Annotated in this window: 105 protein-coding genes and 1 pseudogene (2 of these 106 cut by a window edge); 51 read left to right on the top strand and 55 right to left on the bottom strand. The window is 69.8% G+C overall.

What is annotated here, in order from left to right:
• Positions 1-429, top strand: the final stretch of a protein-coding gene (locus tag ACGFSB_RS20040) for a cytochrome P450 (RefSeq protein WP_393400790.1). It extends 834 nt beyond the left edge of the window; only the last 429 of its 1,263 coding nucleotides appear in the window; its start codon lies off the left edge, out of view; its stop codon occupies positions 427-429.
• Between the two features lie 42 nt (positions 430-471).
• On the opposite strand, the gene ACGFSB_RS20035 is transcribed toward ACGFSB_RS20040, so the two are convergent.
• Together ACGFSB_RS20035 and ACGFSB_RS20030 are read right to left on the bottom strand one after the other, a co-directional pair.
• Complete coding sequence (locus ACGFSB_RS20035) at positions 472-1,026, bottom strand: DinB family protein (RefSeq protein ID WP_393401178.1); 555 nt, start codon at positions 1,024-1,026, stop codon at positions 472-474.
• A 96-nt stretch (positions 1,027-1,122) separates the two neighbouring features.
• Positions 1,123-1,641, bottom strand: a pseudogene (locus ACGFSB_RS20030) (class I SAM-dependent methyltransferase); the annotation flags it as partial.
• Positions 1,642-1,774: 133 nt separating this feature from the next.
• On the opposite strand from ACGFSB_RS20030, the gene ACGFSB_RS20025 reads away from it, so the two are divergent.
• A complete protein-coding gene (locus ACGFSB_RS20025; RefSeq protein ID WP_393400787.1) occupies positions 1,775-2,392 on the top strand; it encodes a helix-turn-helix domain-containing protein in 618 nt (205 codons plus the stop codon).
• Between the two features lie 15 nt (positions 2,393-2,407).
• Here ACGFSB_RS20025 and ACGFSB_RS20020 read toward each other — a convergent pair whose 3' ends face one another.
• Both ACGFSB_RS20020 and ACGFSB_RS20015 read right to left on the bottom strand, forming a co-directional pair.
• Positions 2,408-2,803, bottom strand: a complete 396-nt coding sequence (locus tag ACGFSB_RS20020; protein ID WP_393400785.1) for an SHOCT domain-containing protein — start codon at positions 2,801-2,803, stop codon at positions 2,408-2,410.
• A 56-nt stretch (positions 2,804-2,859) separates the two neighbouring features.
• Positions 2,860-3,453, bottom strand: coding sequence for a 2'-5' RNA ligase family protein (locus tag ACGFSB_RS20015; protein ID WP_393400782.1), 594 nt, complete (start codon positions 3,451-3,453; stop codon positions 2,860-2,862).
• An 81-nt stretch (positions 3,454-3,534) separates the two neighbouring features.
• On the opposite strand from ACGFSB_RS20015, the gene ACGFSB_RS20010 reads away from it, so the two are divergent.
• Entirely contained in the window at positions 3,535-3,939 is a 405-nt protein-coding gene (locus tag ACGFSB_RS20010) for a RidA family protein (protein WP_393400779.1), read from the top strand.
• A gap of 69 nt (positions 3,940-4,008) precedes the next feature.
• Positions 4,009-4,572, top strand: coding sequence for a cysteine hydrolase family protein (locus ACGFSB_RS20005; RefSeq protein WP_393400777.1), 564 nt, complete (start codon positions 4,009-4,011; stop codon positions 4,570-4,572).
• 29 nt (positions 4,573-4,601) lie between these two features.
• Here ACGFSB_RS20005 and ACGFSB_RS20000 read toward each other — a convergent pair whose 3' ends face one another.
• Positions 4,602-4,922, bottom strand: a complete 321-nt coding sequence (locus tag ACGFSB_RS20000; RefSeq protein WP_393400776.1) for a cupin — start codon at positions 4,920-4,922, stop codon at positions 4,602-4,604.
• A 265-nt stretch (positions 4,923-5,187) separates the two neighbouring features.
• On the opposite strand from ACGFSB_RS20000, the gene ACGFSB_RS19995 reads away from it, so the two are divergent.
• The gene (locus tag ACGFSB_RS19995) at positions 5,188-6,138 is read left to right on the top strand and encodes an endonuclease/exonuclease/phosphatase family protein (protein WP_393401175.1); all 951 of its coding nucleotides are present in this window, start codon (positions 5,188-5,190) and stop codon (positions 6,136-6,138) included.
• A gap of 109 nt (positions 6,139-6,247) precedes the next feature.
• Here ACGFSB_RS19995 and ACGFSB_RS19990 read toward each other — a convergent pair whose 3' ends face one another.
• Entirely contained in the window at positions 6,248-7,294 is a 1,047-nt protein-coding gene (locus tag ACGFSB_RS19990; protein ID WP_393400774.1) for an NAD(P)-dependent alcohol dehydrogenase, read from the bottom strand.
• Between the two features lie 106 nt (positions 7,295-7,400).
• Between ACGFSB_RS19990 and ACGFSB_RS19985 the strand changes: the two genes are divergently transcribed.
• Positions 7,401-8,000: a TetR family transcriptional regulator gene (locus tag ACGFSB_RS19985; RefSeq protein ID WP_393400772.1), complete on the top strand. Its 600-nt coding sequence runs from the start codon at positions 7,401-7,403 to the stop codon at positions 7,998-8,000.
• On the opposite strand, the gene ACGFSB_RS19980 is transcribed toward ACGFSB_RS19985, so the two are convergent.
• A complete protein-coding gene (locus tag ACGFSB_RS19980) occupies positions 7,990-8,442 on the bottom strand; it encodes a winged helix-turn-helix transcriptional regulator (protein WP_393400769.1) in 453 nt (150 codons plus the stop codon). The genes ACGFSB_RS19985 and ACGFSB_RS19980 overlap by 11 nt on opposite strands.
• Positions 8,443-8,558: 116 nt before the next feature.
• On the opposite strand from ACGFSB_RS19980, the gene ACGFSB_RS19975 reads away from it, so the two are divergent.
• Together ACGFSB_RS19975 and mgtE are read left to right on the top strand one after the other, a co-directional pair.
• A complete protein-coding gene (locus ACGFSB_RS19975) occupies positions 8,559-9,917 on the top strand; it encodes an MFS transporter (protein ID WP_393400766.1) in 1,359 nt (452 codons plus the stop codon).
• 272 nt (positions 9,918-10,189) lie between these two features.
• Entirely contained in the window at positions 10,190-11,557 is a 1,368-nt protein-coding gene (mgtE, locus tag ACGFSB_RS19970; RefSeq protein ID WP_393400764.1) for a magnesium transporter, read from the top strand.
• 124 nt (positions 11,558-11,681) lie between these two features.
• Here the strand turns inward: mgtE and ACGFSB_RS19965 are convergent, their stop codons facing one another.
• Complete coding sequence (locus ACGFSB_RS19965; protein ID WP_393400763.1) at positions 11,682-11,831, bottom strand: hypothetical protein; 150 nt, start codon at positions 11,829-11,831, stop codon at positions 11,682-11,684.
• Positions 11,832-11,853: 22 nt separating this feature from the next.
• Here ACGFSB_RS19965 and ACGFSB_RS19960 point away from each other — a divergent pair, with 22 nt between their 5' ends.
• Complete coding sequence (locus ACGFSB_RS19960; protein WP_393400761.1) at positions 11,854-12,273, top strand: hypothetical protein; 420 nt, start codon at positions 11,854-11,856, stop codon at positions 12,271-12,273.
• Between the two features lie 50 nt (positions 12,274-12,323).
• Here ACGFSB_RS19960 and ACGFSB_RS19955 read toward each other — a convergent pair whose 3' ends face one another.
• Positions 12,324-12,617, bottom strand: a complete 294-nt coding sequence (locus ACGFSB_RS19955) for a hypothetical protein (RefSeq protein ID WP_393400758.1) — start codon at positions 12,615-12,617, stop codon at positions 12,324-12,326.
• Between the two features lie 138 nt (positions 12,618-12,755).
• Here ACGFSB_RS19955 and ACGFSB_RS19950 point away from each other — a divergent pair, with 138 nt between their 5' ends.
• Complete coding sequence (locus tag ACGFSB_RS19950; RefSeq protein ID WP_393400755.1) at positions 12,756-14,165, top strand: PepSY-associated TM helix domain-containing protein; 1,410 nt, start codon at positions 12,756-12,758, stop codon at positions 14,163-14,165.
• A gap of 6 nt (positions 14,166-14,171) precedes the next feature.
• Here ACGFSB_RS19950 and ACGFSB_RS19945 read toward each other — a convergent pair whose 3' ends face one another.
• Positions 14,172-14,531, bottom strand: coding sequence for an ArsR/SmtB family transcription factor (locus tag ACGFSB_RS19945; RefSeq protein WP_393400753.1), 360 nt, complete (start codon positions 14,529-14,531; stop codon positions 14,172-14,174).
• A gap of 67 nt (positions 14,532-14,598) precedes the next feature.
• On the opposite strand from ACGFSB_RS19945, the gene ACGFSB_RS19940 reads away from it, so the two are divergent.
• The 3 genes from ACGFSB_RS19940 to ACGFSB_RS19930 all read left to right on the top strand — a co-directional run bounded on the left by ACGFSB_RS19940 (position 14,599) and on the right by ACGFSB_RS19930 (position 16,890).
• Positions 14,599-15,699, top strand: a complete 1,101-nt coding sequence (locus ACGFSB_RS19940) for a cation diffusion facilitator family transporter (protein WP_393400750.1) — start codon at positions 14,599-14,601, stop codon at positions 15,697-15,699.
• Positions 15,700-15,812: 113 nt separating this feature from the next.
• Entirely contained in the window at positions 15,813-16,166 is a 354-nt protein-coding gene (locus ACGFSB_RS19935; RefSeq protein WP_393400748.1) for a DUF190 domain-containing protein, read from the top strand.
• A 10-nt stretch (positions 16,167-16,176) separates the two neighbouring features.
• The gene (locus tag ACGFSB_RS19930; RefSeq protein WP_393400746.1) at positions 16,177-16,890 is read left to right on the top strand and encodes a hypothetical protein; all 714 of its coding nucleotides are present in this window, start codon (positions 16,177-16,179) and stop codon (positions 16,888-16,890) included.
• 54 nt (positions 16,891-16,944) lie between these two features.
• On the opposite strand, the gene ACGFSB_RS19925 is transcribed toward ACGFSB_RS19930, so the two are convergent.
• Positions 16,945-17,367 carry a hypothetical protein gene (locus tag ACGFSB_RS19925; RefSeq protein WP_393400743.1) on the bottom strand — a complete coding sequence of 141 codons (423 nt, stop codon included), beginning with the start codon at positions 17,365-17,367 and terminating at the stop codon, positions 16,945-16,947.
• Between the two features lie 54 nt (positions 17,368-17,421).
• On the bottom strand, positions 17,422-17,748 hold the full coding sequence (locus tag ACGFSB_RS19920) for an STAS domain-containing protein (protein ID WP_393400741.1): 327 nt from the start codon (positions 17,746-17,748) through the stop codon (positions 17,422-17,424).
• 161 nt (positions 17,749-17,909) lie between these two features.
• Here ACGFSB_RS19920 and ACGFSB_RS19915 point away from each other — a divergent pair, with 161 nt between their 5' ends.
• Positions 17,910-18,914 (top strand): DNA-binding protein, encoded by a 1,005-nt coding sequence (locus ACGFSB_RS19915; protein ID WP_393400739.1) that lies wholly within the window; start codon positions 17,910-17,912, stop codon positions 18,912-18,914.
• Here ACGFSB_RS19915 and ACGFSB_RS19910 read toward each other — a convergent pair.
• Positions 18,802-19,464: a TetR/AcrR family transcriptional regulator gene (locus tag ACGFSB_RS19910; RefSeq protein WP_393400737.1), complete on the bottom strand. Its 663-nt coding sequence runs from the start codon at positions 19,462-19,464 to the stop codon at positions 18,802-18,804. The genes ACGFSB_RS19915 and ACGFSB_RS19910 overlap by 113 nt on opposite strands.
• A 63-nt stretch (positions 19,465-19,527) precedes the next feature.
• Here ACGFSB_RS19910 and ACGFSB_RS19905 point away from each other — a divergent pair, with 63 nt between their 5' ends.
• A complete protein-coding gene (locus ACGFSB_RS19905; RefSeq protein ID WP_393400735.1) occupies positions 19,528-20,154 on the top strand; it encodes a class I SAM-dependent methyltransferase in 627 nt (208 codons plus the stop codon).
• A 54-nt stretch (positions 20,155-20,208) separates the two neighbouring features.
• Complete coding sequence (locus tag ACGFSB_RS19900; RefSeq protein ID WP_393400733.1) at positions 20,209-20,934, top strand: tyrosine-protein phosphatase; 726 nt, start codon at positions 20,209-20,211, stop codon at positions 20,932-20,934.
• A 23-nt stretch (positions 20,935-20,957) separates the two neighbouring features.
• Here the strand turns inward: ACGFSB_RS19900 and ACGFSB_RS19895 are convergent, their stop codons facing one another.
• On the bottom strand, positions 20,958-24,152 hold the full coding sequence (locus ACGFSB_RS19895) for a BTAD domain-containing putative transcriptional regulator (RefSeq protein WP_393400731.1): 3,195 nt from the start codon (positions 24,150-24,152) through the stop codon (positions 20,958-20,960).
• A gap of 135 nt (positions 24,153-24,287) precedes the next feature.
• Between ACGFSB_RS19895 and ACGFSB_RS19890 the strand changes: the two genes are divergently transcribed.
• Positions 24,288-25,391, top strand: a complete 1,104-nt coding sequence (locus ACGFSB_RS19890; RefSeq protein ID WP_393400729.1) for an alkene reductase — start codon at positions 24,288-24,290, stop codon at positions 25,389-25,391.
• A gap of 27 nt (positions 25,392-25,418) precedes the next feature.
• Here the strand turns inward: ACGFSB_RS19890 and ACGFSB_RS19885 are convergent, their stop codons facing one another.
• Positions 25,419-27,686 (bottom strand): FUSC family protein, encoded by a 2,268-nt coding sequence (locus ACGFSB_RS19885; RefSeq protein ID WP_393400727.1) that lies wholly within the window; start codon positions 27,684-27,686, stop codon positions 25,419-25,421.
• A 142-nt stretch (positions 27,687-27,828) separates the two neighbouring features.
• On the opposite strand from ACGFSB_RS19885, the gene ACGFSB_RS19880 reads away from it, so the two are divergent.
• On the top strand, positions 27,829-29,325 hold the full coding sequence (locus ACGFSB_RS19880; protein ID WP_393400724.1) for an MFS transporter: 1,497 nt from the start codon (positions 27,829-27,831) through the stop codon (positions 29,323-29,325).
• Here the strand turns inward: ACGFSB_RS19880 and ACGFSB_RS19875 are convergent.
• The gene (locus tag ACGFSB_RS19875) at positions 29,288-29,866 is read right to left on the bottom strand and encodes a TetR/AcrR family transcriptional regulator (protein WP_393400722.1); all 579 of its coding nucleotides are present in this window, start codon (positions 29,864-29,866) and stop codon (positions 29,288-29,290) included. The two genes, ACGFSB_RS19880 and ACGFSB_RS19875, sit on opposite strands and share 38 nt — an antisense overlap.
• Positions 29,867-30,142: 276 nt before the next feature.
• Between ACGFSB_RS19875 and ACGFSB_RS19870 the strand changes: the two genes are divergently transcribed.
• Genes ACGFSB_RS19870 through ACGFSB_RS19855 form a run of 4 tightly spaced genes read left to right on the top strand, consistent with a single transcriptional unit; the run spans position 30,143 to position 34,959 of the window.
• Entirely contained in the window at positions 30,143-30,697 is a 555-nt protein-coding gene (locus ACGFSB_RS19870) for a 2Fe-2S iron-sulfur cluster-binding protein (protein WP_393400719.1), read from the top strand.
• Positions 30,694-31,686, top strand: a complete 993-nt coding sequence (locus ACGFSB_RS19865) for an FAD binding domain-containing protein (protein ID WP_393400716.1) — start codon at positions 30,694-30,696, stop codon at positions 31,684-31,686. Before ACGFSB_RS19870 ends, ACGFSB_RS19865 begins: the two co-directional genes overlap by 4 nt.
• Positions 31,683-33,815 (top strand): xanthine dehydrogenase family protein molybdopterin-binding subunit, encoded by a 2,133-nt coding sequence (locus tag ACGFSB_RS19860; protein ID WP_393400714.1) that lies wholly within the window; start codon positions 31,683-31,685, stop codon positions 33,813-33,815. The genes ACGFSB_RS19865 and ACGFSB_RS19860 overlap by 4 nt, the downstream gene beginning before the upstream one ends.
• A complete protein-coding gene (locus ACGFSB_RS19855) occupies positions 33,808-34,959 on the top strand; it encodes an XdhC family protein (protein ID WP_393400711.1) in 1,152 nt (383 codons plus the stop codon). Before ACGFSB_RS19860 ends, ACGFSB_RS19855 begins: the two co-directional genes overlap by 8 nt.
• 93 nt (positions 34,960-35,052) lie before the next feature.
• Here the strand turns inward: ACGFSB_RS19855 and ACGFSB_RS19850 are convergent, their stop codons facing one another.
• Positions 35,053-36,684: an ABC transporter substrate-binding protein gene (locus tag ACGFSB_RS19850; protein ID WP_393400708.1), complete on the bottom strand. Its 1,632-nt coding sequence runs from the start codon at positions 36,682-36,684 to the stop codon at positions 35,053-35,055.
• Between the two features lie 399 nt (positions 36,685-37,083).
• On the opposite strand from ACGFSB_RS19850, the gene ACGFSB_RS19845 reads away from it, so the two are divergent.
• The 5 genes from ACGFSB_RS19845 to ACGFSB_RS19825 all read left to right on the top strand — a co-directional run bounded on the left by ACGFSB_RS19845 (position 37,084) and on the right by ACGFSB_RS19825 (position 43,217).
• Positions 37,084-38,109, top strand: a complete 1,026-nt coding sequence (locus ACGFSB_RS19845; RefSeq protein ID WP_393400706.1) for an ABC transporter permease — start codon at positions 37,084-37,086, stop codon at positions 38,107-38,109.
• 86 nt (positions 38,110-38,195) lie between these two features.
• Complete coding sequence (locus ACGFSB_RS19840) at positions 38,196-39,980, top strand: ABC transporter substrate-binding protein (protein WP_393400704.1); 1,785 nt, start codon at positions 38,196-38,198, stop codon at positions 39,978-39,980.
• A gap of 87 nt (positions 39,981-40,067) precedes the next feature.
• Positions 40,068-41,048 (top strand): ABC transporter permease, encoded by a 981-nt coding sequence (locus tag ACGFSB_RS19835; RefSeq protein ID WP_393400702.1) that lies wholly within the window; start codon positions 40,068-40,070, stop codon positions 41,046-41,048.
• A 16-nt stretch (positions 41,049-41,064) separates the two neighbouring features.
• A complete protein-coding gene (locus tag ACGFSB_RS19830; RefSeq protein WP_393400699.1) occupies positions 41,065-42,141 on the top strand; it encodes an ABC transporter ATP-binding protein in 1,077 nt (358 codons plus the stop codon).
• Positions 42,142-42,167: 26 nt separating this feature from the next.
• Positions 42,168-43,217 carry an ABC transporter ATP-binding protein gene (locus ACGFSB_RS19825; protein WP_393400697.1) on the top strand — a complete coding sequence of 350 codons (1,050 nt, stop codon included), beginning with the start codon at positions 42,168-42,170 and terminating at the stop codon, positions 43,215-43,217.
• 187 nt (positions 43,218-43,404) lie between these two features.
• Here the strand turns inward: ACGFSB_RS19825 and ACGFSB_RS19820 are convergent, their stop codons facing one another.
• From ACGFSB_RS19820 to ACGFSB_RS19790, 7 genes are all read right to left on the bottom strand, one after another.
• Positions 43,405-44,571 (bottom strand): ABC transporter ATP-binding protein, encoded by a 1,167-nt coding sequence (locus ACGFSB_RS19820; RefSeq protein ID WP_393400695.1) that lies wholly within the window; start codon positions 44,569-44,571, stop codon positions 43,405-43,407.
• Positions 44,564-45,625, bottom strand: coding sequence for an ABC transporter ATP-binding protein (locus ACGFSB_RS19815; RefSeq protein WP_393400693.1), 1,062 nt, complete (start codon positions 45,623-45,625; stop codon positions 44,564-44,566). Before ACGFSB_RS19815 ends, ACGFSB_RS19820 begins: the two co-directional genes overlap by 8 nt.
• Before the next feature lie 11 nt (positions 45,626-45,636).
• Entirely contained in the window at positions 45,637-46,590 is a 954-nt protein-coding gene (locus tag ACGFSB_RS19810; protein ID WP_393400690.1) for an ABC transporter permease, read from the bottom strand.
• On the bottom strand, positions 46,583-47,512 hold the full coding sequence (locus tag ACGFSB_RS19805; protein WP_393400688.1) for an ABC transporter permease: 930 nt from the start codon (positions 47,510-47,512) through the stop codon (positions 46,583-46,585). The genes ACGFSB_RS19810 and ACGFSB_RS19805 overlap by 8 nt, the downstream gene beginning before the upstream one ends.
• Positions 47,513-47,593: 81 nt before the next feature.
• On the bottom strand, positions 47,594-49,219 hold the full coding sequence (locus ACGFSB_RS19800) for an ABC transporter substrate-binding protein (protein ID WP_393400686.1): 1,626 nt from the start codon (positions 49,217-49,219) through the stop codon (positions 47,594-47,596).
• 665 nt (positions 49,220-49,884) lie between these two features.
• Positions 49,885-51,759, bottom strand: coding sequence for a translational GTPase TypA (gene typA, locus ACGFSB_RS19795; protein ID WP_393400684.1), 1,875 nt, complete (start codon positions 51,757-51,759; stop codon positions 49,885-49,887).
• Positions 51,760-52,139: 380 nt separating this feature from the next.
• Positions 52,140-54,539, bottom strand: coding sequence for an ABC transporter family substrate-binding protein (locus ACGFSB_RS19790; RefSeq protein ID WP_393400681.1), 2,400 nt, complete (start codon positions 54,537-54,539; stop codon positions 52,140-52,142).
• 437 nt (positions 54,540-54,976) lie between these two features.
• On the opposite strand from ACGFSB_RS19790, the gene ACGFSB_RS19785 reads away from it, so the two are divergent.
• The 7 genes from ACGFSB_RS19785 to ACGFSB_RS19755 all read left to right on the top strand — a co-directional run bounded on the left by ACGFSB_RS19785 (position 54,977) and on the right by ACGFSB_RS19755 (position 63,575).
• Positions 54,977-55,285 carry a hypothetical protein gene (locus tag ACGFSB_RS19785; protein WP_393400679.1) on the top strand — a complete coding sequence of 103 codons (309 nt, stop codon included), beginning with the start codon at positions 54,977-54,979 and terminating at the stop codon, positions 55,283-55,285.
• Positions 55,286-55,413: 128 nt separating this feature from the next.
• Entirely contained in the window at positions 55,414-56,247 is an 834-nt protein-coding gene (locus ACGFSB_RS19780; protein WP_393400676.1) for a hypothetical protein, read from the top strand.
• The gene (locus ACGFSB_RS19775) at positions 56,247-58,184 is read left to right on the top strand and encodes a fumarate reductase/succinate dehydrogenase flavoprotein subunit (protein ID WP_393400674.1); all 1,938 of its coding nucleotides are present in this window, start codon (positions 56,247-56,249) and stop codon (positions 58,182-58,184) included. The genes ACGFSB_RS19780 and ACGFSB_RS19775 overlap by 1 nt, the downstream gene beginning before the upstream one ends.
• A complete protein-coding gene (locus ACGFSB_RS19770) occupies positions 58,181-58,981 on the top strand; it encodes a succinate dehydrogenase/fumarate reductase iron-sulfur subunit (protein ID WP_393400672.1) in 801 nt (266 codons plus the stop codon). The genes ACGFSB_RS19775 and ACGFSB_RS19770 overlap by 4 nt, the downstream gene beginning before the upstream one ends.
• Positions 58,982-59,105: 124 nt before the next feature.
• Positions 59,106-60,458 carry an alpha/beta hydrolase family protein gene (locus tag ACGFSB_RS19765; protein ID WP_393400670.1) on the top strand — a complete coding sequence of 451 codons (1,353 nt, stop codon included), beginning with the start codon at positions 59,106-59,108 and terminating at the stop codon, positions 60,456-60,458.
• A gap of 205 nt (positions 60,459-60,663) precedes the next feature.
• Positions 60,664-62,769 (top strand): TPM domain-containing protein, encoded by a 2,106-nt coding sequence (locus ACGFSB_RS19760; protein WP_393400667.1) that lies wholly within the window; start codon positions 60,664-60,666, stop codon positions 62,767-62,769.
• 92 nt (positions 62,770-62,861) lie between these two features.
• A complete protein-coding gene (locus ACGFSB_RS19755) occupies positions 62,862-63,575 on the top strand; it encodes a PspA/IM30 family protein (protein WP_393400665.1) in 714 nt (237 codons plus the stop codon).
• A 22-nt stretch (positions 63,576-63,597) separates the two neighbouring features.
• Here ACGFSB_RS19755 and ACGFSB_RS19750 read toward each other — a convergent pair whose 3' ends face one another.
• From ACGFSB_RS19750 to ACGFSB_RS19715, 8 genes are all read right to left on the bottom strand, one after another.
• Entirely contained in the window at positions 63,598-66,225 is a 2,628-nt protein-coding gene (locus ACGFSB_RS19750) for a SpoIIE family protein phosphatase (protein WP_393400663.1), read from the bottom strand.
• A 166-nt stretch (positions 66,226-66,391) separates the two neighbouring features.
• On the bottom strand, positions 66,392-66,808 hold the full coding sequence (locus ACGFSB_RS19745) for an ATP-binding protein (protein ID WP_393400661.1): 417 nt from the start codon (positions 66,806-66,808) through the stop codon (positions 66,392-66,394).
• A gap of 196 nt (positions 66,809-67,004) precedes the next feature.
• Complete coding sequence (locus ACGFSB_RS19740; protein WP_393400659.1) at positions 67,005-67,391, bottom strand: (deoxy)nucleoside triphosphate pyrophosphohydrolase; 387 nt, start codon at positions 67,389-67,391, stop codon at positions 67,005-67,007.
• Between the two features lie 29 nt (positions 67,392-67,420).
• Positions 67,421-67,606, bottom strand: a complete 186-nt coding sequence (locus ACGFSB_RS19735) for an SPOR domain-containing protein (RefSeq protein WP_393400657.1) — start codon at positions 67,604-67,606, stop codon at positions 67,421-67,423.
• A 223-nt stretch (positions 67,607-67,829) separates the two neighbouring features.
• The gene (locus tag ACGFSB_RS19730; protein ID WP_393400655.1) at positions 67,830-69,524 is read right to left on the bottom strand and encodes a purine-cytosine permease family protein; all 1,695 of its coding nucleotides are present in this window, start codon (positions 69,522-69,524) and stop codon (positions 67,830-67,832) included.
• A 309-nt stretch (positions 69,525-69,833) separates the two neighbouring features.
• Entirely contained in the window at positions 69,834-70,586 is a 753-nt protein-coding gene (locus ACGFSB_RS19725) for a GntR family transcriptional regulator (RefSeq protein ID WP_393400653.1), read from the bottom strand.
• A 141-nt stretch (positions 70,587-70,727) separates the two neighbouring features.
• Positions 70,728-71,996 (bottom strand): alpha/beta hydrolase, encoded by a 1,269-nt coding sequence (locus ACGFSB_RS19720; protein WP_393400651.1) that lies wholly within the window; start codon positions 71,994-71,996, stop codon positions 70,728-70,730.
• Between the two features lie 71 nt (positions 71,997-72,067).
• Positions 72,068-73,276 (bottom strand): DUF4190 domain-containing protein, encoded by a 1,209-nt coding sequence (locus ACGFSB_RS19715; protein WP_393400648.1) that lies wholly within the window; start codon positions 73,274-73,276, stop codon positions 72,068-72,070.
• Positions 73,277-73,478: 202 nt separating this feature from the next.
• Between ACGFSB_RS19715 and ACGFSB_RS19710 the strand changes: the two genes are divergently transcribed.
• Entirely contained in the window at positions 73,479-74,585 is a 1,107-nt protein-coding gene (locus ACGFSB_RS19710; RefSeq protein WP_393400646.1) for a threonine synthase, read from the top strand.
• A 77-nt stretch (positions 74,586-74,662) separates the two neighbouring features.
• Here ACGFSB_RS19710 and ACGFSB_RS19705 read toward each other — a convergent pair whose 3' ends face one another.
• Entirely contained in the window at positions 74,663-75,109 is a 447-nt protein-coding gene (locus ACGFSB_RS19705) for a MarR family winged helix-turn-helix transcriptional regulator (protein WP_393400644.1), read from the bottom strand.
• Positions 75,110-75,200: 91 nt separating this feature from the next.
• Here ACGFSB_RS19705 and ACGFSB_RS19700 point away from each other — a divergent pair, with 91 nt between their 5' ends.
• The 3 genes from ACGFSB_RS19700 to fxsT all read left to right on the top strand — a co-directional run bounded on the left by ACGFSB_RS19700 (position 75,201) and on the right by fxsT (position 82,055).
• A complete protein-coding gene (locus ACGFSB_RS19700; protein ID WP_393400642.1) occupies positions 75,201-76,235 on the top strand; it encodes an SMP-30/gluconolactonase/LRE family protein in 1,035 nt (344 codons plus the stop codon).
• A gap of 94 nt (positions 76,236-76,329) precedes the next feature.
• The gene (locus ACGFSB_RS19695; protein ID WP_393400640.1) at positions 76,330-77,853 is read left to right on the top strand and encodes a hypothetical protein; all 1,524 of its coding nucleotides are present in this window, start codon (positions 76,330-76,332) and stop codon (positions 77,851-77,853) included.
• A gap of 299 nt (positions 77,854-78,152) precedes the next feature.
• The gene (fxsT, locus tag ACGFSB_RS19690; protein ID WP_393400638.1) at positions 78,153-82,055 is read left to right on the top strand and encodes an FxSxx-COOH system tetratricopeptide repeat protein; all 3,903 of its coding nucleotides are present in this window, start codon (positions 78,153-78,155) and stop codon (positions 82,053-82,055) included.
• Positions 82,056-82,106: 51 nt separating this feature from the next.
• Here fxsT and ACGFSB_RS19685 read toward each other — a convergent pair whose 3' ends face one another.
• From ACGFSB_RS19685 to ACGFSB_RS19655, 7 genes are all read right to left on the bottom strand, one after another.
• Entirely contained in the window at positions 82,107-84,035 is a 1,929-nt protein-coding gene (locus ACGFSB_RS19685; RefSeq protein ID WP_393400636.1) for an HEXXH motif domain-containing protein, read from the bottom strand.
• Between the two features lie 32 nt (positions 84,036-84,067).
• Entirely contained in the window at positions 84,068-84,280 is a 213-nt protein-coding gene (locus ACGFSB_RS19680; protein WP_393400634.1) for a hypothetical protein, read from the bottom strand.
• Between the two features lie 79 nt (positions 84,281-84,359).
• Positions 84,360-85,433, bottom strand: coding sequence for a trypsin-like peptidase domain-containing protein (locus tag ACGFSB_RS19675; protein WP_393400631.1), 1,074 nt, complete (start codon positions 85,431-85,433; stop codon positions 84,360-84,362).
• A gap of 11 nt (positions 85,434-85,444) precedes the next feature.
• Positions 85,445-85,744: a trypco2 family protein gene (locus ACGFSB_RS19670; RefSeq protein ID WP_393400628.1), complete on the bottom strand. Its 300-nt coding sequence runs from the start codon at positions 85,742-85,744 to the stop codon at positions 85,445-85,447.
• A gap of 112 nt (positions 85,745-85,856) precedes the next feature.
• Positions 85,857-86,264 carry a rodlin gene (locus tag ACGFSB_RS19665; RefSeq protein ID WP_393401172.1) on the bottom strand — a complete coding sequence of 136 codons (408 nt, stop codon included), beginning with the start codon at positions 86,262-86,264 and terminating at the stop codon, positions 85,857-85,859.
• 111 nt (positions 86,265-86,375) lie between these two features.
• Positions 86,376-87,473 (bottom strand): LCP family protein, encoded by a 1,098-nt coding sequence (locus ACGFSB_RS19660; RefSeq protein ID WP_393400625.1) that lies wholly within the window; start codon positions 87,471-87,473, stop codon positions 86,376-86,378.
• Positions 87,474-87,920: 447 nt separating this feature from the next.
• Positions 87,921-88,331, bottom strand: a complete 411-nt coding sequence (locus tag ACGFSB_RS19655) for a rodlin (protein ID WP_393400622.1) — start codon at positions 88,329-88,331, stop codon at positions 87,921-87,923.
• Positions 88,332-88,537: 206 nt separating this feature from the next.
• Here ACGFSB_RS19655 and ACGFSB_RS19650 point away from each other — a divergent pair, with 206 nt between their 5' ends.
• From ACGFSB_RS19650 to ACGFSB_RS19640, 3 genes are all read left to right on the top strand, one after another.
• On the top strand, positions 88,538-88,948 hold the full coding sequence (locus ACGFSB_RS19650; protein ID WP_393400619.1) for a rodlin: 411 nt from the start codon (positions 88,538-88,540) through the stop codon (positions 88,946-88,948).
• A 260-nt stretch (positions 88,949-89,208) separates the two neighbouring features.
• Positions 89,209-89,466, top strand: a complete 258-nt coding sequence (locus tag ACGFSB_RS19645) for a chaplin (RefSeq protein ID WP_393400615.1) — start codon at positions 89,209-89,211, stop codon at positions 89,464-89,466.
• A gap of 97 nt (positions 89,467-89,563) precedes the next feature.
• Positions 89,564-90,469 (top strand): chaplin family protein, encoded by a 906-nt coding sequence (locus tag ACGFSB_RS19640; RefSeq protein WP_393400613.1) that lies wholly within the window; start codon positions 89,564-89,566, stop codon positions 90,467-90,469.
• 211 nt (positions 90,470-90,680) lie between these two features.
• On the opposite strand, the gene ACGFSB_RS19635 is transcribed toward ACGFSB_RS19640, so the two are convergent.
• Both ACGFSB_RS19635 and ACGFSB_RS19630 read right to left on the bottom strand, forming a co-directional pair.
• Positions 90,681-92,024 carry an NAD(P)-binding domain-containing protein gene (locus ACGFSB_RS19635; protein ID WP_393400610.1) on the bottom strand — a complete coding sequence of 448 codons (1,344 nt, stop codon included), beginning with the start codon at positions 92,022-92,024 and terminating at the stop codon, positions 90,681-90,683.
• The gene (locus ACGFSB_RS19630; RefSeq protein WP_393400607.1) at positions 92,024-93,355 is read right to left on the bottom strand and encodes an ATP-grasp domain-containing protein; all 1,332 of its coding nucleotides are present in this window, start codon (positions 93,353-93,355) and stop codon (positions 92,024-92,026) included. Before ACGFSB_RS19630 ends, ACGFSB_RS19635 begins: the two co-directional genes overlap by 1 nt.
• Before the next feature lie 125 nt (positions 93,356-93,480).
• On the opposite strand from ACGFSB_RS19630, the gene ACGFSB_RS19625 reads away from it, so the two are divergent.
• The gene (locus ACGFSB_RS19625; protein ID WP_393400605.1) at positions 93,481-94,776 is read left to right on the top strand and encodes a glycoside hydrolase family 26 protein; all 1,296 of its coding nucleotides are present in this window, start codon (positions 93,481-93,483) and stop codon (positions 94,774-94,776) included.
• Here ACGFSB_RS19625 and ACGFSB_RS19620 read toward each other — a convergent pair whose 3' ends face one another.
• Genes ACGFSB_RS19620 through ACGFSB_RS19580 form a run of 9 tightly spaced genes read right to left on the bottom strand, consistent with a single transcriptional unit; the run spans position 94,777 to position 105,359 of the window.
• Positions 94,777-95,886, bottom strand: coding sequence for a GNAT family N-acetyltransferase (locus ACGFSB_RS19620; protein WP_393400602.1), 1,110 nt, complete (start codon positions 95,884-95,886; stop codon positions 94,777-94,779). It abuts the gene before it with no gap.
• Positions 95,886-96,557 (bottom strand): lipopolysaccharide biosynthesis protein, encoded by a 672-nt coding sequence (locus tag ACGFSB_RS19615; protein WP_393400599.1) that lies wholly within the window; start codon positions 96,555-96,557, stop codon positions 95,886-95,888. Before ACGFSB_RS19615 ends, ACGFSB_RS19620 begins: the two co-directional genes overlap by 1 nt.
• Positions 96,557-97,687 (bottom strand): glycosyltransferase, encoded by a 1,131-nt coding sequence (locus ACGFSB_RS19610; RefSeq protein ID WP_393400597.1) that lies wholly within the window; start codon positions 97,685-97,687, stop codon positions 96,557-96,559. The genes ACGFSB_RS19615 and ACGFSB_RS19610 overlap by 1 nt, the downstream gene beginning before the upstream one ends.
• On the bottom strand, positions 97,684-98,511 hold the full coding sequence (locus ACGFSB_RS19605) for a polysaccharide deacetylase family protein (protein ID WP_393400594.1): 828 nt from the start codon (positions 98,509-98,511) through the stop codon (positions 97,684-97,686). Before ACGFSB_RS19605 ends, ACGFSB_RS19610 begins: the two co-directional genes overlap by 4 nt.
• Complete coding sequence (gene murJ, locus ACGFSB_RS19600; protein ID WP_393400591.1) at positions 98,501-100,150, bottom strand: murein biosynthesis integral membrane protein MurJ; 1,650 nt, start codon at positions 100,148-100,150, stop codon at positions 98,501-98,503. The genes ACGFSB_RS19605 and murJ overlap by 11 nt, the downstream gene beginning before the upstream one ends.
• Positions 100,147-101,562, bottom strand: a complete 1,416-nt coding sequence (locus ACGFSB_RS19595) for an O-antigen ligase family protein (protein ID WP_393400588.1) — start codon at positions 101,560-101,562, stop codon at positions 100,147-100,149. Before ACGFSB_RS19595 ends, murJ begins: the two co-directional genes overlap by 4 nt.
• 3 nt (positions 101,563-101,565) lie before the next feature.
• A complete protein-coding gene (locus tag ACGFSB_RS19590) occupies positions 101,566-103,047 on the bottom strand; it encodes a sugar transferase (RefSeq protein ID WP_393400586.1) in 1,482 nt (493 codons plus the stop codon).
• Complete coding sequence (locus ACGFSB_RS19585) at positions 103,044-104,198, bottom strand: glycosyltransferase family 4 protein (protein ID WP_393400583.1); 1,155 nt, start codon at positions 104,196-104,198, stop codon at positions 103,044-103,046. Before ACGFSB_RS19585 ends, ACGFSB_RS19590 begins: the two co-directional genes overlap by 4 nt.
• A 33-nt stretch (positions 104,199-104,231) precedes the next feature.
• Positions 104,232-105,359, bottom strand: coding sequence for a DUF3344 domain-containing protein (locus ACGFSB_RS19580; protein ID WP_393400580.1), 1,128 nt, complete (start codon positions 105,357-105,359; stop codon positions 104,232-104,234).
• Between the two features lie 343 nt (positions 105,360-105,702).
• Between ACGFSB_RS19580 and ACGFSB_RS19575 the strand changes: the two genes are divergently transcribed.
• From ACGFSB_RS19575 to ACGFSB_RS19555, 5 genes are all read left to right on the top strand, one after another.
• Entirely contained in the window at positions 105,703-105,942 is a 240-nt protein-coding gene (locus ACGFSB_RS19575; protein WP_393400577.1) for a chaplin, read from the top strand.
• A gap of 181 nt (positions 105,943-106,123) precedes the next feature.
• A complete protein-coding gene (locus ACGFSB_RS19570; RefSeq protein WP_393400574.1) occupies positions 106,124-106,837 on the top strand; it encodes a hypothetical protein in 714 nt (237 codons plus the stop codon).
• Between the two features lie 204 nt (positions 106,838-107,041).
• Positions 107,042-107,320, top strand: coding sequence for a hypothetical protein (locus ACGFSB_RS19565; RefSeq protein WP_393401170.1), 279 nt, complete (start codon positions 107,042-107,044; stop codon positions 107,318-107,320).
• A 124-nt stretch (positions 107,321-107,444) separates the two neighbouring features.
• Positions 107,445-107,696 carry a chaplin gene (locus tag ACGFSB_RS19560; RefSeq protein ID WP_393401168.1) on the top strand — a complete coding sequence of 84 codons (252 nt, stop codon included), beginning with the start codon at positions 107,445-107,447 and terminating at the stop codon, positions 107,694-107,696.
• A 204-nt stretch (positions 107,697-107,900) separates the two neighbouring features.
• Positions 107,901-108,404: a DUF5949 family protein gene (locus tag ACGFSB_RS19555; protein WP_393400571.1), complete on the top strand. Its 504-nt coding sequence runs from the start codon at positions 107,901-107,903 to the stop codon at positions 108,402-108,404.
• Positions 108,405-108,478: 74 nt separating this feature from the next.
• On the opposite strand, the gene ACGFSB_RS19550 is transcribed toward ACGFSB_RS19555, so the two are convergent.
• Complete coding sequence (locus ACGFSB_RS19550) at positions 108,479-108,688, bottom strand: hypothetical protein (protein ID WP_393400569.1); 210 nt, start codon at positions 108,686-108,688, stop codon at positions 108,479-108,481.
• Positions 108,689-108,823: 135 nt separating this feature from the next.
• Here ACGFSB_RS19550 and ACGFSB_RS19545 point away from each other — a divergent pair, with 135 nt between their 5' ends.
• The 3 genes from ACGFSB_RS19545 to ACGFSB_RS19535 are packed head-to-tail and all read left to right on the top strand — an operon-like array spanning position 108,824 to position 110,827.
• Positions 108,824-109,471, top strand: coding sequence for a vitamin K epoxide reductase family protein (locus ACGFSB_RS19545; protein ID WP_393400567.1), 648 nt, complete (start codon positions 108,824-108,826; stop codon positions 109,469-109,471).
• A gap of 21 nt (positions 109,472-109,492) precedes the next feature.
• Positions 109,493-109,912: a tyrosinase cofactor gene (locus ACGFSB_RS19540; protein WP_393400564.1), complete on the top strand. Its 420-nt coding sequence runs from the start codon at positions 109,493-109,495 to the stop codon at positions 109,910-109,912.
• 45 nt (positions 109,913-109,957) lie between these two features.
• Positions 109,958-110,827, top strand: a complete 870-nt coding sequence (locus ACGFSB_RS19535; protein WP_393400561.1) for a tyrosinase family protein — start codon at positions 109,958-109,960, stop codon at positions 110,825-110,827.
• Positions 110,828-110,903: 76 nt separating this feature from the next.
• Here the strand turns inward: ACGFSB_RS19535 and ACGFSB_RS19530 are convergent, their stop codons facing one another.
• Positions 110,904-111,176, bottom strand: coding sequence for a chaplin (locus tag ACGFSB_RS19530; RefSeq protein WP_393400558.1), 273 nt, complete (start codon positions 111,174-111,176; stop codon positions 110,904-110,906).
• Between the two features lie 159 nt (positions 111,177-111,335).
• On the opposite strand from ACGFSB_RS19530, the gene ACGFSB_RS19525 reads away from it, so the two are divergent.
• Positions 111,336-111,605 carry a hypothetical protein gene (locus ACGFSB_RS19525; protein ID WP_393400556.1) on the top strand — a complete coding sequence of 90 codons (270 nt, stop codon included), beginning with the start codon at positions 111,336-111,338 and terminating at the stop codon, positions 111,603-111,605.
• Between the two features lie 73 nt (positions 111,606-111,678).
• Here the strand turns inward: ACGFSB_RS19525 and ACGFSB_RS19520 are convergent, their stop codons facing one another.
• Complete coding sequence (locus ACGFSB_RS19520) at positions 111,679-112,323, bottom strand: LuxR C-terminal-related transcriptional regulator (protein ID WP_393400554.1); 645 nt, start codon at positions 112,321-112,323, stop codon at positions 111,679-111,681.
• Positions 112,287-112,804: the end of a sensor histidine kinase gene (locus ACGFSB_RS19515; protein ID WP_393400552.1), read on the bottom strand. 790 nt of this gene lie beyond the right edge of the window; only the last 518 of its 1,308 coding nucleotides appear in the window; its start codon lies beyond the right edge, outside the window; it ends in the stop codon at positions 112,287-112,289. The genes ACGFSB_RS19520 and ACGFSB_RS19515 overlap by 37 nt, the downstream gene beginning before the upstream one ends.

The following is a 112,804-nucleotide window of genomic DNA, read 5'->3' as shown; positions in this document are numbered from 1 at the left end:
GGCGAAGTGACGTGGGCCGACGTGGTGGAGGAGACCCTCCGCTGGGACAGCCCCGTCAGTTACTTCCCCTTCCGGTACCCGACCCGCGACCTCACGCTCGACGGCACCGTCATCCCCCAGGGGACCCCCGTCCTGGCCGGTTACTCGGCGGCGGGCCGCGACAAGCAGGCCCACGGCCCCGACGCCGACCGCTTCGACATCACCCGCGACCAGACCACCACCCGGCACCTGTCCCTGGGCCACGGCGCGCACTTCTGCATGGGCGCCCCGCTGGCCCGCATGGAGGCCACCATCGCCCTCGAGCAGCTGTTCAGCCGTTTCCCCGGCCTCGACCTTGCCGTCCCGGAGCCCGAACTGCCCCGCCACGCCTCCTTCGTGGGGAACAGCGTGCAACAGCTGCCCGTACGGCTGCGCGACGCTCGGCCCTGACCGGTCGACGCGGCCCGCCGGCATCCGTCCCTGGCCTGCTGGTCAGCGGCCGGTGGATCCGTCGATCTGCTCGCGGAGGATGTCGGCATGACCGGCGTGCCGACCGGTCTCTTCGATCATGTGCGCCAGGACCCATCGCATCGATGGTGCCGGACCCCGGCGCGGGGGCCGCGGGGCGGGAAGAGCCAGATCTGAGCAGGCGTCGATGACCTGGTTGGCTCGCTCGACCGTCTCCCGGTAGTCGGCGAGCACGCCGTCGACGGTGTCCTCCGCGGACGGCCGCAGGGTCGCGGGCCAGTCGCCGGCGTCCGTACCGAGGAAGTAGAACCGTTCGACGAACGCCAGATGCTTGAGCAGCCCGAGAAGGCTGGTGCCCGAGGGCACGCCTCCTGTCCGGACTCGCGGTTCCGGCACGCCCGCGACCTTGTCCGCGACCGAGTTCCGCAGCTGGTCGAGGATGCCCCGCAGAGTCGCCTTCTCATCGGAGCCGGTCGATGGAGGGCCGGTCCTCTTCACCCGGGCCCGCTGGACGAGCAGCACGTTGTCGATGACGGTGGCGGTCTCACCATTCGGTCCGGTGGCCCGGCGGCTGGGCATGTCGGCGCGCAGGACGGACCACTGCGCGGGGTCGAGACCGAGTTCGGCGGCGATCTCGGCGGGCGTGGGGTAGTGGATGCCGGGGTCCTGGTCCCAGGACCAGGGCGCGGTGGAGCCGTGGTCGACGATCAGCAGGAGACCACAGGGTCGCAGGGCTCGCGCGGCGGTGCGCAGGACTTGGCCGCGAGGCAGCGAGAACGGGGTGTGGAAGTACTGGGCGGAGACGAGATCGAACTGTCCGGCCGGGAAGCTTCTGGCCAGATCGTGCTGTTCGGCAGCGACCCGTTCCGCGACCCCGAGATCCAGGGCCTGGTCCCGCACCCGTTCGACGGCGGTGGTGGAGATGTCCACGGCGGTGACGTGCCAGCCCCGCTGGGCGAGCCAGCCGCTGTCGCCCCCGGCGCCGCAGCCCAGATCCAGGGCGGCGCCGGGGCGCAGCGATGCGGCGGTCTCGGCGAGCAGAGGGTTGACGCGTGCTGCTCCGGTGCGCCGGGCGCGGTAGTGCCGCTCCCAGAACAGCTCGGCGCTCTCGTCCGCCGCGCTCCGGTCGTTCGCGGTGGTGCCGGTGCCGGTGCCGGTGCCGGTGGTGGGAGTTCGGCGTCGGGTCGAATCCATCTGAGGTGCCCCTTCATCGGCCGGCGCACCGAGCGCGCTCCGATACGCGCCCTCGACACCGGTGAAGTACCGACAGCATCGACACCACCGTTTCGCTCTTGCAAGAAAAGTTGCGGATCCGCATCATCGGGGCATGAACAGTCCCGCAGGAGACCCCGCAGGAGACCCAGCAGGAGACGTCTTGGCCGGAGTCGGACCGCGTCTGCGCGCGCTGCGCCAGGCGCGGAGCGCCACTCTGGCGGCCCTGGCAGCCGAAACCGGCCTCACGGCGAGCACCCTGTCCCGTCTCGAGAACGGCAAGCTCCGCCCCACGCTGGAGCAGCTACTGCCGCTGGCCAGGGCGCACGGCGTCCCGCTCGACGATCTCGTCGCGGCGCCACCCACCGGCGACCCACGCGTCCATCTGCGACCGGTGCGGCGATCCGGCCTCGTGATGGTGCCGTTGACCAAGCGGGCGGGCGGCATCCAGGCCTACAAGGTGATCTACCCGCCCGCTGCCCACCCGCCCGCGGTCCGAGCAGCCACCCTGAAGCTGCGGACCCACGACGGATACGAGTGGTTCTACGTCCTCGACGGACACGTCAGGTTCGTGCTCGGCGAGCGGGAGTTCCGGCTCGGCGTCGGTGAGGCCGCGGAGTTCGACACCCGCGTACCGCACTGGATCGGCAGCGCCGACAGCCGCCCCGCCGAGCTGCTGGCCCTGTTCGGCGCACAGGGCGAGCGCGCCCACCTGGAACCGGCCGGCCACTGACCGCGGGAGCTCCGCTCAGGCCAGGACCTTCTCCTTGGCCTTCTCGTACTCCTCGGCGGAGATGTCACCGTTCTTCTTCAGCTCGGCGAGCTTCGCCAGCTCATCGACGTGGCCACCGCCGGGGCCGGAGCCCGCTGCCTTCTGTACGTAGGAGCGGAACGCCTGTTCCTGTTCCTTGACCTGGGCCACATCCCGCTCGCCCATGCTGCGGCCGCGGGCGATGAGGTAGACGAGAACCCCGAGGAACGGTAGGACCAGCACGAAGATGAGCCAGCCCGCCTTCCACCACCCGTTGAGCGTGTGGTCACGGAACAGGTCGGTGATCACCTTGAACAGCAGGAAGAACCACATGATCCAGAGGAAGAGATACAGCATCGTCAGGAACAGATTGAGCAGCGGATAGTCGTCCATGGCGGATGCCCCTTTCGCGGAATCCGCGGCGAGGCCACGGAATCAATTCCGGCTCATCAGAGATATCGCTGAAATGGGGACTCTGCATCTCGGGCGGCGAGGCGGTAGTGGGCGCGGTCCTGCCAGCGCGTGCCGTCCCAGGCGATGAGCTGGACCGTGTCGACGTGGCAGCTCAGCGGCAGCAGCGGCTCGAGTTCGGTCTGCAACGCGTCGTACGCGGCGTCCTGCGTCGCGGGGCCCTCGCTGTTCGCGACCGTCAGATGCGGGGCGAGCGGCGGATCGAATATCCCCCGGTACGGCACCGCGTCGGGCCAGCGCCGGGTGAGATCCTTGGCCAAGGCCGTGACCGGAGTGTGCGGCCACGGGTCCAGGTAGAGCACGCCGGGATAGCGGGCGAATTCGGCGAAGGTCAGGGTGAAGGCCTCATGCCCGGCGAAGAGACGGGACAGCTCGCGGTGGGCCGCGCCGTCGATGCGGCTCTCGTGCACGAAGGGGTAGAGCACCGTCACGTGGGCCGGGAACCCTGCCCGGACCAGCGGGTCGGCTTCGGGAACCTTGATGGTGAGCGCGGTGTCACCCGGTACGTCCGGCCATCCGTCCAGGGCGGGCTCGCGCTCGGCATCCTCTTCGTCGGTTTCGTCGGCGTTCATCAACCGCCATGATCGCATCGGCGCGCGGATTGCCTCCGCCCCTGCGGAATGGTCGGGCCCTAGCCGGATGTTCGAGGAGACATGACGACCGATCAGCGGACCATCACCAACCCGGCCACCCTCCACGACCCGACACCGTTCGGCTACAGCCACGCCGTCTCGGCGCCCGGCGAACTCGTCTTCATCGGCGGCCAGTACGCGTCCGATGCCACCGGCGCCGCCGTGCCCGGCGCTTTCGCCGATCAGGTGGACCTGGCCTTCGACCGGCTGCGGTCGGCGCTTGAGGGGGTCGGCCTCGGATTCGAGCACGTGGTCCGGCTCGGCACCTTCATCGTCGACCACGACCTGGACAAGCTGGAGACCCTGGGCAAGGCTCTGCACGCTCGCTTCGGCGACAGGCTGCCTGCCCAGACGCTGAGCGGTGTGGCGACTCTCGCGCTGCCGGGGATGCTGTTCGAGATGGATGCGGTGGCGGTGCGGCCGTAGCGAATCACCCACAGGCATCGCAGGCAAGGCAGATACGGCAGATACGGCAGCTATGAAAGGACGACAGACATGGCGGACAGCGCCCTCCTCGTGATGGACGTCCAGCGGGAGATCGTGGACCTTGCCGACGACGGCTCCGGATATCTGCCGCGCCTGCGCCGGGCGATCGACGGTGCCCGCGCGGCGGACATTCCCGTGATCTACGTGGCCATGGCGTTACGGCCGGGCTGTCCGGACGTCAGCACCCGCAACAAGGCGCTCACCGCCGTGGTGCGGGCGGGGCTGCACGTCGAGGGCGAGCCCGGCACCGAGATCCATCCGGACATCGCGCCCGAGCCGGGCGACACCGTGGTCACCAAGCGGCGCGGGAGCGCGTTCTCGGGCAGTGACCTCGACCTGGTGCTCAGGGCGCGCGACATCGACAGCCTTGTTCTCACCGGGATCGCCACCAGCGGGGTGGTGCTGCACACCGCGTGTCACGCCAACGACCGGGACCTCGGACTCACCGTCCTGTCGGACGCCTGCCTCGACCTGGACCCCGAGGTGCACGAGCTTCTGACCGGGAAACTGTTCCCGCAGTGGGCGGACGTCATCGCCGTCGAGGCGTGGGTCAAGGCCATCGCACCGCGATAGTGCCTTCCGCACCGCGTAGTGCCGTCGGCTCAGACTCGGGTGACGGCGGTCAGTACGACGGCCGAGTCGTCCAGAGCGGTCAGGCCGTGGCGCTCGTGCGGGACGGGTGCGAATTCTCCCTCGCCCAGTTCGAGCGCCCCGCTCGTCGTGGTGAGCCCGACCCGGCCGCGCAGGACGAACAGGGTCGCGGCGGCGGGCGACTCGTGCTCACCGAGCTCGGTGCCGGCGGTGAGCACGATGAGGCTCTGTCGCAGCGGACCGTCGTGCAGGAGCAGCTCGGCGCTGCGCCCGTGTGCGGCGGTGCGGGCCTTCTCGAGGTGCTCGCCGACAAGGGCGTAGAGGTCGGCCACGGTATGTCCCTTCGACGGAGAGTGGGCGCGTGTGTGCGGGCACGCGATCCCCAGTGTTCCCGTTGCCCGCGCAGGCCGCATCCGGCGGCCGCCGGAACCTGATCACCCGGTAGTGCGTCGTAGCAGGCACGTCGCGCTCACGGCCGGGGGAGCGGGGGAGACGGGGAACTGAGTGGAGCAGGTGGCACAGGTGGGCAGCGGTACGGGGGCGCGGATCGCAGGGGTGCGGCGATGGCTGTGCAGCAGCGCCTTGCTGAAGTGGGGCGTGGATGCGACAGGCCGGTCAGCCTGGGCGCGCGGCCGGGTTCTCGCGTCGCTCGCCGTGCTGACCGCCGCCCTGCTGGCTTTCCACTCCGCCGTGCCCAACACCGTCGGGCGTCTCGGGAGTCTCCTCGAGACGTTTCTGCCCTGGCTCGGCCTGGCCGTTCCCTTGCTGCTCGTCCTGGCCCTGTTGCGCCGCTCGGCCGGCGCCCTTGTGGCGTTGCTGCTGCCCGCCGCCGTTTGGGCCACTCTCTTCGGCGGGCGGATGGCCACAGAGGACCGTGGCGCGTACGACATCACGGCGGTTCAGCACAACGTCAGCGACGTGAACGCCGACCCGGCGGGCACCGCCCGAGCCCTGACCGGGGCCGGACCGGATCTCATCGCCCTGGAGGAGCTGACGTCCGCCGCGCTGCCGGTGTACGAGAGAGTCCTGGCGCCGGAGTATCCGTACCGGGCGGTGCGGGGGACGGTCGGACTCTGGTCGAAGTATCCGCTGACGGACGTCAGGCCGGTGGACATCAGGCCGGAGGGGGTCGGGAAGGACTGGAACCGCGGGGTGCGGTCGACGGCCCGTACGCCGTGGGGCGATGTCGCGGTGTACGTCGCTCACTTGCCCTCGGTCCGGGTCCAGTGGCACGGCTTCAGCTCCGGTCGGCGGGACGAGAGCGCAGGACTGCTCGGCGTGGTGCTTGCCGCCGAGCAGCTGGACAAGGTGGTCCTGCTGGGTGACCTCAACAGCACGGTGGACGACCGTGGACTCACTCCGGTGACCTCGCGGATGCGGATGGACTCGGCGGCACGGGACCTCGCCTTCAGCTGGCCCGCCGCATTCCCTGTGTCCAGGATCGACCACATCATGACCCGTTCGGCAACCGTCACCCATGTCCGGTCGCTGCCCGCCACCGGCAGCGACCACCTGCCCGTCGCCGCCGCCATCACCCTCGACCGCTGATCCGGGATCAGTCCGGCGGACTTGTTCAAAAGTCGCCCGACCTTCGCCCGACCTTCGCCCGACCTTCGACCGGCCGGACAAGACCCGTACGGAGGCGGCCGGTTCGCCCTCAGTCCAGATCGGACATGTCGAGTACGAAGCGGTAGCGGACGTCATTGCGCCGGAGCCGGTCGAGAGCCTCGTTCACGCGGGCCGAGGGGAGCAGCTCGATGTCGGCGGTGATGTCGTGCTCGGCGCAGAAGGCCAGCATGGCGGCGGTCGCGGGCCTGCCGCCGCTGCCGGCGGAGCTGAGCTTCTTGCGCCCGATGAGCAGATCGGTGGTCTCCAGGCTGATGGGTCCGAGGTGCCCGAGGTGGCTGAGCGTCCCGTCCATGGCGACCAGGCGCAGGTAAGGGCCGAGGTCGTGCGGGGCGGCGATGGTGTCGATGACGACGTCGAACCGGTCGCGGGCGGCGGCCATCTGCTCCGGATCGGTGGAGACGAGCACCTCGTGGGCGCCGAGTCGGTGCGCGTCGTCGGCCTTGTCCGGCGACCGGCTGACGACCGAGGTCTCCGCACCGAGCGCCACGGCGATCTTGACGGCGAGATGACCGAGGCCGCCGAGTCCTGCCACGGCGACGCGAGTACCCGGCCCCACCCCGAGGGCGTGCAGTGGCTCCCAGACGGTGATCCCGGCGCAGAGCAGGGGAGCGGCGGCGGCCGGGTCCAGGCCGCTGGGAAGCGGGTAGGCGAACCCCGCGCGGACGACGTACTCGCGGGAGTAGCCGCCCTGGGTGGTCGATCCGTCGTGGCGGTCGACGCCGCCGTAGGTCAGGGTCGGGAACGCGTGGCAGAAGTTCTCCTGACCGGCCCGGCACATGGCGCACGTGCCGCACGAATCCACGATGTTGCCCACCGCCACCGGATCGCCGACGGCGAAGCCCGTGACCTCGGACCCCGTCTCGGCCACCACACCCGTGAACTCGTGCCCCGGCACGAGGGGTTGGCGGGATCGGCCGTCATCGCCGGCCTGGACGGCGTGCAGGTCCGTGTGGCAGACCCCGCAGTAGTCAACGCGGACAGCGATGTCGTCGGGGCGCAGGTCGCGCCGATCGAGGGGCGCTCGCCGCAGTGTCGTAGCCGGGCCGTCGGCCTGCCAGCTCACCGTGGTCCTCATGGCGTTCTCTCCTCAGATTCTCAAACAGACTGTTCGGTCTATCTGGAGGGTAGGGCTTGGGTGCCACTCAGGCAAACCAACTGTTCTGTTTGGTACCCTGACGGGCATGGCCGACCAGCCCTTGACCTCGCGCGGAGCCGCGACCTACCAGCGCATCATCGAGGTGGCGACCCAGGAGTTCGCGGATCATGGGATCGCAGGCGCCCGCATCGAACGGATCGTGGCCGCCGCCCGCACCAACAAGGCGCAGCTGTATGCCTATTTCGGGAACAAGGAAGGGCTCTTCGACGCCATCTTCTTCGGTTCGCTGGAGCGGATCGTCAACGTGGTCCCGATCGACGCCACCGACCTCGCGGACTGGGCCGTGCGCCTCTACGACGAGTACCTCCGCCGCCCCGATCTCATCCGGCTCGCCACCTGGGCGCGCCTGGAGCGACGCCCGGCGGGTCATCTGGTCGACGACCCCGACCGCCTCGACGACGGCAAACTGCGGGCCATCGCCGAGGCGCAGGCCGAAGGTCTGGTCCGCGAGGGGGATCCGTTCGACCTGATGGCCATGGTGATCGCCATGTCCATGGCCTGGTCACCGGTCAGCAATGTCTACGCCGCGACCGCCGGGGAGTCGCCGGAACTGCACGAGCGGCGGCGCGCCCTGCTCCACGAGAGCGTCCGGCGCGCCCTGGCGAGCGACTGGATCACTGAGTAGAAATCTTATGGACGGTGGTGTCGTCGGGGTTCAGGCGCCGCCCGTCCGCGGAGAGCACTTCCAGTGCACGGAGGGGCTGTTCCTGTCGGCGGTCGACCAACTGTGAGTGCGGTTCGCCGGGGGCGAAGGAGTTCTGCTCGCCCCACTGTCGCAGGGCCACGATGACGGGGAAGAGCGCCTTGCCCTTCGGGGTCAGTACGTACTCGCGGTAGGCGCTGCCGTCCGAGGCGGGGACGGATTCGAGGACACCGCCTGCGACCAGGGTGCGCAGGCGTGCGGTGAGGATGTTCTTGGCCACGCCGAGGCTGCGCTGGAACTCCCCGAAGCGCCGGCTTCCGTCGAAGGCGTCCCTCACGATCAGCAGGGACCACCAGTCGCCGATCGCGTCCACCGAGCGGGCGACGGGGCATTCGCTGTCGTCGAAGCGCGTCCTGGTCGCCATGGCGTCCCTCACTCACTCTCCGACATCGGTTGCAACATGCTACCAAGAAAGACTACCGTCGCCATCGCTAGTGGTAGCAAGATGAAACCAGAATTCAGATGTGCGGAGGAGTGCCGATGTCTGACCACCACGGTGAGGCTGCGACACGACGGCCCGAGGCAGCGCGGCGGACCGAGGCGGCACGACGGCCCGAGGCAGGGGAGATTGGAGGGACCGGGGTCCGGAGTCGGGCCCGGGGCGGGGATTCCGCGTTCGTCCTGTCCCGTGGCGTCGTCATACTGTTCGCCGTCGCCTGCGGAGCCGCGGTGGCCAACGTCTATCTCTCCCAGCCGCTCCTGGTCACCATGGGCCACGACCTCACCATGAGCCCGGCACTCGTCGGCGCCGTGGTCACTCTCACGCATGTCGGATACGGCCTCGGGCTCTTCTTTCTCGTACCGCTGGGCGACGTGGCCGACCGCAGACGGCTCATCGTGGCTCAACTCCTGCTCCTGGTAGTGGCGTTGACCGTGGTGGCCGCCGCCCGGACGGCGGCGATCCTGCTCGCCGGCATGGCCGCGATGGGGCTCCTCGCGGTCGTCACGCAGACGCTGATGGCCTTCGCGGCGTCACTCGCACCTGCCGACGGGCGCGGACGCGTCGTCGGTCTTGTCACCAGCGGCGTGGTCACCGGAATCCTGCTCGCCCGCACCGCATCCGGTCTTATCGCCGATCTCGCGGGCTGGCGCGCCGTCTACCTCGCATCGGCGTCGCTCACCGCTCTGCTCGCCCTGGTCCTGTACCGAGTGCTGCCGAGCCACAGTGCCGCTCCGCCGACAACTTCGCCGACAGCTCCGCCGACAACGCTGCGCTACGGACAGCTCCTGCGCTCCACGATCACCTTGTTCGCACGGGAACCACTGCTGCGCCTCCGGGCCCTGTTCGGTCTGCTGATCTTCGCCGCGTTCAGCACCCTGTGGAGCAGCGTCGCGCTGCCGCTCAGTGAGGCCCCGTACTTCCTGTCGCACAGCGCGATCGGGGCGCTGGGGCTCATCGGTGTCGCCGGCGCACTGGCCGCGACCATGGCAGGACGCCTGAACGACCGTGGGCTCTCCCGGCGTACCACCGGCATCGCTCTGGCACTGCTCGCCGCCTCGTGGTTGCCCCTGGCCTTCACCCGCAGCTCGCTCTGGGCCCTGGTCGTCGGGGTGATCCTTCTCGACCTCGCCGTGCAGGCGGTCCATGTCACCAACCAGACCCTGATCTACGCACTGCACCCGGAAGCGGGCAGTCGGCTGATCGGCGGATACATGGTCTTCTACTCGATCGGCAGCGCCACCGGCGCCATCGCCGCGACCTCCCTCTACACGGCGGCAGGCTGGGGCGCCGTATGCGCACTGGGTGCCGCGTTCAGCTGCCTCGGGCTCGTGCTGTGGGCGTTCACTCGGCACAGCGCCACGGACCCCGCCACCAACCGGACTCAGCAGCACATTTGAGCCGACGCGGGGCGCGATGTCACCGGGTTCATCGAGCGGATGTAGCCTTCAGCGGCGCGCTCGAGCAGATGCGGACAGCGCGTACGACGTGGCGTACCGGCAACAGATGTGAGAGCAGGGGGTGGGGCTGCCGTGTGTAGCGAACCTCCGAGTCGGCCACCGCGCGGCACCGTCCTGCCAAGCCGCTAGCGGCGGAACGGCGAGCGGCGCCCGCGGTGTGCCCCTGATGCGTGCCCCCCCGTTGTGTCTCACCGCTGTGCCGAGGACCTGCCATGCCTCAGACGAATCTGCCCGAAGAGCTGCACCCCGAGCTTCCCGACTCGCTGCAGGACATAGTCAAGAGCCATCAGTTGCACGCCGCGCTCGAGTGGCTCGAGACCAATCCGCCCCATGTGATCGCCGATGAACTCGGCCGGATGGACGCGGTCAACGCGGGGATGGCCTTCCGGCTCCTCGACAAGGACCGGGCGCTGACCGTCTTCGAGGAACTGGAGCCGGTCGACCAGCAGCAGATCCTGGAGGGTCTTCGCGATCACACCTTCCTCGAACTCGTCGAGGGCATGGACCCCGACGACCGGGCGAGGATGCTGCGGGAGGCCCCCGCCAAGGTCGCCAAGCGGGTACTGGCGGGACTGAGCGCGCACGAGCGGCGGATGACCTCCGCGCTGCTCGGCTATCCGGAGGGCTCCGTCGGCCGCTACATGACCCCCGAGGTCGTGGCGCTCGGTCAGGACCTCACCGTCCAGCAGGCGTTGGACGTCGTACGGCAGAAGGGCGGTCAGGCCGAGACGGTCTACACGCTCCCCGTCGTGGACGACGGACGGCGCCTCACCGGCATCGCGGAACTGCGCGAACTGGTGCTCAGCCCGCCGGAGTCGATGGTCTCCGCGCTGGTCGTCACCGAGCCGGTGTCCGTCTACGCCACCGACTCGGCCGAGCGGGCGGCCCGGCTGATGCGCGAGACCAACGACCTGAACCTGGCCGTCGTCGACAGCGAGAGCCGCCTCGTCGGGCTGCTCACCATCGACGACGCGCTCGAGGTCATCGAGGCCGCCGACACGGAGGACATGGCCAGGCAGTCCGGCGCCGCGCCCTGGGCGGGGCACTACATGGCCGCGACGGTGTGGCAGCTGGCGCGGTACCGGGCGCTGTGGCTGAGCCTGTTGCTGGTGGCGGCGACCCTGACCGTCAGCGTGACCCAGTCCTTCGAGGGAACCCTTGAGAAGGCCGCCCAGCTCGCCATGTTCATCCCGATGCTGATCGGCGCCGGCGGCAACGCGGGCGCCCAGGCAGCGACCGCGTGCGTGCGCGCCCTGGCCGTCGGCGAAGTGCGGGGATCGGACCTGCTGAAGGTCATATGGCGGGAGTGCAGAGTCGGTCTGCTCCTCGGCTCACTGCTCGCGATCGTCGGCGTGGTCGTCGGCACGATGTTCGTCAGCGCGAAGATCGCCCTGGTCGTCGGGATCACCCTGGTGATCATCTGCGGCTGGGCGGCGACCATCGGCGGCACCATGCCCTTGCTGGCCAAGCGGCTGCGGATCGATCCGGCGGTGGTGTCGGCGCCGATGGTCACCACGCTGGTGGACGCGACCGGTTTGATCATCTACTTCATGACGGCGAAGGCGGTCCTGGGGATCTGACCGGAGTGGCGCGGCGCAGGGGGAGCGGCGCGGCGCAGGAGGGGGAGCGTGCCGGAGAGCGTGGCCGGTTTTTTCGGATTCTGTTACGTGATCTCGGGGTGGTCGCAATGTCGGTTGTATACGTTTATGTTCCTCGTGGTGCGGGACACCGCGCCACGAGCGCCACGAGCGCCACGAGCGCCACGAGCGCCACGAGCGCCACGAGCGCCACGAGCGCCACGAGCGCCACGAGCACCACGAGCACCACGAGTACTGCGAACTGACTGACCGACACCCCGAAGGGGATCACTGCCGATATGCGCAACATCCGCCGCCGCAGCCTTCTGCGCACCGCCGCCGTCTCCGCTCTCGCCGGATCGGCTCTGCTGATTCCCGCCACCGCCGCGCTCGCCGACGGACTCGGTCCGGAGCCGCACCCGGTCCACGCGAGCGCCGAGCCCGCCGCGGCCACGCTCACGGCCAAGGCGTCCGCCTCCCACGTCCGCGCCTGGCAGGAACTGCGCATCACGGGCAAGGCGACCGGGCTGAAGGCGGGGAGCAAGGTGACCCTGCAGCAGAAGCAGCGCGGGGCGTGGAAGGCGCTGCCCGCGAGCACGGTCACCAACACGTCCGGCAGCTACGGCCTGCGCGTCAAGCTCGGCCTCAAGGGCAAGAACGAACTGCGGGTCATCAGCGGCGCCACGGTCTCGCCGGTTGTCTCGGTGACCGTGAGCTGAGATCGCTGCCGAGAGCGCCTGAAGGGGGTGGGCGGGGCGCCGCGTGACGGTCATTCACGTTCGGCGCGTGCCGGTGGCTCGGCGGCCGCCCCCTCCGCTGCGGTGTGCAGGTCGACCTGGCGCCCCACCTCACGTGCCTCCTCGGTCAGCATCCGCAGCCGCGCCTCTGCCTGATCCGCGCGGGCCTGGATCCGGGCGGTGTCGTCGGCGATGACCTGGTAGGCCAGCTCCATCGCGGCGTCCACGTCCTCGGGGGTGCCGCGCTCGGCCACCTCCTCCAGCGCGCTCTTGACCGCGGGGATGCCGCCGCGGCTGTGGATGTCGTTCCAGAACTCATAGTCCATCGGGGCAGTTTGCCGGATGAGGGCTCGCGCGGCGAAACGCGGAGGCGGCCCGCCGGGAACTTTTCCGCCCGTGCAGCCGACTCCTGGACCGGCCCCATGCGGCCGACCCGCACCACCTCTGATCCAGGAGAGCAGCTCATGTCCGCCGAACCCACCCTCCTCGCCCCGGACGACGGGCAGGAGACCCAGTTGCCGCCGCCCTCCACGGGGCGGTCCGGATGGGCATCGCTGCGTCCGCTCGTGCTCCGCCTGCACTTCTACGCCGGGGTGCTCATCGCGCCGTTCTTGCTGATCGCCGCCACGACGGGACTCCTGTACGCCTGCTCGTACCAGGCCGAGAAGATCGTGTACTCCCACGAACTGCGCGTCCCCGTAGGCGAGAACAAGGCCGAGCTCCCCCTCTCGAAGCAGGTCGCCGCCGCCCGCAAGGCGCACCCCGAGGGCACGGTCAGCGCGGTGCGACCCTCGCCGGAGGACGGTGCGACGACCCGGGTGCTGCTCTCCGGGGCGCCGGGCGTGGACTCGAAGTACACCCTCGCCGTGTTCGTGAACCCGTACAACGGTGAAGTGCGCGGCGCGCTTGAGCAGTACGGCTCCACCGGCGCGCTGCCGCTGCGCACCTGGATCGACGAACTCCACCGCGATCTGCACCTGGGCGAACCCGGCCGTCTCTACAGCGAACTCGCCGCCAGCTGGCTGTGGGTGATCGCGGGCGGCGGTGTCGTGCTGTGGTTCGGGCGGCGACGGGCTCAGCGGAAGGTGCGCGGGTCCACCGGGCGCCGTCGCACGCTTTCGCTGCACGGCTCGGTGGGTGTGTGGGCCGCGACCGGCCTTGTCTTCCTTTCGGCGACGGGGCTGACCTGGTCGACGTACGCGGGAGAGAGTGTCGGCGACCTGCGCGAGGCCATCGGGCAGACCACACCCGAGCTGACCGCGAGCGCCGCGGGCGGGGAACACGCTGGACACGGCGGACCGGGCCCGGCCGGGGCCACCGGCGGTGACGTCGTCGGGCTCGATGCCGTCCTGAAGGCGGCCCGTGCCGAGGGGCTCGCCGACCCGGTGGAGGTCGTGCCGCCCGCCGACGCGTCGTCCGCGTACGTCGTGCGGCAGATCCAGCGCAGCTGGCCCGAGAAGCAGGATTCCGTCGCTGTCGACCCGGCCACGGGCGAGGTCACCGAAGTACTGCGGTTCGCGGACTACCCGGTGCTCGCCAAGTTGTCCCGCTGGGGCATCGACGCGCACACCGGCACGCTCTTCGGGCTCGCCAATCAGATCGCCCTCGCCGTTCTCGCCCTCGGTCTGATCACGATGATCGTGTGGGGCTACCGCATGTGGTGGCAGCGTGGGCGCGGCGGCTCCTTCGGGCGCCCGCTGCCGCGAGGCGCCTGGCAGGACGTACCGGCGTATGTCCTGGTCCCGCTGATGGCGGTGATCGCCGTGCTCGGCTACTTCGTGCCGCTGCTCGGCATCCCGCTCGCCGCCTTCCTGGCCGTGGACATCGCGTTGGGGGAGATCGCCTACCGGCGCGGCAGGCGCAGCTACGGCTGAGGCGCTTCAGTCGTGTCCTGCCGCGCCGCTGAGGTGGTGGTCGGCGAGGTTCAGGACCTCGTCGACCACACGGCGCAGGTGGCCGTCCGGCGGGCCGTAGACCATGCGTCGCCCTTCCCTGCGCACGGAGACGAGCCCGGCGATGCGCAGTTTGGCCAGGTGCTGGCTGACCGCGGGGCGAGCGGCGCCGCACGCGGCCGTCAGGGTCGTGACGTCCGCCTCGCCCTTGCCGAGGGTGTGCAGGAGGGAGAGCCGGGTGCGGTCGGACAGGAGGCCGAGGACCTCGGCCGCATGGGCGAAGTGGGCGGCGCCCGGATCTTGCGGGTGCGAACCATGCGCAGGTGATAGGTGCGTGCGTGCGCTCATACGCACATAATGGGTGCGGGTGCCGTCCGGTGTCCACTCTCCCGTCCCGCGTCGGAAGGCCGTCCTCGTGAGCGAGCAGCAACACGGACACTCCCACCGCCCGCACGAGCACGGCCACGAGCACCACGGGCACGGCCACGAGCACCACGGGCACGGCCATGGGCCAAGTGGTGCGGGGCGCTGGGCCCGATGGCGGCATAAGGCCGGGCATCTGGTGAAGCCGCACTCGCACGAAACCGCCGACAAGGTCGACCCGGCGCTTGAATCGTCCGCGCGCGGTATGCGCGCCCTGTGGATCTCGCTGGCCGTCCTCGGCGTCACGGCGATGGCTCAGGCCGCGGTCGTGGTGCTCACCGGCTCGGTCGCGCTGCTGGGCGACACCGTCCACAACGCGGCCGACGCGCTGACCGCGATCCCTCTCGGCATCGCGTTCGTGCTGGGCAGACGGGCCGCCACTCGCCGGTTCACCTACGGCTACGGCCGCGCGGAGGACCTGGCGGGCATCGTCATCCTCCTGACGATCGCCGGGTCGGCGGCCTTCGCTGTCTGGGCAGCGGTGGACCGGCTGCTCCACCCCCGCACCATGGAGCACATCTGGGTGGTGGCCGCCGCTGCCGTCATCGGCTTCATCGGCAATGAGTGGGTGGCCCGCTACCGCATCCGTATCGGCCGCGAGATCGGCTCGGCCGCCCTGGTGGCCGATGGTCTGCACGCCCGTACGGACGGATTCACCTCGCTCGCCGTCCTGTTGAGCGCGGGCGGCGCGGCACTGGGCTGGCAGCTCGCCGACCCCCTGGTGGGCCTGCTGATCACCGCGGCGATCCTGCTGGTCCTGCGGGACGCGGCGCGCGAGGTGTTCCGCCGGGTGATGGACGCGGTCGACCCGGCCCTGGTCGACGCGGCGGAGGAGGCCCTCCTGACAGTTCCCGGCGTACGAGACGTCGGCGAGCTGCGGCTTCGCTGGATCGGGCACCGGCTGCGCGCCGAGGTGGCGGTCGTCGTGGACGGGGAGTTGACCGTACGCCAGGCGCATGAGGTCGCGGTCGACGCGGAGCACGCCCTGCTGCACGCGGTGCCGAAGCTGACCGCCGCACTGGTGCATGCCGACCCGGCCCTCGCGCCCGGCGCCCCGGACCCGCACAGGGTTCTGGCGCATCACGGGAGTTGAGCGGCCAGGCAGACTCTCCCCGCCCGGTGGCTCCCGCAGTACGTTCCCCAGTACCGCACCACCTGCCCGGCACCCGGCCGGGCAGGCACCCGCGAGCCCGGCGGGGGAGTCCGATGCCGCGCAGTACAGCGACCGTCCGCCTCACGATCCAGCTGCCCGGTGCGGCCTTGTGGCGGCACCGGCCCGCGTACGCGGAGATCGTCCACCGGGCTCGCGGACAAGGTCTGGCGGGGGCCACCGTCTTCCACGCGGTGGAGGGCTTCGGCGCCGACCGGCGCCTCCATCGCGAGCGTGCGCTGCGCGTCACCTCCCACGGTCCGTGCGAGGTGGTCATCGTGGAGAACGAGCCGCGGCTCCGGGCCTTTCTGCTTAGCATCGCCGACATCCTGGAACAGACCGCCGCGTCGGCGATTCTGGAACGGGTGCGGGTCCATCGGCCGGGTGCCATCGAAGGGCGGAACGCCTAGTCTCGGTGGTGTGCTGAGCATCGTTGATGATCTGGCCGGGTTCGGACCGCTACGGATGTGCGCCCACGCGCCGCGGCCCGACGACCCGGACGACCTGACCGGGCTGCGGGTCCTCCTGGTGGCGGACGTACTGGCGCGCGTCGTCGAACTGGGCGGCCGGACCGTGCTCATCGGGTGGACGTCCTCGCCGTCCGCGGCTGCGGACGCCGCGGGCATCCGGCCTGCCGACGCCCATGGAACCCCCGAAGAGCTCGCCGAGGCGCTGGGCGGCCCACCGGCCGTGAACGTCACCAGCCGTACGTACGAAGGCTCGGGCGGTGTGTCCCTGTCCGTGGGCGAAGCGCTCGCCACGGACGGCGGGCAGCGGGACGCGCTCGCCCTGCGGCTCTTCCTGCTCGGCCGTCCGCACCACGAACCCGTCGATGTGACCGGCGAAGCCGTCGACGCCGCCGCCGGGAAGCTGGCCAACTGGCGTAAATCCGTGGCCACATGGGCCGAGGGGCCGTCCAAGGCGATGCCCGCCGACCTCGTGCGGACAGCCCACGCCGCGCTGGAGAACGGCATCGACACCCCGGCCGTGCTGCGACTCCTCGACGATCTCGCGGAGACCACCGACGTACCGGGCGGCGCCAAGTTCGAGACGTTCGCCCACCTCGACCGCGTCCTCGGGCTCGAGGTCGTCCGTGACGTCGGCCGCTCGCACCCTGCCGACCTGTACCGATGAATCTGGGATAAGGACGGATACGGATCAAGACGGATCGGGACGGATCGGGACGGATCAGGGCGGAGGAGTTCCTCCGTCGGAATCCTCCGTGACCAGAGCGGCCGCGCGCAGGCAGATGTCCGGTAGTTCCGGCGCCGCCCGGATCCAGTCCGCCGTGTCGATTCCAGCGGTCTGGCCCGCGGCCCACAGCGTCGCGAGCAGCCGGGTGGCCAGGTCACGTTCCATGCGCGTGGCGGTGGGGGCCCGCCTGCGGATGGCGACCGTGGCCTGTTCCGCCAAGGACGGGTCGAGCTGGGACCGGAGCTGTGCGCCCGCCTCGATGAGGAAGCCCGAGTAGACCGCCATGAAGACATGGGCGTCGTCGGAGTCCTTCTTCAGCCCCCTCCGTGCCTGCTCGTTGAACTGGGCGATCAGTCTCAGATGGTCGCCCAGATGACTCCTCGGAGTGCCCCGGCGCTGCCGTTCTCCGTTGGTCACGGCCGTCCACCTCATCTCTCGCGGACATCACTCCCTCCACGAACCGTCGAACCGTCACGGTTCCTGGGACTGCCCGAACCTTCCGGTCGTCCCCGCGGCGGCCAGAGCCTGTTCCACACTGATCAGCTCGACCGGAGTCGCCCTCTCCTTCGTGGCGAGCCTGAATTCCTCCAGGACCGCCACGCCCGCCATGGTCAGGAACGTGGCCGCGGTCCAGTCGACGACGGCCATGGTGACGCCGCCCCGCGAATCGTGGTCGAGCCGGCTGCGGCACACCTCACGCAGCTGCTCACGGACTGTCTCCGCGTTGGCGATATCTACTTCCGGGGGCATTTCGACGGTCAGGCACCCCTGCCTGAAAGAGATCTGAAGCGTCATCATCGACCGACTCCTCACGGCCCGACTCGTACGCGGAGAATGCCGATCCGCAGCACATACAGCAGCATTATGCTCTTGATCAGCGGGTTCGCGGAAGTATCAGCGGCTTCGCGGAAGCATCAGCGGGTTCGCGGAAGCATCACCGGGTGACCGATCATGGCGGGATGACCCCCTCGGTCGTACGCATCGTCGAACGCCTGGTGGCCATCGACGCCACCTCCGGCGCGAGTGCCGCGATGCCCGCCGTGCGCGAGGCCCTGCGGCGCCTTCCGGAACTCTCGGCCGATCCGGGGACGTTGCGCGCGCACGGCAGCGACCGGCTCGCGGCCCTCGCCGAGCTCTGCGAGGTCATCGGCTGGATCCTCTTCGACGCGGGTCACTACCGCGAAGCCGACCGTATGAACGCACGGTCGCTCGCCCTGGCGGAGCTCTGCGGCGACCGCTGGACGGCACGTTTCGTCCTGCTGAACCACAGCATGTTCAAGGCTCACACAGGGGCGCCGCGCGCCGCACTGGAGACCGCCGGGCGCGTGACCGGGCCGCGCCCCCTCCCCGCCAGGGTCAGCAGCCTCGTCCTGATCCGCCAGGCGCACGCGATCGCGATGCTGGGCGGCCGCCGGGAATCCACGGACCTGATCTCCCGCGCCCAGAGCCAGTTCCTTGACGGAGTCTCGCGTCACGACCCGCCCTGGGCCTGGTGGATCGACCAGACCGAACTGCTGGGCCACCAGGGCTGGGTCCTTGCCCGGCTGCGCCAATGGGATCAGGCCATTCCTCTTCTGTACGCAGCGGCCACCGCGCCCGGCCCCTCCTACCGGAACCTGTTCACGGCGCAGCTCCTCTCGGCCCTGGCACGGGCCGGAGCCTGGAAGGAGGCGGAGGACCTCATCGCCGACCTCGCTCCCCGCGCCGCTCGCATCGGGTCTGTCCGGACGACCCAGGCACTGGCACGGACGGCGTCCCACCTGCTCGGAAGGCCGGTCACCCCGGCACCGCTGCGGGAGGCGGCAGCGTTCCTGGCGGAGTCCCTGCCCGCATCGGCCGTTCCTTTCGGTCCTACTCGTGGTCAGTACAGAGGTGGCCAGCCAGGGCCGTGCGGGCCCACTCCTCCCAGGCGTCGGGGGACCAGCCCCGGTCTCGGACAAAGACCAGGTACAGCTCCGGGCTGAGCAGCCCGTACAGCAGGTCGGCGGCGCGGGCGGTGTCGACGTCTGGGCGGGCGTCGGGTTTTGAGGTCAGCGCCTCCGCCGCGGCGTACTGGACGGTGTAGCGCGGGTCCTGGTCGGCGGGCCACTGCGCGGCGATCTCCGGGTCGGTGGCCGATGCGGCCGCGATGAGCGGCATGATCGGGGCGACTCGGCCGAGGATGTCGCACACGCCCCGTACATGGGCGCGCAGTTGCCCGGCGGCGGTGGGCTCGGCGCACGCGGCGCGGAACCAATCGCGCTCCATCGTGGCGACCGGTTCGGCATCGCCCGCGATGGATGTGTCGACGACGTCCTTGAACAGTGCGCGCTTGTTGCGGAACACGAAGTACACGGTCTGGACGGCCACGCCCGCGTGGTCAGCGACCTCCTGAAGGCTTGTCGCTCCGTACCCCTGCGCGACGAACAGGTCCCGCGCCGCCGTGACGATCTTTTCGCGGGTGCGCCGCGAGCGCTCGGCCCGTTTGTCGGGGCGCTTGACGTTCTGCTTGCCGGATCCCTTGACCGCGTCCATGCCGAGAGTCTATCTCTAGAGTCAATCACTAGAGATAGACTCTAATTTACTGAAAGGGCGGCGATGAGTGAGACTCGGACGGCCGTGGAGCTCGGCCAAGAGGCAGCGGTACGCCGTGCGTTGGAGGCCTACTACCGGGACGGTAAGCCGCCGTGGGACAGCGGCGTCACGCCGCCCGAGCTGGTCGCCCTGATAGCGGGGGCCCACGCGCTGACGCCGGGCCGGGTCCTCGAACTGGGCTGCGGTACGGGGACCAACGCGGTGTATCTGGCCCGGCACGGCTGGCGGGTGGCGGCCGTCGACCTGGTCGACCGCGCGGTTCAACAGGCCCGCGAGAAGGCTGACGCGGCCGGAGCGGCTGTCACGGTGCTGTGCGGGGACGCCACCCGGCTCGACGAGGTGGGCGTGCACGGCCCGTACGACCTGTTCTTCGACCTGAGTTGCTACTGCGGGATTCCACCGCACGGTCGCGACGCCTATGCCGCCGGCCTCACGAAGCGTGCCGCCCCCGGCGCACGGCTGCTGATGTTCGGGTACGGGCCCGAGGCCTTCGACGACCCGATCTCCGGCGTCACCGCGGATGAACTCCGCGCCAGGTTCGCCGGGTGGCGGCTGACCGAGGTGACGCCCGGCACGAACCCGGTCCCGACCTTCTGGTTCACGCTGCACCGAGACGCCGCCGCGACGTGAGGGGCGTCATGCGCCTCGGCTCGGTGACCCGCTCCACCACGTAGGGTTCCGCAGGTGAGACGACACATAGAGTTCGAGCGCCTGCACAACTTCCGGGATCTGGGCGGCTATCGGACCGCGGACGGTCGTACGGTGCGCTGGGGCCGCCTGTACCGATCGGACTCGCTCGCCAAGCTTCAGGGCGCCGACTGGGACCGTTTCCTCGGCCTCGGGGTGCGCACAGTGATCGACCTGCGCTATCCGTGGGAGATCGAAGCCAAGGGGCGCGTGCCCGAGGCGGAAGGGCTCGCCTACCTCAACCTCAGCGTGGAGCACCGCCCCTACGACCAGGCGGAGATCGACCCCGGCCTCGACGCCTGGCGCTTCCTCGCCGACCGGTACGCGGAGGTCGCCCTCGACGGGGCGGAGGAACTCCACCAGGCCCTCGAGGCCATCGCGTCCGGGAGCACCCCGCAGGTCTTCCACTGCGCCTCGGGCAAGGACCGCACCGGGCTGCTCGCCGGACTTGTCCTCTCGCTCCTGGGCGTGGACGAGGACGACATCGCCGCGGACTTCGCCCTCACCGAACTGGCCACCGACCGGCTGATCGCGGACTGGACGGCGGCCCACCCGGCCCGGACGCTGAAGTGGCCCGGATACGGACGGGCGCCGGAAGAGATCATGCGCCTCTTCCTGTCCGACCTGACCGCCACCTATGGCTCGGTGCACGACTACGCGGTCAAGCAACTCGGCGTCGACGAGCCCCTGATCACCCGCCTGCGCACACAGTTGCTGGACTGAGCCGCCGCCGTGGGGCTCTCCGGTCATTGGTTCACCCCGGCGCGCTCCAACGCCGCACGGGCGGTGTGCGCGGCCGTCGCCGGGTCCAGCTCGGCGCCGTGCCGGAACGCCTCGGCGAAGGTGGCATCGCCGAGGGCGGCGGTCGCCGCCGCCGTGATCCGGTGGACGTCAGTGCGCTCGGAGACCGGCAGCGGCGCGTCCACGCTGCGCCTGGCGGCAGCCGCCGCGCCCAGCAGCCTGGCCGCACACTCGGCGGGGCCAGTGCCCCCGCCGAGTGCCGCCGCGCCCGCCAGGCCTTCCAACGAGAGGGCCAGCGCGCGGGGCTCCCCGATGGCGAGTGCGGCTTCCAGGCCGAGCAGGTGGTGGTCGGTAGCCCGGGTCCTTTCGCCGCGCAGTTCGGCGGTGAAGCCGAGCTCGGTGCGCAAGAGGTGGTCTCCCGCCGCCGATGACGGGTAGCTGTCGCGCAAGCGCAGCAGATACGACTCCGCTCCGTCGAGGTCGCCGGAGCGGCGTGCCCCGAGGGCGAGGCCCATCAGGGAGTGGACCTCGCCGTAGAGGTATCCCTGCTCGGCGGCCAACATCCGTGCCCGCTCGTGCAGTTCGCGCGCCCGGTCCCAGTCCTGGGCGAGCAGCGCCAGCCTGCCGAGTCCGGAGAGCCGCGCGGAGACCTCGGTCGCAAGGCCCAGCTCCTCCGCGATGCGTAGTCCCTCCTGCTGGAGGCGCAAGGCCTCCTCGTGGTCCCCCTTGATCTCGGCGAGCGTCGCAAGCGGCGTCGCGGTCTGCAACTCGCCCCAGCGGTCGCCGAGCTCGCGGAAGAGCGCGGCGCTGCGTGGCCCGTCCCGTTCGACGGTGGCGAACTCACCCCGGACAAGCGCGTGCATCGCACCGAGGCCGAGCGCGGCCGCGGTGCCCCAGGGGTCGCCGATGCCGACGAAGAGTTCGAGGGCGCGGGAGTTCATCTTCTCGCCGGTGGCGGGGTCACCGGAGTGGAACAGCGCGTAGGCGTGCAGCCAGGTCGCCCGGCCGCGGAGCAAAGGGTCCGCGACCGCTGCTGTGCGAGGCCCGCCAGGTGCGGTCGGACCGCCGGTCAGCAGCGCGAACACGTCGTGCAGCACACGCGGTCCGGCAGCCGTGGGGACGACGGCGATCGTCGCCGACAATGCGGTGCGGGCCTCGTTCAGCCGACCGCGCAGCAGCCACCACCAGGAGAGCGCGGTGGCGAGCCGTGCCGCCGCGTCCCACTCGTCGGTCGCGGCGCGGCGCATCGCTTCGTCGAGAGCAGCGCGCAGATTGGCGGCCTCCGCGTCGAGCCGCCCGAGCCATGCCCGCTGTGCGTCGCCTCGCAGCTGTGGTTCTGCCTGCTCGGCCAGCTCCAGGTAATGGAGCAGATGCCGGCCTCGTACGTCGTCGAGCTCTGCCGCCTCGCGCAGGCGCTCCGTCGCGTACGCGGCCACGGACTCGAGCAGCCGGTAGCGAGGGGCGGTGCCGGTCGGGCCGTCCGCCATGAGGACGAGGGACCGGTCGACGAGCCGGGCCAGGAGATCCAGGACCTCTTCACGGACCACGCCGCCGCCCGCGCACACCGACTCCGCTGCGTCCAGCGTGCAGCCGTCACACTGGACGGCCAGACGGCGCAGCACGACGCGTTCGGGTGCGGTGAGCAGTTCCCAGCTCCAGTCGATCATCGCCCGGAGGGTCTGCTGCCGGGCAGGCGCGCCACGCTGTCCCGAGGTGAGCACGCGGAAGCGGTCGCTGAGGCGCAGCGCCAACTCCTGTACGCCCAGGGCGCGGACGCGGGCGGCGGCAAGTTCGAGGGCGAGCGGGATGCCGTCCAGGCGCAGGCAGATCTCCGTGACAGCTTCGAGGACCCCGGGGGAGGCGCTGTCGAGTGAGAAGCCGGGGGCCGCGGCCGTGGCGCGGTCAGTGAACAGCTGGACGGCGGCCGGCAGTTGGAGCGGCTCGACCGCGTACACGGCCTCGCCCGCGATTCCCAGCGGTTCCTGACTGGTGGCAAGGACCCGCAGGCCCGGCGCGGAGCTCAGGAGCAGGCTTGCCAGCTCGGCGACCGGCTCGACGACGTGTTCGCAGTTGTCCAGGACGAGGAGGAGCTGCCGGTCGCGCAGGGCGGCGGCGAGCCGTTCGGCGGGCAGGCGCGGTGTGCCGGACTCCCCGGAAGGAACGTCGTCCCGGATGCCGAGCGCGACGGAGACCACCGCCGCGAGGTCGGCGACATCCCCGTGCAGGCCTGCGAGCTCGACGAGCCCCGCCTCGTCGTCGGTACACCGCCTCGCGGCCGCCACCGCGAGCCGCGTCTTGCCCACGCCACCCGGTCCCGTCAGCGTGACAAGCCGTGCCATATCCAGGAGTTGGCGTACGTCGTCGAGGGATCGGTCACGTCCGACAAGCGCGGTGAGCGGGGCGGGCATACCACTTGGACGAGGCCCCCGAGCGGAGGCGGCGTCCGGCGAAGGCCGGGCAGGGGAGAGGCCCGGATCCTGCCGCAGGATCGCCTCATGGAGCGCGGCCAGCTCCGGACCCGGGTCGAGCCCCAGCTCATCGGCGAGCCGCTCCCGCAACTCCGCATAGGAGGCAAGCGCCTCGCTCTGCCGCCCCGCCAGATACAGCGCACGCATCTGCACCGCACGCAGCCGTTCCCGCAGCGGATGCCGCGCCACCCGGTCCGTGAGCTCCCCGAGCAGCAGCGTATGGTCCCCCGACGCGAGGCGGGCCTCGGCCTGCTCCTCAAGCACCCCCAGGCGCTGCTCCGCAAGACGGTGCGCCGCCGAGCGCACGAACTCCTCGTCGGCGAAGTCCGCGTACGCGGGCCCGCGCCACAACTCGAGCGCCTCGGTGAGCAGCGCGGCCCGCGCCCCCGGATCACCCGCCGTCCGCGCCTCGGCCACCAGAGCCCGGAACCGGTCCGCGTCCACCTCGTCCCCGGCCTCGTCGGCACGCAGCCGATAGCCGGGCAGCTGGCGTACGACGCGGTCGCGGCCCACTGCCCTGCGCAGCTGGGAGACCTTGGCCTGGAGGGCGTTGGCAGGGTTGCCCGGAGGTGCGTCGCCCCACAGGTCGTCGATGAGCCGGTCGGCGGAGACCGGCCGCCCCTCGTGCACCAGGAGCGCGGCTAGCAGCGCTCTGACCTTCGCCTCGGGAACCCTGACCGGTTCCCCCTCGCTGTCCCACACCATCAGTGGACCGAGCACCCCGAACCGCATACGCGCCACCGTACACAGCGCAGGTCAGCGCACCGTCAGCGGACCATAAGCCTTCCCGAAGCGCCCACGAGCAGAGTCGTTCCCGACAGCAACACCGCACAGCGAACCGCACACACCAAGAAGGCTGGTACCGCCATGTCCCGCTTGTTCGAATCCACCCGCATCGGCTCCCTGCAGCTCCCCAACCGCCTGGTGATGGCCCCGATGACCCGCAACCGTGCCGACGCCGACGGCGTCCCGCAGTCGATCATGGCCACCTACTACGCCCAACGCGCCTCCGCAGGCCTGATCATCGCCGAGGCCGCGACGCCGAACGCGGTGGGCCGGACGTACCCGAACATCACCGCGATCCACAACGAGGCGCACGTCGCCGGATGGCGGCAGGTCACCGGTGCCGTACGCGCCGCGGGCGGTCGGATGTTCCTGCAGTTGCAGCACGGCGGCCGGGTCGGACACCCCGACACCAGCGGCCTGACGCCGCTCGCGCCGTCGCCGGTCCCGCTGCCGGACACGATCTTCACTCCGAACGGGCACAAGGCTGCCGCCATGCCCCGCGAGATGACCGTCGACGAGATCCACTCCACCGTGGCCGACTTCGCCGCCGCGGCACGCAACGCCGTCGACGCGGGGTTCGCCGGGGTGGAGGTGCACGCAGCCAACGGCTACCTCCTCCACCAGTTCCTCGCGAAGGGCACCAACCACCGCACCGACGCCTACGGCGGCTCGGTGGCAAGACGCATCCGGTTCGTCGTGGAGGTGGTCGAGGCCGTCGCCGCCGCGATCGGCCCCGAGCGCGTCGGCGTACGCATCGCGCCCGGCCTCACGGTCAACGGCATGGAGGAGGGCGACACCGAGAGCATCTATCCGGCGCTCATCGACGCCCTCGCCGACGCGAACCCGGCCTATCTCCACGTCGTCTTCGCCGACCCGGACAACCCCCTCTTCCAGGAGATCCGCAAGAGCTGGCCGGGCACGCTGATCGCCAACCCGGTCCTCGGCTGGGGCGTACCGCTGCCCGCCGACGGCGGACGGCGCGCGGGGGAGCGGCTCCTCGCCGCGGGCGCCGACCTGATCGCGCTCGGCCGCGCGTTCCTGGCCAACCCGGACCTGGTCGAGCGGCTGCGCATCGGGGCGCCGCTCAACCCCGTACGGGACAAGGGTCTGATGTACGTGGGCGGCGAGCACGGCTACACGGACTACCCGGTCCTTGCCGAGGCGCGCGAGCCGGTGGCCTCCTGACCAGGGGTGTTCAGAATCAGGGGTTGTTCAGACCCGCGGGGTTCTGCTCCCGGACCTGCCCGCCACCGGCACGTCGAGGGGGCGGGCAAGGCCCACCACGCCTTCGTCCAGGCGTTGCAGATGGCGCAGGACGCGGTAGGTCACGGTGCCCGACCGTGGGGCGCCGGAGCCCTCCGCCTCCAGCATCGAGGCGATGCTGGCACCCGATTCGACCTCGCCATCGGCCTTGTCGTCCGCCACGTAGCCGGCGATGACCTCGATGTTGTGGGCGATGCGGAGGCCCGCACGCTCCAGGCGCGGATCGGCCGCGACGTTCTTGCTGTACGGCACGAGCTCGGCGGTCGCAGCCAGGGAACGGGCGTGGTAGGCGCAGGTCTCCAGGAGCGCCACCAGATAGCGGACGGTCCGGCGGCGGCCGCGCAGCGGGGTGATCGGGTGGGTCAACGGCTGGGTGGAGGCGCGCAGATCGTCGAGCGCGGTGTCCAAGTCCCGAGCCTTGTCCAGGAGATCGGCCGCCGGGCCGCCGCTGAGCTGCTCGACCGACGCGGAGATGACATCGGCGAGCCTGGTCAGGACCGTGTTCAGGAGCTCGTCGGTACGGCGGTCGGTGTTCACCGGCAGGATGAGGACCGCCGCGATGATGCCGCAGGCGGCGCCGAGCGCGGTTTCCTCGATGCGCAGCCAGAGCACGGAGAGGCTGTAGGTGTTCAGGAGGGTGTAGAGCAGGCCCAGCATCGCCGTGACGAAGAAGGACATGAGCGCGTAGGACAGGGGAGCGGTGAAGAACATCGCGAAGATGAAGACCAGGACGAGCGCGAACGCGAGCCAGGTGTGGTTGCCGACGAGCCCCGCGAGCGCCACACCGGCGACCACCCCGAGCACCGTGCCCAGGAGTCTTCGAGCGCCCTTGACCAGGATCTCGCCCGTGGACGCGGTGTTGAGGAACACCACCCAGCAGGTGAGCACCGCCCAGTACCAGCGCTGCGTGGAGAGGAACTCGCCGCCGATGATGGCCAGGGTCGAGCCCACAGCCACCTGGAACGCGGCCCTGGTGGTGGGGCGCTGGAGTCCGCTGGGGTCGTCATCGGAGTCGTCGGACTCCTCGGCGCCGATCGCGATGTCCTCGGCGTCGAACTCCTCGCGGGACCGGGTCGTCGCCGGTGAGTCGTCGGACTCGTCCTGGGGACCGTCGAGCGCGAGCCGCAGACCGAGGACGGCTCGGGCGGCCTCGCCGATTCCGCGGAAGACGTCCTGGACGGCGAGCGAGGCCCGCGGCAGATTGTCCTCGTCGCGGTAACCGAGCAGTCTGTTGCGTACGTGGGCGAGGCCCGTGCCCCGGTCATCGGCCACCGGGCGGCCGACCAGCAGGTGCAGCGCGTTCAGGTCCCGGCGCAGCGTGAGTGTCGCGTCGTCCTCGGCGCGTATGCGCGTCCCCGTCGCCGGTACGGGCGCGTGTGGCAGATGCAGGGTGAGGGTGTCCGCGCGTTCGGCGCTGCGCGCGTTCAGGAGGAGTACGCCGAGACGTTCGGCCGCGATCTCCGCGTCCGCCACTCGGCGTTGGACCAGGGTCGCCGTGGCCGCGTCGGGGGTGCCCTCCTCGAGCCGCCCCTGGATCATCAGAGCGGTCTCGTGCAGCCGGGCGGTGCCCCGCCGCAGCTCGTCGAGCACCTTCTCCAACTGCTCGGGCGCGGCGTCGAGAAGCTCCATCTGCGTGGCCACCAGTTGCGCGAGCCGCGCTCGGAAGGCCACGCGAAGGCGTCCCAGGTCGCGCCCCGGGGTCTCCGGCACGACGGCGAACCGTACGACGGCGCTGCACGCGAAGGCGACAGCCAGGGAGAGACACAGGCTGGGCAGCGCGGACCCGGTGGCGCCCACGAACAAGGAGACGAAGTAGACCTGAAAGCCGATCAGGCCGAGAGCCGTTCCCCGGTCGCCGAACCGGCGGCTGTACACAGCACCGAAGATCAGCGCGATGAAGAACATGTCGCCCGCGATGACCTGGTGGTGAAGCAGCGCGCCCAGGGAGATCGCCGCGAGCGCGACGGGCAGGCCGAGCGCGAGCGTGATCGCCTGGCCGCGCACCTCCTTCTCCTTGATGGCGAAGGTGGAGACCATCGCGGTCATGGCGCCCGCGACCATGTGCGTGACGTCCGTGCCGAGCAGCGCGAGAACCACGAGCGTGAACGCGATCGCGCCCACCGTCCGCAGTCCCGCCATCAACCGCAGGAGCCCCGGGTCCGACGCCACGAAGCGGTCCCATGTGCCGGTTCTGGTCCGCCGTGTCACTGCGCTCACACCCTCATCGCCGCTGTTCAGGCCGGATTCTGTCACGGCGGGGCGCAACCCGGGCTTGAGGGTTCACAGCGTGATACGCCCAGGGCGTCGGCCGGAAGTGAGGAGAAGTCTCCGGGGCGAGTTCAACGAAACACTTGAAGTCATGAATCCAGCAGACAACGAACAGTCCGGGACAGAGCTGCGCCCCGACGCCCCGGAAACCCAGGACACGACGGCAGGACCCTCCGCTGACACCGCCCGGCGCCGGTGGTGGACGCTCATCGCGGTGAGCGCGGCCCAGCTCCTCGTGGTCCTCGACGGGACCATCGTGAACATCGCGCTGCCCTCCGCGCAGAGCGCGCTCGGCATGTCCGACGCGAGTCGGCAGTGGGCCATCACCGCGTACGCGCTGGCCTTCGGCGGGCTGCTGCTGATCGGCGGCAGGGTCAGCAGCGCCCTCGGTCATCGGCGTACGTTCCTCATCGGCCTGGTCGGCTTCGCCGCAGCTTCCGCGCTCGGCGGGGCCGCCGCGAACCCCGAGATGCTCTTCGGGGCCCGCGCCCTGCAAGGGGTGTTCGCCGCGCTGCTCGCACCCGCGGGACTCTCGCTGCTGACGATCACCTTCACCGAGCCGGGCGAACGCGGCCGTGCCTTCGGCGTGTTCGCCGCGGTGGGCGCCGCGGGCTCCGCGGTCGGTCTGGTCGCCGGGGGACTCCTCACCGAGTACGCGAGCTGGCGCTGGTGCCTCTACGTCAACGTCCCGGTCGCGCTGCTCGCCGTGCTCGGCACGACGTTCGTGCCACGGGACCGGCCGGTCCGTGACGCGGGGCGGCTCGATGTGGCGGGCGCCCTGCTCAGTGCCACGGGCTTCGCCGCGGTGGTCTACGGCTTCAACGAGGCCCAGCCGCTCGGATGGGGCTCGCCGAAGGTCCTTGCCCTCCTCGCGGGTGGCGTCCTCCTGCTCGCCGCGTTCGCCGCCGTCGAGGTACGGGCGCCGAGGCCGCTCCTGCCGATGCGCGTACTCCTGCACCGCGCCCGTGCCGGGGCGTTCGTCGCGATCACCCTGCTGTTCGTCGCGATGTTCGGCTTCTACCTGTTCATGAGCTACTACACGCAGACGGTCCTCGGCTACTCACCCGTCGAGGCGGGCCTGACCTTGATCATCAACGCGTTCGCCGCGCTGGTCGGCGCGACGCTGATCGCCGGGAAACTGCACGGACGCGTCGCGCCCGCGGCACTGATCGTGCCGGGGCTGCTCGCCGCGGCCGCGGGGATGTTCATACTGACCCGCCTGACCTCACAGAGCACCGATGTCTTCCCGCTGTACCTGGTGCCGGCGCTGATCCTGACCGGCCTCGGCCTCGGGTGCGTCATGCCTCCCACCGCGAGCCTGGCCACCGCTGACATGCCCCCGCACGACATCGGGGCCGCCGCGGCCGCGTACAACGCCTCCCAGCAGCTGGGCGCCGCGCTCGGCACCGCGCTGCTCAACACGGTCGCTGCCAGCGCCACCGCGACCTACCTGGCGTCCACCGCCGACGCCACCCCCACCGCTGCGTCCGTGCACGGCTACACCACCGCTCTGACCGTGGCTTTCGGCATCCTGGTCGCAGCGGCGTGCGTCAGCGCCCTGGAGCCCCGGCGCGCAGCCCGTCCATGACCAGGTCGAGGAGCCGTCCGGCGCGGGACTGCCAGTCGCTGTGCGGATCGATCTGCCAGAGCCCCGCGATGGCGAGCATGAAGTCGTCGGGAGTGAGGCCGGGCCGGATGGTTCCCGCCTCCTCGTTCGCCTTGAGGAGCAGGGTGATCGCGGAGGAGACCGGGCCGTGTCCGAGGCCTGCCAGGGTGCCGTGCGCGCTGGTGGCCTTGCGCATCGCGTCGGCCAGGCCGGCCTTGGCCATGGCGTACTGGGCGAGGCGGTCCATCCACTCCCGCAGAGCCTGGTCGGGCGCGCGGGTGTCGAGCAGTTGGCAGGCCGTGTCGGCGACCTGCTGGACCTCGTAGCGGTAGACCTCGAGGACGAGTGCCTCGCGGCTGGGGAAATTGCGGTAGAACGTCCCCTGCCCCACGCACGCCTTTTTCGCGATCGCGCTCAACGGGGCGTCCGCCGAGCGCGTCAGTTCGGTCAGGGCCACTTCCAGGATGCGTTCGCGATTCCGTTGTGCGTCCGAGCGCAGCTGCGGGTCCTTCTTCGGGTGCACTCGTCCTCCTCCCGCGAACTTTCGCGAATCACGGCAATCGGCGATCAATCGGCAATCAAGGCCTGGACCACTCTTGCTAAGCGGACAACTGTCCACTAAGTTTTGAAGTTAACGGACAGCTGTCCGCTTAGGGTCACCATACTGGCAGACCGTGCCCCAAGCCGACCCCTCTTACGCACAGCGCCACCTCCTCCCGACCTCTCCGCCGGGATCTCCTCGTACGAACACTCCCGTTCTCACGGGACAGAAGCTGACAGAAGCGAAAGAAGGCTGATCGTGGCCCTATCGACGTCCAGCGCCATCACGCTGAACATCAACGGCGAAAAGCACACGCTGCCCGTCGACCACCGCACCACCCTGCTCGACGCCCTGCGTGAGCGCCTCGACATGACCGGCACCAAGAAGGGCTGCGACCAGGGCCAGTGCGGTGCCTGCACGGTCCTGATCGACGGACGCCGGGCCGTCTCCTGCCTGCAGCTCGCCGTCGCGTCCGAGGGACGGGAGATCACCACCATCGAAGGCGTGGCGGACGGTGACAACCTGCACCCGGTCCAGCAGGCCTTCCTCGACCTCGACGGCTACCAGTGCGGGTACTGCACACCGGGCCAGATCTGTTCGGCCATCGCGGTGATCGAGGAGCACGCGGCGGGCTGGCCGAGCGCCGCGACCACCGATGTGCGGCCCGAGGCGGGTGTGCCGCAGCTGACCGCCGACGAGATCCGGGAGCGGATGAGCGGCAATCTGTGCCGCTGCGGCGCTTATGTGTCGATCGTCCAGGCGGTCGCGCAGGCGGCAGCCGCTGAGTCCGAGGGTACGGAGGCCGTGGCATGAGGGAATTCGGTTACCAGCGCGCTTTTGACGTCCCCGGTACGGTCGCGCTCCTGGGCGCCGACCCCGACGCCCGCGTCCTGGGCGGCGGCACCAACCTCGTCGACCTGATGAAGACCGGCGTGGAGCGGCCCGGACTGCTCATCGACGTACGCGAATTGCCCCTCGACCGGATCGAGGCCACGGACGACGGCGGTCTGCGGATCGGCGCGACCGTCACCAACAGCGATCTCGCGGCCGATCCCGAAGTGCGGCGCCGTTACCCGGCGTTGGCGGAGGCCGTCCTCGCGGGGGCCTCCGGCCAGCTGCGCAACATGGCCACGGTGGGCGGGAACCTGCTCCAGCGCACCCGCTGCGGCTACTTCGCCGACTTGAGCAAACCGTGCAACAAACGCGCCCCCGGCAGCGGTTGCCCCGCCATCGAGGGCGAGCACCACAACCACGCGATCCTCGGCGCGTCCGAGCACTGCGTGGCCGTCCACCCCTCCGACATGGGCGTGGCGCTCGCCGCCTTCGACGCCGTCGTCACGTACGAAACTGCCGAGGGCACCGGCGAGTTGCCGCTTGCCGACTTCTACCTGGCCGTGGGCAGCACACCGCACCTGGAGACCGCGCTGCCGTCCGGCGCGCTCATCACCGGCATCACCCTGCCGCCCGCTCCGGTGGCCGCCCACTCCCGCTACCGCAAGGTGCGTGAGCGCGCGTCGTACGCCTTCGCGATCGGCTCCATCGCCGCCGCGCTCGACGTCCAGGACGGTGTCGTACGCGAAGTACGCCTCGCCTTCGGGGCGGTGGCATCCAGGCCGTGGCGGGCCGGCGAGGCCGAGCGCGCACTGACCGGAGGCCCGGCGACCGCCGAGGCGTTCGCCGCCGCAGCGGATGCCGAACTGGCGGCGGCCGAGGCGCTGCCCCACAACGGATACAAGGTGACCCTGATGCGCAACCTCGTCGTCGCCCTGCTGACCGAGCTCACCGAGGAGGCGACCCGATGACGGCGCGGACCACGACGACCACGTCCACCACGGCGACGAGCACCGTCGGCGCTTCGTACACCCGCGTGGAGGGCCGGGACAAGGTCACCGGCACCGCCCGGTACGCGGGGGAGATCCCCTACGCCGATCTCGCCCACGGCTGGCTGGTGCTTTCCACGATCGCCCGCGGCCGGATCCTCTCGGTCGAGTCCGATCCCGTCCGCAAGATGCCCGGTGTCCTGGCCGTCCTGCACCACGGGAACGCGCCGCGCGTCGACGGGAACTACGTCAGTATGCTCGGCCCGCCCGACCCGATCGTCGAGGTCTTCCAGCACGACCGGGTGCCGTTCGTCGGCTGGCCGGTGGCGCTGGTCGTGGCCGAGACGTCCGAGCAGGCCAGAGAGGCCGCCGAGGCGCTGGTGGTGCGGTACGAAGCGGAGCCGCACGATGTCGCGTTCTCAGCGGCACACCCCGGCACGTACACGCCGGACGGCCAGCTGATGGAGAAGGGCGACCTGGAGGCCGAACTCGCCGCGTCCGCCCATGTGGTGGACGAGGAGTACACCACCCCCGAAGAGCACCACAGCTCGATGGAACCGCACGCGGCGATGGCGCGCTGGGACAGCGGACGCCTCGAAGTGGTCGACTCCAACCAGGGCAGCACCTGGGTCGCGGACGAGCTGGCGAAGCTGTTCTCGCTCGACCCGGCCTCGGTACGGGTGCGGTCCGAACACGTCGGCGGCGCCTTCGGATCCAAGGGCGTACGCGTGCACCAGATCCTCGCCGTGATGGCGGCGACCCTGCTCGACCGCCCGGTCAGGGTCGTCCTCAGTCGTCGCCAGCTGTTCTCGCTCACCGGCTACCGCAGCCCCACCGCCCAGCGCGTCAGGCTCGGCGCCGACACCGACGGGCGGCTGCGCGCCGTCGACCACCAGGCGCACAGCCTCACCTCGACGGTCCATGAATTCGTCGAGGCGAGCGCCGGGTTCGGGCGCCCGATGTACGCCACCGACGCCCACCGCAGCGTCAACCGCGTGGTGCGCCTCGACGTGCCGACGCCGACCTTCATGCGCGCGCCGGGCGAGGCTCCGGGCTCGTTCGCCCTGGAGTCCGCGCTCGACGAACTCGCCGAGCGGAGCGGCGTGGACCCGATCGCGCTGCGTGCCCGCAACGAACCGGACGTGGGCCCTGTCTCCGGCCTTCCGTTCGCCAGCCGCAATCTCCTGTCCGCCTTCCAGGAGGGCGCCCGCAGGTTCGGCTGGGCGGACCGGGACCCGCGTCCCGGCCTGCGGCGCGAAGGGCGCTGGCTGCTCGGCACCGGCACGGCGGCAGCCACCTTCCCGGTGATCGTCATGCCGTCCACGGCGGCCGTGACGGCGGAGGCCGACGGGACCTTCACCGTGCGGATCACCGCCGCGGACGTCGGGACGGGGGCGCGTACCGCGCTGACCCTGATCGCCGCGGAAGCCCTCGATGTGCCCCAGGAGCGCGTCCATGTGCGCATCGGCGACAGCGACTTCGGCCCGGCCGCGATCTCGGGCGGTTCGATGGGCACCCGCTCCTGGGGCTGGGCGATCACGGAAGCGGTGCGTGACCTGCGGGAGCAACTGGCCCTGGGCGGCGACATTCCGCCGCAGGGAATCACCGTGCGGTCCGACACCAGCGCGGCCGTCGGAGCCCTCACGCAGAAGGAACGGCACTCGTACGGAGCGCAGTTCGCCGAGGTCGCCGTCGACGTCACCAGCGGCGAGGTGCGGGTGCGGCGTATGCTCGGGATCTTCGCTGCGGGCCGGATCGTCAACCCGCTGACGGCGCGCAGCCAGTTCGTCGGCGGAATGACCTGGGGTCTGTCCATGGCCCTGCACGAGGAGGCCCACCGGGACCGGGCGACGGGCGGCCACGTCGGCGCCGACTTCGCGGGCTACCACTTCGCCGCCAACGCCGATGTGCCGCTCATCGAGGCGGACTGGGTGGAGGACACCGACGCGGACGACCCGGTCGGCATCAAGGGCATCGGCGAGATCGGCATCGTGGGCGTCGCGGCGGCCATCGCCAACGCGGTCTGGCATGCGACCGGCGTACGCCATCGGGCTCTGCCCATCAGGCCCGACCGCGTCATCGGGGCGGGAGGAGGAGCCACGAGTGCTTGACATAGCCGACGAGCTGAATCGCTGGGCCGATGAGGGCCGGGACTTCGCCGTCGCCACCGTCGTGACGGTGGGCGGCAGCGCGCCGCGGGCGCCCGGCGCCGCCCTCGCCGTCGACAGTGCGGGCACGGCCATCGGTTCGGTCTCCGGCGGCTGTGTGGAAGGGGCGGTGTACGACCTGTGCGTCCAGGCGCTCCAGGACGGCCAGGCCGTGCGTGAGCGGTTCGGCTACAGCGACGAGGACGCCTTCGCGGTGGGGCTGACCTGCGGCGGGGTCATCGAGGTCCTGGTCACGCCGCTGGGCGCCGACACGCCGGGCAGGCAGGTGTTCGCGGCGGCGCTGTCGGCTGCCGCGAGGCGGGAGGCCGCGGCCGTCGCCCGCGTCGCCCGCGGCCCGGCCGAACTCCTCGGCAGAGCCGTCCTCGTACGCCCCGACGGATCGGTCGAAGGCGGCCTCGGCGGGCACCCCGACCTCGACCGGACGGTGGTGGGGGAGGCCCGCGCGATGCTGGACGCGGGGCGCACCGGCGAGTTCACCGTCTCGGAGAGCGGGTCGCGCTGCGGGGTTCCCCTGACCCTCTTCGTCGAGTCGAACGTGCCGCCGCCCCGCATGATCGTCTTCGGTGCGATCGACTTCGCCGCGGCACTGGTGCGTACGGCAAAGTTCCTCGGCTACCACGTGACGGTGTGCGACGCCCGTCCGGTGTTCGCCACGCGGGCGCGCTTCCCCGAGGCGGACGACGTCGTCGTCGACTGGCCGCACCGCTACCTCCGGGGGACCGCGACCGACAGCCGCACGGTCTTGTGCGTGCTCACCCATGACGCCAAGTTCGACATCCCGCTCCTTGAGGTGGCCCTGCGGCTTCCGGTCGCGTTCGTCGGTGCGATGGGCTCGCGGCGCACCCACGAGGACCGCAATCGCCGGCTGCGCGAAGTCGGCGTAAGCGAACGGGAGCTGGCTCTCCTGCGCTCCCCGATAGGGCTCGACCTCGGGGCCCGTACGCCGGAGGAGACCGCCTTGTCCATCGCCGCTGAGATCGTCGCGGCGAGGCGGGGTGGGACGGGCGTTCCGCTGACCGGCTCCGGGGCACCGATCCACCATGACAGGGACGCCGCGGGGGTGGGCGGCTCGCACGCGGCCGCGTGACATGGCTGGGGGTGGGGGGGGGGGGGGGGGGGGGGGGGGGGGGGGCCGCGCCCCCCCCCCCCCCCCCCCCCCCCCCCGCTCCCGGTGCCTCAGTCAGTTGACCTTGATCTCGTTGTAGACCGGGACGCTGAACTGGTTCAGTGCCACGTTGGAGACCTTGTCCGAGTAACCGGCGCTGCCGTTCTGGTACCAGAGCGGAATGACCGCCATCTGCTCGGCGAGCACCTTCTCGGCGTCCTGGAAGGTGCTGACGGCCTTCGCGGTGTCGGTCTCGGCGTTGGCCTTGTCGACGAGCTTGTCGAATTCCTTGTTGGACCACTTGCCGTCATTGGACGGGGCGTCCGTGTAGTACAGCGGCTGGAGGAAGTTCTGGATCAGCGGGTAGTCCATCTGCCAGCCCGCACGCCAGGCGCCGTCCAGCTTCTGCTGGGATGCCTTGCTGCGGAAGTCGGCGAAGGTGCCGATCGGGCTTCCGACACAGGCCTTGTCGTTCCCGAGGGCCTTGTTGATGGAATTGCAGACGGCGTCGACCCATTCCTTGTGCGAGCCGGTGTCCGCGTTGTACGTGATCTTCAGCGTGCCGCCGGGGATGCCGCCGCCGTCCGCGATCAGCTTCTTCGCCTTGTCCGCGTCGTACTTGCACGGGTCACCGCAGAGCCCGGACTTGTAGCCGCCGGCCTCGCCGAGCACCGGGGATGTCCAGTCGGTGGCCGGAGTGCGGGTCTTCTGGAAGATGGTCTCGGTGATCTGCTCACGATTGATCGCCATGGAAAGCCCCTGGCGGACCTTCTCCATCCCGCTCTTCGACCACTTGCTGTCGTAGAAGGGGAAGGCAAGCGTCTGGATGATGCCTGCCGGGGTGTTGATGTAGCGATCACCCAGGTCGCTCTTGGCGTTCTTGAGCTGGGAGGCGGGAACGTCGTCGACGAGGTCGAGATTGCCCGCCATCAGGTCCGTATAGGCGGTGTTGTTGTCGGTGTAGACCTTCAGATCCACACCGCCGTTCTCCGCCTTGTCCTTACCGCTGTACCCGTCCCACTTGCGCAGGGACATCTTCGAGCCCTTGTCGTACGAGTCAATGGTGTACGGACCGTTGCCGATGGGCTTGGCGAGCCAGGCGTCGTGTTTGTCATAGAACGTCTTGGGCAGCGGCGCGAAGGCCGGATAGCCGAGGGTCTTGGGCCAGGTGGAGAACTTCTGCGTGAGCTTGACGGTGAAGGTGGTGTCGTCGACGACCTTGAGCCCGGAGAGCTTGTCGGCGGTGGCGTCACCCTTCTCCGGGTGGACCTTGTCGTATCCCTCGATATAGCCGAAGAAGTAGGCGTTCTTCTGGTTGTTCTTCAGATGGGCGCCGTAGTTCCAGGCGTCGACGAAGGACTTCGCGGTGACCTTCTCGCCATTGCTGAACTTCCAGCCGGTCTTCAGCTTCACGGTGAAGTTCTGCGAGTCCTTGGTGTCGATCTTGTCGGCGATCATGTTCTTGGCCTCGCCGGTCTTCGGGTCGTACCGCATGAGACCCCGGAAGACCATGTCGAGCACCTTGCCGCCCTGCACCTCATTGGTGTTCGCGGGCTCCAGCGGGTTCTGCGGATCACCCCAGGACGACCCCACGATCCCGGAGCCGTCGCCGCCACCGCCGCTGTCCCCGCCTCCACCACAGGCGGTCGCCGCGAGGGCGACGGTCACCGCACATGCGGCCCACTTGGCGTGCGTGGCTCCACGCATGGAGTCCTCCTCGGAGTGCTCTGCCCCGGGGCTCCAGCCCCGGCGCTCTGTCCTGCTTCACGCCAAATATCGCCGTATCAGTCAGGACATGCACATTTGCCGCGTCCGTACGGGTCTCGGGACCTCTTCGGGCGTACGCATGACAGACAGCTCAGCCCAGATATCGGACACATTTCCGGATTCAACCAGAACACCCTTGTTTGTCCATCACGCTTGATTACGCGAAGGCAAATACCACCTATACCCACGGTCAAGTTATAACCAAGGATCCCAAGACCCCTCCAAGGAGGAACAGGATTCATTGACCGCGCCATAAATGCCTTGCGAAAGTCGCGCCCAGCCCGTGGGGGCTTTCCTCCTGCGGAATCCCACGACCCCATCGGGCCACCCAGGAGCGCCATGACCACTCCGACACCCGCCGCCTCAGCCGCACTTGAAGTGACGGAAGAAACCGACGGCAAACCGGGCTCGCCCAAGGACCAAGGGAGCAGGGGCCGTTCACCGGGGAAGCTCGCCTGGACCCGGTTCAAGAGGGACAAGTCCGGTACGACCGCCGCGTGTGTCGTGCTCTTCTTCTTCGTCGTCTCCCTCTGCGCACCGCTCATCGCCAAGGTGTACGGGAAAGATCCGTACACGCCGTACGGCATGGACGACCCCTCGCTGCTCAACGAGTTCAGCAACCCGATGAAGCCCAACGGCGGCATCGACGGGGACTTCTGGTTCGGCGTCGAACCGGGCCTGGGCCGGGACGTGTTCACCTTCCTGCTCTACGGCATCCGCAACTCCCTGCTGATCGCGACCGTGACGACCGTTCTGGTGGTACTGCTCGGAGTCGTCGTCGGCGTCACCGCCGGCTACCTCGGCGGCAAGACGGACTACTTCATCGGCCGGGTCATCGACATCCTGCTCGCCTTCCCCTCCACGCTCTTCTACATCGCCTTCTTCCCCGTGATGCTCTCGATCCTGGTCAGCCCGGAGGACAAGACCCCGCAGTGGCTCATCGTCACCACTCTCATCGCGGTGATGACCGCCTTCGGTTGGGCGCCCCTGGCCAGGCTGCTGCGCGGCGAAGTACTCGCCCTGCGCGAGCGGGAGTACGTGGAAGCGGCGAAGGTCACGGGAGCATCTCCGGCACGCATCATCTTCAAGGAGCTGCTCCCCAATCTGTGGACGCCGATCCTGATTCAGGCAACGCTCCTGCTGCCACTGTTCGTCACCACGGAAGCGGCTCTCGCCTTCCTCGGTGTCGGACTTGAGGAGCCCACGCCGGACTGGGGGGTGATGATCCAGAACGGTTCGAAGTACTACCAGGACGACATCACCTTCATGGCGTTCCCCGGCGTGGCCATGGTGATCTTCGTGGTCGCCTTCAACCTCCTCGGTGACTCGGTGCGCGACGCGCTGGATCCGAAGACCACGCGCTGACATGCCCTGCGACGGCACGCGCGACGGGGCCGTGCCGCCTCGCACGATCTGCTCTTCCTCACCTCACACACAGGGTTGGTAGCCACATGTCGATCTCCCGCAGAAACCTCCTCATCTCCACTTCGGTGGCGGCGGGCGGCTCGCTCGTCCTGTCCGCGTGCAGCAGCGGCGGCGACACGGACAGCAACAAGCCCCCCAAGGGCGGCGCCACCGAATACACCAACGCGACGGTGAAGATCGGCACCAAGGAGGACTCGACCGGGCCCGCGCCCGAGGTTCCCGGCTCGCAGAAGGGCGGCACGATCTACTGTGTCGCCGCCGCCGACGTCTCGCACCTGGACCCGCAGCGCATCTACTTCGCGTACAACTCCTCTGTCGCGAACCTCTACGCGCGCACCCTCACCGGCTACTACACCGACATGAAGGGCCACCAGACCCTCGTCGGCGACCTCGCCACCGATGTCGGCGAGGCCTCCGACGACAACAAGACCTGGACCTTCACGCTGAAGGACGGCCTGAAGTGGCAGGACGGCAGCGAGCTCACGGTCGACGACGTGCGGCACGGCTTCGAGCGCGGCTGGGCCTCATTCGTCACCGAAGGCGCCATCTACGCCCAGCAGGCGCTGACCGGCAAGGGCGCCAAGTGGCGTGACGGCTACAAGGGTCCCTACGAGGGCAAGCACCTGGACTCGATCGTCACCGACAAGAAGAAGAAGACGATCACGTTCAAGCTGGCGGAGGCCCGCCCGGACTTCAACTTCACGCTGGCGATGCACTCGTACGCCGCCACACCCGTCAAGCACGACACCAAGGAGAAGTACGACAAGACGCCCTTCTCCAGCGGCCCGTACATCGTCAAGCACCGCACCCTTGACAAGTCGATGACGCTGACCCGCAACAAGCACTGGGACCCGAAGACCGACCCGATCCGCACCGCCTACCCGGACAACTTCGAGTTCGAGTTCGGACCGACCGAACTGGAGTCCAACGACCGGTTCATCGCGGACCAGGGCAAGGACCAGCAGATGGTCGCGGTCTACGAGGACATCCCCGCCGAGCGTATGCAGAAGGTGCTCACGACGCCCAGCATCAAGGCCCGCAGCTTCAACGGCCTGTCGTCCGGCACCTATTACTTCGCCATCAACATGAAGCGCGTCACGGACGTCGAGGTGCGCAAGGCCCTGCTCATCGCCTGGCCCCTTGAGCAGAGCCGCAAGATCTACGGCGGTGCCGCCGCGGGCGACTACGCGACGACGACCCTCAGCCCCGACATCATCGGCTACGAGAAGTTCGACCTCTACGACAAGCTGGACAAGCCGGCGGGTGACCCCAAGCGCGCCCGCGAGGTCCTGAAGAAGGCGGGCAAGCTCGACACGAAGATCGTGTACGCCTTCCCCCGCAGGCCCCCGTACATGAAGTCCAAGGTCATCATCGAGCGGAACCTGCGGGCCGCGGGCTTCGACCCGGTCATCAAGCCGCTGGGCGACCAGGACTACTACGACCAGGCGCAGCGCCTGGACAACAAGTTCGACGTCATGTGGTTCGGCTGGTCCCCGGACTGGCCGACCGCGTACACGATGATCCAGCCGCTGTACGACGGCTCGGCGATCGGTGACGGTCAGAACAACGTCTCGCAGTGCGACGTCCCGTGGATCAACGAGGCGATCAAGAAGAACGCGGTCATCTCGGACCCGAAGGAGGCCGGCAAGGCCTGGGCCGCCCTGGACAAGCGGATCATGAAGGAGGTCGTGCCGATCATCCCGGAGACCTTCCAGCGCCGCTGGTACCTGCACGGCTCCAAGGTCGGCGGCGCCATCCACGACCCGCAGTTCGCCGCGACGCTGCTCACCAAGGTGTTCGTCAAGGACTGACGACCGGCCACCGGGGCGGGCTCCCCGCACAGGAGCCCGCCCCGGCCTCCACCTCCGTCTCGGCATCCGTCAGGAATCCCAACTGCCATGTTCCGCTTCCTCATTCGCCGCATCATCGGCGGCACGGTGATCCTGCTGATCATCAGCTTCATCGTCTTCGTCCTCTTCTACACGGCCCCGCGCGACCCGGCCCGCCTGGCCTGCGGCAAGGTGTGCCCGCCGGACACACTGGCGCTGGTGAAGCACAACCTGGGGATCGCCGATTCGGTTCCTGTGCAGTACTGGCACTGGTTCGAGGGTTTGTTCGTCGGCCGTGACTACGACACGTACGGCTTCTGCGACGCGCCCTGCCTCGGCTTCTCGTTCCGCAACCGCGAGCCCGTCCTCGGCACCATCCTCGACCGCTTCCCGACCACGCTGTCCCTCTCGCTGGGCGCCGCGGTCGTGTTCGTCCTCTTCGGTGTGGGCACCGGAATGCTGGCCGCCGTCAAGCAGGGCAAGCCCCTCGACAAGATCGCTTCGTCGGCGTCGCTCATCGCGTCCTCGATGCAGATCTACGTCGTGGGCGTCTTCGCGGTCTACTTCCTCACCGACCAGTTGCACTGGCTGAACCGGCCCTCGTACACACCGATCACGGAGAACCCCGCCAAGTGGTTCTCCGGACTGCTCATCCCCTGGCTCGTGCTGGCGCTGATCTTCACCGCGAACTACACGCGCATGACCCGCTCGCAGATGGTCGAGACGATGAGCGAGGACTACGTCCGCACGGCCCGCGCCAAGGGGCTCTCGCGCCGCACGGTCTTCTTCCGCTTCGCCTGGCGGGGCGCGATGGGCCCGATCGTCACGATCTTCGGCCTCGACCTCGGTGTGCTGCTCGGTGGCGCGATCATCACCGAGGAGACCTTCGCCCTGCACGGCATCGGCAAGCTGTCGGTGAAGGCGGTCGACACCAGCGACCTGCCACTGCTGCTCGGCGTCGTCCTGGTCGCGGCCGCGGCGATCGTCGTCTTCAACATCATCGTCGACGCGCTGTACGCACTCATCGATCCGCGCGTGCGGCTGTCCTAGGGAGACGAGAGATCTCATGAGCACTTCGATCAGCAAGTCCCCCTCAGGGGCCTCCTCCCCCTCCGACGCCGGCGCCCCCTTCCTCTCCGTACGGGACCTGCGCGTTCACTTCTCCACGGAGGACGGTGTCGTCAAGGCCGTCGACGGCCTCGACTTCGACGTGGAGCACGGCAGGACGCTCGGCATCGTGGGCGAGTCGGGCTCCGGAAAGTCCGTGACCAACCTGGCGATCCTCGGCCTGCACAACCCCGCCGTCACGCAGATCGACGGCGAGATCCTCCTCGACGGGCAGGAGCTTCTCACCGCCACCGAGCGGGAGTTGGAGCGGCTGCGCGGCAACAAGATGGCGATGATCTTCCAGGACGCGCTCGCCTCGCTCTCCCCGTACCACACCATCGGAAAGCAGATCGGCGAGACGTACCGCAAGCACACGGGCGCCTCGAAGAGGGAGGCGCGGGCCCGCTCGATCGAGATGCTGACGAAGGTCGGCATCCCGCAGCCGGACCTGCGCGTGGACGACTACCCGCACCAGTTCTCCGGCGGTATGCGCCAGCGCGCGATGATCGCGATGTCACTGGTCTGCAACCCGGCGCTGCTGATCGCGGACGAGCCGACGACGGCGCTCGACGTGACGGTCCAGGCGCAGATCATGGACCTGCTCAAGGACCTGCAGCAGGAGTTCGGTACGGCGATCATCTTCATCACCCACGACCTGGGCGTGATCGCGGACATCGCGGACGACGTCCTGGTGATGTACGGCGGCCGGTGCGTGGAGAAGGGTGCGAAGAAGGACGTCCTGAGGGTGCCGCAACACCCGTACACCTGGGGCCTGCTGGGCTCCATGCCGACCCTCCACGGCCCGGTCGACGTGCCGCTCTCGCCCATTCCCGGCACCCCGCCGAGCCTCCTCAACCTGCCGACGGGCTGCCGCTTCCACCCGCGGTGCGCGTTCACGGAGCAGGTCGGCGGCGGGCGGTGCTCGGACGAACTGCCGCTGCTCGACCTGGTGGACGACCGGGGCGCGGCGTGTCACCTCACCCCTGAGCAGCGGACCGAGTTCTTCGCCGACTTCGCGGCCACGCGCCCCAACTGACGCAAAAGAGACGGGACTTTACGACCATGAGCAGCAGTACCTCAGATGCTCCCACCCCCCTCCTGGACGTCAGCGGGCTGACCAAGCACTTCCCGGTCATGGGCGGCTTCCCGATCAAGCGCAAGGTCGGCGCGGTGCAGGCGGTGGACGGCCTGGACTTCACCGTCGCCGAGGGCGAGAGCCTGGGGCTGGTCGGCGAGTCCGGCTGCGGAAAGTCGACGACTGGCCGCCTGATCACGCGCCTCCTGGAGCCGACGGGCGGGAAGATCAGCTACCGCGGCCAGGACATCACGCACGCGAACCGCAGGCAGTTGGCCCCCATCCGCTCCGAGATCCAGATGATCTTCCAGGACCCGTACGCGTCGCTGAACCCGCGGCAGACGGTCGGAAAGATCATCTCGGGCCCGATGGAGGTCAACGACATCCACCCGGAGGGCGGTCGCGAGGCACGCGTCCGCGAACTCCTGGAGACGGTGGGGCTGAACCCCGAGCACTACAACCGCTTCCCGCACGAGTTCTCGGGCGGCCAGCGCCAGCGCATCGGCGTGGCCCGCGCCCTGGCCCTCCAGCCGAAGCTGATCGTGGCGGACGAGCCGGTCTCGGCGCTCGACGTCTCGATCCAGGCGCAGGTGGTGAACCTGCTGCAGAAACTTCAGCGGGACCTGGGCATCGCGTTCCTCTTCATCGCCCACGACCTGGCGGTGGTCCGCCACTTCTCGCAGCGGGTCGCCGTCATGTACCTGGGCCGCATCGTGGAGATCGCGGCCCGCGAGGACCTGTACGCCAACCCCCGCCACCCCTACACCAAGGCGCTCCTGTCCGCCGTACCCGAGGCAGCCGCGGACGACATCCCGCGCCGCGAACGCATCCTGCTCACGGGAGACGTCCCGTCCCCCGTCAACCCGCCCTCGGGCTGCCGCTTCCGCACGCGGTGCTGGAAGGCGACGGACGTGTGCGCTTCGGAGGCTCCGCCGCTGGTGCAGATCGCGGGAAACCGGGACGGCCACCTGACGGCGTGCCACCACCCGGAGGACTCGACGGCGCTGGCCGTACCGTCGGCGCGGAAGTCACTCTGACGGATACCCCTCCGACCCTTGCCCCTGCGGCCCCGCTCCGTGCCGGGTCGGGCGTCCCGGGGCCCGTTCCGGGACGGCCGTGAAAGATGGGGGAATCGCGCCTCGACGACTGATCTGTACGTGAAACGGGGGCGCCCCGAGCCAACTCCGGCTCGGGGCGCCCCCGTTCACGTATGCCCAAGAGGCCTCACGCCGCGTGCACGACGTCCTTCTCCTCCGCGAAGTGACACGCCGACTCATGCGCCGCCGGAGTGTCCTGACCCGCGAACCGCTGCGGGATCGCAAGGAGCGGGGTCTCCTCCGCGCACTTCGCCTCCGCCTTCCAGCAGCGGGTGCGGAAGCGGCAACCCGAGGGCGGGTTCGCCGGGGACGGGACGTCACCGGTGAGGATGATCCGCTCGCGGCCCTCGCGCGCCGCCGGGTCCGGCACCGGGACAGCCGACAGGAGCGCCTGCGTGTACGGGTGCGTCGGGTGCTCGTAGATCTGCTCGTCCGAGCCGATCTCCGCCATCTTGCCGAGGTACATCACGCCCACACGGTCCGAGATGTGCCGAACGATCGACAGGTCGTGCGCGATGAAGAGGTACGAGAGGTTGAACTCGTCCTGCAGCTTCGCCATCAGGTTGATGACCTGGGCCTGGACGGAGACGTCCAGCGCCGAGACCGGCTCATCGCAGATGATGATCTCGGGGTTCAGGGCCAGACCGCGCGCGATGCCGATGCGCTGGCGCTGGCCGCCCGAGAACTGGTGCGGGTAGCGGTTGATGTACTCGGGGTTGAGGCCGACGACGTCCAGGAGGTCCTGGACCTTCTGGCGGCGCGAACTCTTCGGGGCCACCTCGGGGTGGATCTCGAAGGGCTCCCCGATGATGTCGCCCACCGTCATACGCGGGTTGAGCGACGTGTACGGGTCCTGGAACACCATCTGGATGTTGCGGCGGACCGCCTTCAGGGCACGCCCCGAAAGCTTGGTGATGTCCTGGCCCTTGTAGAAGACCTCGCCCGCCGTGGCGCGCTCCAGGGTCATCAGAAGCTTGGCGACCGTGGACTTGCCACAGCCGGACTCGCCCACGATGCCGAGGGTCTCGCCCTGGTAGAGGTCGAACGAGATGCCGTCGACCGCCTTGACCGCGCCGATCTGCCTCCTGATGAGGATTCCCTGCGTGAGCGGGAAGTGCTTCACCAAGTTGCGGACCTGGAGGATCGGCTCGCCGCGCTCCACCGGCGCCTCGATGGCCGCGACGGCCTCCTCGGCGCTGGCCGCGTCGACCGTTTCCACGTCGGAGACGTTCGGGGTGGCGTCGGCGGGCTCGTCCGTCTTCGAGAGCTTCGAAGCCTTCGTCGGCTCAGCCATGGATCGTCTCCTTCCAGAAGTGGCACGCGCTGCCGCGGCCCGGCAGCTCCGCGCCGTCCTGCTCGCTCACCGGCACCAGGGCCGGGATGTCCGTACGGCAGATGTCCTGCGCCTTGGGGCAGCGCGGGTTGAAGGCACAACCGGACGGAATGTGGAGCAGGTTGGGCGGCAGGCCCTTGATCGCGTAGAGCTCCTGGCCCTTCTGGTCGAGGCGGGGAATCGACTCGAGCAGACCGCGCGTGTACGGGTGCGCGGGACGCTTGTAGAGCTCGTGGACCGGGGCCGTCTCGACGATCCGGCCCGCGTACATCACCGCGATCTTGTCGGCGACGTCCGCGACCACACCCAGGTCGTGGGTGATGAGGATCAGGCCCATGTTGTACTCGCGCTGAAGGTCGGCCAACAGGTCCATGACCTGTGCCTGGACCGTCACGTCGAGAGCCGTGGTGGGCTCGTCCGCGATGATCAGGTCCGGCTCCAGGGCGAGCGCCATCGCGATCATGATGCGCTGGCGCATACCGCCGGAGAACTGGTGCGGGTAGTCGTTCACCCGCTCCTTGGCGGCCGGGATGTTCACCCGCTCCATCAGCTCGATGGCCTTGGCCTTCGCCTGCTTGCGGCTGAGCCCATCGTGCACCCGGTACATCTCGCCGAGCTGGTAGCCCACCGAGAGAACGGGGTTGAGCGACGAGAGCGCGTCCTGGAAGATCATGGCGATCTTGCGGCCACGGATCTTCCTGCGCTCCTCGTTGGACATCTTCAGCATGTCCTGGCCGCGGAAGAGGATCTCTCCCTGCGGGATCTTGCCGGGCGGCATGTCGAGGATGCCCATGATGGCCTGAGCCGTCACGGACTTGCCGGAGCCCGACTCACCGAGGACGGCGAGCGTCTCGCCCGCGTCCACGCTGTAGTTGACGCCGTTGACGGCCTTGACCTCACCCTCGCGGGTGTGGAACTCGACGTGCAGGTCCTTGACGTCCAGGAGCCTGCCGCCCTTTTCCTCGCCCGAGCGGGGGGCGGGAACCGAGTCTTCCTTGATGTCGATGCTGGTCATTTACGCCTCCCTCAGCGCAGCTTCGGGTCGAGGGCTTCGCGTACGGCGTCACCCATCATGATGAACGCCAGCACCGTGATACTCAGCATTCCTGCCGGGAAGAACAGCGTGTGCGGGTTGTTCCGGATGTCCTGTGTCGCGTCGGAGATGTCGCCACCCCAGGAGATGGCGCCGTCACCGATGCCGAGGCCCAGGTACGACAGCGTCGACTCGGCCACGATGTACGTGCCGAGCGAGATGGTCGCCACGACGATCACCGGAGCCAGCGCGTTCGGCAGGATGTGGCGGAACAGAATCCGCTTGGTCCCGGCGCCGAGCGCGCGCGCCGCCACCACGTAGTCGGCGTGCTTGGTGGTGATGACCGCGCCACGCATCACGCGGGCGATCTGCGTCCAGCCCAGGAAGGCGAGGGCGCCCATGACGACCCACACCGTCCGCTCGGTGAAGGCGTTCAGGACCACCATCGCGCCGAGCAGGAACGGGATGCCGAAGAACACGTCGGTGAGCCGGGAGATGAGGCTGTCCCAGAAGCCGCCGAAGTAGCCCGCGAGCATGCCGCACAGACCGCCGAAGAGAGTGACGAGGACCGTCACGCCGACACCGACGAGGATCGAGTTGCGCGCGCCGAAGACGACACGGGCGTAGATGCTGCGGCCCGTCCTGTCGTATCCGAACCAGTCCGCCTGGAAGAAGTGGCTGAGCTCGGGCTTCCCCAGGAAGTGGTTGACCTGGTCGCCGCTCTCCGGGTCCGTGCCGGTGAAGAGGCCGGGGAAGGCCGCCACCACGAGCAGGACCACGATCAGGAACGCGGATATGACGAAGAGCGGATTGCTCCGCAGCTCCCGCCACGCGTCGCTCCACAGGCTTCGCGGCTTGCCCGGTGCGGGACCGGCGGCGATCGCGTCCGTCACGTCCGGCGCCACGGTCTTCTCGTCCGTGGCCGTGGTCTTGGTGAGGTCAGGCATAACGGATCCTCGGGTCCAGGACCGCGTAAAGCAGGTCGACGATCAGGCTGGCTGCGAGGTACACGAGCACCAGGACGGTGACGACACCGACGATGACCGCGCCCTCACGGCGGGCGAGAGCCTGGAAGAGGAGGTTGCCGACGCCCGTCACGTTGAAGATTCCCTCGGTGATGACCGCGCCACCCATCAGGGTGCCGACGTCCGTACCGAGGTAAGTCACCACGGGGATCAGCGAGTTGCGCAGCAGATGCCGGGTGATGATGCGCTGGCGCGGCAGGCCCTTGGCCACAGCGGTGCGCATGTAGTCCGCCTGCCGGTTCTCGGCGATCGACGTACGGGTCAGTCTTGCTACGTAGGCAAGGCCGACCATGCCGAGCACGATCGCGGGAACCATCAACTGGCCCATGCTCTCGGAGTCCTGGACCGTGGGTGTGATCCACCCCAGTTCATTGCCGAAGAACAGCTGGCACAACAGACCGACCACGAAGATCGGAACGGAGATCACCAGAAGCGTGAAGAGCGTGACCGTGTTGTCCACGAGACGGCCGCGCTTGATGCCGGCGAGCACGCCGAGCGTGATGCCGACGATGAGCTCGAACGTCCACGCCATCGAGGCCAGTCGCATCGAGACCGGGAACGCCTGGGTGATCTCGTCCAGGACGGGCCGGTTGCCGGCGATCGTCTTGCCGAAGTCCCCTTGCAGCAGACCGCCCATGTAATGCAGATACTGCTGCCAGAGCGGCAGATCCAGGCCTCTGTCGTGGCGAATCTGCGCCACCTGCGCCGGGTCCGGCGGCTTGTCGCCCCACAGCGCCCGCACGGGGTCGCCGGGGAGCACGTTGACCATGATGAAGATCAACAGGGTTGTCCCGATGAAAACCGGGATCATCTGGAGCAGTCGCCTCGCGACATAGCGCCCCATTGGTGCCTCCGTCCAATCCGGAGCCGCCCGAAGCGACGCCCGGGATCGCCGGGCGTCGCTTCGGGAACTGGGCTCCGACGCCTACTTCTCGAAGACCTGGATGTCCGTGAGGACGGGGTCTCCGGCCTGGTCGAACTTGACGTTCTTCACGTTCTTGGAGGACGCGGAGAGCACCTTGTTGTACCAGAGCGGGATGCCGGGGAAGGTCTCTGCCAGACGCGCTTCAGCCTTCTGGTAGAGCGCCGCGGACTCGTCGACGGTCTTGGCCGCGTCGGCCTTCTTGGTCAGCTCGTCGAACTTCTTGTCCGAGAAGCCGCCCTTGTTGCCGTCGACGCCCGTGCCGTAAAGGTCGGCGAGGAAGTTGCCGTTGAACGGGTAGTCGAGCACCCAGCCCGACCGGTACATCGCCTTGACCTGCTTCTTGTCCCGCACCTCGGTGTCGGCCTGGAAGTCGGTCTTCGGGTCGCCGACGCACTTCACGCCGGTCGACTTGGTGATGCTGTTGCACACCGCCGTGACCCAACCCTTGTGCGGCTGGTCGGCGTTGTACTGGATGGAGATCTTGTTGCCGGGAACGCCGCCGCCGTCCTTGACGAACTGCTTGGCCTTCTTCGGGTTGAACTTGCAGAACTCGCCACAGGCGTCGGCCTTGTAGCCCTTGACGCCCTTGGCGACCCAGCCCGTGGCGGACTCACGCGTACCGGCGAAGGTGGTCTTCGCGATGGTGTCGCGGTCGATGGCCATCGAGAGGCCCTGGATGACCTTGACGTCGATGTCCTTGAACGTCTTGCTGTAGAACGCCGGGTTGACCGTGTTGATCGCCGAGAAGTCCTGCTGGATCGCGCGGTCGCCGAAGTCCTGCTTGAAGTTGGCGAGCTCACTGTCCGGGATCAGCGGCATCGAGTCGACGTTGTCCGAGCGCAGGTCGTTGTACGCGGCCTGCGGCGTCGTGTACGCCTTGAAGTTGATGCCGCCGTTCTTCGGCTTGCTGGCACCCTTGTAGCCGGACCACGCGGTCACCTGGACCGACTTCTTGTGGTCCCAGCTCTTGAACTTGTAGGGGCCGTTGCCGACCGGCGCCTCGCCGTACTTCTTCGGGTCCTTCAGCGCGGCCGAGGGCAGCGGGTAGAAGGGCGCGTAGACGAGCTTGTACGCGTAGTACGGGATGCCCGAGTTCAGCGTGATGGTGAAGGTGTTGTCATCGACGACCTTCAGGCCCTCCATCGCCTTCGACTTGGCCTTCCCCTTCTCGGGGTGGACCTTGTCGTAACCGACGATGTCTCGGTACCAGGCGCTGTTCTGCTGGCCGTTGGCCGGGTCCGCCGCCCAGTTCCAGGAGTCGACGTACGACTTGGCGGTGACAGCCTCACCATTGTGGAACTTCCAGCCCGGCTTCAGCTTGACGGTCCACACCTTGTTCGCCTTGTCGGGGGTGACCGACTCGGCGTTCTCGTAGGTGATGTTGCCCTGCTTGTCGTAGTGGACCAGGCCCGTGAAGAGCGAGTCGATGACGACGCTGCCGTACGCCTCCATGGTGTTGGAAGGCTGCAGGGCGTTCTGCGGCTCACCGTTGGCGTAACTGACGATCCCCTTGGGGTCGACCTTGCCGCTGTTGCCGCCGCTGTCGCTGCCGCCGCCGCAGGCCGTTGCCGTCAGCGCCACGACACCCGCTATCGCGACCCACTTGGCGCTCTTGGCACCACGCATGGGGTTCCTCCTCATGAGTCCACTGGTTCACTACAAGAGGGGGTACGAGAAACCGCGCCGACACCCCTGACGGCGCGCAGGTCAAGTACCCCAGTGTGCTCGTGAGTCGGCGCTCCCCACAGCGCGTGACCCATTGACCCGAGCTATACGCGGTCAACTATTAGCCATGAGGTACCGCCCGACCACACCCTTTTGGTCTCGGTTCAATCACACCTGGTGCGTACAACTTCCAAAATCCGGACAAACCGATCCGAGATAGATGGTTGCGAAACGGACGTGTTACACATCTAACGGTCAACGACGTCCGCATTCCGGACGGGTGGTCCAGGAAAACCGGTTGCGGCGGACCGCGCCGGAGACGGCTCGCGGCGGCGGCGCGCCGCCTTCGGGGGCGGATCTCTGGACGCGCGTAGAGTCGCGCGGATGCGCGCGGAGTCGCGACGGTGGAGGGGCAGTTGCCCGAACCGTCGCCCCCCGGGGCCTGGGCCAGCGTAGTGCCGCTGAGGGCCCTGCAAAGGGGTATCGAGGGGTACCCCCGCGGATACGCGAGAGGCCGGTCCCCGCCTCTCCCGTGGGGGGAGGGGCGGAAACCGGCCTCAGATGCCGAATTCACCGAGCGTCAGCGGCGGTTGTACGGCAGCTGCGCCTGGGGCGCGAGTGCGTGCTCAGCCGTGCTTGGCGCGCGAGGCGCTGCGGCCACGCTGCTTGGCGTCCAGGACGACCTTGCGGATACGCACGGTCTCCGGGGTCACCTCGATGCACTCGTCGTCGCGGCAGAACTCCAGGGACTGCTCGAGCGACAGCTTGCGGGCGGGCACGACGTTCTCGGTCGTGTCCGCGGAAGCCGCACGCATGTTGGTGAGCTTCTTCTCCTTGGTGATGTTCACGTCCATGTCGTCGGCGCGCGAGTTCTCACCGACGATCATGCCCTCGTACACCTCGGTGGTGGCCTCGGTGAAGATGACACCGCGCTCCTGGAGGTTGACCATCGCGAACGGCGTGACCGTGCCCGCGCGGTCCGCGACGAGCGAGCCGTTGTGACGGGTGCGCAGGTCGCCGAACCACGGCTCGTGACCCTCGAAGATCGAGTGCGCGATGCCGGTGCCGCGGGTCTGCGTCAGGAACTCCGTACGGAAGCCGATGAGGCCACGCGACGGAACGATCCACTCCATGCGGATCCAGCCGGAGCCGTGGTTGGTCATCGTCTCCATGCGGCCCTTACGGGTCGCCATCAGCTGCGTGATGGCGCCGAGGTGCTCCTCGGGCGAGTCGATCGTCATGCGCTCGATCGGCTCGTACGTCTTGCCGTCGATCTGCTTGGTGACGACCTCGGGCTTGCCGACGGTGAGCTCGAAGCCCTCGCGGCGCATCTGCTCGACCAGGATGGCGAGCGCGAGCTCACCACGGCCCTGGACCTCCCAGGCGTCGGGACGCTCGGTGTCCAGGACACGGAGCGAGACGTTACCGATGAGCTCCTTGTCCAGACGGTCCTTCACCTGGCGGGCGGTGACCTTGTGGCCCTTGCCGCCCTTGCCGACGAGCGGCGAGGTGTTCGTACCGATGGTCATGGAGATCGCGGGCTCGTCGACCGTGATCAGCGGGAGCGCGATCGGGTTCTCGGGGTCGGCGAGGGTCTCGCCGATCATGATCTCCGGGATACCGGCGATGGCGCAGATGTCACCGGGGCCCGCCTTCTCGGCGGGCTTGCGCGTGAGCGCCTCCGTCATCATCAGCTCGGTGATGCGGACGTTGGACTGCGACCCGTCGCGCTTGATCCACGTGACGGTCTGGCCCTTGCGCAGCTCGCCCTGCTCGACACGGCAGAGGGCGATACGGCCGAGGAAGTTGTCGGCGTCCAGGTTCGTGACGTGTGCCTGGAGCGGGGCGTCCTCGTCGTACTCCGGAGCCGGGACGGTCTCCAGGATCGCGGAGAAGAACGGCTCCAGGCTGTCGCTGTCGGCCGGGACGGTGCCGTCCTCCGGCTTGGTCAGCGAGGCGACGCCGTCACGGGCGCAGGCGTAGACGATCGGGAACTCGATCTGGTCCTCGTCGGCGTCGAGGTCCAGGAAGAGGTCGTACGTCTCGTCGACGACCTCGGCGATGCGCGAGTCCGGGCGGTCCGTCTTGTTGATGCACAGGATGACCGGCATCTTGGCGGAGAGCGCCTTGCGGAGCACGAAGCGGGTCTGCGGCAGCGGGCCCTCAGAGGCGTCCACGAGCAGGACGACCGCGTCCACCATCGACAGGCCGCGCTCGACCTCACCACCGAAGTCGGCGTGGCCGGGGGTGTCGATGATGTTGATGGTGATGACGTCGCCGCCATCCTTCGGGTGGTACTTCACGGCCGTGTTCTTGGCCAGGATTGTGATGCCCTTCTCACGCTCCAGGTCGTTCGAGTCCATCATGCGGTCGTCGAGGGACTCGGCTGCGTGCGCGGCGAAGGAGCCGGCCTGCTTGAGCATGGCGTCGACCAGGGTGGTCTTGCCGTGGTCGACGTGGGCGACGATGGCAACATTACGAATGTCATGGCGCGTGGGCATACGAGCTGCGCTTCTCCCGGGAAGAGTGGATGGCCGCGCGTACGGTCCGGTACGCGTGCCCTGCCGGGCAGAACAAGCCACGGCCTTACCCCAGTCTACGTGCCTTACGCGGAGGTGACCTCCGGGGGGCCCTGATGGGGGGCCTGACCAGGGCTTTTGTCAATTTTCAGCCACTAGTGAGCCCTCTGGACGGCTCTCCTCGGCTACCGCGAGGCCGCCGTGATGGCCGCCCTGATGCTGCCGTGGATCTCTGGGGTGGGGATGGGGAAGAAACGCACAGGTCAATGGGTGGAAACGACCTTGCCCGCCGGAGGCGCCGACGGGCAAGGGAGTTGAGCGAAACCTGAGCGTGACCTGCGGTGGGGCTGCCTGCGACAGGGCTACTTCTTCGCAGGTCCGCCCGCCGGCTTCGCGCCCGGCCTCGCACCCGGCTTCAGGAAGCCCATGTCCTCGTAGTTCGGGGACTGGAAGCCGAAGGCACCCGCGTTCGCGAGGTTCGGGCGGGCCGCCATCAGCTGGGGGCGCTGATAGAGAGGGATGGAGCCGGCTTCGGCCCAGATGCGGGCGTCGGCCTTTCTGACCAGGGCGCGGCTCTCGTCCTCGTCCAGCTCCCCCATCGCCTGATCGAACAGCTGGTCGATGTGGTCCGTCCCGACCCGCGTGTAGTTCTGCTCGACGTTCAGCGAACCGTCCGCGGCAGGCACCGGCTTGGCGAAGATCGGACGCGCGTCCGTGGCCGGGAAGGCCGACGCGGGCCAGGAGTAGAGGGCGAGGTCGTACTGACCGGACGCGATGTGGTCCTTGAAGTAGCTCTCGTCGGCGACCTTCGACACCTCTGTGCGGACCCCGATCTTCTCCAGCATCCGGGAGATGCGGTCCGCCACGGTGCGCAGGGACTCCGAGCCCGCACCGGAAGGCAGGACGAAGCGGAGGGTGAGGGGCTTGCCGTCCTTGGCCATAGGGGCCATGGGGCCACCCACCGCCGCGGCGGGCGACGCGGGAGCCGCCGTGCCCTTGGGGGCGTACGCCCCAGGCGCGCCGCCCTTCGCCGCCTGCTTCTCGGCGTGCTGCTTGGCGTGCTTCTCGGCGTGCTGCTTGGCGTGCCCGCCGGGGTCCTTCTTCTTCTCCTTGTCCGCCTCGCGGCGGGTCACCTCGCTGCGGGTCGCCTCGCGGCCGGTCGTGAGGGACGCTGCCTGACGGGTCAGCACCGCCTGCTGGTACGCCGCCGCCGGTGCGGGCGCGAGTACCGAGGTGCCGCTGTCGCCCGGCTTCCCGTCGTCACCCGAGTCCTCGCCGACGACGTACGAACCGTCGTCACCCGAGTCCTCGCCGTCCTCCCCGGAGCCGGAGCCAGAGCCAGAGCCAGAGTCGGAGCCTGCCTTCGCCTTCTTGGACCCCGCCTCGCTCCCCGCCGTCTTCCCCTTCGGCTCCTTCACCGGACCGCCCGGCGTCCACCCCGCGTCGGTGAGCAGCGCACGTGCCTCGGTGGCGTCCTGGTCGCCCAGGGCCCCGCTGTTGTCGGCGTACGCCTGCTGCCCGGCGAGCGCCAGGTGGCTGCCGACCGGCTTGGCCGGCAGGCCGAGCGGCCCGAGGACCGCCTTGGCGAGCTCGTCGCGGTCGAGGGCGCGGGCCACCGCGCGCCGCACCCGGTCGTCGGCGAGCGGGCCCTCGGTGCCGTTGAGGGCGAGCTGGGTGTAGGCCGGTTCGAGGGACTTGCGGACGGTGTAGCCGCGCAGGCCCGTCTGCTCGGTGGCGTACTTCTTGATCGCCTTGTGCGACTTGTCGCGGGCCTGCTGCTCGGTGTCGGCCGCCTCCTCGTCGGAGCCGTTGGCGACCGCCCAGGAGCGCAGTGCCTTGCCGGGGGTCAGCTGAGCCTCGGGGCCGTGGCTGAGCGGGCCCTGGGCGCCCCGGTCGCGGGCGGCGCTCATGATGCGGCCCGCCTCCGGGGCGTCGATCTCGGCGAGGTCGACCTTGCCCTGGGCGAGCGCGGCGGCCCGCTGCTCGCGCGGCACCTCCCGCAGGACCATCTTGGAGAGCTTGGCGGGCCTGCCCCACCAGCGGGGATTGCGGACCAGCGTGACCTCGTCGGCCTTACGGGCGACGTCCTGCACCGCGAACGGGCCCGCGGTCACCTTGAGCTTGCGCCGCGCACCGTCGTTGAAGGAGTCGGGCGTGCCCATGACCTCCTTCGGGTACAGCGGCGAGAAGAGTGAACGCCAGTCCGCGTACGGCTTGTTGAAGGTGACACGCACCTCCAGGTTGTTCGCGCCGCGCTCGATCTTCTCGATACGGTCGTAGCCCGCGTTGCGTGCCGTCCAGTACGCGCTGTCCTTCCCGGACAGAGCACGCTGCTGCGCCGCGAAGTCGTCGGCCCCGATCTCCCGGCCGTCGCTCCACACCGCCTGCTGGTTGAGCTTGTAGAGCACGACCTGCTTGGGCTCGCTCTCGACGACCTTCGCGGACTCCAGGAAGTCGGCGTTCCGCTCCGCCCTGCCCTGCGCGTCGAGGCGGTACATCGACGGCAGGACCGCACCGGCGATCCGTGACGTGCCCGCGTCGGCGTCCGACTGGAAGGAGTTGAGGGTCTCCGGCACCGCGTCGACGGCCCAGTTCATGGTCCCCCCGTCGGCGACGAGGTCCCGGGCCGCGGGCGCGACATCCTGACCGGCGGTCGGGGCGCCTGCCTCGTCTTGAGAGCTGCAGGCGGCGAGGGCGGGCAGAGCTAGCACGCCCGTTGCGAGGAACACGGCAGATCTCAGTCTGGCGCGGTCTGGGGACATGACGGGTACCTCCGGGGCTCGCCCGGCCGCCCGCTACCAGGACCGGGCCGGGTTTGATCACGTTTGGCGGTATATGGAGCTGATCACATCTATCGCCCCACTGAAGGGGACGGGACCGGACGCAAGGGAGCGACACGGCGCGGGGGGCGCCAGATCCCACTCGTGCGGCCCAATCGGGCGTGACGGACGGTGACCGTGCGCGCCGAAGCCACGGTGACCGTGCGCGCCGAAACCTTCGACGCGGGCCCGGAGGCGCAGCCGGGGGGCTGCGGCCAGAGGCGAAGGGAGGGCGACGGCGCACACCCGTGCACACCCCGGCGCATTTCAGCGCGTACGAGCCGGGAATCCCGGCAGATCCCTTCACAAGCCGGGATGTGACGCGCGACACTCGCAGGCGCATGAACGTTGCCGCCGCACCCCTGAAGTGAGGGCAAGTCATGGCTCTGCAGGATGATCTGACGGCTGTTCAGCGCTGCGTCGACGATCTGGTCCGCACCGTCGGCAAGCTGGAACAGCAGGTCGGCGAGGGTTCCCGGAGCGGCCTTGCCGGGCTCGATGTCCGCCGCGTCCGCACGGACGCGGATCACCTGCGCGAGAGCGTCGCGCTGCTGCGCGCCGCGGCTCCGCCCGGTGCCGTACGGGAGCGGCCGGACCTGGTCACCATCCCCGATACGCCGTACGACAGCTCTCTGTGGACGGACTCGGACGACGAGGGCCTCGGCGCGAGTGACCGGCACGCCCCTTGACCGCACCGTTCAGCGCTCCCCGAGCGACCTCCTGTGCGTCCGGGACACCTGAGCCCCGCCGCCTACCTGCTACCTGAGGGCAGCCGATCCGAGGACTGCCGACCTGAGGACGAAGGAGTGGACCCTCGTTGGCCACTGGCACGGAACCCCATCTGAACAGCGGTCAGGATCCCGGGGGCGTGAGAGCGGCGACGCGCGCCGCGATCAGCGCTGCCCATCTGCGGACCGACCGCTGGTGGCTCGCGCCCGCCGCGACCACCGCAGGCCTCCTCGCCTTCATCGTCTACTCGGCGTGGCGGGCCTTCACGAACGCGGACTACTACCACGCGCCCTATGTCTCACCGTTCTACTCGCCGTGCCTCGCCGACAACTGCGAGTCGATGCGGTCGGGGCCCAACTGGGAGATCTTCGGCAGCTGGTGGGGCCTGTCCCCCGCGCTCCTCATCCTGATCTTCCCGCTCGGCTTCCGCCTGACCTGCTACTACTACCGCAAGGCCTACTACCGCGGCTTCTGGGCCTCACCGCCCGCCTGCGCGGTCGCCGAGCCGCACAAGAAGTACTCGGGTGAGACCCGCTTCCCGCTGGTCCTTCAGAACATCCACCGCTACTTCTTCTACGCGGCGGTGGCGGTGGCGGGCATCCTCACCTACGACACCGTGCTCTCGTTCCGCAATGAGCACTACGAGTGGGGCCACATGGGCCTCGGCACGCTCATCTTCCTGGTCAACATCACGCTGATCTGGGCGTACACGATCTCCTGCCACTCCTGTCGGCACATCGTCGGCGGCAAGCTCAAGCACTTCTCCAAGCATCCCGTGCGGTACCGCATGTGGCAGTGGATCGGAAAACTGAACGCACGCCACATGCTCTTGGCGTGGCTCTCCTTGGTGAGTGTGGCGCTCGCCGACTTCTACGTGTATCTGATCGCGTCCGGCGCCTTCGATGATCCGAGGTTCTTCTGATGTCTCAAGTGGAGCGGCAGCAGTGGGACGTTGTCGTGGTGGGAGCGGGCGGGGCAGGCCTGCGGGCCGCTATCGAGGCGCGCGAGCAAGGAGCGCGTACCGCCGTGATCTGCAAGTCCCTGTTCGGCAAGGCCCATACGGTGATGGCCGAGGGCGGCATCGCGGCCTCCATGGGCAATGTGAACTCCCGCGACAACTGGCAGGTCCACTTCCGCGACACCTTGCGCGGCGGCAAGTTCCTCAACCAGTGGCGGATGGCCGAGCTGCACGCGCGCGAAGCACCCGATCGTGTGTGGGAGTTGGAGACCTGGGGCGCCCTGTTCGACCGTACGTCGGACGGCCGCATCTCCCAGCGCAACTTCGGAGGGCACGAGTATCCGCGCCTGGCGCATGTCGGCGACCGCACAGGACTCGAACTGATCCGTACGCTCCAGCAGAAGATCGTGTCCCTCCAGCAGGAGGACGAGCGCGAATTCGGTGACTACGAAGCGCGGTTGAAGGTCTTCCAGGAGTGCACGGTCACGCGCGTCCTGAAGGAGGGCGAGCGGGTCAGCGGCACGTTCTGCTACGACCGCGAATCCGGACGCTTCTTCGTGCTCGAAGCTCCGAGCGTGATCCTGGCCACCGGCGGCATCGGCAAGTCCTTCAAGGTGACGTCGAACTCTTGGGAGTACACCGGCGATGGCCACGCGCTCGCGCTGCTCGCCGGGGCACCGCTCCTCAACATGGAGTTCGTGCAGTTCCACCCGACGGGCATGGTCTGGCCCCCTTCGGTGAAGGGCATCCTCGTCACCGAGTCCGTACGGGGCGACGGCGGGGTACTGCGCAACTCCGAAGGCAAGCGGTTCATGTTCGACTACGTACCGGACGTCTTCAAAGAGAAGTACGCCCAGTCGGAGGAAGAGGGCGACCGCTGGTACGAGGACCCGGACCACAACCGGCGCCCCCCTGAGCTGCTGCCGCGCGACGAGGTGGCACGCGCCATCAACTCCGAGGTGAAGGCGGGCCGCAGCTCACCGCACGGCGGAGTCTTCCTCGACGTGTCGACGCGTATGCCCGCCGAGGTCATCCGGCGCCGACTCCCGTCCATGTATCACCAGTTCAAGGAGCTGGCGGACGTCGACATCACGGCCGAGGCGATGGAGGTGGGCCCGACCTGTCACTACGTGATGGGCGGCATCGCGGTCGAATCGGACACGGCGGCCGCGCAACGCGTTCCGGGTCTGTACGCGGCGGGCGAGGTCGCGGGCGGGATGCACGGCTCCAACCGGCTCGGCGGCAACTCCCTCTCCGACCTGCTCGTCTTCGGACGCCGCGCGGGACTGCACGCGGCGCGGTACGCGTCCGGCTTCTCCGGGGCCGACTCCAGGCCCCTGGTGGACGAGGTCCAGGTGGACACGGCGGCGGCGGAGGCGCTGCGGCCGTTCAGCGCGGAGGGCCCCGAGGACGGGGCGACGCCGGAGAACCCGTACACCCTGCACCAGGAACTCCAGAAGACGATGAACGACCTGGTCGGCATCATCCGCCGAGAGGCGGAGATGGAGGAGGCCCTGGAGAAGCTCGCCGACCTCCGGGTGCGCGCACGGCGGGCGGGCGTCGAGGGCCACCGCCAGTTCAACCCCGGCTGGCACCTCGCGCTCGACCTGCGCAACATGCTCCTGGTCAGCGAGTGCGTGGCGCGGGCCGCTCTGGAGCGCACGGAGAGCCGGGGCGGGCACACCCGCGAGGACCATCCGGCGATGAACCGCGAGTGGCGCCGCGCGAACCTGCTCTGCCAACTGGCGGACCCTTCAGGCGGGTTGGCGGCCACGGATCCCGTGCGCGGGCAGATCGACCTGGTGCGGGTCACCACCGAGCCCATCCGTCACGACCTGCTTGCTCTCTTCGAGAAGGAGGAGCTGGTCAAGTACCTGGCCGAAGAGGAGCTTTACGAGTGAGTACTGCTACGCCGAGTCCTTCGAGTACGTCGTACGAGGCGCGGTTCCGGGTCTGGCGCGGGGACGTCGAGGGCGGCGACCTCATGGACTACAAAGTCGAGGTCAACGAAGGCGAGGTCGTCCTCGACATCATCCACCGCCTCCAGGCGACCCAGACCCCCGATCTGGCGGTGCGCTGGAACTGCAAGGCGGGCAAGTGCGGTTCGTGCTCGGCGGAGATCAACGGCCGCCCGCGGCTGATGTGCATGACGCGGATGTCGGTGTTCGAGCGCGACGACGTCATCACGGTGACACCGCTGCGGGCCTTTCCCGTGGTGCGGGACCTCGTGACGGACGTCGGCTTCAACTACACCAAGGCCCGCGAGGTCCCGGCCTTCGTGCCGCCCGCCGATCTCGGCCCGGGTGAGTACCGCATGATGCAGGCGGACGTGGACCGCTCCCAGGAGTTCCGCAAGTGCATCGAGTGCTTCCTGTGCCAGGACACCTGCCATGCGGTGCGCGACCACGAGGAGAACAAGGCGGCGTTCGCGGGACCGCGCTTCCTGATGCGGGTCGCGGAGCTGGACATGCATCCGCTGGACGCGGCGGAGGAGAGCGGCCTCGACCGCAAACAGACCGCGCAGGACGAACACGGCCTCGGCTACTGCAACATCACGAAGTGCTGTACGGAGGTGTGCCCCGAGGGCATCAAGATCACGGACAACGCGCTGATTCCGTTGAAGGAGCGGGTGGCTGACCGGAAGTACGATCCGCTGGTCTGGCTGGGGAGCAAGATTCGGCGGCGGGGGGAGCAGTAGAGCCGCGGGTGCCTCGGGCGCCTCGGACGGTGGGTCCTGGGGGAGGCTTGGGGGTAATCCCCCACGCCGAAGACTCGAGATTTCCCCCATGGTCACGGGCGCGGGACGAGATCAGCATTGAGGCATGAACTCATTCCCGGCTGTGCCGCACTCGACTCCACACTCGACTCCACACTCGACACCTCACGCGGTTCCTCAGGCGACACTTCCCGCGGGTTCTCACGCGGCTCCTCACGCGGCTCCTCACGCGGTTTTAGCTCGACGCTCGGTCCTCGGCCTTGCGGCGGCCGGTCTCGCGGCGACGCTCCTCGCCGCCCCGGCCCCCGCGCAGGCCCGGCCCCTGGGCATCGAGGCCAAGCTCCCCGCCCCCACGGGACCACACCGGATCGGCACGGTGTCGACGCGCCTGGTCGACACTTCGCGGCACGACCCGTGGGTGAAGTCCGTGCCGTACCGAGAGCTGATGATCAGCGTCTGGTACCCGACAGCGGAAAAGACGGGGAGGTCGGGCGGCGCTGAACACCGCCCCGCTCCCTATATGACGCCGGGCGCGGCAGAGCGCTGGAACGCGACATCGCCCCACGGCATCCCCAAGGACGCGATCGACTTCGCGGCGATGCGCACCCATGCGAGGGAGGGAGCTCCGGCCGACACGAGCGGGGGCAGGCGGCCGGTCCTTCTGTACGCGTCCGGCGCGAACGACCCCCGCACCTGGGGCACTTCGGCGGTCGAGGAGCTGGCGAGCCACGGCTATGTGGTGGTGACGATCGACCACACCTATGAGGCACCGGGGGTGCAGTTCCCCGACGGCTCGGTCAAGGACGACGCCCCGCTCCTCAAGGCCTTCGATGAGGCGCAGCAGAACGAAGCAGTGCCGGCGCTGCTCAAGAAGGTCCTGGACGTCCGGGTGGCCGACTCCAAGTTCGTCCTTGACCGCCTCGGCTCGCTGCCGCACGGCCTGTCCAAGGTCGTGGACCAGAAGCGCGTGGGCATGTTCGGCCAGTCGGCAGGCGGGATCGCGGCCGCCGAGACGATGTACGAGGACAGCCGGGTCAGGGCAGGCGTGAACATGGACGGCACCCTGGAGAACAACCCCGAGCCGATCGGCACGAATCTGACACCGGTGGCCCAGCACGGCCTGACCCACCCGTTCCTCCTCATGGGCAGCCAGGGCAACGACCGCACTACGGAACCGTCCTGGCGCGAGTTCTGGTCCCACACGACCGGCTGGAAACGGAATCTGACCCTGCGCGGCTCCAGGCACCAGACGTACACGGACCTGTCCGTGCTCCTCCCCCAGGCCGGGGTGGACCGCAAGGTCATCGAGGAGAACATAGGCACGGTCGCTCCGGATCGCGCGGTCGCCGCGGAGCGCGCCTACGTGACGTCGTTCTTCGACCGCTGGCTGCGGGGACAGGATGATCACCTGCTGGATGCTCCTTCGAAGGGGTATCCGGAGGTGGAGTTCGCGGGGTGAGGCGGCGGGCAGTGCCTCCCAATGGAGAGCACGTCCTCGACCAGGGCGTGAGCGCGCCCGCTCTGGCGGCGATTCAGCATCCGAGAGGTGCGCGGCCGGGTCGCTGGGGGCGCCGTCCCGGCAGCCCGGCCGCAGCCACGCGACCGCGGCCACCGACCGCGGCCACCGGTCGCGCACCCCCCAAGACGGTCATACGCTCCCAAATGTGACGCCGCCCTCGCACATAGCCGTGCGGGCGACAGCGGCAGCCGCCGCACTGCTCACGTGGTGCCTGCTGCTCCTGTCCGCCCCCGCGGCACTCGCCGCCCCGGCCGACGACCCGGTCACGCTCTCCCGTGACGGCCAGATCACCGACAAGGTGGGCGCCGTCGGCGACCGCAAAGGCGCCACCGAGCAGGCACTGGACCGGCTCTACGACGACAGCGGCCTCCAGCTCTTCGTCGTCTACGTACGCGACTTCTCCGGACGCGGCGCACAGGACTGGGCGGACACCACCGCCGAACGCAACGGGCTCGGCCTGGACGACGCGCTGCTCGTCGTCGCCACGCACGACCGTCAGTACGCCTACTCCGTAGACGCCGACTCCCGGCTCACCGCGGCTCAGCTCCAGGACGTCGCCGGCACGGCCATCAAGCCCGCCCTGCGTGAGAACGACTGGGCCGGGGCGGCCATCGGCGCCGCGAACGGCTATCGCGCGGTCCTCGCGGGGCAGCCCGTCCCCACCCCGACGCCCACCCCCGGGGACCCCGATCCGGGCGGTGGCGAAAGCGGCGACGACGTGGCCGCCGGTGACCTGGTCCTGCCCATCGTGGTGGTCGGCGGCGCGGGCGTCCTGGCCGCGGTCGCGTACAGCCGCCGCAAACGGCGCGCCAACACGCGCACGACACCTGGCGGAGGAGGCGGCTGGGGCAAAGGGGCGGCAGGCGAGCGGCCGACCCCGCTCCCCGGCCTTGACAAGAAGACCAGGCAGCTCCTTGTGGAGACCGACGACGCGATCCGCACCAGCGCCGAGGAACTCGGCTTCGCCACCGCCCAGTTCGGCGACGAAGCCGTGCGGCCCTTCACGGACGCGCTCGCCTACGCGCGCTCCGAGCTGACGGCGGCCTTCAAGCTGCGCCAGCTCCTCGACGACGCCCATCCGGAGGACGACGCGACCAAGCGGACCATGCTGGAGGAGATCGTCGCGCGCTGCACCGAAGCGGGCCGGCGCCTCGACGCGGAGGCCGCGGGCTTCGACCAGCTGCGCGCCCTCGAACGCGACGCGGCACAGGCCCTGGAACACGCCGAAACGGTGTTCCGGCAGGTCACCGGGCGTACCACCGCCGCGGAGAGCACCCTCAGAACAATCCGCGAGCAGTACGAGCCCGCCGCGTCCGCATCCGTCGTGGGCCATGTGGAGCAGGCCAAGGACCGCCTCCTCTTCGCCACGACGCACCTCAACGAAGCCCGGCAGGCCATCGACGCGGGCGACAACGGCAAGGCCGCCGTCCACCTGCGGGCCGCCGAAGGCGCCGTCGACCAGGCGGGCACCTTCGTGGACGCCGTCGACCGCCTCGCGGACGAGCTCGCGCTCGCCGCGGAGAAGCTTCCCGCCGCGCTCACCGAGACGGAGACCGACCTCGCCGAAGCGCGCGGCCTCCTCGAGGGGACATCGCAGGGGGTTTCCACGGCGGATCTGCACGGCCGTATCGCCCGCGCTCAGGCGGTGGTCGCCGGGGTCCGCAAGAAGACGGCGGCGGGCCCGTACGACCCGATCGACGCCCTGCGCCGGGTCGAGGAGGCCGACGCGGCCCTCGACGAGTCCCTCGCGGGTGCCCGCGAACGCGAGGTCACCGACCGGCGTGCCGTCGCGCTCCTCGGCCAGGCCCTGCTCACCGCGCGCAGCGCCGTAGGAACGGCGGCGGACTTCATCGACACACATCGGGGCGCGGTCGGCAGCGAGGCGAGGACCCGCATCGCCGAGGCCCAGCGCCACCTCTCGGGCGCGGAGTCCGCCCAGGACACCGATGCCGCCGCGGCACTCGCCGAGGCCCAGCAGGCGGACGCACAGGCCCGGCAGGCGCAGCAGCTCGCCGAACACGACGTACGCGGCTACGGCAACCCGTACGGAGGCGGTGGCGGCGGGCGCGGCGGAGGCACCGGCGGCGCCGTCCTCGGCGGCATCATCCTCGGCGAGCTCCTCGGAGGCACGGGCCGCGGGGCGGGCGGTGGAGGCGGTGGCTTCGGAGGCGGTGGCTTCGGAGGCGGCGGGCCCGGGAGCTTCGGTGGCGGGGGGACGCGGGGGCGGATGGGCGGGGGCGGGAGGTTCTGAGCCCGGCGCTTGACGCTGCCCTCGCGGCGACCGTTTCCGTACGTCCCGTAGAGCCCTCGTACTCCTACCGACCCTCATAGAAGGAGCCTGATATGCCCAAGCAGACGATCCTCGGACGCGTTGCCCAGCTGGCCAAGGCCAACATCAACTCGCTCCTCGATCAGGCCGAGGACCCGCAGAAGATGCTGGATCAGCTGATCCGCGAGTACACGAACAACATCCGGGAGGCGGAGGAGGCGGTGGCGACGACCATCGGCAATCTGCGGATGCTCGAACTGGACCACAAGGAGGACCAGGACGCGGCGGCCGAGTGGGGCACCAAGGCGTTCGCCGCCAGCAAGAAGGCGGACGAACTGCGGTCCGGGCAGAGCGCCGCGGAGGCCGACAAGTTCGACACCCTGGCCAAGGTCGCGCTGCAACGGCAGTTGCAGTCCGAGCGGGAGGCCAAGGACGCCGAGCCGACGATCGCCTCGCAGACCGAGGTCGTCGACAAGCTGAAGTCCGGCCTCGACCAGATGAAGGTCAAGCTGACCCAGCTCCAGTCGAAGCGCGATCAACTGGTCGCCCGCGCCAAGACCGCGCAGGCGCAGAACCAGATGATGGACGCCGCTCAGAACATCGATGTCCTCGATCCGACCAGCGAGTTGAGCCGCTTCGAGGACAAGGTGCGCCGCGAGGAGGCCAGGGCGCTCGGCAAGCAGGAGCTCGCCGCGTCCTCCCTGGACGCGCAGTTCGAGCAGTTGGACAGCCTGGGTGACGAGGCGGAGGTCGCGGCACGTCTCGCCGCCTTGAAGGCCACCACGTGAATTCCGCAGCCCACGGAGGCGCTCAGAACAGGCTGAGCAGCGCCTCCGCCGCGTCCATCGGCGCCACCCCGCTGTCCGGCAGCGGCATCTCGAACCACACGGTCTTGCCGCGCGGCGTCCGCCGCGAGCCCCATGCGGCGCTCAGGAGACCGACGAGCTGTAGCCCGCGCCCGCCCTCGTCCGTGTCACGCGCCCGGCGGCGGCGCGGCTGGACGAGGCCCGCGTCCCACACCTCGCACACCAGGGTGCGGTCGAGCAGAAGCCGCAGCCGGATCTCGCCTTCGCCGTACCGCAGGGCATTGGTGACCAGCTCGCTGACCAGCAGTTCGGTCGTGTCGCAGAGGGGTTCCAGGCCCCAGGAGCGCAGCTGCTCGCAGGCCAGTTCGCGGGCCCGGCCGACCGACTTCGGGTCGCGCGGCAGCGTCCAGTCGCCGACGGCCTCGGCGGGCAGACCCTGGATGCGCGCCATGAGCAGCGCGATGTCGTCCTCTCCGTGGTGGGTGTCGAGGGTGTTCAGGACGTGGTCACAGACGTCCTCGAGGGCAGGTGCCGGGTTGTTCAACGCCTGCACGAAGGCGTTCAGGCCCTCGTCGAGCGGGTGGTCGCGGGACTCGACGAGCCCGTCCGTGTAGAGCGCGAGCAGGGCGCCCTCGGGCAGCTCGACCTCGACCTCTTCGAACGGCTCACCGCCGACTCCCAGCGGCATACCGGGCGGCACGTCGAGCATGAGCGGTGATTCGTCGGGCTCGACGAGTACGGGGGGCAGGTGGCCCGCGTTGGCGATCGTGCAGCGGCGTGTGACGGCGTCGTAGACCGCGTAGACGCACGTGGCGAGGTAGACCTCAGAAAGGTCCGTCTCGCTGCCCGCACGCGTCTGACGGGCCGCCCTGGTGGCCTGCTGGGTGCCTGAGGGGTCGCCGAGGCCGCGGGCGATCTCGTCGAGCGCCGAGAGCACCTCGGCGGGCTCCAGGTCCAGGAGCGCCAAGGTGCGTACGGCGGTGCGCAGTTCGCCCATGGCGACGGCGGCGCGCAGACCGCGCCCCATGACGTCGCCGACGACCAGGGCGGTGCGATGGCCAGGAAGTTCGATGACGTCGAACCAGTCGCCGCCGACTTCGGTGGCCGCGTTGCCCGGGAGATAGCGGCAGGCGATGTCGAGGCCGGACGCCTCGGGGTCACCGGGCGGCAGCAAGGAGCGTTGCAGAATCAGCGCGCGTTCGTGTTCGCGGCGGTAGAGGCGGGCGTTGTCGATACAGACGGCCGCGCGGGCGGCCAGTTCGACGGCGAGGGAGCGATCGCGCTCTCCGAAGGGTTCGCTTCCCTTCGTGCGGGAGAACTGGGCGAGGCCGACGACGGTGTCGTGGGCGACCATCGGCACGGCGAGCGTCGACTGGATGAGCCCGCCGGTGAGCCGGCTCGCGGAGCCGTCGTCGGAGGCGGAGAGGAGCCGTGGCCGTGCGGTGCGCAGGGCGTCGGCGCAGGGCGAGGTGAAGGCGAAACGGTGCACGGCACCCACGTCCACGGGGGCCGTGCCCACCGGGAAGGGCGCGTCGGCGACGGCGCTCGCGAAGGCGACGCGGCGCAGCTCGGCGCTTCCGTCGGCGAGGCCCGGAGGCGTCTCGTCGCCGTCGAGCAGGCCCTGATAGAGGTCTACGGAGGCGAGGTCGCAGAAGCCGGGGACGGTGACGTCGAGCAGTTCACGCGCGGTCGTCTCCAGGTCGAGGGAGTTGCCGATGCGGGCGCCCGCATCATTGAGCAGGGCGAGGTTGCGGCGTGCGTGGGCGGCCTCGCGGGCGGCGGCGTGCCGCCGGGTGACGTCGGTGCCGAGGCCGGCGATGCCTATGGGGCGGCCGGAACCGCTGTGCACGCGGTAGAGGTTGATCGACCAGTGGCGGCGGTCGTTGCTGCCCGGGGCAGGGCCGACTATCTGCATGTCGGTGACGGAATCGCCGGTCTCCAGGACGCGCTTGAGTGCGGCGGCCATGCGGTCGGCCTCGTGCCGGGGCAGATAGTCGTGGACGGTGCGTCCGCGGTGTTCCTCGACGCCGCCCCCGAAGACGGCCGCGAAGCGGCGGTTGGCGCGCTGCACCTTCAGGTCCGTACCGAACAGCAGGAAGCCGAAGGGAGATTGGCCGAAAATTGCCTGCGAAGCGGCGAGGTCCGTCTCGATCTGCCGGAGCGCCCGTACGTCGACGACGATGCAGACGGCAGCCTGTTCGCCGCCCTCCGTCTCGGTCGGCATCACATAGACCTCGGCGATGCCTTCGGAGCCCGCGAAGGACCCCGCTTCGGGCCCGTCGGGCTGCGCGGGCGCCCGGAAGGGAACGGACCCGGTCCACTCCCTGCCGTCCAGGATCTCCGCCATCTTGCGATGCCCGCTGCTGCGCAGCTCGGGCGGGACGAAGGCCTCGATGGGGTCCCTGCCCACGGCGTCGCCGGCGGCCACGCCGAACAGCCGCTCGGCACGCAGGCTCCACTGGTCGATCAGGCCGTCGGGGCCGATCGAGAACGAGGCCACCTTGATGTAGTCGTAGATCGAACCGGGCGGACTGCTCTGCCACATCACGTCATCCGCAGCTTCGCCCCCGGCGTCGTCCGACGGCACGTCCCGCTCCGTCCGCTCCGTCGACTTCGCTGGTATCTCGCTCACGCGAACCGTCCCCTCCAGCTCACCACGTCCGGCACCGGTCACCGGATGCGGCTGCCCGCAGTATCCAGCACTACGGCGCCAGGCCACACGGCGTTCACGATCACAGCACGGACTCAACTCTTTTTGGCCCGTGACTGCCTTGTGTCTGTCCTACGCTGCCAGTCTTCTAACCCGGTAGCACCAGCTCGAACCACACCGTCTTCCCCGTCTTCCCCGTCCTGCCCTGCCGTGTCCCCCAGCGCCGCGATGTGCGGGCCACCAACTGGATACCCCTGCCCCCCTCGTCATCAGGCGCCGCCTCACGTTCCCGGGGCGGGTCGGGCAGCGGGTCGGAGACCTCCACGAGGAGGGTGCCCAGGGGTCCTGCGGGGCGTACCAGACGGACTCCGATGGGGCCCGAAGCGTGCCGCAGGGAGTTGGTCACCAGCTCGCTCACGAGGAGGACGGTGACGTCTCCGAGGGGGGTGAGACCCCAGGTGGCGAGCTGTTTGCGGACGACAGCGCGGGCCGTACGCACGGCGCTCGGATCAGCGGGGAAATCCCACTCGGCGCAGTCGCCTTCGATGTCGGTCACGCCGATCACGTCCAGACCAGCAACAGCGGACCCTTGTCCGGTTTCATGGGGTTAATGGGCACATACCCGATATCCCGCCAGAACTACCGTTTACCAGGGCGCACTGTGGCGCGAACGGCGTAGCCAGGGCTCAAGTGCAGGCAGACACGGCCTCACACGCTCCCTCGACCAGCGGCACTCGATCGACCAGCTCGCGACCGGCTGTCTAGCGGCACGCGATCGCGGCCGCCACAGCGGGGACGTCCGCGTCCAGCCAGTCCACCGACCAGACCTCGTCCGGCGCCAGCCACCGCAGCTCGTCGTGGTCCTCCAGGGGCTCAGGGACACCCGAGAGGAGTTTCGCCACCCACACCCACAGGACGTAGCCCGGCTTGAGCGACCACTCTCCGGGGACCCTCGCCACCGGCTCGGCGGCCACACCCAGCTCTTCGCGCAGCTCCCGCACGAGGGCTTCCTCGGGGTGCTCGCCCGGCTCGGTCTTCCCGCCGGGCAATTCCCAGCGGCCCGCGAGCTCAGGGGGTGCGCTGCGCCGCGCGGCCAACAGGCGCCCGTCGTCGTACAGGGCGGCACCCACCACGATCCGATCCGTCATGCGCCGGAGCCTAGGCGGTCAGTGGGCGGTCAGTGCGCGCTGCCGTTCTGGATCAGCCGCTCCACCCAGTACAGCTGCTTGTGCCCGCGGTCGTCGAGGCTGTCGGCGATCTTCTCGGCCTCGGCCTTCGTCGCGTACCTGCCCACCCTGTAGCGGTTGCCGTTGTCATCCTGACGTATGACGAGCCAGGGCAGTACGACCGTTCCGTCATTCATCGCGCCCCTCCGCTCGCCGCCCCCGGCGCGCGCCACGCCTCGATCAGTAAGGAAACCGCAATCCGCATATGCCCGAGCCTACGCCCGACCTTCACTCAGCGGATACGACTTTGCACAAAGAGATACGCAATCGGCCAACGCCGAGGGGGCGCATCGTGTCGGATGCGCCCCCTGTTGACACCGGCACGGCCGATGCGGCCGCACCGGCCTGTGCGGGCCCCTGTCAGTCGGCACGCACCGTCGGCGTCGGCATGAGCACCGGCTCACTCGACGGCGACGTACGGCAGACATCCCCGCACTCCGCGTCCAACGAGCAGCACAGGGAGCAGATCGGACCCGACTGGACCGGGCAGTCCGCGATGTCCGGCAGTTCGTACGCCGTCTCGCAGACACCGCACGCGTGCGTGGCCGTCACGTCGGGCACGTCGACATGCGGGCCGTTCACCGGGTTCGGCCGCGCCAGGTAGTACTTGCCCTTCGTCGCCCAGGCGATCAACGGGCAGAGGACGACGGCGAGTCCGGCCGCGATGAACGTCGAGAAGGCTTCCGCGTACTCTCCGAAGAGGCCGAAGAACGCCAGGATCGACACCACAGAGGCGATCACCATCGAGCCGAAGCCCGCCGGGTTCACCGCGTACAGATAGGCCCTCTTGAACTCGATGTAGGGCGGGCTCCAGCCCATCCTCTTGTTGATGACGAGGTCGGCGGCGACCGCCACGATCCACGCGATGCCCACGTTCGAGTAGAAGCCGAGCAGCTTGTTCAGGGCCGCGAACATGTTCATCTCCATCAGCGTCAGCGCGATGGCGAGATTGAGGAAGATGTACCAGACCCGGCCCGGGTGCTTGTGCGTGATGCGGGAGAAGAAATTCGACCAGGACAGCGAACCGCTGTAGGCGTTGGTCACGTTGATCTTGATCTGGGAGACGATCACGAACAGGGCCGCCGCGGGCAGTGCGAAGGAACCGAGCCAGGGCCTGAGGGCCTCAAGCTGCGGGGCTATCGGCTCCAGGGCGTGCGTCTTGCCGACGGCTTCCAGGGCCACGAACGCCAGGAACGCGCCGCCGAGCTGCTTGGCCGCGCCGATGATGACCCAGCCGGGGCCCGCCGCGAGAACGGCCAGATTCCAACGCCGCCTGTTCTGCTCGGTCTTGGCGGGCATGAAGCGCAGATAGTCCGCCTGCTCGCCGATCTGGGCGATGAGGGAGAGCGCGACTCCCGTGCCGAGCCCGAAGGAGAGCCAGGAGAAGGCGCTGCCCGAGCCCTCGGTGCCGCCGAAGGAGCCGAAGGCGCCCCACGCGTCCGGGGCCTCGAAAGCGAGCACTACGAAGGGCAGCACCATGCCGATGAGCCAGATCGGCTGCGTCCAGGCCTGCACCTTGGCCAGGGCACCCATGCCGCGGAAGACGATCGGGATCACGATCAGCGTCGTGATCAAGTAGCCGAGTTCCACCGGGAGTCCGACGGCCTGGTGCATGGCCTGGGCCATGATCGAGCCTTCGAGCGCGAAGAAGATGAAGGTGAACGAGGCGTAGATGAGCGAGGTCAGCGTCGAACCGAAGTAGCCGAAGCCCGCGCCCCGGGTCACCAGATCCATGTCGAGGCCGTACTTGGCGCAGGCCCGTGCGATCGGGATGCCGGTGACGAAGATGATCGTCGCGGCGCACAGGATCGAGGCGAGTCCGCTGGTGAAGCCGTATGTGAAGACGATGGACGCGCCGATCGCGAAGTCCGCGAGATAGGCGATGCCGCCGAGCGCCGTCGACGCCACCATCGTCGGCGACCAGCGCCTGAACGAGTGCGGCGCATAGCGCAGCGAGTAGTCCTCACGGCTCTCGTCGGCCGCCATCTTGGCGTAACTGCGCTGGGGCGGCGAGCCGGCGGCGGTGCCGGTGTCGCGGGTGGCCGTGTCCGTCATGAGGGTTCCTGTCGTCCGACCGGATTGCGGGTACGGGCGATGAAGTTAGGAGCCGTGCATGACAAATTGTTGCGGGGCGTGATTGCCCCGGCGTTACGGAAGCCGGGCGTGCGTTAACTCGCGATCACAACGGGCGGACGGTCCCGTCCGGATTCCGGCGTACGCCGGAGCGCTCGGCGATGTCACCTGCGGGCGGTATGCGATCCGGTCGTTCACCGGGAGGTCGTATTCACCGGAAGGTCGTAGTCACCGGGAGGTCGTAGTCGTACGCAACGAGGCGACCCCCCTCGCAGTGGCGCGACGGTCCGGTCACCTCACCGGCAAGTGGTACGCCACCCGATACCGGTCCGCGGGCACGACGACGTCGGCCGTCTCGACCGGCTTGCCCGACGCGAAGTACGTCCGCTGCACGACGATCACCACATGCCCTGGGACACCGCCGAGCGACATGAGCTCCTCCGCGAGCCCCGGGCGCGCACCGACCTCCTCCGCGACGTTGTCCACGACCACGTCGATGGCCGCCATGCGCTCGACCACTCCGCAGCCGCCGAGCGGGCCCTCCTCCGGGAGCATCACGGGGGTGCGTCCCGTGACCGAGAGGGGCTCCCAGGAGGTGGAGAGCATCATCGCCTCGCCCGCGTCCCGGTAGACGTACCTGGTGCACATCACGCGGTCGCCCGCGCGGATGCCGAGACGCTCGGCGATCGTGCTGCTCGCCTCCGCCTGTTCGCTGCGGGACTCCCAGGTGCCGCGCGCGCCGTCCGCCGCCTGCTCCTGGCGGAAGGGCGTCGAGCCGCCGGAGGCGCGATAGCCGGTGCGGGCGACGCGGCGGGGCACCGGTCGCTCGCGCACATACGTGCCGGATCCGGAACGCCCCTCGACCAGACCCTCGGCCATCAGGATCTTGCGGGCCTCCAGGGCGACCGTGTCCGACACCCCGTACTCCTCGCGGATTCTGGCCTGCGAGGGGAGACGCGTGTGCGGCGGCAGAGAGCCGTCGACGATCTTCTTGCGGAGATCACCCGCGACGCGCAGATACGCCGGCTGCTCACCGAAAGTCACTGGCCACTCCCATCAGGTTGACAGACAGCAACAGCCTGGCAACCGTGGGTTGTTGGCCGCAACCCAAGGCCAGAGAATCACCCGAAGTGATGATTTCTGAGTGTGCAGGTCTTTACGCATGGCGTTTCCGGAGCTATAGCGTCAGGCGTCAGATTCACTCCGGATGGCGAGGAAGCGCGAGATCGCCGCTCGCGCGATCTGGCTCCCCCAGCCGCCCCAGTTCACATCGAAGCAGTGGTCCGCCCAGGGCAGTTCGACATACGTCGCCGGAGCCCCGGCCGAGTCGAGCCGCCGCGCCAGCTCCCGCGCTTGCGCCACCGGCACCGCGCGGTCCGCACTGCCGTGCAGCAGGAGCGTGGGCGGCACATCCGTCCGTACGAGCTTCGCGGGCGAGCCGAGGCGGTAGCGGGCGGACGCGGACTTCGCCGAACCGCCCATCAGGCCCGGGATCATGGGGTCGCCGCGCAGCGCGGTCCCGGCGATGAGGCGCCGCATGTCGGTCGGCCCGTAGAGGGAGATCACCCCGGCGACCGAGCTGTCACGCACCGCACAGGAGGACGGCACGCGGTCGTCACCCTCCGTGTAGGCGGCCGAGAGGGCGAGATTGCCACCCGCCGAACTCCCCGCCAGGACGAGGCGGCCGGGATCAATGCCGTACGCGCGCGCGTGGCGCCGCACCCAGCCCACGGCGCACTTCACGTCGCCGATCTGTTCGAGCTGGGTCACCCGGGGCGCGAGCCGGTAGTCGATGTCGAAGACCGACCAGCCGCGCGCGTTGAACCAGCGGTTCCACTCGGGGGTCTGGCTGCGGTGACCCTTGTTCCAGCCTCCCCCGTGCACCCACACCACGGCCGGATGCCGCGTCCCGGCACGCTTCGGCAGGGTCCAGAGGTCCAGCTTGCCGCGCCGCCCTCCGGTGCGCGCGTAGCGGCGGGTGCGGTCCCGGTCTGGGGCCTTGGCGTAATTGACGCCTTCGAAGTAGGCGGTGGGGGCCAGGGGTTGCCCGTATTCCTCGGCGGTGCGGTACGCGGCGGCGTACGGCATGACTCCGTAGACGAGCGCGGCGAACGCGCTGAGCACGGCGCATCCGGCGCACCAGGGGTGGCGCCGCCCCGCCAGCGCACCGGCGACCAGGCCGACGGCCGCGGGCAGGACGAGGACGAGCCCCCAGGAGGTGACCGCCGCCGCGACGAGCACCAGGAGCGGGATGCGGGGCAGCGGGGCGGCGACGAGCACGACGAGCACGGCGTTCAGGAGGGCGACGGTGACGAGGAGCCCGCGGGAGAGGTGCGTGACGCACGAAACCCTGGGCCTGTTCGGGCTGTTGCGGCTGCCCCTTCGGGGAGAGTCCGGCGCCGCGGACCCGGGAGTGCGCTGGGCCGCGATCGTCGGCGTCATGACGGACGTCACGCCGAAGAACTATCACAGAAGCGGACAAAAGGCCCTTAGGGTGAGCGGCCCCGCGGCGACCCGCCCGTTCGTCACACCGCCGCCGCGCCACCCCCGGGGTTCGCGTCGGAAGGCGAAGTGGGAGGTGAAGTGGGAGGTGAAGTGGTCGCAAGGCCCAGCGATTTGCGAGCCGCGGCCTCGCGCTTGCCGCCGATGTGCTGCCGCGCCGCTGTGTAGTGATCGGTGAAGGTGTCGGCGTCCTTGGCCGTGGACGCCTTCTCCCAGTGCTCGCGGTTCCGCTCGATGGCTCCGATGAGGGCGGTGACACCGGCGTCCGCCTTCGTGGGCCAGTCATGCGCGCGCAGCAGCCGCGCCTGCTCGGCCAGGCCCTTGTCGACGCGGCCGGCCCACTCCTTGTGGCCCGGCAGGTCGTCCTCGGGCCTCTCCGCGCCGGGCTCGGTCCCGTAGGCGTCGTAGAGGGCCTTGTCGGCCTCCAGGTAGGCGAGCTGGTCGGCGTCGAGGTTCGTCGCGTCGCGGCGCATCGAGCCCTTCAGGGTGCGCTTCTCCTCCCCGTCGCCGAAGAGGCAGGTGATGTGCCGGTCCCCTCGGCCCCAGGTGTCCCGGTCCGGCACGAAGTAGTTGATGTCGGTGTCGCCCCAGTCGGTCCATGTGTCGAGCACATAAGCGGCCTGCCGGTCGACGCACTTCTTCTCGGCGAGGGACGTGAGCTCGGCGTCGCCCGGGTAACTGTCGTAGTGCACCGGGAACGAGGCGAAGACCTCCCCGTCGTGCCGCGAGGAGCAGGGCACCTCGTCGATCTGGTAGGCGTACCGCGCACCTTCGAGCTTGCTGTCGGGGACGTTGAAGCACTCCCCCGTGCCGATGGGGAACCCGGAGCTGTTCCGGGAGTCCCGCGCGGCCTCCTTGAAGCCGTCCATGAAGTCACGCGCGCCCCCGGTGACGACGGCGAGCACAAGGAGCACGATGCCGACGACGGAAAGGATGCTGCCCGCGATCGCGAGCCCCTTACCGCGCTCACCCTTCTTCGAGATCTGCGCGAGCGCGAAGAGGCCGAGGATCAGACCGACGGCGGGCACGAAGCAGAGGATGCCGAGGACGAGCGAGGCGATCGCGAAGCCGTTGACCGGCGGGCGGGAGTACGGGGAGTACGCGCCGGGCCACCGCTGGTACGGGACCTGGGGGCCGCCCTGGTACGGAGGCTGCACAGGCGGTCCGTACGGGCCCTGCCCGTACGGCTGCTGAGGGTGGCCACCGAGGTCGGGCGGCGGGGGTATGTCCACGGGTGCCGTGCTCCTGATGGGGATGGGTCGGTCGATGCGGGGCGGGACGGGACTTCGCATCGTATGTGGAGCACGGACAGTGGACGCGACGCAAGGCAGGCGTCCGGCAAGGACATGCGTCCAGCAAGGCACGCACCCGGTAAACGACCGCCACGCACCGCCATGACGCGTCGACCCCAATTGCCCGAACTAGCCTGCCCACATGACAGCTTTGCCGGATTGTTTCTGCCCCGCCGACGGAACCCGCGTCCCCGCGGGCACGCTCGCCTGGTGCTGCCCCGTCTGCCGCGGCCCGCTCGACCTGGACTTCTCCCCCAATCCCGCCCCGCTGAAATCCCTTGCCGGCAGGGTCAACTCGCTGTGGCGGTACGCGGAGTCCCTGCCGCTCCCCGTCCCCGCGTTCTCACTCGGTGAGGGCCGCACCCCACTCGTACCGCTGGACGGCTCGATCTCGGCCAAGCTCGACTTCCTGATGCCGACACTCTCCTTCAAGGACCGCGGCGCGGTCATGCTGGCCGCGCTCGCGCAGCGGCTCGCCCCGGAGCGGGTGATCGCCGACAGCAGCGGCAACGCGGGCACCGCGGTCGCCGCGTACTGCGCGCGGGCCGGGCTCCCCTGCACCGTCTACGTCCCGGAGGGCACGTCCCCGAAGAAGCTGGAGCAGATCGCCGCGCACGGTGCGCGGCTCGAAGTCGTCCCGGGTGACCGCGAGGAGACGGCACGGACGACGCGCGACGCGGCCGACAAACCCGGCACGTTCTACGCCTCGCACGTCCACAATCCGTACTTCCTCCAGGGCACCAAGACGTACGTCCATGAGCTGTGGGAGGACCTGGGCGGCCGGCTGCCGGACGCGCTCGTCGTGCCGGTGGGCAACGGCACGCTGCTGCTCGGCGCGGCCCTCGCGGTGCGGGAGCTGCACGCGGCGGGGCTGATCGCGAAGGCGCCCACGCTGTACGCCGTACAGGCCGCCGCGGTCGCCCCGCTGGCCGACGCGTGGCGAGCGGGCGCCGACGAGCCCCTGGGCACCACCCCGACGGCACCCACACTCGCCGAGGGCATCGCGATCCCGCGACCGCCCCGCGCCCGGCAGATCCTCCGCGCGGTACGCGGATCCGGCGGCGCCTTCCTGACGGTGACGGAGGAGCAGATCCGGGTGGCCCAACTGGATCTGGCGGGCCGGGGGTTGTACGTCGAAGCGACCGGAGTCGCGTGCTGGGCGGCCGTACGGGACGGAGCACTCGGCGAGCGCACGGCCGTGGTGCCGCTGTGCGGGGCAGGCCTGAAATCCGGACTCGCGAGCATCTGAGATCCCGACTCGTGAGCGTCTGAGAACCGGACTCGTGAGCGTCTGAGAACCGGACTCGCGAGCTTCTGAATACCGGGTCAGCGACTGGCCCGAGTCGAGTCGAGCAGGGTGGCGCACCGGCCGAGCAGTCCGACAAGCGCCGCCCGCTCCTCCTCGGTGAACTCGGCCGCCAGCGCCCGCTCGACGCGCACCGCCGCCCCGTCCGCCTCATCCATGACGGCCTCGCCGTGCTTCGTGAGCCGGGTCTCCAGGACGTTGCGGTGCCACTCGTGCGGGGTGCGCACGATGAGGTCGCGCTCCTGGAGGTTCTTCAGGACCGTGTTCATGGTGGGCGGCGTGACCCCGCAAAGACGGGCGAGTGCGGCGGCAGAGATGCCCGGCTTCTCACTGAGGTGGAGCAGCGCCGCGTACTGGGGGACGGTCAGGCCCGCCGGTTTCAGCGCGGCGTGCTTGGCCGCGCCGAGGGCCCGCTCGGCGCGCTTGATGTGGGAGCCGATGCGCTCGGACGCGGGCAGGGTCGTCATCTCCGCATCGTAACGGCCATACGTAAAGCAATGCCTCACATAGAGATTCGAACATTGACGAACATTAGAGCTCTAACTTAGCTTCGCACTCATGCCTTCTGTGAAGCAGTACCGCAGCCCTTCTGTGAAGCAGTACCGCAGCTCCTTGGCCGTCGCCGCGATCCTGGCCGCCCTTGCCGCGGCCCCGCTCACACCGACGGCCACAGCACAGGCCAAGGACTCACGCATCTCCACGGCCCATGAGCTCCCCGGCGACCGCGCCTACCCCGAGGGCATCGCCGCCGACCCCCGCACCGGCGACCTCTACATCGGCTCGTACACCACGGGCGCCATCTGCAAGGCCACGCCGGGCCGCCGCGAGGCCAAGGTCTTCCTGCCCTCCGGAACCGACGGCCGTACGACCGCCAACGGCCTGAAGGCGGACCGTTCGGGGCGGCTGTGGGTGACGGACTCGACGGCCGGGGTCGCGGTCTACGACCTCCGCAGCCGCACCCTCATCGCCCGGTTCGACGTGCCGGGCACACCGAGCAGCGACCCCCGCATGGTCAACGACGTGACCATCGCGGCGGACGGCACCGCCTATCTGACCGACAGCGCCCGCCCCGTCGTCTACCGCGTCACACCCGGGCAGTTGAAGCAGGCCGCCGAGCACGGCGGGCGCGGCGTACTCACCGCGCGCTTCGACGTGCAGGGCGGCCCTGAATCCCGTCCGTCCGCCCCTCTCACCCTCAACGGCATCGTGGCCGACGCATCGGGCCGCCAGCTGTTCACCGTCGACATGACGGGCGGCGGCCTCTACCGGATCGACACCGCGTCCGGCGCGGTGAGCGAAGTCGCCCTGCACGGTGGTGACCTGGTCGACGGCGACGGCCTTGAACTGCGCGGCAGCACCCTGTGGGTCGCGCACAACCGTTCCAACAGCATCAGCCGCTGGCGTCTGGCGGACGACGGAGCCTCGGCCCGCGAAGAGCGCCGCGTCACCGACGACGCGCTCCAGATCCCGACCACCCTGGTCCGCTCGCACGGGCACACGCTCGTGGTCCGCTCACAGTTCGACAAGGGCGGCCCGATGGGACCGGGAACACCGGTAACTCCCTTCACCGTGGCGGTGGTTGACGGGATCTGAGGCACACGGATGGCCGGAGGCCTGCCCTGAGCCCAGCTGTGGCCGTACGCTTGTCGGAACCATCGATACGAGGGTGCCGCACCACGATTCACGAGTGCTGACTGCTCGTGGCGATCGGGAGGTCACGGGGGTGGAAGGGCGCAGCCCGGCGAGGGTTCGCAACGAGTTGGTCGCCGACATCGTCGACGTACTGCAGGAATCGAGCACGGTGCGGCAGGAGAACAGCGCCGAGCTATGGGTGCGCATGTTGAGCGACGAGCTGGCCTCGCCCGTGGAACCCATGCGGAACGCGGCGTTACGACCCTGGCTGCTGAGCCTGGTGGAACGCTGTGCGGAGGTCCCTGACGGGCTGCCGTGTCTGGTGCGCTGCCTGAAGTATCTGGAACAGCAGTCTTCCGCCATTCTGTCGCTGCTGCGTCTGGTGGACGAATGGGAGGCCGTGGACTTCTTCGACGGCGCCGACCTGCACACCTTGCGGCCGGTCCTGCGGGACATGCGCTCGTCCGCCGAACTCGCCACGCTCGCGCGGCGGGCGAGCCGGTCACGCACACAGGAGTTGCCCGCGTGGTGCGACACGGGATGGGCAGTCTTCCTACGACTGGCCGGCGGCAATTCCGCCGCCAAGGAACTCCCTGTGAGCATGGCGTTCCTGGCCCTGGCCGCCGATCGGCTCGTGGAGGACGGACAGATGGAGGCAGCGGAGGATCTGCGTCGCTGGAACCGTCAGCAGTCCAGGGCGTGGAGCCTTGAGGACAAGATGACCGACTGGCAGCGCAGCGGCATCGTGCAGCAGGCTCCGCCGCCCATGGTGCCCGCCTATCTGATGATCCAGTTCGAGCCCGACGGAGTGGATCCCGACCGCTATTTCCTCTCCCACTGGCGGCAGTCCGACGCCGAGGGCTGGCATCCCGTACCGGGCGAGACCCTGCATCTGCACCGCGACGAGCTGCCCGCCGAGGTCGAAGTCCTCATCGAGCAGACCGAGGAGCGATGGGCGGATCTGAGACAACCGGTCGTCCTGGAGTTCATCCTTCCGTGGGAATTACTCGGGGAGCCGGTGGAGTGGTGGCACAAGGAGTCCTCCTCCCCGTCGCCGACCCCGCTGGTGATGGACTACGCAGTGCTCGTCCGCAGTTTCGAGCGCCTGCGCAAGGCCGCCTGGCACCGGCCGTGGCACAAGAAATGGCGCCAGCTCAAGGAGCAGCCCGCCGACAGCCACTCGTACTTCAACCCTCCCGGCCAGTCGCACTTCCACCTGGAGCGTGAGCTGAAGGAGGACGACCAGGCGGTCTGTCTGGTGCTGAGCCAGCCACCGGGCACCGACTCCCCGGGCAGTCACCACGAGTTCATGGCAGGCCTGCGGGCCGGCGTGCCCGCGATGATCTGGCACCGGGGTGACTGCGGGGACCCGGCCTTCAAGGAAGCGGTCGCCGAGATGGTCCAGGACAGAGGCCTCGCCGGCCTGGTGACGCGCGCCGGAAATTGGCGCAAGGAGGCTCTGGCGCTGGGCCCCGAAGGCTGGGACAACCACGTGGGACGCCATCTCGCGATCCTGCTCGACGATCCGGAACGCAGACCCGGGCCGCCCGGCCCCGACCGTGCGCCGGTGACGAGTTGAACGGGCTCGCCGGCCACCTGTCCGTGAACCTCCCGCACTCGGCGAGAGGGGGTGCCGCGCCGTGAACAAGCCGGCCTCCGCTGCCCCACGGCTGTTCCCTGCCCCGCAGCTGTTCCCTGCCCCACGGCTGTTCCCTGCCCAAGGCCCGACGATTCCTGTGCGCCCCGGCACATGCCGCCGTACACCCTTGCTTGCGCAGCGTGCGCACTGCCACGCTTCGCGTGTGGATGTCACGCACGCCCGAGCTCTGCGGGACTCCGCACAACTGTCAGTGCCACCTCTACGCCTTGAGGGCGCATATGCGTGACGACGGAGGGCAGCGGCAGGGACCGGCTACGCGGGCACGTCGTGAGGCCGCGTCCGTACTCGGCAGGCTCGGACGCGCGAGGCCGGGCCAGTCGGACGGACAGGAACACGCCGAAGCGGTCGTCGTCATCGACAGCCACGTGACCATGAAGGTGTGGGACCAGGCGGTCGCCGACCTGGTCGGCGGCCTCGACCGCGAAGGGGACTTCGCCCGCGTACGCGTGGTGCGCCTGCGCGGCACGGACGAGACCGACCCCGCACGCCTCAGGCCGGGCGAACCGCTCGGCGGCGCGGGGGACATGCGCCGGGTGATCCTCGTACTGACCGACGGGCTCGGGGCCGGCTGGCGCTCCGGCGCGGTCATGCCCCTGCTGCGCGCCTGGGGGCGCGGCTGCCCGGTCGCCGTGGTGCACGTGCTGCCCCAGCAACTGTGGTTCCGCACGGGCCTGGACGTCTGCCGCGTCAGGCTGCGCGCCGCCCACGCCTGGGCGGCCAACGGCGAGCTCGACTGGGAACTGCGCGAGGCCCCGGTGGAATCGCGCGATCCGGACGAGCCCGAGGTCGAGGGGGACACGGTCCTCGTGCCGGTCCTCGCGCTGACCAACCGCTGGGCCGAGGCCTGGACCCGGCTCGTCATGGGACCGGAACCACAATGGCTTGAAATGTCGGCCGTCCGGGCGCGGGAGTGGAAGCGCAGGCCCGACGCCGCGCGCGCCCTGCCCTGGACGAACGACGTTCCCGACCCCCTCAGCACGGTGCCCGCGTCGGAGCGCGTGTCCGACTTCCGGGCAGGCGCGTCACCCACGGCCTTCATCCTCGCCACCCGCCTGGCCGCCGTCCCGCTGAGCCTTCCCCTCATCCGCAGAGTCCTGGAGACCACTCCCGGAGCAGGCCCGGTGCACGCATCGGAGCTGCTCATGAGCGGCCTCGTCCGGCCCAGTGGGGCGCAGGGCGACGAAGTGACGGATGTGGCGTTCTCGTTCGCTCCCAACATCCGTGAGGAACTGCTCGCCCTGGGCCGCCGCAGCGACACCGCACGGATACTGCACGACGTACGCACCGTCCTGGCCGGGGACGGAACGGGGACCGCCTCGCTGCTCCCCTCCCCCGCCGAACCCCTGGACACCCTGGCCATGCCCCGGGTGAACAGTCGCAACATCGGTTTCCTCCGTGTGGAACTCGCCGCGCTGAGAGCACTCTCCGGCCGTTTCATGCAGCGCGCCGCCCTGCTGGCAGGGGTACTTGGCTGGCACGATCGTCGCTACGCAGTCAGCCTGGAGAAAAGCGGTGGAACCCCCGTCTCTCGGCCCGATCCTGAAGGAGCATCGGTGATGTCGACTACGCCCCAGCAAACGGTGGAGGGGGACCGCACATCACAGCCGCGCGTCTGGGGAAACCTCCCGCCCCGCAACCCCAACTTCACCGGCCGCGCCGAGCTGCTCGAACAGCTCGGCGAGCGGCTGCGGGAAGGCACGACCACGGTCCTGCCCGAGGCCATCCACGGCATGGGCGGCGTGGGCAAGACCCAGCTGGCCATCGAGTACGCGTATCGCCATCAGGGTGAGTACGACATCGTTTGGTGGATCCCCTCCGAACGTCCTGGCCAGATCGGTCAGGCCCTGGTGGAACTGGCCGGGCGCCTGGGCATCGAGACCAGCACCGAAGCCAACATCGCGGGACCCGCGGTGCGTGAGGCGCTGCGCGAGGGCCGTCCGTTCTCGCGCTGGCTGCTGATCTTCGACAACGCCGACAATCCCGAGCAGGTACGCCATTACTTCCCCACCGGGGGCAACGGCACGATCCTGGTCACCTCCCGCAACAGGCGGTGGGGCCTGGTCGGCGGATCCCTCGAAGTGGACGTCTTCACCCGCGAGGAGAGCAAGGAACTCCTGCGCCACTCCGGGCCGCCCCTCCAGGAGGACGAGGCCGACCAGCTGGCCGAGGCCCTCGGAGACCTGCCGCTCGCCCTGGAGCAGGCCGCCGCGTGGCGCGCGGAGACGGGGATGCCCGCGTCCGAGTATCTGCGGCTCTTCGAGAACAAGCGCACGGAGCTCCTCGAGACGTCTCCGCCCCCGGACTACCAACTGCCGGTCGCGGCCGCCTGGAACGTGTCCCTGGACCACCTGGAGACCCGCAGCCCCTCGGCCCTGCGCCTGTTGCAGCTCTGCTCGTACTTCGCCCCGGACCCGATCTCGCGGTCCATCTTCTCCGGCCTCGGGAACAGCAGCATCTTCCCCGAGCTCGACGCGACACTGAACGACCCGATGCGGCTCGCGCGCGCCATAAGGGAAGTGAACCGTTACTCCTTGGCCCGCATCGATCACCGTACGAACTCCATCGAGATGCACCGCCTCGTCCAGCTCGTCCTGAACAACCGCATGTCCCCGGAGGAACAGTCCCGTATGCGCCACGGCGCCCACACCCTGCTGGCCGCCGCCGACCCGAAGGCACCCACCTCAGCGGCGAACTGGCCCCGATACGCGGAGCTGTACGGCCACGTCATCGCGTCGGACGCCATCAAGTCCGACCAGCCCTGGGTGCGCCAGCTGGTCATGAACGTCGCCAGGTACCTCTACTTCTGGGGCGACCACGAGGTGTCGCTCGACTTCTCCGAGCAGGCCTGGGAGACCTGGCAGACCGTCTTCGGCGAGGAGGACCAGCAGACGCTCCTGATGGGGCAGTGGCTCTGCTACATCTACTGGGTCCTCGGCCGCCACAGCGAAGCCATCACCCTGGTGACGGAGCTGAAGGCGATCTACGAGCGCACGGCCCCCGAGGGCCGCGAGGACATCCGCGAGGACGCACTCGCCGCGATCGGCCTCGAAGCCGCCGTACGCCGTGTGGAGGGCGAGTTCGCCGTCGGCGCCCAGCTGGACGCCACGGTGTACGAGCGGGCACGCAGGGCCTTCGGCGAAGAGGACCCGACAACCCTGGACGCCGCCCACAACCTGGGCACGAGCCTGCGCCAGGCCGGTGACTTCCGCCAGGCACTCGAACTCGACGAGCACACGCTCGCGCTGCGGCTGCGCGTCCTCGGCCAGGACCACCAGAAGACCCTGATGACGGAGAACAACGTCGCCATCGACGTCCGCGAGACGGGCGACTATGTGGGAGCCCGCGCCCGCCAGCAGGCCGTCCTCGACGCCTACCGTGACGTGTTCGGCCGCGGCAACCCCGCGACGATCGGCACGATGCGCCAGCTCAGCGAGGCAAGCCGCAAGGCAGGCGATCACGCACAGTCCCTGGAGCTCGCCACCGAGGCCTACTCCAAGTTCACCCGACGGTACGGCGACACCCACCCCTCGTCGCTGTCCGCCGCCCTCACCCTGTCGGTGGCCCTGCGCCAGAACGGCGACCTGAACGCGGCGCGCGAGCGGGGCGTCAAGGCCTGCCAGGAGTACCGCAACATCTTCTCCCCGCAGCACCCGCACGTCCTTGCGGCGGACGTCGACCTCGCCGTCACGCTGCGGCTGCTCGGCCAACCCGACGAGGCACGCAGGCTCGACGAGGCGGCACTCTCCTCGCTCACCGAACGACTAGGAGAGGCCCACCCCACCGCCCTGGCGACCGCCATCAACCTGGCGAGCGACCGGGCCGCCCTCGGTGACCACCACGAGGCCCGCACGCTCGGCCGGCGGACACTGGAGCTCTGCCGCAGCACCCTCGGCGAGGACCACCCCACGACGCTGGCGTGCGCGGGGAACCTCGCGATGGACATGATCGAGCTGGGCGAGGAGACCGAAGGCGCCGCGCTGCGCGCCGACACCCTGGCCCGGATGGAGCGCGTACTCGACGCTCCCCGGCTGCTCACGGAGCCCGCCACCGCGCACCCGGCCACACTCCAGGCCAAGGCGGGCCAGCGGGCCAACTGCGACATCGACCCGGTGCCGCTGTAGTGACGGACGTGTGGGGCGGGCCGCGCCCGCCCCACAAGCCCTAGCCTCCGTTCACGCCCTCACGCCCTCACGCGCCAGCCACCCCGCGAGACGCGCCGGATCCGCGCCCTGCCCCGTGGCGTTCTCCAGCGCGCCCTGCACGGCACACGCCCGCTCCGGGAAGGTGCGAAGGAGCCACGCGGCACCCCGGTGAGTCTCCACCCCGGTCTCACCGGCAAGGGCCCGCCCCAGACCGGCCCAGGCACCGAACGGCGCCTCCTTGCCCGAGAGACGTGTGGCGAAGGCGTCCCGCGCCCCGGCCACGTCGCCCCGCGCAAGCAGCACATCGCCGTCCTCGGCCCCCTCGGCGTCCCACCCGTCCCCGTCGCCGCCGCTGAGGCGATGCCGGGCCAGGACGGCCGCGGTGTCCAGGAAACAGGCCTCGGAATCCGGTACGAGGACGGGCTCACCGGCGATCCCGGGCGGGGGACGGTCGTCCCGCCGCAGCCAGGCCCGCACCGCCTCCTCCACCGCTGCGGCGGGCGGCCGCAGATGGTGGGCACGCCAGCGGCTCCGGTGATCGGCGGCCACTTCCCGGGCCATCGCCAGCTCCGCGTCGGGCACCGCCTCGTAACGCCACTCGGCGCAGCGCTCGTGCAGGGCGTCCAGTACGCACCGCCCCAAGGGCGTGAGTCGTTCGTGCGTACGCACCAGGTTCACCGTGGACCACACCTGGGCGCGCCACAGCGCGAACTCGAAGTGCGCGAGGTGGGCCTGCGCGGCATCGGCGGAATGCCGGTGGGAACGCCAGAAGCGGGTCACACCGGCAAAGGCGTAGATCCCCTGGAGCAGCCCGCCCAGGGGGCGCGGATCGTCGCGCCATGGCGCGTAGAACAGCTCTTCAGTGATATGCGGGGTATCGGGGATATCCGGCCCGAGGCCCTGCCCGTTCAGATTCAGATTCAGATTCAGCGGTCGCAGCCGCATCAGGCTGCCCAGCTTGATGTGCTGGAATTCGTGCACCAGCGTGGCGGCGAGCTGCGCCGCGTCGTCCGGGCGGGATGCCATGACACCGCCGAAGGCGTCCCCCGCGGTCACACTGTGCGGCCGGAACCTTTCTCTCGCCGGGGTCGGGGTCAACGACATCAGCCCGACGCGCATCGCCTCGGCGCTCTCCGGCTCGTCGCGCAGCAGGAGTTCCCACGCATCGGTGAGCATGTTCTGCCACGTCCGCGCGTCGGCCGCGGAAAGGAACAGCGGCCCGCTGGGCCGCGGGAAGGTCCGATAGGGGTCCAACTCATCCAGAGTCACGGACTTCTGAGGCTGCGTCACACCGACGGAGAGCCGACGCACCGCACGCCATCCCGGCGCACTCTCCTCACGCCCCGACCCGGCCACCCCCGCCCCGACCACGACCGTCCCCTGCTCCCCGATGATCCTCAACCTCCCACTTCCCGCGACGACTTGAGCCGTGGCCCACGGCTCAGTCACCGCGAGCTCCGCACACCCCAGCGTCGGCAGGAACGCGACGCCGCGGCGCACCGGCACAGCGAGCGAGAAGTCCAGACCAGCCCGCGCCCCCGCCGACGCGGCGAGCGCCGACAGATGCCCCGTCACCACCCACAACGGCGCGTCCTCGAAGGACTCGAAGGAGACGCCCCGTGAGACGCCCCTGAGCTGACGCAGCGCGAGGGAAAGCCACATCCCGGTGTGCGGGGACATCAGAATGTCCTCGAAGGCGTCCGGAGCCGTCCGCTGGGCGCGTTCGAGCAGGGACCAGGCATCGCGATACGACACGGCCGCACCGGCCGGAGGCGGCGGGCCGTTCCCGGAAAGGCCGTCGTACAGCGCCCGCAGCAGCAACATGCGGCGGCTGCGCTCGGCGGCGAGCAGCTCCACCACCACCGCGCGACCGCCCCCGCCTCGCGCGAGAGCATGGAACCCGGCGGCCGAAAGACGGTGGAGCGGCAGCTCCACCGATCCCGCGGGCCTACCCGCCATGGGCCGTCCGCCGCGGCTCAGCGGCGGTCCCGTCAGTCGAAACGCGAAGGGCCGCCGTACGTGTTCGTGATGGCCTGGGCATCATCGATGTGATGCAGCAGGGATTCGAGCGACCCCGCGATGGCACTGCCGTCCATGGAACGCAGCGCTTCAAGAGAAACCCCCGAGAGATCTACGAGATCGGACTCGACGGCAGGCATCGATTGCTCCACGGCTGCCAAGTCCCCTCCCGCGATTCCGTGCATGCGCAGTCCCTTTCCTCTTCATGATGACCCAGCACGGCACGCTGCGAAACCCCGCACCCGAGCCGTGCCCGACATCAAGTCAACAGTGCTGCTTGGCCAGTTGGGCGGCCTCACGATCCACACGGGCCATCTCCGACGACTTCCCCTCCAGGAGGCGTACGGCCTCCAGGAGCTGATCGAGCGTGCCCGGATAGCGCAGGCAGGTGCGCACGATGCCGTAGATGTCCATCTTGAGCCGCGCGTCCCTCGGGCGGTTCGCGGCGATCTCCGCGCTGATGCTGGTGAGCACAAGACCGAGGCCGCCCGCGTCCCTCAGTGAGGGAATCTCCACCAACGCGTCGACCAGCTCAATGAGTTCACGTAAGGGCAGGTCAGAGGGGAGGCCGGCCAGACTCGCGGGGGCCGCCACACCCTCTGGATCCGCCGCGGAACCGAGCCCGTCGCGCCAGGGAAGCCCGGCCTCCTGATGGAGGCGCTCCAACTCGGCGGAGGACAGCACGTCGTACCAATGCTCCACCCGGCTGGCCGCCAGGCGGCCCAGACCGTCCGAGCGGTGGTGGGAGCTGACCACCCCGATCACCGCACCGCCGGACCAAACCACCGCTCCGGACATCCCCTCCCACGGCGAACGCCCGGGTTCGGGGTCGGCACGTGGCGCGAAGACGGCCAGTTCCAGTGTGCCCTCACGGCGGTTGGACAGCACGGAGACGGTTCCCGAGACATGGCAGGAGTCGCGGTACTGACTCGGAGCGCCGTCGTCGAGGAGGCGCATGTGGTCGTCGCGCAGCTTGAAGCGGGGGAATCCCATCGCGCTGACGGGAAGCACGACATCGGCGTCGGGTACGACGGTGTAGCGAGGCGGTTCAAGGGCAGGTCCGGGAGGCGTGCTGCCCACGATCTCGAGGAGCGCGACATCAGCGGCCCTGGCGAGCAGCACGACGCGCGCGTCCGCGCTCCACTCCCCCGGCAGATCGGCATCGAAGCGCACCCGCACCCGCACCGACGCCACCGGACCCGCGACCACATGCGCGGCCGTCAGCACGCACCTGTCGCCCACGCGGTAACCGGACCCGCGCCTGCCGGGCTCCACGCCCCGCTTCTCCACCAGCACTTCGGCGACGCGCGCCGCATCGAGGCCCTCCGGCACCGGCATCGTGACCGGGCTCAGCGCTCGTGTGGGGTGGAGTCACCGCTGACCCAGGGCCGCTGACCCGAACCGCCGACGCGGGGCTGGAGGCTGAGGGTGACGCGGTGGGTACTGCTGTTCATCCGCTGGCCGGAGGCACCTGCCTCGACGACCCAGAAGCGAATCCTGCCGTCCGCCCCTGCGGACCGCTGGACGGCGAATTCCGCCTCGAGCTCCACGGCGCCCAGCTCGAAGCGCAGTTCCTCGTCCTTCGCCGCGACCATTGCGGCGGCGAGCTCCCCACGCAACTGCGCGATCATCTCGGCGAGTTCAATCACCCCGACCCCCTACCCCCGGTGTGTCGCCTCCACACGGCGGGCGCTGTTCCAAGGGACCGAGACAGCCGAAAGGGCCGGCCGGCACGACGACGGCCGGCCCTTGTCAGGTTTCTCAGCCGTTGCCGACGCCGTTGCCCGCGAGCACCGGGATGTCGTTCAGGATGTGCGAAAGCGGCTCGTCACCCTTGGCCTGGGTGGAGTTCTCGGTGCACTGCTGGTTCTGCGGGGCCGACAGGATCGGGATGTCCTGGACGCCGATCGGCACGAGGCCCACGAGCGAGGTGACGTTCGCCTTGACGGGCAGGCCGACGCAGGGCTTGTTCAGGGTGCCCTGGACGAGCGAGAGCTGGGGGCTCTGGTTGCCCTTGGTCGCGGAGTTGCCGAACGCCGTCTCGGCTCCGTTGCCGCTCAGGGACGTGGTGCCCGAGTCGTCACCGATGGCAAGAGCCTGGGGAGCCATCCCCGCCGAGATACCGGCGACGGAGGCGGCAATGGCCGCAGATGCCAGGAGCTTCTTCATTTTGATTCCCTTCAAGAGCGGGCTCCATTGGCAGAGCCGCGTGATGATCAACTGCCTGATGACGGGATGGTTTCGGTTTACGACCCGGTTGGCCCAGTAATCAGACGGGCGTCAAGCGCACTCCAAGGTGTCGCCACGGACGGTGGAGGGGCTGCCGAAGCGCGGCGGATCGCTCAGCCTCGTCGTCGAGTTCCGGGGCGTCAGGGGAAGGTCCTTCTTGAGCGCGGTGAACACCTTGCCGGCCTTGGCCCGGTCCCACCGAAGCGTCTCGCCGATGCCCTTCACCGTGTGGTTGAAGCCACCGATCGGCACCGTGGTGAACTCCAGGGACGACGAGGGGAGTTCACTCACGGCCGACGCGAGCGACAGGAGCTCATCGGTACTGAACCCGCGGTCGACCTTGGCCGCCCCCAGCAGCTGCCCGCTCAACTGCGCCGCCCTGCCCGGATCCGCGAGGACGTTCTCCATCCGTACGCTGCGCAACGCGCCCACCAGGAAGCGCTGCTGGCGCTGGATCCGCCCGAAGTCCGCACTCGTGTCCACGTGGCGCGAGCGGACGTACTGAAGGGACTCCCCGCCGCCGAGTCGGTACCGACCGGGCGGCAGATCGAGCTTCGTCGCCTTGTCCTTGAGGGGGCGCGGCGTGCAGACCTCCACACCGCCGACCGTTTCGACGCTGTCCATGAAGCGCCGGAAGTCGAGCTGGAGATACCGGTCGACGCGCACACCGGTCATTCCCTCGACCGTACGCACGGACAGCGTGGGACCGCCCTCGGCATAGGCGCCGTTGATCCTCGCCGAGTGAGCGGCGCGCTTGCGTCCCGTCGACTGGTCGCGGTGCGCCGGGATACGGGCGTAGGAGTCCCGGGGAATTCCGACGACACTGACGCGATTCCGCGCTTCGGACACATGGACCAGCATGAGCGTGTCCGTGCAGTCGCAGGCGACTCCGCCCGCGTGGAACTCCCGCTTCTCCTCCGGCGTGATGGTGTCGCGGCCGTCCGTCCCCATCAGGAGGATATTCGTACCTCGTCCCTCATTCGGACGGTTCTTCATGTCGCTGAAGACATCGACGCGTTGGACAGGATGCGGCAATGCCTTGGCGCTTCCCATTCCGGCGGCGGCAGCGATCAGCAGGACCCCTGGAATGACGAGGCGCAGTCGCCGCACCATGCGGGAGCCGGTCGGTGAATAGAGGTGAGTGAGCAAGCTGATCTCCGCTGCGGGGGAACAGGAACGAAGAGAAGGTAAGCCGCTCGACGGCACTGCCGGGCGTGGGGGCTACGCGGCGCGCACGAACAACAACTCGTTCGCCCCAATCCTTCGGTTTCACCGGATTCCACAGCTGGAACAGATTGCTCGACACACGCCCGTCGATGGCGAGGGAATATGGCTGACTTCAAGAGGCCCTGGAAGCGACAGGCCCTCATCCCGGTGAGCAGGAATTCTCCGGAACGCTATGTCGAGGAACCCATCTATACGTCGTTGCAGGATTCCTGGGAAAGGCAGGGAAAAACGGTCCCGGGCCGTCCCGACCAGGAATGGAACGCTCTCATGTCACGCGACTTCTGGCCACGGGGCTGACGTTCGGTCCGATGTGAACGCAACAGCGGGCCGCCGGTGAACGGCGGCCCGCTGAGTGCTGCGGGAGGGGGATCAGTGGTTGCCCGCCCCGTTGCCCGAGAGGACCGGGATGTCGTCCAGGATGTGCGACAGCGGCTCGTCGCCCTTCGCCTGGGTGGAGTTCTCCACGCACTGCTGGTTCTGCGGGGCCGACAGGATCGGGATGTCCTGGACGCCGATCGGCACGAGGCCCACGAGCGAGGTGACGTTCGCCTTGGCCGGCAGGCCGATGCAGGGCTTGTTCAGCGAACCCTGGATGAGAGCCATCTGCGGGCTCATGTTGCCGTACGTGGCGGAGTTGCCGTACGCCTGCTTGGCGTCGTTGCCGCTGAGAGACGTGGTGCCGTGGTCGTCACCGATGGCCATCGCCGACGGAGCCGCTGCGGCCGACATGCCGACGACGGAGACGGCAACCGCGGCTGCAGCCATACCCTTCTTGATCACAACTAATTCCCTTCTGGAGGAACCCCGTTCGCCGGAGCGCGCTGATTAACTCCACGCCCCGCGCATGGTTGCTGCCCTTCACTCCGATGGCCCAACGTGAGGCCGACAAAGGCCCCAACCGGGTGAAGCCCCGAAACTCAAACTCGTTCCGGCAGGTTGGTCAGCGCGCAGTGACTCGAGCGTCTGCCAGAAAAGGAACACAGAACATGATGAAGAAGGCTATGGCCACGGCGGCAGTTGCCGTCTCGGTCGTCGGTATGTCCGCAGCCGCGGCCCCGACGGCGCTGGCCATCGGTGACGACCACGGCACCACCTCCCTGAGCGGCAACGGCTCGGAGCAGGCGTACGGCAACTCCGCGACCCACGGCAACATGAGCCCCCAGCTCTCGCTCGTCCAGGGTTCGCTGAACAAGCCCTGCATCGGCCTGCCGGCCAAGGCGAACGTCACCTCGCTCGTGGGCCTCGTGCCGATCGGCGTCCAGGACATCCCGATCCTGTCGGCCCCGCAGAACCAGCAGTGCACCGAGAACTCCACCCAGGCGAAGGGCGACGAGCCGCTGTCGCACATCCTGGACGACATCCCGGTCCTCTCGGGCAACGGCGCGCACAACGGCTGATCTGCCGCTCGCTGTAAGGACAGCTCGGGCTGCCGGCCTCCTGCGAGGCCGGCAGCCCGAGCTCCTTCATTTTCGAATCGAATGCGTTGATTCGTATGCGGCTGATTCGTATGCGCTAATCCGAGTGCGGTAATTCGGGTGAATTTCCCGAATGGGCGAAACCGGTGGTTTCTTACGCTCCCGCAACTCGTTTGCAGGCTGCGGGTCATGGTGCGAGACGTAAACAGAAGTGCTCGCTCGGTTTCGACTGCCAGATCGGCATGACCACAGAGAAGGGAACATCTGTGAAGCACAAGAAGAGCGCAACGATCATCGCTGGTGTCGTGATGGCCATGAGCATGGCGGCCCCCGCGTTCGCCGACGCCGGCGCCGAGGGCGCGGCTGTCGGTTCCCCGGGCGTTCTCTCCGGCAACCTCGTCCAGGTCCCGGTCCACGTTCCGGTCAACGTGTGCGGCAACAGCGTGAACGTGATCGCCCTGCTCAACCCGGCGTTCGGCAACACCTGCGCCAACACCTGACGTAACACCCAGCCACCAGGCTGTGTCATGGGCCGGTCTTGGAACGTCACCTCGACTCCAAGGCCGGCTTTCCACTGCTCAGAGGAAGACCACTAGATTGCGACAGGCCATTGGTAAAGGAATGCTCGCGGCCGCGGCCGCGAGCAGCATCCTCTCGCTGTCCGGATCGAACGCGTTCGCCGCGGACGCGGAGGCGATGGCGACGGACTCTCCGGGGATCTTGTCGGGCAACAGCGTGCAGGCGCCCCTCGACGTTCCCGTGAACGCCTGCGGCAACACCGCGAACACGGTCGCCGCGGCCAACCCGACGTTCGGCAACAGCTGCGCCAACTCCGGCGATTCCTCCGAGGAGCACACGAAGGCTCCCCAGCAGGAGGCGGAGCAGCGGTCGGCGGAGCAGCAGCCGGCGGAGCAGCAGCCGGCGGAGCAGCGGTCGGCGCCGAAGCACCGGGCGGGAAAGCACCGTGCTCCCGAGCAGCGGGCGGTCAGGACGGACGACGGCGGGTCCGGGTACGGCGACTCCGGCGGCTCCCCGGCCACCGACACGCACTCCGGCAGCCAGTCGCGCGCCGAGGGCGACGCCTCGCACTCGCCCGGCGTCCTGGCGGGCAACAACCTCCAGGCTCCCGTGCAGGCTCCCCTCAACCTCTGCGGCAACACCGTGGACGTGATCGCCGCGCTCAACCCGGCGTTCGGCAACAGCTGCGCCAACGGGGAGCCCGCGCCGACGCCTCCCGTACACGAGACGCCCCCGCAGCACGAGACGCCGCCCAAGGCGGTCGCTCCGCCCGTCGAGCGTGCCGTCCCGCGCCCCGTGGAGCCCGCTCAGCCGCCGCGGCACGTCGCGTCCTCGACCGTCAGGGCGAAGCCGCACATCCCGGCCCAGCTCGCCGCGACCGGCAGCGAGCAGGACCTCCTGGCCGCGGCGGCGGCGAGCGCCGCTCTGCTGATCGGCGGAGGAATCCTGTACCGCCGCGGACGCGCCTCATCCGGCCGCTGGTAAGCCGGGACAAGCCACTGGCGGGGAAGAGACACCCGAAGGTCTCTTCCCCGCCAGAAGGGGAGGGGGGCCGGCCCGCGAAGGGGTTGTTGCCTACCCACGGCAAGAAGCCGACGGCTGGCGGAGGGCAACCAGGCCCGTCCCACAAGGCCTGAGTCCACCATCTGATCGCCGCTCGCGAAGAACCGATTCACCCGTTCGCCGACGACATCACCTATTCGAGTTGCCGATACGCGGGTTCTCGGTACGCGGGGTTCTCGGTACGCGAGTTCTCGGTACGCGAGTTCTCGGCACGCGAGTTCTCGGCACGCGAGTCCCGTTCAGCGTCCGACCGCGTGGGCGCGGGGACGGTAACGCCGTTCGGACCCCTCCGCAGGCTCCGTTGGACGCCGCGTACCAGCCTGCTCGCGGTGAACGGGGCTCCCTGCACGAAGCGCATGGCCGGGCCGAAGCTCGAAGCCGTCATCAGGCCCGCCAGGAACAGTCCGGGGTACGAGGACTCGAACTCGGCGGACGCGTAGGGCTCTTCGGCCGCGTTCACCGCCAGGCTTTCGCGCACCTCCGGGTCCAGCAGGCCGAGGCGTCCGCTCGTCGCCCGGAAACCGGTGGCCGCGATGACGTGATCCGTCTCGAAGACCGGGCCACTGCCCGCCCTGCCCGCGGTCGCGAGGCGCACCCGCCCCGCCACGACCGAAGCCGTGGCCACCTCGTGGTCGAGCAGCACCTCGACGCGTGACTCGACCCGCTCGCGGACCCACCAGGCCCCCGCCGGTCCCAGTGCCGACGCGCAGATGCGGGCGCGCGTCGCCTCGGGAAGCCGCCGGAAGCCGCCGGGCACCTCCGAGTAGAACCAGTTGCGCCAGCCGCAGCCAAGGCCGCTGTGCGGGGCGCGTGCGGCTTCCCACCACGGGCGTTTCCACGCCGGGGGCACGGTGTTCCAGCTCAGCTCGTGCGACCGGGCGAGCACGCGTACCCGGGTTCCCTGCTCGGCGAGGAGCGCCGCGGTCTCCAGGGCGGCCTGGCCGGCGCCGATCACCGTGACGTCCTTGCCGCGGAAGCGGTCGAGGTCCCGGTGGTGGCTGCTGTGCGAGACGTACTCCGTGTCGAGCCGGTGCAGCGCCGCGGGGATCTCGACGAAGGGGATCACCCCGACGGCCAGGGCCACCGTGCGGGCGCGGACGGTCCTGCCGTCGTCCGTGACCGCCTCGAAGCCCCCGGGGCAGGCGGCGACGGATGCCACCATGCGTTCGTCGACGTCCGGTACGGCGTGCCGCGCGAACCACAGACCGTACGAGGCGAACGTCTCCACGGAGACCGGCTCGCCGTGCTCGGCCCGCAGCCCGCCCCGCGCGCAGTACTCGGCGAGGCCGTAGCGGCCGCCGGGGTCGGAGAGGTTCGACGCCCACGGCTCCGACTTCAGGAACATGCCCCGCGGCATGTGGTCGCGCCAGGACGCCATGGGTCTGCCGAAGACGCGTACGTCGAGTCCGGCACCGGCGGCGTGTGAAGCGATGGAGAGGCCGTAAGGGCCCGCTCCTACCACCAACAGGTCATGCATCAGCAACTGCTCGCTCTCTCATCGTCGATAGGGACGTCGCGGCCACAACCGTCGGGCGCACCCGCCTGCCGCACCATCCGCACCCGCACCTCGTCCCCCGCCGGGGCGGTGGGACGCCCCGCCCGCCTCAGCCGTCCCAGGAGGCGCCGCATCACGTGCCGGCACCACAGCACCCACATGGCGAACGCCGGAGCCAGGTCGTCCCGGGCGTGCCAGGCCAGCTCGCGGCGGTGCGATGCGGTGGCAGCGGGCCCCGCCGTGAGCAGCGCCCGCAGCGCGCTCAGCGGGGCGTAGTTCTCCACCACGAAGGCGCGCCCGGGGAGAACGGCGGCGGCGGGCAGCGGGCGGTGCGTCATGTCCAGGTGCTGGGCGCGCACCACATCCAGGTCGGCCCCGTCGGCGAACAGGCGGAACTGGGCGCCGGGCCGTGGGTTGAAGTCGAGCAGGCAGTGCTCGCCCGTCGCGGAGTCCACCCGGAAGTCGAGGTCGAAGATGCCCCGGTAGCCCAGCGCGTCGACAAGCCGCTCCACGCAGGACCGCAGTCCTGGATCCGGGGTCCACTCCCCCACCGCTGTCAGGCCCGCGCCACGAGGCCAGGAGCGGTGCTTGCGGCCGGCGCCTCCGCCGCGTACGGAGCCCGCCCTGTCGACGTATCCGTGGACGAACCAGTCGAGGCCGGGGCCGTCCGGCAGGAAGGCCTGAAGGAGCAGGCGGCTGCCCGCCTCCTCACTCCGCCGGTAGAGCTCCTGCGCCTGCCGCGCCGACCGCACCAGGACCGTGCTGCGCAGATCCGTCCCGGCGGGGACGAGCCAGGGTCGGCTCCATTTGGCCACCACGGGGAGTCCCAACTGCTGTACGGCAGTGGATGCCTGGGCGGTGGATTCGGGGATGAGCGTCACCGGGTGCGGAATGTCGGCCGTCGCGCACAGCTGGGCCAGCGTCGCCTTGTCGGCCACCCGTTCGGCGAGTCCGCTCGCCTGGTCCGGCAGGAGATAGGCGTCGGCCAATTCCCGGCTCAGGCTTCCGATCGCGAGGGCGCCCGCGTCATCCATGGGAATGAGCACGGCGGGGCGGGCCACGCGGTGCGCGATACGGCGCAATACTGCGGCGATTTCCTGGAGTGCGGCGCCGGGCGGCGGCGGAGCGTGCGTCCGGTACAGATAGCGGGATCTGTGCACCGGGCTTTCCGCGGAATCCGCGGCTGCCACGTGCACCTCCACTCCCGCGCGGCCAAGCGACCGAACAGCTCCGAGTGTGCCGTGATGAAAGGGGTTCCTGTCGATCCGCAGCAGAACCGCGGGGACCCGGGTGTCGAGAGTGAGCACGGCCAAATCCTCTCAATTCGATCCCCCATGCGGGCGAAGGGCACGCCCAGAGGATTAGGGGCTCGATTGGCGCAATAGAAATACATATGACTGAGTGTCAGTAGATGGAGGAGCCAGCATGAGGAGCGGCCATGGCCCCGGACAGACGCCAGACCACCAATAGACGGCTGGCATTCATTGCCACCGGAATCGCCGCGTCGGCGGCGATCGCCGTCGGACCGGGATATGCGTCGGGTGCCGGACAGGAGCCCGATCCACCGGTCCGGCTGCCGGGCCTGCCCACGGCGGCCCCGGCCCCGTCCCCCTCCGCGGCCACCCCGGCCACCCCGGCCGCCCCGGACCCCTCCGTGTCGCCGAGCCCCACTGACGCGGGGCAGACGGACACGGGCCAGGCGGCCAGGAAGCCCGCCTTCGGCGCCTACCTCGACTACGGGCCCCAGGGCGTGCAGCGGATGGCCGAGCTCAGCAAATGGCTGGGCGGCGCCGATCTGCGCGTCGGGCACACCTATCTGCCGGGCGACCGGTGGAGCAATATCGAGGGGTCGCCCGACTTCCTCGAGAGCTGGGCCAAGTGGCGGCGCGCACAGGACGACCGTCTCTTCGTGCTCAACGTCCCGATGATGGAGCGCAACGAGGCGCGCGTCAGCGACTGGGGGGTCCGCACGCTCCTGCGGCGCGGTGCGGCGGGCGATTTCGACGCGCATTACCGCGCCCTCGCCGAACGGCTCGTGAAGCTCGATGTGCCCGACACCGTGGTGGTGCTCGGCTGGGAAATGAACGGCACCACGTACACCCATCGATGTGGTCCCGACCCGGAAGCCTGGAAGAAGTACTGGAAGCGCATCGTCACCACCATGCGTTCGGTGCCGGGGCAGAAGTTCAAATTCGATTTCGCGCCGAGCAGGGGCCGGGACGCCGTTCCCTGGACGCAGTGCTATCCGGGCGACGACGTCGTGGATATCGTCGGCATGGATTCGTACGACCAGCCGACGGGCACGGATTTCGCCGAGCAGGTCAGCGAGCCGTACGGCCTGAAACAGCATGTGGAATTCGCCAAGGCCCACGGCAAAGAGATCTCCTATCCGGAGTGGGGTCTTTTCCGCAACGGCGACAACGAGGACTACATGCGGAAAATGCTCGCCTGGATGGACGAGCACAAACCGCTCTACAACACCGTCACGGACTACTGCCCGCACGGTGTGTGGCAGTGCGAGGACAACCCCAAGGCGTCCAAGGCCTACCGGTCCCTGCTCTTCGGCCGTAAGGACACCGAACCGGCTCCGGAGCAGACACAGCCGACGCAACCGACACAGCCGACCGTGCCCGCGACCCCGCCGAACTGTTCTCCGCTGAATCTGGGCGACTGGGTCGAGTACTGGCTCGGCGGCAAGCTCTGTATGCGCCTCGACTGGTGGAAGCGTTCCTGATCAGGACGGCTCCTCCCGCTCCCGGCGCTTGCGCAGGAGCTCCTTGCCCCAGTCGCGGGCGGCCGCGTCCCATGCGGCCGCCCGCAGCACGGGGGTGGTACGCCTGCGGGCGAGCAGCAGGCGGTGGTTGGTGGCTTCCTCGGGGCGCCAGTGATGTTTGTACGGTTCGTTGCCGCGCAGGAGGCTGAGCACCCGGCTCCGGTCGCCCTCGGCGTGCTCGGTGCAGGCGTTCAGGAGCATCGTCGCCACGTCGACCTTCCGCTCCCGCAGCCGCGGATGCGCGCCGTACAGATAGCCGCCGACCAGATGGGGCGAGAGCAGGGTCAGGTCAGCGGCCACCACGGCGTCGTCGAGCCGGAACTCGGTGACCACCGCGTCTCCCGAACGGACCATGAGCCCCACCGACCTGATCAGGTGCTCGGAGAACCGCGGCTGCAAGTGTTCGGACGTCACCTTCCGCCCCTGCCACTGGAGTTGGTGGAGATGCAGGAGCGTGCGCACCGACGCGTCCACCTCGTCATGTCCTACGATCCTGCGCTCGACGCCCAGCGCGTCCATCTTGCGGATCTTGGCGCGCGCCCGCTGGGCCCGGGGCTTGGGCAGCCGCCCGAGCAGCTCCTCCATCGAGGCCGCGGGCAGCTCCAGGCAGAGCGAGTCCACGAGGCGGAGCCGTGGCCCGCTCCAGCGGTCGTAGATCCGCTCGACGGCAGCGCCTGATCTGACCTCGCGGAAGTCGATCAGCGCGCCGCGGGCGAGTTCCGACAAGCCGCCGGTCAGCGCTTGTGCCGCCTCGTCGGCGAACTCGTCGTCCAGGAGGACGTCGGTGAAGTCGGAGATCGCGCCGCCGAGAGGCACGAGCGCGGGGAGCGGAGCGTACGCACGCATCAGCGGGGCCGCTGCGACGAGTTCGCCGCCGCGGCGCACGAGGACCACGCGGAGCCGCCCGCGCCTGCCGTAGGAGAGCCACCACGAGTGCAGCCACGCGTGGCTCTGGAACGGCGTCGCCGTCCGGCACCTGCGGTGCAGCCGGGCCCACGCCGCCGCGAGACTCCCGAACTCCCCTTCGTTCGTGCAGAGTTCGACGGTCAGGGCAGTATCAGGCAACGCCATCACGCCTCCCGGTTGAGGTCGGCGGACTGCGCGGGTCCCGGTACCGGAGCCGGCGCGGCGTCCTCGTCGTACTCGCCGCGCCGTGGCCGTACGAGGAGGGCGAGTCCGCCGATGAGACCGCCCGCGCAGCCGCCCACCAGGGCGGTCATGGGCGGCGCGGCCGACGCGGGGGCGGCGGGCTTCACCGCGCGGGAGAGCTGCAGGAGACGCACCTGGGTGCTGTCCTTGGTGTGGTTCGCGTTGTTGGTCAGGGAGCGTGACACCGCGTTGGCGATGTCGGCCGCCTTGCCCGGCTTGGCGGCGGTCGCCGAGATGGAGATCATCGGCGCGTCGGGCGAGGTGGCCGCCTGCACGCTGTCGCGCAGCGTCTGCGCCGACACACCCGACTCCACCTGCGCGTCGCCGAGCACCGCGACCTGCGTGGCGACCCTGCCGTACGCCGTGGCGAAGCCGAGCGCGGCGGTGGGGTCGGAGTCCTTCTGCGGGACGGCGATCACATAGCTCGTCGCGGTGTACGCCGGTGTCTTCACCACGCCGTACGCACCACCGGCCAGGGCGCCGAGCACGGCGCCCGCCGGCAGGAGCCACCACGTGGGAAGTCGCTTCGCACGGGCGAGCATCGGGGCCGGGCGACCGGCCGGGCGGTGCCGCCTGCTGAGGGTATCGGTCATCAGGAACTCACTCTCGGGGTCGAGCCGTTGGCAGCTGCCTCGTACACGTGCATCAGCTGTGCCGCGCTTCGGGTGATGCTGTAGTGGTGCGCGGCCGCCAGGGCCAAGCGCGGCCGTGGCCCCGCATCGCGGACCCGCAGCAGCGCCCGCGCGAAGGAATCCGGATCGCCCGCGACGCGCAGGGCGCCGGTGGCAGCCTCCGGGGGAAGGTCCTCGACGGCGGGGCACCGGACGTAGAGCACCGGAAGACCGGCGGCGAGGCCTTCCACGACGGCGAGGCCGAAGGCCTCCTCCGGGGACGGCGACGCGAGGACGTCCATGGCGGCGAGGAGAGCCGGCAGGTCCGCCGGTTCCCGGGACAGATGAGGCCGCTCCCCGGCGAACAACACCCGGTCAGCGAGGCCCAGTTGACCCGCCGTCTCGCGCAGCCGGTCCTCATCAGGTCCGCCACCGGCCAACAGAAGGCGTACGTCCTGGGGCAGCGCGGCCAGAGCGTGCAGCAGGACGTCGAAGCGTTTACCGGGGGCAAGGCGCCCGACCCCGCCGATGACGAACGCCTCGTCCGGCAGCCCCAGTTGGCGGCGGGCCGTGACCCTGGCCCGGGGATCGAAGCGGAACCGCTCCACGTCGATGCCGTTCGGTACGACGTGGATGCGCTGCCGGGGCACCCCCCACTGACTGAGCCGCTCGGCGACGGACGGGGACACCGCCACGGTGGCCCGCCCCAGGCGCTCCCCGGTCAGATACAGCGCACGGATACCCGCGGTCAGCGGCCGTCCCTCCAGCTGCGTGTCGCCGAGGGAGTGCTCGGTGGCCACCACGGCGCGTGTCCCCGCCAGGCGGGCGGCGATGCGTCCGTACAGGCAGGCGCGGTAGAGGTGCGTGTGCACGAGGTCGTACCCGCCGCCGCGGATCAGCTTCGCGAGGCGGGGCACGGCGCCGACGTCACGGTTGCCGGACATGCCGAGGTGGATGACGCGCACCCCGTCGTCCGTCAGACCCTGGGCGACCGGGCCCGGGTTGGTGAGCGTCACGACGTCGCAGGTGACGGGCAAATGGCGCAGGAGCAGGCGCAGTTGCTGCTCGGCGCCGCCGACGCCGAGGCCGGTGATGATGTGCAGGGCTCTCATGCGGTCACCGCCGGTTCGCGGCCTGCGGGACAACGGACCGTACGCCGACGCAGCCTGCTGAGCCGCAGCTTCAGCTGGAGGCGCAGGGCGGTGTCCTCCTGTCCGATGTGGACGCGGGGAAGGGCGTGGACGCCGGTGAGAGTGCCTGGGGAGATCGCGCAGGCGTAGCGGTAGCCGGCCGCTCGTACGGCGCTGATGACGCGCTGGTCGACGGTGCCGTACGGGTAGCAGAAGCCTTCGACCTCGCGGCCGGTGAGGTCGCGGAGTGCGACCCGGCTGCCGCTGGTCTCCTGCCACAGGAGCCGGTCGTCCGCCCGGGTGAGGTCGACGTGGGTCAGGCCGTGCGAGGCGACCTCCATGCCCTCGTCGGCCGCGCGCCGGATGCCCTCCACGCTGAGCAGCGGTTTGCGCGGGCCCAGCGGATCCCACGCGTTGTCGCCCGCGAGCCTGCCGGGGAGCACAAAGACCGTGGCGTCGAAGTCGTAGCGGTGCAGGAGCGGCAGGGCGTGGGCGACGAAGTCGGTGTACCCGTCGTCGAAGGTGAGGCCGACCAGGCCACGCCCCTCGCCACGGGCGCGCGCCGTGAGGAGCCGGGTCATGCTCACCCCGCGAAGACCCTGGCGCCGGAGCCATCGCAGCTGGGCCGCGAGGCGTTCGGGCGTGACGGTGATCTTGTACGGGTCGTCCGTGGAGTCGTCCACGGAGTGGTACATCGCCACCCACATCGGGGCTTCGGGCAGCCAGTGCCGGGTGCGCCGGGCGTGCCGCGAACCGGGGGTCTCACCAAGTGCTGTGTCAGCTGTGTCAGGTGTGTCAACGGGCATGAGCGAGCTTTCGTGTGGCGGACGTGACGGAGCGGAGGACGGGCTCGAAGGCCTGGGCCTTCAGGGCGCAGAGCACCAGGACGAAGACGGCGGCGACGGTCGCCGAACCGGCCGCGCAGGCGAGCAGCGGTGATTCGAAACGGCTCGCGAGGGCCCCGCCGAACCCGGTGGCGCAGACCATCGCGGCCACCGGCTTGGCCAGTTCGGCGAGCACCCCGCGGACCCGGATCGGCACATTGCGCGGCCCCATCCCGTACAGCAGCACGAAGGCGGTCACGGTGATCCCCGCCGCATTGGCGAGCGCGATGCCGCGTACGCCCCACACGTCCACCGCCCAGCTGCCGATCCCGGCGGTGGCGGCGACGCCGACAGCCATCGCGCCCAGCGGGTACCAGGTGGCGCGCCCGCCGGAGAAGTAGGAGCGGACCAGGGCGCCCACCAGCGTGTGGCCCAGGAGCCCGAGGGCGTACACGCGCATGACGGCGGCCGTGGCCGCGGTGTCGGCGGCGGTGAACGCGCCCCGCTGGAACAGGAGTTGGATGAGCTGTGGCGCACAGGCGATGACCACGGCGGTGCCGAGAAGGACCACGCAGCCTGCCAGGCCGAGGTCACGTTCGACGCGCGACCTGGCCCGCTTGATGTCCCCGTCGGCCAGGGCCCGCGCGACCACGGGGAGCGTGACCGTGCACAGCATCAGGGAGAGGATCATCGGCACCTGCGCCACTTTTTGCGCGTAGTTGAGGTGCGAGATGGCCCCCGCGGGCAGCGACGAGGCCAGGAACCGCTCGATGAGCACCTGCGACTGACGGCACAGGGCGAAAAGGAGCACGGTGGCGATGAGGGTGCCGCTCATCAGCGCGGGGGCCGAAGGCCCTGTCGCCTCCTCGACCGGCTCGGCCTCCCTGCGGCGGGTGAGCTGCCGCCAGAGGGAGGGGGCCTGGACGAGCACCATGAGTACGCCGCCGGCCGCGACGCCGAAGGCCGCCGCCCGGACGCCGTAGCGGGGGCCGAGGACGAACACCGCTGTGATGATGCCGATGTTGTAGAAGACGTAGATGGCAGCGGGGGCCACGAACCGGCGGTGGGCCCGCAGCGCCGCGCTGCAGTAGCCCGTGAGCCCGAAGGTGAAGGCGCAGGTGGCGGTCAGGAGCGTGCAGTGCACGGCCAGGTGCGGGTCGGGCAGGCCCGGCGCGAGGACCGACACGAGGAACGGCGCCGAGACCATCAGGAGCAGCGCGACGGCCGCGGAGGCCAGCATCAGGCGGGGCAGCGAGGCCGCCACCAGGGCCCGCACCGGATCGCGCCGCGCGCCCTGGGCGCGGCGGGCGAGCGCCATGCTGAAGGCGGGTACGAGGGCGAAGGCGAGGCCGTCCTCGATGAGCAGCGTGGTGGCGAGCTCGGGGATGGTCCACGCGACCAGGAAGGCGTCGGTCTCCGAGCCCGCCCCGAAGAAGTGCGCGAGTGCCTGGTCGCGGCCGAGCCCGAGCACGGATCCGGCGACCGTGAGGGCCGCGGTGACGAGAGCGGCCTTCGCGAGGAATCCGTTGGAGGGGTCGGAGCCGGCATCCTTGACGGACGCCGGAGCGGGCACCCTGCCTGCGGCCGGACCCGCGTCCACGGGGTGCGTCGTCGAGGTCATCGCGGGACCTCCCCGAGCAGCTTTCGACCAGACAGCGCTCGGTCCGACAGCATCCGGTCCGACAACACCCGGTCCGACAGCGCCCACCAGGCCACGAGACCGAGTACCACCGCCATGAGCACGGTCGAAGGACCGCCGATGTCGGCGTACGCGAAGTCCACCAACTGCCAGACGAGCAGCCCGCACGCGACCAGAGCGCAGTCCACGCCGGGCCCCCCGCGCACCCGCGCCAGGCGCCGGAGCCCGAGCAGCAGGAAGGCCGCCCAGCTGCCCACCAGCGTGCACAGGCCGAGCAGCCCCTGCTCGCTGAGGACGAGGAGATACATGTTGTGCGGGGAGAGCAGCGGCTGGCGGCGGAACTCCGCGCCCGCGCCCCCGGTGTCGCTGGCCGATGAGAGGGCCAGCGAGGCGTGGCTGTCGCGGTGGTCGGGGAAGGCCTTGAGCCCCACGCCCGACACCGGGTGCTCGCTCCACATGTCCACCGCGGCGGCCCACATGGTGTACCGGTCGGTGACCGACTGGTCGGGGGCGTCGGTCACCTGCGTGATGCTGGTGATCCGCTCCTGGAGCATCTGCGTGCCGATCCCGAACCCGCCCACCAGGACCACGCCCGCCGCCGCCGTCACCGCGAGCACCCGCAGGGCGCGCCGCACCCCCGCGAGCCCCAGTTGCGCACCGCACGCCACGACGGTGGCGATCCAGGCACCGCGGCTGAAGGAGAGCGCGAGCGGAACCATCAGGAGCAGCGCGCACAGCACCGCCATCCGACGCTGCCTCGCAGCAGCAGAAGCAGAAGCGGAAGCAGAAACCGGACCCAGCGCCAGAGCGACCGCGCACACCACCCCGTACGACACGACAGTCGCCATCCCCATGACGTCCGTCGACCCGAAGGTCCCCACAGCCCGGATGTCCGAGCCCATGTAGGTGGCGCCGGTCCCGGTGACGTACTGATAGACGCCGAGCGAGCCCTGGAAGAGGGCGAGGCCGATCAGGGACCACGCCACCAGGCGGAAGTCGTGGCGGTCGCGGACGAGTACGAGGATCGCGGCCGGTACGAGGACGAAGATCTGGAGGTAGCGCGCCAGGCCCGTCACCCCGGCGGACGCGGTGCTCGCGCCGATCGCGGCGACCGCGATGCCGACCACCGGGAGGCCGATCACGAAGGCGGCGGTCCGCGTCAGCGGCTGTCGCGCCCCGCGCACGGCGCGGGCCACGCACCAGAGCACCACCAGGGCGGAGACGGCGTCGGCGACCGTGCCGCCGCCGGATTCGCCGCCGTCCGACGGCACGGGCAGTGCGAGCAGGGCGACCAGGATCATGACGGGCAGCACCGGCCAGGACCGGCGCGTGGCCGCCGCGAGCGCGGCGGCCGGTGACCCGGCGGGGAAGAGACCGATCGACGTCACGCTCATCGGTCAGCTCCCCGTCGGACGTACGAGGGAGGCCGCGGTCCGCAGCAGGATGCAGAGGTCCTGCCAGAACGACCAGCTGTCGATATAGGCGTTGTCGAACCGGCACCGGTCCTCGATCGAGGTGTCGCCCCGCAGGCCCTGGATCTGGGCGAGTCCGGTGATGCCGGTCGGCATCCGGTGACGTTCCGCGTAGCCGGGGTACGTCTGGCTGAACTGGGCGACGAAGTAAGGGCGTTCGGGGCGCGGACCGACCAGGCTCATGTCTCCCCGGAGGACGTTCCACAGCTGTGGCAGCTCGTCGAGCGACGTACGGCGCAGGAACTGGCAGAAGCCGCTCATGTGCTGCTCGCCCGCGACGGTCCACCGGGTCGCGGCCTCATGCGGGTCGGCGGGGCGGTGCGTGCGGAACTTCAGCAGGGTGAAGGGCCGCCCGTCCCTGCCGATGCGCTCCTGACGGAAGATCACCCCAGGTCCTTCACCGGACCGCAGGACGGCCGCGCAGGCAAGGAGCACGGGGCTGATGAGGAGGAGCAGGGCCCCCGAGGTCACGATGTCCAGGGCGCGCTTGCTGACGCTGAAGTGCCTGCGTCTCACGGGGGCGAGCGGACGGCAGACGAACCCGGCGAGCCGCCCGGATCTGGTCTGCCTGCCCGGCGCGTCGTAGCCGGGCGGCTGTGTCGCGTCGATCGCCCATACGTCGCAGCCGGAGCCGCTCAGCGTCCGCAGCCACCCGATCTGCTCGGGACCCGGCGTCGGCCCGACGATCAGGACGGTGCGTACGGCGTTCTGGATGACCGCCCGGCGCAGCTCCTCCATCGTGGAGAGCACCGGCAGTTCGGCCGCCCCCTCCGGCTCCGTGCGCTCGGCGGGCGCGTCCGCCACGATGCCCACGGGCCGCACCCCGGCCTGCGGATGACGGAGCACCGCCTCCGCCACGCGCCGCGCGACGGCGCCGGGGCCGATCACCAGGGCCGGGCGCGGCTGCCGAAGTGCCGCCCTGCGCGCCCGCCAGTACACGCCGCCGCGGCCCGCGCAGCACAGGACGCACTGGAGGGCGGCCGCCGTGAACAGGGTGCTGGGGGAGAGCGGACGCAGGACGGGGAGGCTCGCCGCCGCGAGGCCCACGGCGCACCAGCTCAGCATGATCTGCCAGGCAAGCGACGGCAGTTCGTCGAGCGCGGAGGGCACAGCGGACGGGCGGTACAGCGCGGCGCGCGCGTTCAGACCGGTCACGCCCGCCAGGAGCAGGCCCACCAGGAGAGGGTGCCGCGCCGGATCGGTGAGCAGCACGGTGTCGAGCAGGGCGGCGCCGCAGTCGACGGCCAGCAGCGGGAAGGCCGAGGCACGGCGTACGGAGGAACTCCGGCCGGTGCTCGTTCCGCGGCCGCTCCCGGCCCCGCGTGGAGGGATGACCGATGCGGTGATGGCATGGTCCGCCGCCCGTGGCTGCGCAGCAGGGGTGGCGACGGTTCGTTCCGCACTCACGGGTTGATGGACTCCCTGCACTTGATGGGCCCCACGCCCAGTAGCTCGCGGTACACGGCCGCGACAGCGTCCGCGGTGTGCCGCACATCGTGGGTGGTCAGAACGTGGCGGTGCGCCGCACGGCCGAGGGACGCACGCAGCGGCGGATCGCCGAGCAGGCCGACGACGGCCCGCGCCAGCGCCCCGGGGTCTTCCGGCGGGACCAGACCGTGGGGCACGAGTGGGGGCGGCAGGCTCTCGCGCGCGCCGTCCACATCGGTGACCACCACGGGACGGCCGCAGGCCATCGCCTCGAGGGGTACGAGTGCCATGCCCTCCCAGCGGGACGGCAGGACCACCAGGTCGGCGGCCTGGTACCAGAGGGTGGCGTCCTCGGTGGCCCCGGCGAACCGCACGGAGGGGGGCGCCTGTTCACGGAGTCCGGCCGCGTCGGGTCCGTCCCCGACCAGGACGAGCCGCGCGAGCGGCATCCGTTCAGCGACCGCCGCCCACGCCCGCAGCAGGACGTCCTGCCCCTTCTGCCGGCAGAGCCGCCCCACGCACACCACCAGAGGCGCCTGTCCGGTGAGCCCCAGGGCGGTCCGCGCGGTCTGTGCGGCCACGGGACGGAAGCGCTCGACGTCCACCCCGTTGGGGATCACGGACCAGCGGGCGTCGACCCCGGACCGCTGCCCGGTTTGCCGCTCCGCCTCGCTGACGCAGACCACATGGGCGGCCCACCGCGCCCCGAAGCGCTCCCACCGCAGGGCGAGGCGGGCGGTCACACCGCCGACGGCCTCGAAGGACCAGGCATGCGGCTGGAACACCGTGGGGACACGGCCGCGGACGGCGAGCCTGGCCGCGAGCCCGGCCTTGGCGCTGTGCGCGTGCACCACGTCGGGCCTGACCTCGTCGACAAGACGGGCGAGCCGTCGCACTTCGTCCGGCAGACCAGGCCCCGGAGAGCGGGCCGCCGCCCACTCATGCGTACCGCTTCCCAGACCGCGCACGGCATCCGGCAGACAGCCGCGGCCCGGACAGGCCACATCGACCCGCATCCCGGTGGACAACTGGGATGTCACCAGGTCGGTGACCACGCGGGCCACTCCGCCGTCGACGGGCTGGGCGACGTGAAGGACGCTCAGCCGGGGGTCAGTTGATGACAGTTGCATGCACGGCGCCTTGCTCAGGGGGAAGGAAGTGCGCTACCGCTTCGTGGCATCCACAGCGGCGAAGAGCACGCCGGCCCACGCGGACTCTCGCTGCGAGGCGAGACGGATGAGCAGACCCTTTCGGTCGGCCTTGAGGGCTCCGCCGAGCCGGAAGATGTCGGAGTCGTACCCGAGCGTGTTGGCGTACGAAGGCGTCCTGGCGCTCTGCCCGCCCGGCCCGCCCGGATCACTGATGGTCGAGTTCAGTACGTCGCGGGCGGGGTTCGCCGCATTGGAGAGCCGCACGGGCCTGCTCCGGTCGGTCGACACGGTGAGCGTGTCGCCGGTCGTTCCGCGATCGCCGTTGTACGCCACCATGCCCACGCTCCCGCCTGCACGGGCCGGAACCGGCGTGCCCCTGAGACGGATCGCGTGGCTGCGCCCGCGTGCGTCGAAGGAGTCGAAGCCGTCCCAGACGGTCAGGTGCCGCAGCGGCTCGGACGGGTTCTCGTACGCGACGACCAGCGTCCAGCCGCCCCACGCCCCGGCCTTGGAGTTGCCCATCGCCACATTGACCTGCGCGACGGTGTAGAGCCCCGCGCCGCTGGCCCTGACGAGGGGCGTGACGTCGGCCGATGCCTGGAAGGCGTCCGCTCCGTTGGCGGTGCGGTGCCCGACCAGGGTGTCGGCCTTCACATTCCGGTAGCTGCCGCCCGGCTCGGCGATCAGGGCCTTGCCGTTGTCCTTGGGCGGCTTCTGCTCGCCTACGCGGAGGTTGCCGCCCCAGTACAGACGCGCGTTGGTCACGCGGGAGCCCGCCGGGAGCCTGACCTCTCCGCGGCTGGAGTTGTAGGTGTTCGGGTCGCGGTCGACGTCGACGTAGAACATGTCGAAGTCGTTGTTCGCCGCCGCCTTGCCCCCGCGCGCGGAAGGACACGACACCGCGCGAGCGGTCATCCGCTTCCGGCACGTGATGGCCGTGTTGGCGGCGCGGGTGATGCCGCCGTGCTGGAGCGCGTGATAGCGCTGCGCGAACTTGATGCTCGACGCTTCCGCGGCGGCCGGAGGCGCTTGTGCGGCAGGGGGTGCGGCCACTGCTGCGCCGCCCGGCGCGGCGACAACCACCAGGGAAAAGGCGCACAGCGTCACACGACACACCAAGGGGCCCAGGGAATTACGCATGACCGGCCTTGCCCTTTCGGGAAAATGTTCCGAACCAGGAGGGAGAAGGGAAATGCGAAAGTCACACCCGACTCGTAACTTCCCGCACTTGTTCTTTCAAATGGCTTCAGGAGGAGTGCAACAGTAGCCGCCTTCCGTATAAATCCAGGAAGGCTGACAAGTGTGTCGGAATGATGAAGCAGGGGCCGCTCAGGGCCTGCGTTACGCACCGGACGGAGGCCGCCGTGTGAACCTCGCGCCAGCAGATCACCCTTTTGGGCCCACAACCCCTGCGCGTGAAGTCCGTTGATCCATGGGCCGGGCACCCCGCCCTGCCGATGGATCAACCAAGGAGCATTTCCCCATGTCGCGTACCGCGAAGGCACTCGCCCTTTCCACCGTTGCCGTGGCCGCCATGGCCGGCAGCGCCGGCATCGCCGCCGCCGACGCCGGCGCCCAGGGTGCCGCAGTCGGCTCCCCCGGCGTGATCTCGGGCAACGCCGTCCAGGTCCCGGTCCACGTTCCGGTCAACGTCTGCGGCAACACCGTCAACGTCATCGGTCTCCTGAACCCGGCGTTCGGCAACACCTGCGTCAACAGCTGACACCTCAGCAGCACGCTCTCCACGACGGCCGTTCTCCCTCCGGGGAGGGCGGCCTTCGTGCGTTCCCGCGTCACCCGAATCGCCGCCATGCCCCCAAATGGCAGTCGCTCGGTTGCGGTCGGTGCTCACCGCTTTCACGGTGAACACAAGATCCGACGTATCACCGAAGGGAACACCATTCATGCGCGCTCTGCCCGCACGGCGTCTCGCGACCTCCGCTCTCTGCGCGACACTCCTCCTCGGGACGGCCGGTCCTGTCATCGCCGCCGAGAACAACTCCCCCCACGGCAGCGCCCAGGAGGCGGCCCGCGCACCGGTGCCCGGCGCGGACGCGCTGCTCGCGCAGGCCAAGACGCTGGGTGACGCCGGCGGCGTACTGAAGCCGGTCACCGACCTGCTCACCGCCGTCCTCAACGCCGACGACGGCAAGCTGCCCGCCGCGGACGCCACGAAGCTCGGCGACGCGGTGAAGGACGCCATCGCGACTGCCTCGGCCGCGGCACCCAAGGCCCCCGCACTCCCCGAGACCCCGGCACTCCCCAAGACCCCGGCGGCCCCCGACACCGCCGCGCTCCCGGAGGCCCCGGCGCTCCCGGGGACGCTGTCGGATGACGCCAAGGCGCCCGCCGACCTGAAGGGTGACGCCCTGAAGGCGCTGCAGTCCGCGGTCGACGCCCTCGTCAAGGCGGCCACCGCGGGCGACGTCGCCGCCGTGGCCAAGCAGGCCCCGGTCGTGCTCACCAGCCTCGTCAACTTCGTCGCCGCCACGCTGCTCGGCGGCGGCCTCCCCGCCCCCGACCTGGCAGGACTGCCCGCCCTGCCCAAGCTGCCTGAGGCCCCGAAGCTGCCCGCCGCGCCCGGCCTGCCGCAGGCACCCGCGGTGCCCGGCGTCTGAGCCTGAGCCCGAGTCAGTTCCCGTCGCGTCGCCCCCTTGCGGGCCGGCGCGACGGGCTTTTATCGGAGAATGCGACAGCGCCTTCGTTCGGGTGGGTTCCCGGAATTTCCGCCGCACAGAGTTTCCGCTGTACACAGCGCTCGTTACCCATGGCGAAGTGAAAAGCCCCGCTGGCGACCGTCTGTCGCCGAAGAAAGGAACATGATGAAGCCGCTGAAGGCCGCCGCCGTCGTTGCCGGATCCATGGTCATCGCTGGTGTCGCAGCGCCCGCCTTTGCCGCCGACCTCATGCCCACCAGCCTGAACGGTGCCGTGGACACGATCGCGAGCGACCCGCTCGGCGCCGCGCCGGTGGCCACCAACGCACTCGACTCCGACAACACCGACTCGGCCGTCAACACGGTCAAGGGTGCCGCGAAGTCCCTGAACGGGGGCGGCGCCGGACCCGGCAAGCTTCTCGGCGGACTTCCCCTCGCGCAGTAGAGCCTCTTTTCTGCTTCCCGTCCCGGCCGCATTACGCCGAATGAGGGAGGCAATTGGGCGTGCTTGCGGAGGCTTCCGCGAGCAGGTCCATAAGGTACGAAAAAACCGAAGGGAAGGTTTAATGATGAAGACCGCCAAGAAGGCCGCACTCGTCCTCGCCACCGCCGGTCTCGCCGCGGGTGCCGCCTCCGGCAGCGCCTTCGCTCACGACGGCAGCGGTGCCACGGCCAAGGGCGCGGCTGTCGGTTCGCCCGGCGTCCTGTCCGGCAACCTGGTCCAGGTCCCGGTGCACGTTCCGGTCAACCTCTGCGGCAACACCGTCAACGTCATCGGTCTGCTGAACCCGGCGTTCGGCAACACCTGCGTCAACAGCTGACGTTCCCCGGGAATTACTGCCGCGGGTACGCGGCGCGGCAGCGAGGGCCGGTTCCGCAGACACGTTCTGCGGAACCGGCCCTCGGCATTTCCGCTGCGCTCCAGTTCGAGCGAGGTGCCCCGATCGTGTGATCGCGCGCCCGCACTCACCCAATCAAGTGACGGCAAGGCCGGGGATATCGGGACACATCGATACGGTTCCGGGATGACCTCGACATCGAGCGAAAACCGCACCTTCCGAGCCGCCGATCTCGGCACCCTCACCGTGGTCGCCTGGAGCGGTGAACACCCCGAGGACGAGAAGGACATGCCTTTCCTGCTCGCCTATTCGCTGGGCGACGGCACAGGCGGTCCGGAGGCCGCTTCTCAAGCCATCGAGGTCCTGCTGCGGAACAACGGGCTCCCCATCGGCGGTCCCGTCGTCGAGAGCTCCCGCAATCCGGGCCTCCCCGTCACCCTCCTCGTCGAGGCGGGCCAGGCCGTACTGAACATGCCCTACCTCAACGCCAAGTGCGTCGTACCGCCCCAGTGGCTCGCCGCGGTGGGCGAGCGGGGTCACGCCTACTTCATGTTCACCACGCGCACCTGGCCCGAGGCCAAGCCCGGGGTTCCGATCGCCGAAGAGGACCTCAAGGCGTTCGCGGGCAACGAGGAGACCATGGCCCGGTCCACGCACTGCCTGCTCACCGCCCGCAGCCTGCGCGGTTAGCGGCGTCTCGCAGGCGGACCGCACACGACTGGGGTCCACCGGTCGGGACAGACCGGCGGACCCCAGCTCACCGCTCAGAGAAGACCGAGACCCAGGTCCACGTCCAGCAGGTGGTGGTCGTGGTGGTGGTGGTGGCCGCCCCAGCAGCCGCCGTGGTCGCACGGGTGGGAGGCCGCCGCCTGCTGAGCGGGAACTCCCGCCGCGGAGGCGGTGGTTGTGAGCGGAACCGCCACGGCCAGGGTGAGCATGGCCGTCGCTGCGACACGACGAAGCGTGATCTTCATGGGGGATCTCCTAGATCCGTTGGGGACGGAACCGACGCTAATCAGCCATACCGACCCTGTCGTGTCGAGAGATGCGCGACTACTGCAAAAGGGTGCCGAACCCGCCGTCCATGAATCCAGTGAGGACCTCAGCCCATGCACACCAAGACGTCCCTGCCTGAAGCCCGCAGGCCCGAAGTCTCCTTAGGCCGCAAGGACGCACCCGACCGCGGCGAGACGAGCCGCGCCTTCGCCCTGCTCCTGGTGGTCACGGGTGCGGCGGGTCTGCTCGCGGCGTGGGTCATCACCCTCGACAAGTTCAAGCTGCTCGAGGACCCGGACTTCACTCCGGGGTGCAGCCTCAATCCGGTGGTTTCCTGCGGCAACATCATGAAGAGCGAGCAGGCCTCGGTCTTCGGGTTCCCGAATCCGATGCTGGGCATCGCCGCGTACGCGGTCGTGATCTGTATCGGCATGAGCCTGCTGGGCGGTGCGCGCTTCCCGCGCTGGTACTGGCTGACGCTGAACGCCGGCACGCTCTTCGGGGTCGGCTTCTGCACCTGGCTGATGTACCAGTCGCTCTACGAGATCAACTCGCTGTGCCTGTGGTGCAGCCTGGCCTGGGTCGCCACGATCACCATGTTCTGGTACGTCACCTCGCACAACATCCGTAACGGCCTGCTGCCCGCCCCTTCCGGACTGCGTACGTTCTTCGGCGAGTTCACCTGGGTGTTCCCGGTCCTGCACGTCGGCATCATCGGCATGTTGATCCTCACGCGCTGGTGGGACTTCTGGACCAGCTGACAGCACAAGGAGGCATCAGCAGTGACCGATCAAGCCACGACCGACGGCACCGGCGCGGGATGGTTCACGCGCCGGGCCACGATGCGGAACCTCATCGGATGCGCCGTCGCCGCCGTGACGGCACCGGCCGCACTCCTCTGGTCGACACAACGGCACACGGCACACCGTCAGCCCTCCGACGACCTCGGTGAAGGGTCGTTCGACGAGATGTACGCGGGTCGCCGCATCCGCGGGATGAAAGCCACCGGAGACCACCCGCACACGGGCGCGCCCTGGCACATCACCGTCGACGGCAGACCGCTCCACCTCATGCGGCGCGCCGACGGCGGCTACTTGAGCATGATCGACCACTACGAGTCGTATCCGACGCCCCTCATCGCCACCCGCAGGGCAGTGGACGAACTGGGCCGCACACAGGAGTTGCGCGACGGTCCCGCCTGACCACTGCCCGCACATCGGAACCGACGACCCGAGGAGCGCCCAGCCGTGGTCTACACCCGCAAGAACCAGAGCCACCTCACCAGCGCCGAGAAGCGGCGGTTCGTCAACGCACTGCTCGAACTCAAGCGCAGCGGGCGGTACGACGCATTCGTACGGACGCACATCGAGTACTACGTGTCCGACGGGGACGACGGACTGAGGGTGGCCCATATGACGCCCTCGTTCTTCCCCTGGCACCGCAGGTTCCTCCTGGAGTTCGAGCGGGCCCTGCAACGCGTGGACTCCGCCGTGACCGTCCCGTACTGGGACTGGACGGTGGACCGGACCCCCGGGGCGTCGCTCTGGGGAGGCGGGCTCATGGGCGGCAACGGACGGCGCTCCGACCGCCAGGTCATGACCGGTCCCTTCGCGGGTCCTGCCGGGAACTGGGTCATCAAAGAAGGGGAGACGGACGGCGATTTCCTCATGCGCGACTTCGGCCGGCCGCACGACCCGATCGACCTGCCCACCGAGGACGAGCTGGCACGTGCGACGCGCGATCCCGTGTACGACGCGGCGCCCTGGGACTCCACGTCCACCGAGGGCTACCGGAACAAGCTCGAAGGGTGGACCTCCGGCAGCGGCAGCGCCAAGTGGCGCAACCACAACCGGGTCCACCGCTGGATCGGCGGCCACATGCTCGGCGGCGCATCGGTCAACGACCCCGTGTTCTGGCTGCACCACTCCTTCGTGGACCTGCTGTGGGACCGCTGGCAGGCGCGGCACCCGCATTCCGAGCCCTACCTGCCCAAGAAGCCGCCGGGTCCCGAAGGCCTGCGGCGCGGCAGTGTCGCCGCCCGCTACGAGGCGATGCCGCCGTGGGACGTGAAGCCGGACGAGCTGCTCAGCCACCGCCGCATCTACCGCTACGCATGACCCGGCGCCTGCCGCTCCACGCATGACGGAGCCCCTGGCGGTCGCGGACCGCCAGGGGCTCGAATCACAGCTGGGTTCAGCCGCCGTAGCCGCCGTCACCGTGGCCACCGTCGGCGTTGACGCAGGTGTTGCCGAACGCCGGGTTCAGCAGGCCGATGATGTCCACCGTGTTGCCGCACACGTTGACCGGGATGTGGACCGGGACCTGGGCCTGGTTCCCCGACAGGACGCCGGGCGAGCCGACGGCCGCACCCTCGGCGCCGGCGTCCGCCATGGCCAGACCGGCGCCACTGAGCACCACGGCGCCCGTGCCGAGGGCAACTGCGGCTGCCTTCGCGATGCGAGACATCACGTTCTCCTTCGAATCGACGAGTACGGCCGCATGTGTGCGGCCGCACTGTCCCTTCAACGGCGCCGTCGACGCCAGGTAACGGCACGGATAGGTACATCATTGATGAAATCGGCCCGCAGCCCGTGTCCACCGCCCGCGCGGCCCGTTGCGCAGAGCATGATCTCAACACGACGCATCGTCGCCGCCCTCGCGCTCGCCGCCGGCGCCTCCGCACTGGCAGCACCGGCCGCGAACGCCGAGGACATCTCCCCCACGGGCGTGGTCGACTCGCTCAGCACGTCCGCGCTTCCCGCGGAGCACCAGGCCGACGTGCCGACCGTCACCAGCCAGCTCGGCGGGCTCAACGACGTGTACCAGCTCCAACAGCTGCACCAGCTGACCGACCTGGCCGCTCCGGTCACGGGTCTGCTGCCCGCGGTGCAGTAGCAGCCGTAGTGACAAAGAGCGGGGCCGGGTCCTTCAGGGGACCCGGCCCCGTTCGCATCTTCCCGGTATCCGTTCACTTCTCCAGATAGGCGAGGACCGCCAGTACGCGGCGGTTGTCGCCGCCCGTCGGAACCAGGCCCAGCTTGGTGAAGATGCTGCCGATGTGCTTGGCGACGGCCTTCTCGGAGATGAAGAGTCCCTGGGCGATCCCCGCGTTGGAGCGGCCCTGTGCCAGCCACTCCAGGACCTCGCGCTCACGGGCGGAGAGTCGGCCCACGTTCTCGTCGCGTTCCTTGCGCACCAGGAGCTGAGAGATCACCTCGGGATCCATCGCGGTGCCGCCATCGGCCACCCGCTGGATGGAGTCCATGAACTGGGTTCCATTGGTCACCCGGTCCTTGAGCAGATAGCCGACTCCCCGGCCGCCGCTGCCGAGCAACTCGCGTGCGTACAGCGGCTCGACGTACTGCGAGAGGAGCAGGACGGGCAGGTCGGGCGTCTCGCGGCGGGCGGCGAGGACCGCGCGCAGGCCCTCGTCGGTGAAGTCCGGCGGCAGCCTGACGTCCACGACAGCGACATCGGGCCGCTCCCGGGTGAGGGCCTTGAGCAGTTCCGTCCCGTTGTCCACCGCGGCCACGATCTCGTGGCCGTACGCCTCCAGGAGTCGTATCAGACCGTCCCTCAGGAGGAAGTGGTCTTCGGCGAGGACAATACGCACGGAAGCTCCATCGTCACCATGGTCGGGCCGTCGACGGGGCTGTTCACGGCCAGGACTCCGTCGAATGTGGCAAGTCGTCGCTCGATGCCGCGCAGACCGGTGCCGCGACTCGCGTCGGCGCCACCATGTCCGTCGTCGGTCACGGTGATGCGCAGAATTCCGTGATCGTAACGGATGTCGATCCAGGCCCGGTCGGCTCCCGAGTGCTTGGCGACGTTGGTGAGCATCTCCGAGATCGCGAAGTACGCGGCCGACTCGACCGGCATCTCGGGGCGGCCCGGCAGCTCGACCGTGACCTCGTTGGCGACCGGGCAGACCATGGCCAACGCCCTTACGGCGTCCGCGAGTCCACGGTCGGCGAGCACCGGCGGATGGATTCCGCGGACCAGGTCGCGCAGCTCCTCAAGCGCCTTGGACGAGGACTGGCGCGCCTCTCGCAGGAGGGCGATACCGGCCTCGGGGTTGGTCTCCAGGAGGTGCT

Source organism: Streptomyces sp. NPDC048441, assembly GCF_043200235.1.
GTDB lineage: Bacteria > Actinomycetota > Actinomycetes > Streptomycetales > Streptomycetaceae > Streptomyces.
The sequence above is the reverse complement of the archived record's forward strand: the minus strand, read 5'-3'. Positions and strand labels throughout refer to the sequence as shown.

What these genes read in the sequence shown, in the direction of transcription:
- ACGFSB_RS20035 (WP_393401178.1), bottom strand. Translation starts at nt 1,026, where the DNA reads ATGCCCAGCCGCCGGGCCACCGGACCGAATGGTGAGACCGCCACCGTC.
- ACGFSB_RS20025 (WP_393400787.1), top strand. Translation starts at nt 1,775, where the DNA reads ATGAACAGTCCCGCAGGAGACCCCGCAGGAGACCCAGCAGGAGACGTC.
- ACGFSB_RS20020 (WP_393400785.1), bottom strand. Translation starts at nt 2,803, where the DNA reads ATGGACGACTATCCGCTGCTCAATCTGTTCCTGACGATGCTGTATCTC.
- ACGFSB_RS20015 (WP_393400782.1), bottom strand. Translation starts at nt 3,453, where the DNA reads ATGAACGCCGACGAAACCGACGAAGAGGATGCCGAGCGCGAGCCCGCC.
- ACGFSB_RS20010 (WP_393400779.1), top strand. Translation starts at nt 3,535, where the DNA reads ATGACGACCGATCAGCGGACCATCACCAACCCGGCCACCCTCCACGAC.
- ACGFSB_RS20005 (WP_393400777.1), top strand. Translation starts at nt 4,009, where the DNA reads ATGGCGGACAGCGCCCTCCTCGTGATGGACGTCCAGCGGGAGATCGTG.
- ACGFSB_RS19990 (WP_393400774.1), bottom strand. Translation starts at nt 7,294, where the DNA reads ATGAGGACCACGGTGAGCTGGCAGGCCGACGGCCCGGCTACGACACTG.
- ACGFSB_RS19985 (WP_393400772.1), top strand. Translation starts at nt 7,401, where the DNA reads ATGGCCGACCAGCCCTTGACCTCGCGCGGAGCCGCGACCTACCAGCGC.
- ACGFSB_RS19980 (WP_393400769.1), bottom strand. Translation starts at nt 8,442, where the DNA reads ATGGCGACCAGGACGCGCTTCGACGACAGCGAATGCCCCGTCGCCCGC.
- ACGFSB_RS19975 (WP_393400766.1), top strand. Translation starts at nt 8,559, where the DNA reads ATGTCTGACCACCACGGTGAGGCTGCGACACGACGGCCCGAGGCAGCG.
- mgtE (WP_393400764.1), top strand. Translation starts at nt 10,190, where the DNA reads ATGCCTCAGACGAATCTGCCCGAAGAGCTGCACCCCGAGCTTCCCGAC.
- ACGFSB_RS19960 (WP_393400761.1), top strand. Translation starts at nt 11,854, where the DNA reads ATGCGCAACATCCGCCGCCGCAGCCTTCTGCGCACCGCCGCCGTCTCC.
- ACGFSB_RS19955 (WP_393400758.1), bottom strand. Translation starts at nt 12,617, where the DNA reads ATGGACTATGAGTTCTGGAACGACATCCACAGCCGCGGCGGCATCCCC.
- ACGFSB_RS19950 (WP_393400755.1), top strand. Translation starts at nt 12,756, where the DNA reads ATGTCCGCCGAACCCACCCTCCTCGCCCCGGACGACGGGCAGGAGACC.
- ACGFSB_RS19945 (WP_393400753.1), bottom strand. Translation starts at nt 14,531, where the DNA reads ATGAGCGCACGCACGCACCTATCACCTGCGCATGGTTCGCACCCGCAA.
- ACGFSB_RS19935 (WP_393400748.1), top strand. Translation starts at nt 15,813, where the DNA reads ATGCCGCGCAGTACAGCGACCGTCCGCCTCACGATCCAGCTGCCCGGT.
- ACGFSB_RS19920 (WP_393400741.1), bottom strand. Translation starts at nt 17,748, where the DNA reads ATGATGACGCTTCAGATCTCTTTCAGGCAGGGGTGCCTGACCGTCGAA.
- ACGFSB_RS19915 (WP_393400739.1), top strand. Translation starts at nt 17,910, where the DNA reads ATGACCCCCTCGGTCGTACGCATCGTCGAACGCCTGGTGGCCATCGAC.
- ACGFSB_RS19910 (WP_393400737.1), bottom strand. Translation starts at nt 19,464, where the DNA reads ATGGACGCGGTCAAGGGATCCGGCAAGCAGAACGTCAAGCGCCCCGAC.
- ACGFSB_RS19905 (WP_393400735.1), top strand. Translation starts at nt 19,528, where the DNA reads ATGAGTGAGACTCGGACGGCCGTGGAGCTCGGCCAAGAGGCAGCGGTA.
- ACGFSB_RS19895 (WP_393400731.1), bottom strand. Translation starts at nt 24,152, where the DNA reads ATGCGGTTCGGGGTGCTCGGTCCACTGATGGTGTGGGACAGCGAGGGG.
- ACGFSB_RS19890 (WP_393400729.1), top strand. Translation starts at nt 24,288, where the DNA reads ATGTCCCGCTTGTTCGAATCCACCCGCATCGGCTCCCTGCAGCTCCCC.
- ACGFSB_RS19880 (WP_393400724.1), top strand. Translation starts at nt 27,829, where the DNA reads ATGAATCCAGCAGACAACGAACAGTCCGGGACAGAGCTGCGCCCCGAC.
- ACGFSB_RS19865 (WP_393400716.1), top strand. Translation starts at nt 30,694, where the DNA reads ATGAGGGAATTCGGTTACCAGCGCGCTTTTGACGTCCCCGGTACGGTC.
- ACGFSB_RS19860 (WP_393400714.1), top strand. Translation starts at nt 31,683, where the DNA reads ATGACGGCGCGGACCACGACGACCACGTCCACCACGGCGACGAGCACC.
- ACGFSB_RS19850 (WP_393400708.1), bottom strand. Translation starts at nt 36,684, where the DNA reads ATGCGTGGAGCCACGCACGCCAAGTGGGCCGCATGTGCGGTGACCGTC.
- ACGFSB_RS19845 (WP_393400706.1), top strand. Translation starts at nt 37,084, where the DNA reads ATGACCACTCCGACACCCGCCGCCTCAGCCGCACTTGAAGTGACGGAA.
- ACGFSB_RS19840 (WP_393400704.1), top strand. Translation starts at nt 38,196, where the DNA reads ATGTCGATCTCCCGCAGAAACCTCCTCATCTCCACTTCGGTGGCGGCG.
- ACGFSB_RS19835 (WP_393400702.1), top strand. Translation starts at nt 40,068, where the DNA reads ATGTTCCGCTTCCTCATTCGCCGCATCATCGGCGGCACGGTGATCCTG.
- ACGFSB_RS19830 (WP_393400699.1), top strand. Translation starts at nt 41,065, where the DNA reads ATGAGCACTTCGATCAGCAAGTCCCCCTCAGGGGCCTCCTCCCCCTCC.
- ACGFSB_RS19825 (WP_393400697.1), top strand. Translation starts at nt 42,168, where the DNA reads ATGAGCAGCAGTACCTCAGATGCTCCCACCCCCCTCCTGGACGTCAGC.
- ACGFSB_RS19820 (WP_393400695.1), bottom strand. Translation starts at nt 44,571, where the DNA reads ATGGCTGAGCCGACGAAGGCTTCGAAGCTCTCGAAGACGGACGAGCCC.
- ACGFSB_RS19815 (WP_393400693.1), bottom strand. Translation starts at nt 45,625, where the DNA reads ATGACCAGCATCGACATCAAGGAAGACTCGGTTCCCGCCCCCCGCTCG.
- ACGFSB_RS19810 (WP_393400690.1), bottom strand. Translation starts at nt 46,590, where the DNA reads ATGCCTGACCTCACCAAGACCACGGCCACGGACGAGAAGACCGTGGCG.
- ACGFSB_RS19805 (WP_393400688.1), bottom strand. Translation starts at nt 47,512, where the DNA reads ATGGGGCGCTATGTCGCGAGGCGACTGCTCCAGATGATCCCGGTTTTC.
- ACGFSB_RS19800 (WP_393400686.1), bottom strand. Translation starts at nt 49,219, where the DNA reads ATGCGTGGTGCCAAGAGCGCCAAGTGGGTCGCGATAGCGGGTGTCGTG.
- typA (WP_393400684.1), bottom strand. Translation starts at nt 51,759, where the DNA reads ATGCCCACGCGCCATGACATTCGTAATGTTGCCATCGTCGCCCACGTC.
- ACGFSB_RS19790 (WP_393400681.1), bottom strand. Translation starts at nt 54,539, where the DNA reads ATGTCCCCAGACCGCGCCAGACTGAGATCTGCCGTGTTCCTCGCAACG.
- ACGFSB_RS19785 (WP_393400679.1), top strand. Translation starts at nt 54,977, where the DNA reads ATGGCTCTGCAGGATGATCTGACGGCTGTTCAGCGCTGCGTCGACGAT.
- ACGFSB_RS19775 (WP_393400674.1), top strand. Translation starts at nt 56,247, where the DNA reads ATGTCTCAAGTGGAGCGGCAGCAGTGGGACGTTGTCGTGGTGGGAGCG.
- ACGFSB_RS19765 (WP_393400670.1), top strand. Translation starts at nt 59,106, where the DNA reads ATGAACTCATTCCCGGCTGTGCCGCACTCGACTCCACACTCGACTCCA.
- ACGFSB_RS19755 (WP_393400665.1), top strand. Translation starts at nt 62,862, where the DNA reads ATGCCCAAGCAGACGATCCTCGGACGCGTTGCCCAGCTGGCCAAGGCC.
- ACGFSB_RS19740 (WP_393400659.1), bottom strand. Translation starts at nt 67,391, where the DNA reads ATGACGGATCGGATCGTGGTGGGTGCCGCCCTGTACGACGACGGGCGC.
- ACGFSB_RS19735 (WP_393400657.1), bottom strand. Translation starts at nt 67,606, where the DNA reads ATGAATGACGGAACGGTCGTACTGCCCTGGCTCGTCATACGTCAGGAT.
- ACGFSB_RS19730 (WP_393400655.1), bottom strand. Translation starts at nt 69,524, where the DNA reads ATGACGGACACGGCCACCCGCGACACCGGCACCGCCGCCGGCTCGCCG.
- ACGFSB_RS19710 (WP_393400646.1), top strand. Translation starts at nt 73,479, where the DNA reads ATGACAGCTTTGCCGGATTGTTTCTGCCCCGCCGACGGAACCCGCGTC.
- ACGFSB_RS19705 (WP_393400644.1), bottom strand. Translation starts at nt 75,109, where the DNA reads ATGACGACCCTGCCCGCGTCCGAGCGCATCGGCTCCCACATCAAGCGC.
- ACGFSB_RS19700 (WP_393400642.1), top strand. Translation starts at nt 75,201, where the DNA reads ATGCCTTCTGTGAAGCAGTACCGCAGCCCTTCTGTGAAGCAGTACCGC.
- fxsT (WP_393400638.1), top strand. Translation starts at nt 78,153, where the DNA reads ATGCGTGACGACGGAGGGCAGCGGCAGGGACCGGCTACGCGGGCACGT.
- ACGFSB_RS19685 (WP_393400636.1), bottom strand. Translation starts at nt 84,035, where the DNA reads ATGGCGGGTAGGCCCGCGGGATCGGTGGAGCTGCCGCTCCACCGTCTT.
- ACGFSB_RS19680 (WP_393400634.1), bottom strand. Translation starts at nt 84,280, where the DNA reads ATGCACGGAATCGCGGGAGGGGACTTGGCAGCCGTGGAGCAATCGATG.
- ACGFSB_RS19675 (WP_393400631.1), bottom strand. Translation starts at nt 85,433, where the DNA reads ATGCCGGTGCCGGAGGGCCTCGATGCGGCGCGCGTCGCCGAAGTGCTG.
- ACGFSB_RS19665 (WP_393401172.1), bottom strand. Translation starts at nt 86,264, where the DNA reads ATGAAGAAGCTCCTGGCATCTGCGGCCATTGCCGCCTCCGTCGCCGGT.
- ACGFSB_RS19650 (WP_393400619.1), top strand. Translation starts at nt 88,538, where the DNA reads ATGATGAAGAAGGCTATGGCCACGGCGGCAGTTGCCGTCTCGGTCGTC.
- ACGFSB_RS19645 (WP_393400615.1), top strand. Translation starts at nt 89,209, where the DNA reads ATGACCACAGAGAAGGGAACATCTGTGAAGCACAAGAAGAGCGCAACG.
- ACGFSB_RS19635 (WP_393400610.1), bottom strand. Translation starts at nt 92,024, where the DNA reads ATGCATGACCTGTTGGTGGTAGGAGCGGGCCCTTACGGCCTCTCCATC.
- ACGFSB_RS19625 (WP_393400605.1), top strand. Translation starts at nt 93,481, where the DNA reads ATGGCCCCGGACAGACGCCAGACCACCAATAGACGGCTGGCATTCATT.
- ACGFSB_RS19620 (WP_393400602.1), bottom strand. Translation starts at nt 95,886, where the DNA reads ATGGCGTTGCCTGATACTGCCCTGACCGTCGAACTCTGCACGAACGAA.
- ACGFSB_RS19615 (WP_393400599.1), bottom strand. Translation starts at nt 96,557, where the DNA reads ATGACCGATACCCTCAGCAGGCGGCACCGCCCGGCCGGTCGCCCGGCC.
- ACGFSB_RS19610 (WP_393400597.1), bottom strand. Translation starts at nt 97,687, where the DNA reads ATGAGAGCCCTGCACATCATCACCGGCCTCGGCGTCGGCGGCGCCGAG.
- ACGFSB_RS19605 (WP_393400594.1), bottom strand. Translation starts at nt 98,511, where the DNA reads ATGCCCGTTGACACACCTGACACAGCTGACACAGCACTTGGTGAGACC.
- murJ (WP_393400591.1), bottom strand. Translation starts at nt 100,150, where the DNA reads ATGACCTCGACGACGCACCCCGTGGACGCGGGTCCGGCCGCAGGCAGG.
- ACGFSB_RS19595 (WP_393400588.1), bottom strand. Translation starts at nt 101,562, where the DNA reads ATGAGCGTGACGTCGATCGGTCTCTTCCCCGCCGGGTCACCGGCCGCC.
- ACGFSB_RS19585 (WP_393400583.1), bottom strand. Translation starts at nt 104,198, where the DNA reads ATGCAACTGTCATCAACTGACCCCCGGCTGAGCGTCCTTCACGTCGCC.
- ACGFSB_RS19580 (WP_393400580.1), bottom strand. Translation starts at nt 105,359, where the DNA reads ATGCGTAATTCCCTGGGCCCCTTGGTGTGTCGTGTGACGCTGTGCGCC.
- ACGFSB_RS19575 (WP_393400577.1), top strand. Translation starts at nt 105,703, where the DNA reads ATGTCGCGTACCGCGAAGGCACTCGCCCTTTCCACCGTTGCCGTGGCC.
- ACGFSB_RS19570 (WP_393400574.1), top strand. Translation starts at nt 106,124, where the DNA reads ATGCGCGCTCTGCCCGCACGGCGTCTCGCGACCTCCGCTCTCTGCGCG.
- ACGFSB_RS19565 (WP_393401170.1), top strand. Translation starts at nt 107,042, where the DNA reads ATGAAGCCGCTGAAGGCCGCCGCCGTCGTTGCCGGATCCATGGTCATC.
- ACGFSB_RS19560 (WP_393401168.1), top strand. Translation starts at nt 107,445, where the DNA reads ATGAAGACCGCCAAGAAGGCCGCACTCGTCCTCGCCACCGCCGGTCTC.
- ACGFSB_RS19555 (WP_393400571.1), top strand. Translation starts at nt 107,901, where the DNA reads ATGACCTCGACATCGAGCGAAAACCGCACCTTCCGAGCCGCCGATCTC.
- ACGFSB_RS19550 (WP_393400569.1), bottom strand. Translation starts at nt 108,688, where the DNA reads ATGAAGATCACGCTTCGTCGTGTCGCAGCGACGGCCATGCTCACCCTG.
- ACGFSB_RS19545 (WP_393400567.1), top strand. Translation starts at nt 108,824, where the DNA reads ATGCACACCAAGACGTCCCTGCCTGAAGCCCGCAGGCCCGAAGTCTCC.
- ACGFSB_RS19530 (WP_393400558.1), bottom strand. Translation starts at nt 111,176, where the DNA reads ATGTCTCGCATCGCGAAGGCAGCCGCAGTTGCCCTCGGCACGGGCGCC.
- ACGFSB_RS19525 (WP_393400556.1), top strand. Translation starts at nt 111,336, where the DNA reads ATGATCTCAACACGACGCATCGTCGCCGCCCTCGCGCTCGCCGCCGGC.